The sequence below is a fragment of the Pseudarthrobacter sp. MOO14 genome, from assembly GCF_058267675.1.
Genome location: NZ_CM177849.1, coordinates 2,437,688 through 2,552,144, shown reverse-complemented (window position 1 = coordinate 2,552,144; position 114,457 = coordinate 2,437,688). Strand labels below are relative to the sequence as shown.

Here is a 114,457-nt window from a genome sequence, read left to right as displayed (position 1 = left end):
GGGATCTTCTTCGCCGACAACGTCGGCTACCACGACGTCTACCGCGGTAACGGTGACGCCGCCCTGAAAGATGCGGCACAGTTCCCCATCAACGACCCCACCGTGCTGATCAGCGGCATGGCAGCTGTCACCAAGCACCTGAACTTCGGCGTCACGGTCTCGGCCACCTACGAGCCGCCGTACCTGCTCGCCCGCAAGTTCAGCACCCTGGACCACCTCACCGCAGGACGTGTCGGCTGGAACATCGTGACCTCCTACTCCGAGGCCGCCGCCCGCAACCTCGGCAAGGAACAGCAGCTCACACCGGCCGAGCGCTACGACATGGCCGATGAGTACATGGACGTCGTCTACAAGCTTTGGGAAAGCTCCTTCGAAGAGGACGCCGTGGTCCGGGACGCAGCATCGGCGACCTACCTTGATCCGGCCAAGGTGCACCCGATCAACCACGCCGGTGACCACTTCACCGTTCCGGGCTTCGGCCTCTGCGAGCCCTCCCCCCAGCGGACCCCCGTGCTGTTCCAGGCCGGATCCTCATCCCGCGGCATGGAATTTGGCGGCAAGCACGCCGAAGCCGTGTTCATCCAGAGCACCTCGGTGGAAGGCGCCAAGCGCACCGTTGCCAAGCTCCGCCAGGCCGTGGCCGACGCCGGCCGCGACCCCCGCGATGTCAAGATCGTCATCCTCCTCACCGTCGTGGTGGCACCCACCGACGAGGAAGCCCAGGCGAAGTACCAGAAGGCCGTGGACAACGCGCCCATCGACGCCGTCCTCGCCCGCTTCAGCGGCTGGACCGGCATCGACATGTCCGAGTACGAGCTCGACACTCCCCTGCGCTCGGTCGGCACGAAGGCCGGCCAGTCCATGGTGGACATGTTCTCCAAGGCAGACCCTGACCGGGACTGGACCCCCCGCCAGATCGCAGAGTTCCTCGCGGTCGGCGGCACCGGTTCGACCATCGTCGGTTCCCCTGAAACCGTCGCCGCCGAGCTGCGCCGCTGGCGCGACGAAGCCGACATTGACGGCATCAACCTTAGCTACACCACCAAGCCCGGCGGCTGGGAAGACTTCATCGAACTCGCCCTGCCCGAACTGCGCGCCCAGGGCATCATCGCCCCGGTCCGCGACGAAAACCAGGCACCGGTCACCCTGCGTGAAAAGCTCTTCGGCCAGAAATACACCCTCGACGGCCACCCCGCCACGGCACAGCGCGCCCAGCACCTGAGCGACGCAGCCCGCTAAGGGCGCTGCACCAACGGAATCAACACCAAAGGATTTTTCAATGACTGAACAAACTGACGTCGTCGTCATCGGTGCCGGCCTCGCCGGCCTCATCACCGGACGCGAGCTCGGCAACCGCGGCCACAAAGTCGTTGTCTTGGAAGCCCGGGACCGGATTGGCGGCCGGCTCTGGACCGAAGACCGTCTCGGCCAGAAACTGGAGCTCGGCGGCAACTGGCTGCACTGGACCCAGCCGCACGTCTGGGCCGAAGTCACCCGATACGGACTCGAGGTCTCCCGCGGCCCGCGCTCTGAGGAAACCTACTGGCTGGCCGGCGACGAAGTGCGCCGCGGCAACCTGGATGACTTCATGGAGCTGATCGATCCGGGCATGACCCGGCTGCTCGAAGACACCATGAAGTGGCTGCCCCGACCGGATGCACCCCTGACCGTGGAGAACCTCGCCGAGGTCGATCAGTACAACCTGCAGGAAATGCTGGACAAGCTGGACCTGTCCGAGGACGAGCGCAACGCCAACGAGGCCGCCTGGGTGGGCCACTTCAACGCCCCCCTTGAACAGTGCGCCTACGTCAACGCCCTGCGCTGGACCGCCGGAGCCTCAGGGCACTGGCACCTCATGCACGAAGCCTCAGCGATCTACCGCCTCAAGGCCGGAAACGACACCCTGCCCAAGGCAATCGCAGCAGACACCAACGCAGACATCCGCTTCGAAGCCCCCGTCACCGCGGTCCGCCACCACAGCAGCGGCGCCACCGTCTTCTACGCCGACGGGCAGGAAATCGAGGCAAAAAAGGTCGTCATCACCCTGCCGGTGAACATCCTGCACAAGCTTGATGTCCAGCCCGCCCTGTCCGAGGGCAAGCTGGCTCCGAGCCGGGAAAAGACCGCCTCCCAGGGCGTCAAGGCCTGGATCCGGGTCAAAGGCCCCATCAAGCCGTTCTTCGCCTACTCCGCCCAGGACAAGCCCCTGTCAGTGGTCCGCACCGAGTTCGTCAGCGACACCGACGCCGTCCTCGTTGGCTTCGGCGCCGACGGGAACCGGATCGACGTCACCGACAAAGAGCAGGTCCAGGAAGCCATCAAGGTCTGGCGCGACGACCTTGAAGTCATCGAAGTCACCGGGCACAAGTGGGGCGAAGACCCCTACGCCGAGGAAACCTGGCTGGTCCAGCGCCCCGGCCAGCTCACCAAATACCACGCCGCGCAGCAGGCCAGCGAAGGTGCCCTGCATTTCGCCAGCGGCGACATCGCCAACATCTGGGCCGGCTTCTTCGACGGCGCCATCGAATCCGGCCTGCGCGCCAGCCGCAACGTCCACGCAGAACTGACGGAACAGTCATGACCGCCACCGCCCTTGCGCCCAGGACCATCGACTCCGACACCTACCGCGCCGTCATGCGGCACCTGCCCACCGGTGTCGCAGCCCTCTGCTCCACCGACCCGGTGACCGGTACCAAGAACGGCATGATCGTGGGAACCTTCGCCTCGCTGTCCATGGAACCGGCGCTGGTGACCTTCAGCGTGATGCACTCCTCCACCAGCTGGCCCAAAATCTCCGACGCCGGGACGTTCAGCGTCAGCCTCCTCGCCGAGGACCAGCAGCAGGTCTGCCGGGCCCTGTCCGCCAAGGGAGAGGACAAGCTCAACTCTGTCGGCTGGTCCGAATCCGCGTGGGGCACCCCGCACCTGCACGGCTCCCTTGCCTGGTTCGATTGCCGCGTTGAACAGCAGTTCACGGCCGGGGACCACATCGTCGTCATCGCCAGCGTCCTGGACATGACACCCGCTGAGCGGACACTCGCCCCGCTCATCTTCCACGGCGGCCGCTTCGGAAGCTTCCGCGAAACCGCCTGAATCCATCCACCTGGCCCCATCCATTTGATCAAGGAAGACTGATATGGATATCACCCCAAGTCCCGAAAAAACTCCGGACAACGACATCACTCCCGCGCTATACCGCCAGATCCTGGGGAAGCTGCCCACAGGAGTTACCGCGATCACCGGCATCAACGACGACAACGAAAAACTCGGTCTCGTCGTGGGCACCTTTCAGTCCCTCTCGCTCGATCCGCCTCTGGTCATGTTCTGCGTGGACAAGTCCTCCTCCAGCTGGCCGAAGCTGCGCAAACTGCAAAAGTTCACCGCAAACATCCTTTCCGATGACCAGATCAGCAGCTGCAGGTCACTGTCACGGAAAGGACCGGAGAAATTCTCCGGCCTGCCCTGCACCCCCGGTCCCCTGGGAACACCACACCTGGACGGCGCCACCGCCTACATCGACTGCATCGTCACCGCAGAGGTCGTCGTCGGCGACCACTACATGGTCGTCGGCTCCGTGACTAACATGACCGAGGGAACCGGCGAAGCCCTGCTCTTCCGGGGCGGAAAGTTCGGACAGTACCTGCCGATCGAAATCCCCGCACCCGTGCCCGCCGCCCCTGCGGCACCGGAAACCGAACCTGCAAGGAGCGCATCATGAGCCGCCGCGATACCATCCTGACCGCGTGGAACGGTGCCTGGGGCGACGGGGACCTTGCCGCCTTCGAACAGCTCCTCGCACCCGACTACGTCCGCCGCTCCAAGTCAGGCAGCGAGGACTACGCCAGCCTGAGCAAAACCATCGAAGCGATGCACACCGCATTCCCCGACTCCAGCACCGACATCCTGGAGATCGTGGAGGACGGCACAAAAGTGGCCGTCCACTGGCAAACCACCGGCACCCACCTCGGCGAATTCATGGACGTGCCCCCAACAGGCAGGTCCATCACCGTGACCGGCGCCTCCTTCCTCCGGTTCGACAGCGACAAGCTCGCCGAGGAATACGTGGTTTGGGACCCTCGTGAGCTCCTCTCCGCCCTCGGCATCTGGCACCTCGGCCCCGGCAACGCCTGAGGCAGCCAGCAAACCCGCCAGCCGAAGAGACGCCAGCAACCCGGGCCTCTGCCCGCACCCCTTCATTGTCTTCAGGAGACGTATCAATGACGCTTAACGGACATTCCCTCATCGGAGGGAAGACCACCGCCGGAACAGGCGGCACAACCTATGGGATTAACCCGGCCACCAACGAACAGCTCGAGCCGGCCTACTCACTGCTCACCGAGGACCAAGTCAAAGCCGCCACAGAAGCGGCCGCTGAGGCCTACCCTTCCTTCAGCACCCTGGATCCGGAAACACACGCCGCTTTCCTTGAAGCCATCGCGGACAACATCGAAGCCATAGGCGAGGAACTGATCACCCGCGCCAGCCAGGAAACGGGGCTTCCGGCAGCCCGGCTCCAGGGCGAACGGGCACGCACCACCGGCCAGCTGCGGCTGTTCGCAACCGTTGTCCGCACGGGTGACTTCCGCGGGGTGCGCATCGATCCTGCGATTCCAGACCGCACTCCCCTGCCCAGGGCAGACATCCGGCAGCGCCAGATTCCGCTGGGCCCCGTTGCAGTGTTCGGTGCCAGCAACTTCCCGTTCGCCTTTTCCACCGCCGGTGGTGACACCGCCTCAGCCCTGGCCGCCGGGTGCCCAGTGGTTTTTAAGGCTCACAACGCCCACCCCGGCACCGGTGAACTCGTGGGCCAAGCAGTCGTCAAGGCCGTCAAAGACTTCGGCCTGCATCCGGGCGTCTTTGCACTGGTTTACGGTCCCGGCGCCAGCATTGGTCAGGCCCTCGTCGCCGACCCGGCCATCAAGGCCGTCGGTTTTACCGGATCACAGGCGGCCGGCACCGCACTCATGAAGACCGCCGCAGCACGCCGCGAGCCCATCCCCGTCTACGCCGAAATGTCCTCGCTGAACCCGGTGTTCGTGTTCGAAGGCGCCCTTAAAGGCGATATCGACGCCCTGGCACAGCAGTACGTCACCGCTGTCACGGGCAGCTCAGGCCAGCTCTGCACCTCCCCCGGACTGCTCCTTGCCCCCGAAGGCGAGGCAGGGGACAAACTCGCTGCCGCCGTCGGTCGTGCTGTCTCCGCATGCTCCGGCCAGACGATGCTCACCGAAGGCATCGCCGGGTCCTGGAACGCAGGGACCGAAGCGCTCAGCGCCGCAACAGGGGTGAACCTGATTGGGAAGGGACTGGAAGGGGAAACCAGAAACGCCCCGGCGCCCACCATCTTTGGAACCCAGGTCCGCGACTTCGTGACCAACCACGTCCTGCACGAAGAGATCTTCGGCGCAGCGTCCCTGGTCATCCGCTACACCAGCACACAAGACCTGGTCGAAGCTATCAGCAGGCTGGAAGGTCAGCTCACCGCATCACTGCAACTCACGGAAGAGGACTACTCCACCGCGGCGCCCCTCATCCCCGCACTGGAGCAGAAGGTGGGTCGCATCATCATCAACGGCTGGCCCACCGGCGTCGAAGTCGGCCACGCGATGGTCCACGGTGGCCCCTTCCCCGCCACCTCCGACTCCCGAACCACATCGGTTGGAACCCTCGCCATCAACCGCTTCCTGCGCCCCGTCGCCTACCAGAACATTCCGCAGGAACTCCTCCCGGCCCCACTGCAGGACGAAAACCCCTGGAAGGTCAACCGCCTCATCGACGGCCACCAGGAACAGAACTGAACCGGAAGCCTTCCGCTTCATCCTGAACTTCCGGTCCCGGGCACGCCTCCCGCAACGAGTCGCCCGGGGTCGGAAACCCAAGCGACGTAGGGGGCCGCTGATCCTATCCGGGAACGCTTGCCCTCTTGCGTTGTGCTCACGTACACCCCAACCTGACGTTGGAGCCGTCCGACATGGGAAGACTCGCCCCGTGCCCGGTGGATGGGTCTGACGCCCTGTGCCGGCAGAGCCGCAACAGGTGGCATCGCGCCGTTCGTCCCGAGTGGGTGTCATCATTTCCTGATGCTTTGGCCTGTTTCGACCGTTCTCGAGCCGATGGACGTGCTTGCGTTGGTTGCGGACTGTCAGCTTGAGATCTGAGATGATCCGCAGCACCTGTCAGTACATCGATTCTGGACATTATTCTTACGCAATGCACCGCTTGAGGCGTCAGATATGCCCTTATTTTCAGCTCGTCAGGGCGGCTGCCCAGGCAATGGCGTTCCGTTGCCGGTAGTCCAGCACATCGATGTCCTGATCGCTCTGGACAAGGGCCAAGTCGATCGATGCCAGCCGCTGCTGCAGAACTACTGGGTCAATCAGCCGGGCGTCCACCAGTGCTCGAACGAACTCGAAGTCCTTTTCGCGGTGTGCCATGAGTTTCGCAACGCATAGGTCATGGGGGTCCAGGCAGAGCCCTGTGGCGTTGTTTGTGGCTTCGCTGCGCACTCCGACCAGACGGTATTCCCAGTCGGGAGGCAGGATCGCGGTTCTTTTGCCGACCCCTTCGATGTAGAAGCCGTAGGTTGCATGGAACTCCGACCACTCCCCCACGTCGAAGCTGAGCTGATCACTCAGGGCATCGGCGTCCGCATCACGCATCGGCGCGATGTCAATCTCCGGGGACATCGTGGCCTCGGCGGGCAGCTGATCCTCAGTGTAGGAACCGAGGATCGACTGGCTGCCGATGATGATGACCTGGTCATCTTTGATGATCTGCGTCGCGGCACGGATTGCGTGCTCGAGTTCATCCCTTCGCAAGTAACTGCGCCTTCTTCATCGCAACCAGCCTGTCCTCGGGGCTTAGTGCCCCGGCAAAGGGGCTGATCTGGCGCAGGTCCCTTCCCTCCTCGTCATCGGCCAGCATCGCCTTCTCCAGCTCGTCATCAGGCAAGCGAAGAAGTTCTTCCCACCGGTCCAGCCACCGCTCAGCGACAGCCGCCCGCGGAGTGCGACGCAGACGTTCAAGATTCTCCCGCGCGAGGCTCCGCAGCCGCGACGGATTCTCCCGCAACCTCATCCCCAGCATGACATGCAGTTCAAACGGGAACCGCTCCTCACGCCGCGCTTGCGGATGCCGTCCCTTGGCTGTGCGGATCGCGTCCTGGATCACCGAAGCACTGCTTCCCAACCGCTCGGCGATTCCCCGCACCGACAGGCCCGAGGCGTGAAGACCCAGAATGCACTCCTGCCGGCCACGGGCCAGGACCAGCATCCGCTGCCGGGCCACCTCCGACTCCTCAGCCAAAGCCCTGGCCTCTGCCGATAGCCGCGTGATCACATCATCCATACATGTATGGTACCCCCATACAGTCGCTTCCAGCTTTACGGAATCACCATTATCGGCCTTCGATCAGGGCAGTCACCAAACGACAGAATCTCTCACCTGAGTGCCCGGGGTAGGAATCCTACACAGCGTCACCACTTAGCAAGCGGTTATTCGCAAAGTCGATCGGTGTGAATCTTTAGGCATGCCGGCCCGCCCTGCAAAAATGCAAGTTGTGTACGCCCGTACTAGACAGTAACTTTATGGAGGCGACTACCGCACCATCCCCCGTGTCTGAAGGCGCCAGCTGAAGACCCCGAGACGTCCCCCACGCCTCGGGGTCTTCCTGCTTATCCAGCCGGTTATGTCGTCGCTAGCATTGGTGCCGGCACACGCAGGTGCGCTTCCCGCCGGCAGGGGCGGCGTGCGGTCCTACCGCGTTATTTTGTTCATTCGGCGGGCGCCTTGGACCGTTCAGACTTTGAAAGTGGCATGCTTCAAAGTACTTTTGCCGAAGCAATAACGAACGTATCCCCACGTGCGGAGCAGCTAAATGGAAGACCCTCATGGATCGAGTCAACGGACGTAAGGGTCTTTCTCCGTCTCCCGTTGCAACTTCGGGGACGTAGGCCTCCCACAACGAACCGTGCTCCGGAAAGTGAATGAGGAAGGGCGCCACCATCGCGGCGAAGAAGAACATGAGCGCCACGATGATCACCGTTCACGCTAGCACGTCATGTCCACTCAAAATGGGAACGATTCAGATCCACGGCCGACCTCTGCGAGCAGAGACGGTCACGACGATTTCACCGTGTCATTCCACGGCAGTGAGGGTTGATTGCCTGGGCGCCTGCGGGCGTAGTTCTCCCACTTGCTGGCCTGGTGCTCGCCCTCCACGAAACGGATGGTTCCGGACTTGGAACGCATCACGAGGGACTGGGCCAGGACCTTGTCCTTGGAGTAGCGGACGCCCTTCAGAAGGTCACCGTCGGTAATGCCGGTGGCGGCGAAGTAGCAGTTGTCGCTGGAGACCAGGTCGTTGGTGGAAAGCACCCGTTCGAGATCGTGCCCGGCGTCGATGGCCTTCTGCTTCTCTTCGTCGCTGGTGGGGCACAGGCGGCCCTGGATGACGCCGCCAAGGGACTTGATGGCACAGGCCGCCACGATGCCCTCGGGGGTGCCGCCGATACCCATGAGCGCGTCCACGCCGGTGCCGGAGCGGGCCGCGGCAATGGCGCCGGCGACGTCGCCGTCCATGATGAATTTGGTGCGGGCACCGGCTTCGCGGATCTCCTCCACCAGCGGGCGGTGGCGGTCGCGGTCGAGGATCATGACGTTGAGCTGGTTGACCTTCACGCCCTTGGCCTTGGCGATCAGGTGCAGGTTCTGCTTGACCGGCAGGCGGAGGTCCACCATGTCTGCGGCTTCAGGGCCGGTGACGAGCTTTTCCATGTAGAACACGGCAGAGGGATCGAACATGGAGCCACGCTCGGCAACAGCCAGGACGGCCAGTGCGTTGTTGATGCCAAGGGCGGTCAGGCGGGTTCCGTCGATCGGGTCGACGGCGACGTCCACCTCGGGGCCGGTGCCGTCGCCAACGCGCTCACCGTTGAACAGCATGGGCGCTTCGTCCTTCTCGCCCTCGCCGATGACCACGACGCCGTTGAAGTGGACGGTCTGCAGGAAGGACCGCATGGCGTCGACGGCGGCGCCGTCGGCGGTGTTCTTGTCGCCGAAGCCGACCCAGTGGCCGCCGGCGATGGCCGCCGCTTCGGTGACGCGGACAAGCTCAAGGGCAAGGTTGCGGTCCGGCTCGTCGAGGCCCACAGCAAGGGACGGTGAGAGGGTTAGATAGCGGGATGGTTTGGAAGCGATGGGCAAAAGTTTCCTTCTTGAGCGTTAGGAGATGGGTGGCTGCCCTGGCTGGATCGGTAGGGCAGCCCCATGGGTTGCGTGGTCACGGGGCTTTAGCGAACGTCCTCGTCGACCCAATCCATGGATTTGGTGACTGCCTTCTTCCAGAGCCGCATCTGGCGTTCCTTTTCGACCTGGTCCATCTGCGGTTCCCAGCGCTTGTCCTCGGACCAGTTGGCCGAGCACTCGCCCAGGTCCTTCCAGAAGCCAACCGCCAGGCCTGCCGCGTAGGCAGCCCCCAGCGCCGTGGTCTCAATGACCTTCGGGCGGATCACCGGGACGCCAAGGATGTCCGCCTGGAACTGCATCAGGGCGTCATTGGCAACCATGCCGCCGTCGACCTTCAGCTCGCTCAGGGGCACGCCGGAGTCCGCGTTGACCGCGTCCAGCACCTCGCGGGTCTGGAACGCGGTGGCTTCCAGCGCTGCCCGGGCGATGTGGTTCTTGTTGACGAACCGGGTCAGGCCCACGATCGCGCCGCGGGCATCGGAGCGCCAGTACGGGGCGAACAGGCCGGAGAACGCCGGGACGATGTACACGCCGCCGTTGTCCTTGACCGACGCGGCAAGGGTTTCCACCTCGGGGGCGCTGCTGATCATGCCCAGGTTGTCACGCAGCCACTGGACCAGTGAACCGGTGACGGCGATGGACCCTTCCAGGGCATAGTGCGGTTTGGCGTCGCCCAGCTTGTAGCCCACCGTGGTGAGGAGCCCGTTCTTCGAGTGGACGATTTCCTCGCCCGTGTTGAAGATCAGGAAGCAGCCGGTGCCGTAGGTGTTCTTCGCTTCGCCGGCGTCAAAAGCGGCCTGGCCGAAGGTTGCGGCTTGCTGGTCGCCCAGGATGCCCGAAACCGGCGTTTCGCGGAGCAGCTGGGAGCTGTGGACGGTGCCGTAGACCTCGGAGGAGGACTTGATCTCCGGCATCATGCTGCGGGGCACACCGAAGATGCCGAGGATCTCGTCGTCCCACTGCAGGGTTTCAAGATCCATGAACAGGGTGCGGGACGCGTTGGTGACATCGGTGACGTGGACACCGCCGTCCACGCCGCCCGTGAGGTTCCAGAGGACCCAGGCGTCGGTGTTGCCGAACACCAGGTCCCCGGCCTCTGCCTTTTCCCTGGCGCCGTCAACGTTGTCCAGGATCCACTTGATCTTGGTGCCCGAGAAGTAGGTGGCCAGCGGCAGGCCCACCTTCTGTTTGAAGCGGTCTGCTCCGCCGTCCTTGGCCAGCTGGTCCACGATGTCCTGGGTGCGCGTGTCCTGCCACACGATGGCGTTGTACACCGGCTTGCCGGTGGTCTTGTCCCACACCACGGCGGTTTCGCGCTGGTTGGTGATGCCGACGGCGGCAATATCGTGCCGTGTCAGGTTCGCCTTGGACAGGGCCGAGCCGATGACCTCGCGGGTGTTGGTCCAGATCTCCGCGGCGTCGTGCTCCACCCAGCCGGCCTGGGGGAAGATCTGTTCGTGTTCCATTTGGCCGGAGGAGACGATGGCGCCGCTGTGGTCGAAGATGATGGCGCGGGTGCTGGTGGTGCCCTGGTCAATGGCGATTACGTACTGGTTCATAATGACGTCCTTGTCTTGTTGTTCGAACTGGGTGCCGGGGGTTTAGGATGCGGCGGTGACGATGATCGGGGCGATCCGGGCAACAACTCCGGCCAGGGCGCCGCCGACAAGCGGACCCACCACCGGAATCCAGGAGTAGCTCCAGTCACTGGAGCCCTTGCCCTTGATGGGGAGCACTGCGTGGGCGATGCGGGGTCCGAGGTCGCGGGCGGGGTTGATGGCGTAGCCGGTGGGCCCGCCAAGGGAGACACCGATGCCGACCACGAGCAGCGCGACGGCGAATGGGCCGAGCCCCGAGGGGGTACCACCGAGGGTGAGGATGACGAAGACCAGGACAAAAGTGCCGATGATCTCGGTGATCAGGTTCCATGGGGTGGACCGGATGGCAGGGCCGGTGGAAAAGGTCCCGAGCTTGCCGGCAGGCTCCGGCTCGTCATCGAAGTGCTGTTTGTAGGCCAGCCAGCAGACCACGGCGCCGAGGAACGCGCCCAGCAGCTCGCCTCCGAAGTAGGTCAGGGTGGAGGCGAAGTCGACGGCGACTCCCGGAGCGTATTCGGGCTTGCCGTTGAGCAGCAGGCCGAGGGTGACGGCCGGGTTGAGGTGCGCGCCCGACTTGGCGGCGACGAAGACACCCGCGAAGACGGCGATTCCCCACCCCCATGTGACCATCAGGAATCCCCCGTTGTTGCCTTTTGTCCCCCGCAAAGCCACGTTGGCAACGACGCCGCAACCCAACAGCGTCAGCGTGGCCGTGCCGAAGAGTTCGGAGAGGAAGACTATTCCTAGAGACATCTTTGACTCCTTCTTTGTTATTGGTCCTATTCAGTGAGACAGCTGGGCTAGCGAGGCGTTTTAATCACGCCGGTAGGCTTGTTCAACCCTCTGGTTATCCGTTTCCACGCGGTGGAAACGCTGCAGCACGTCCTGTGCGTACTTGATCTCGGCGGCGCGCGCCGCCGCGTCCCACTGGAGCGGGGCGGACAGGACTTCCGCCACTTCGTTGAGGAGTTCACCGGTAACCAGTCCGCGGAAGGCCAGGGAGGTACGCCGGATGAGGACGTCCACCAGGTGCCCCACCTGCTCATTGGCCGCCATGAATTCCAGTTCACGGACGCTCAGTTCACGGGTGGACCGCAGCGCGTGGTCGGGCTCGGCATCGAGGTAGGCGATGACCTCTTCGGCCCGGGTCCCGTAGCGGGTCAGCAGTCCGGCCGTGCGGTCTGCGTCCCGGCCGCCGGCCATGTGGGCCTTGATCCATTTCTGCACGCCAGCTTCGTCGGCAGGGAAGCCGGCGCCGCCGCCGATGGGGAGCTGCGCCGTGGACACCTTGCGCTGCACGCCGAGTTCACTGAGGACCTCGTTGGTCAGGTGCTCGGCGAGGGCACGGAAGGTGGTCCATTTGCCGCCCACCAGGCTCAGCACGACGGCGCCGCTCCCCTCAGGTGCGGAGGCGCGGCGTTCGATGCGGTAGTCGCGGGAGACGAAGCCCGGCTGGGTGGCGTCATGGCTCGGCAGGGGGCGCACACCCGAGAACGTGTAGACGATGTCGTCAGGCGTGACGTCGATGGACGGGAACACGTGGCCGATGAGGTCGAAGAAGTACTGGATCTCCTCATCGGTGCAGATGGCATCCGCTGACATGTCCGCATCAACGTCGGTGGTGCCCACCAGCACCCGGTCACCCATGGGGTAGATGAGGACAATCCGGCCGTCGGTGTGTTCAAAGAAGATTTCCCGGCCGCGGCAGGCGGCGAGGAGGCCCGGGTGGTCCAGCACGATGTGGGAGCCCTTGGTGCCGCCCATGAAGGCCGACGCCGCGCCCATGGCCTCATTGGTCAGGTCCACCCACGCCCCGGTGGTATTCACGATGATGTCAGCCGTGAAATCGAACTCTTCCCCGGTGAGTTCATCGCGGAGCCGGACGGTGCTCCCCCGGCCGGTCCGCGGGTTGGGGGTGGAAGACATGGACTGCAGCGAGAGGTAGTTGCTGGCGCGGGCCGTGTCACCCTGCGCGCTGGTGCCCCTCGCGTTACCGGCGCGGCCGGCCTTTTCGCCGTCCTGGAGGACGTCGAGGGTCAGCCGTTCAGGGTTGTGCACGGAGGCGTCGAAGTAGGTGGCCGTGTATTTGACGTCCGGTCGAAGGGCGGGAAGTTCCTGGAGGGCTGCCTTGTGGGTGCGGAACTGATGCCGGGGCACCGTGCCGCCGTCCCGGGAAAACGAATCGTAAAGGCTGAGGCCCGCCTTGATGAGGAACGCACCGCGCTCCTTGGGCTTGCCCTGCTGCTTGTGGGTGAGGAAGCGCAGCGGCGCGGAGAGGATACCGGAGAAGGTGCTGAAGATCGGGATGGTGGTCTGCAGCGGCTTGACGTAGTGCGGGGCGATTTTCAGCAGCCGGTTGCGCTCCACCACTGATTCGCGGACCAGGCGGAACTCGCCGTTTTCGAGGTACCGGATGCCGCCGTGGATCATGTGCGAAGACGCGCCGCTTGCGCCCTGGCAGTAGTCGCCGCGCTCCACCAGTGCAACGTCGACGCCCTGCAGGGCCAGGTCACGGAACGTGCCCACTCCGTTGATGCCGCCGCCCACCACCAGCACCTTCGCGTGCGGACGGCGCCGCAGGCTTTGAATGGAATTTCGTTCCGCCCCAACTCGTGCAGCCGTGAGCGATGGGGACGATGAATTATCGGGATTCAAAAGACTTCCTTGGCTTTGGGGACGCCAGCGAGGCGGCTGGCGGGGTCATCACCATTGTTCGAAGAGGCGGAAAATCGGGTCAAGCAATTTGCACAAACGTGCACGAACTGTTTTGTTCTTGCTGGGGAACCACTGGAGGGGGAGCTAGAAGGGCCTAATTGCAGGCACAAAACCGGAACAGCCGAGGTCCTACGGCTAAGCGTGCGCTGTGTCAGCCCGCAGTTAGGAGCACGCGCTTATCCCTGGGAGTACTTTCGGTAACAAGGGAACTCAGCGGCGGCGGCAAACGAATTGCGGGCTTGCTGGAGCCTAAATGAACGCCGCGTGCAAACAGAGCAGGCTGGAAACTACGGCCGGGCTGAATGATCATGACACCGTTCGCGAGCCAGCGATTTTCCAAATCCAAAACGTCCTCCCCGTTTCGGCCTCCTCTGATCGTCATGGCTATGAGGACCAGAGGAGGCGATTCGGGCTGGCGACTCAGCAGAGAACGCCCCTGGCCGTTTCTTCAGCCGTCCTGCCCAACCGAAAGCTCTCTATCACTGACATCTTCTGATGATTCGTCCTGTTAGACAGCAAATCGGGCGACCAGGGACTTACCTGCTAGTCCGGATGCGTTAAACGAGATCTGGACATTGGGACTCAGCGCCACGACAGTGATGCCAGGGTCGGTTTGCAGGGTGCTGGTGGCCGGCCCGTCAATGGTTACCGTTACGGAACCGGTGACCTTTTGTGTGGGATCGGTGACGGCGATCGAGAGCTGCCCGTTTTTGCGTGTAGCGACGATGGATGCCCTGTTGTTGGACTGTATGCCCGCAGTCTTCGGGGGCGTAGGTGACCAGAAATTAATCATGGTGGTGCCGGTGCTCGAACGGGTGGCGGCCTGAACATCGTTATTGTTGGCAACCACCGCGATGTCGTTTGAGGACGCCATGCTTGAGGTTTGCGCTTGGGTTGCCGCAGGCAACTGAATGTAGGAGTAGGTGCTGTTGCTGGGGTTCACTCCATGATCTATCCACAGCGTGATGAATCGTCGGCTGTAAGTGGTCGTGTCATCATAGACGCCGCGGTTGTCCATGTCGGTCCACTTGCCTGTGCGATCTTCCCGCAACGCTTTAATCGATGTTCCCGAAGTAAACACGTAGCCGCCGACATTGGGAATCCAAACCCAGTTGGCAGTGAAGGAGCTCGGGGTTGGGCTTGGCGTAGTCAGCACCGAGGTTCCGTCCAGGATAGGAACGGTTGCGCCATTGGGGCCGATGTTACGGTTCTCAATTATGGTCTCCACGGTGTCGCCATCTGTGCTGCTGATGGCACCCCCGAGGCACACGATTGCGTCGTCCATGCAGAACCAGGATTTGCGCCCGCTCAGCGTCTGGGAGGCTGGTTTAAGTCCCATGCCAAGTGCGATATTCCCATCGAGTAAGGCGCCCCCCGCCCACGTATTGAGCGACGTGCGTGTAGCTGCTGGAGACAAGGGTGTTGTCCCGACGGTGGTGCCGGGAATGCGGTACTTGTTGGCCGTGGGCCAATATTGGTTGGCCCAGTGTGCGTTCTGACTGGAAAGGTTCAGGTAGACCGCCCCCTCTCCGGTGTACCAACCGAGACGATTCTCGCCACCGCTCTCGTAAGGCTTGATCACCGTGCTGTCCATTGCCACGGCGTAGGCGAATGTTGGCCGGCGGTGGACTGCTCTGGCCATCGATGTTGCCACGACACTCTGGGTTGATTCGGCCGCTGACGGAATGTTCGTGTCGGCTACGAAAGCTCGTCCCTTCACAATGGAGGGCAGCCGCACCTGTTCAATCGGGACACTGTCGTAGACAAAGAACGGAAGGAACTGGTCAGCGTTGATCCAACCCTTGCACTGCCCCCGAACGACCAGGGCTTGAGCGGCGGGAAATACGGACGCGAGCTGTAGCAGCGTGGCGATCGTTAGTCTCCCTACCCTGTGGTCGGTCTCGTAGAACCGCGAAATTCCTCTGCCCCGAGTCATGTCCATAAAGCCGCCCCCGAAAATCCAGGGGACATAGTTGTCCTGCACCCAGTCGTAGACCTCAGCAATCTGTGCAGCATTGAAAGCCCATGGCGTGCCCAAGGTAGCGACCATGGAGTACGTGAGGTACTGCAGAAGTGAGACGGCGTATCCCCCGTTGTAGGAGAAATACTGGTGTTGAATGAAGCCGCCGTCTGCATAGAACCCGTCGCCCGTCGAGACGTAAGGGAAGATTGCCGCGTAGGCCGTCATTGCACCAGAAATCGTTGCACTGTCCTGGCTGAGGGCACCGCGGACTATGGCTATCGAGCAGGCCCAGTTGCGGTTCGCTCCGGTGGAGGTGCTGCCTGCGGTGATAGTGGGTGTAGGGGCATACCGCTTGATAGCAGCCATCGCGGTAGCAACCAAGGTGGCTGAAAGATCCTCGTAGAGCAGGACGCAAAAGTCGTTGAGCGCCAGGGGAATGCCGATTTGGAAGTCCCACCAGTTGTCATACTGGTTGGTAACACCGTATTTGTTGCTCAGGAACCAATCGAGGGCCGAGGCGATGTCGGCCTTCAGCTGTGCGTTTTCGTAGAGGGAGGATCCCGGAGACTTCAACGCGAGAGCCAGCGTCCGAAGCCGGCCCATGTTGTTCCGTTGAATCGCTGAAATGCTACTGCTGTTGAGGTCGGCCCAAAGGTAGGTGCGGTTGGAAGCAGTCGACAAGGTGTCCCACAAGGACTGTGCTTCCGCCGCTGATGCCGTGACATATTGCTGGACCGTAGAGTCGGAAAGGTCGTAGGTCGAAACCAGGGTGGCGCGCCACTGTGTGCGGACCTGGTCAAAATCCGTGGCCGTCGCAGCCCGGGCTGGCGCCGTGAATAGCGCGCCGACTGCCAGCATGGGGACCGCGGCTGCACCCGCAAGTATCAGCGAGCGACGGGAAACGCCTGGATTAAGAGATGCGCCCCTCGAAAAGGCATCTGAGAACGGCAGTGAATTTGTAGGCGACATAGCGGTCCCTTTCATGATGAGGTGATGGCCAATGCGCCCAAGTACGCGATCAGCTCCCTATCCCCCGATCCTTTGATGCTCCACTGCCCGGCATTGAACCGTCAATAAGATAATACCTATTATCAGAGAGTACCGACTACGGCTCCTCTATGATGATTTGTATTATCAAGTGCTTGGAAAGGAACGCCGATGACGTCGAGCCAGGGGGGAAGAGTTACGCAGCGCAAGATTGCGGAACTCGCGGGGGTGAGTCAAGCGACTGTTTCGCTTGTGCTGAACGGCCGTACCGACAATGGTGTGCGCATACCGGAAGAGACACGGAAACGTGTCCTTGACGTCATCAAAGCGACGACTTATGTTGCCGATCCTGTTGCCCGCAGCTTGGTGGGCGGGATGAACAATCTTGTCGGGGTGTTCACCTACGAACATGCATTTCCCAGCGAAACTTCAGACTTCTATACACCCTTGCTGACCGGCATAGAGAGTGCAGCCGAGGCTTTAGGCCTGGACTTGTTGATGTTCACCAGCGCTCCGCTGGTTGAGGGACGCCGCCAGATATTCCATGAGAATAGTCGGCTCCGCCTGGCTGACGGATGCCTACTGCTGGGTCGGAAGATGGACAACGACGAGCTTGCCAGGCTGCGGGACAGCGGGTACAAGTTCGTTGCTATCGGCCGCCGGGATGTTGAAGGCATAGCCTATGTCGGGGTTGACTATGGCACGCCCACTCGCGAACTGGCTCGTCAAGCCATCGGGGCCGGCCATGCGGCTGCTTTCTACGCCAGGCTGTCTCTCGCTGGCGAATCTTCCCGTGACAGGCATGACGCCCTGACTGACGAACTGGCAGCTGCGGGTATTGCCCTGGCACAGGCAGAGACTACGGCGGTCGGTCTGGCTGAGGTGTGGCGGCGCGTGCGCGCAGAAGGGGCTACCATCCTCTTTGTTGAGGATCCCAAGGACGCAGAAGAGCTTTATGCCCTCGCTGCCGCCGATGACGTCTCCGTTCCTAAGGACCTGTCATTCGTGGTCCTGGGTGAGCGAGATCGTAAAGGCGGGCGGGGGGTTGATTTTACCTGTTTCAGCGCTCCGCGCACCGAGCTTGGGGCGCGCGCCGTAGCCCTTCTCGATCACATACTCAAAGGGGTGCAGGGGCCGACGTTGTCTACCAGGCAGCTGCTGGAGTGCAGGGTGCTTCCGGGAAGAACCCTCGGCGTGCCATCGGTGCGGAGCTACCGGTGAATGCAGGTATGGGCCATTGTTGAGATCATCCCAGCCGGCGCTGCATCCCCGCCCCGGCCACGGAGGTGGATGTTGCTGGTCAGGAGATTTTCGTGGACTCTCGAGTGCATGCGTGGCTGACGCCAGTTGTCAGCAGCACCGTTGTCCTCTCCGGCGCGGACGCAGCTGGCCGAAGTCGCACGTCGTAACCTCCCCTAAAGTCTGCCTGCCCGGCCGTCACAGTTCCCTTTCCGCCCCCGGTGCACCTATATGTAATATGCATGGCTACTAACCTCACCCCTGCACTGGCATGGCGCCGACTGCGCGAAGGCAACGAACGTTTCGTCAACGGCGAGTCCTGCCACCCGAACCAGGATGCCTCACGGCGCTCCTCGTTGGTGGAGACCCAGAATCCGTTCGCCGTGATCTTCGGCTGCTCCGACTCCCGGCTTGCAGCCGAAATCATCTTCGACGTCGGCCTCGGCGACGTCTTCGTGGTCCGCACCGCCGGACAGGTAATTGACGACGCCGTCCTGGGCTCGCTCGAATACAGCGTCGCCGTGCTGGGGGTGCCGCTGATCGTAGTGCTTGGACATGACAACTGTGGCGCCGTCACGGCAACCAAAGACTCCGTTAACACCGGCCAGATGCCGGCAGGATTCATCCGCGACCTCGTCGAACGCATCACCCCCTCCGTCCTGACCTCCCTGCGGAACAACCAGCCCGAGGTCAACGACATGGTGGTGGAGAACGTCAAGCAGATGTCCCATCGCCTCGCGGACAGTTCGCGTGTGATTTCGGACGCAATTGAAAACGGCCGCGCCGCGGTGATCGGCCTCTCCTACCGCCTGGCAGAGGGCCGCACCGACCTTGTGTCCGGAATCGGCGAGCTCTAGAAGCACCCTGCCGGCGGTCCCCCGGGCCGCCGGCAGCAGACCAGATCGCCATGCGCTAGCCCATGCCGAACGCGTCCGGTCGTGGGCGAGGGGCAGAAGGGCTACCGTTTTCTCTGTTGAGGATCAAGGAGGGTTTATGCCCGCGCTGTCGCTGATGGCAGGGGCGGTGACTGAGCCTGTCATCCGCAGTCCGGGGTCAGCGGGAGTGTAAAAGGTCGGGTGGGTGTGCTTCCACATGCCTCAACGCTCCGCGCATCGAGCTTCGCGTGCGTTGTAGTCCTTCTCGATCAAATACTCAATGGGGCGCATGGTCATGAGCTGGTTACCAGACAGCTGCTCGAGTCGCTGTCCTTCCTGGAAGAACCCTCAGTGTGCCGTCGGTCAGGAGTTTCGGTGAATGCCGACGCGGAGCCGCCGTTTGCGACGACCGCTCGCCATTTTGCTACTGCACCCCTCGGGGAATAGCACAACCACACATGTGAGATTGCAGCAAACTTTTGGTGGGCCCGACTACCGGGACGGCTGACGCCAGTTGTCAGCATCAGGAGCGAAGCGTCAAACTTGTGGCGCACTCCGAGCGACGCTCCGAATTTCCTCTAGCGCTATCCGGAGAAGTTGCCGCTGCAGCTGGGGAAGCGTGGCGCGACCCCGGAGGTGGCACTCGAGGACACCATCCCTGGCGTTTCCTCCGATACCTACATAGTGCAGCCATAGCTGATGAGACTGGATGCAATCTTCCATCACCCCGTCGTTGAGGCAGCGGATTTTATCCAATTCGTTGGGGGGTAATCTCATTTACTCATCGCCCCGTAAGGGGAAAGGCGATCACGCCCCCTGAGAGGCATGGCAGTTCAGTGCAGGTTGCCCGGTGACTCATGGCCGTTCTCAGCTGGTTGGCGACTGCGTCCGCAGGCCTATGTGCGCATCCCACCTAGCGGTAGCTTCAGCCAACCCAAACTGTAAACGGAACGTGCGGCAGAACTATTGAAATATCGGATCATACGCATTATCGTGATCTACATCATTAGATAATACGCATTAGCGCATGGAAGGGAAGGATCCTATGAGCGGGCAAAGGGGTGCGGGGAGGATGACGCAGCGCCGCATCGCTGAGCTCGCCGGTGTAAGCCAAACCACCGTGTCATTGGTGATGAACAACCGGGTAAATGCGACGGGGCGAATCGCGAAAGAAACACGGGATCGTGTAATGGAGGTGATCCGGGCGACAACCTATGTTGCCGATCCTGCTGCACGGCGTCTCGCCGGTGGCGAGAACCAGATTCTCGGTGTGTTCACATATGAGGCTGCTTTCCCTCATGAAACCGCGGACTTCTATACACCGCTTTTGACAGGGATTGAGTCCGCGGCAGAGGCGCTGGGTTGTGACTTGCTGATATTCACCAGCGCCCCCGTCGTCAACGGGCATCGACAAATTTTTCATCAGAACAACCGCCTGGCGTTTGCTGACGGATGCATTCTCCTGGGTCTGGAAATGGACACCGAGGATCTGCGGAGACTAGTCGTGGGTGGCTACTCCTTTGTCGCCATAGGTCGAAGGAGTACCCCCGGGGTACCGTACGTCGGCGTGGATTACGTTTCCTCCACGAGGGAGATCGTTGGGCGAGCCCTGCGGTTGGGTCATCGGCGGTTTTTCTATCTGGCGAGGGACAGCCGGGGAGAGTCCGTGCTGGATCGTCGGGCAGGCTTCCGGGAGGCCGTTGCAGGCTTTGCAAATGCACAACACATGTTCTACACCGTCTCGGGGAAGGGCCTGAGGGAGGCATGGAAAGTCACTAGGGCCTACGGCCCTACGGTCCTGTTCCTCGAGTCCGAGGACCATTCCGCGGGACTGCTGAAACTGGCCGCCGAAGCAGGTTATTCGGTACCCAGGGATCTCTCGATCATTGTTCTTGGGGATCCCCCACGGTCAGGTACCACCGATATCGATTTCACACGCCTCAGCGCTCCCAGGGAGGACCTGGGGGCCGGAGCTGTGAAGCTTCTGACAAAAATCATTGCGAGCAAAGAGCGGATTCCTGATTCCGAGCTGCGCGTTCTGCTGAACTGCCGCTTCGTGCCAGGCTCCACTCTTGCTGCACCCAAAAACGAAAGAGCCGCCCAATGAACTATCTCAACACCGACATTCTTATCGTCGGAGGGGGCCTTGGTGGCGTCGCAGCCGCACTGGCTGCACTCAGGGCCGGCCGCCGCGTCGTCCTGACAGAGCAATTTGAATGGCTGGGTGGACAGCTCACCAGCCAAGCGGTTCCAATGGATGAACACGCATGGGTGGAACAGTTCGGCGTTACAGCTTCCTACAGGCAGCTGCGGGAGGGCATCCGGGACTACTACCGTGCATGGTATCCGCTAACGGAGGAGGCTCGGGCAAAAAGCGATCTCAATCCCGGTGCAGGCTTGGTCAGCCGCCTTTGCGCGGAGCCCAAGGTCGCTGTTGCAGTTATTGACGCTCTGCTGGCACCGTATCTGGGTACGGGCCGCCTGACAGTTCTTCAACCTTCGATTCCAGTTGAAGCGGAAGTGTCGGACGCCCGAGTTACGAGTGTCACCGTCAGGGATGCGCGCACGTCAGAACGCACCCAAATCACCGCAAGGTTTGTCCTGGACGCGACTGAAACAGGCGAACTACTCCCCCTCGTCGGAGCGGAATACGTTACCGGCAGTGAGTCGCGGGAGCAAACAGGTGAGCCAAGCGCTCCCGAAACTGCCAGCCCGGATAATATGCAGGCTTTTTCGTGGTGCTTCGCGATCGATCACGTCCCGGGAGATCACACCATTGAGAAACCGCGGGATTACGACTACTGGCGCAACTACCAACCGGAGTTCTGGGGAGCGCCCATGCTCTCGCTCACGGGGCCTGATCCGCGCACCCTCGAGATCGTCACCCGAGAATTCACACCTACAATCGACGATGATCCGCTCGCCATCACCGCGGACCAGAGCCAGGCCGCCGGGGACCGGGAGCTATGGACCTTCCGCCGTATCCTGGCGCGGAAGCTTTTCACCGACGGGCACTTCGACAGTGACATAGTCCTGGTCAACTGGCCGATGATTGACTACCTTGAAGGCTCTATCATTGACAGCCCGGCCCCGGAAAAGCACTTGGAAGGTGCCCGGCAGTTGTCGTTGTCGATGTTCTACTGGTTGCAAACTGAAGCGCCGCGGCCCGACGGCGGAAAGGGTTGGCCCGGACTCCGCCTTCGCGGGGACGTCACCGGAACCACCGACGGTCTTGCCCAGGCACCCTATATACGTGAGTCCCGCCGCATCAAGGCGGAATACACAGTGGTGGAGAACGACTTGTCCGTCGCCGTACGAGGCAGTGGCAAGCCCTCCACTTTTTTCGACAGCGTCGGAGTTGGCATGTACCGAATCGACCTGCACCCCTCCACCGGCGGTGACAATTACATTGACGTCCCATCGGTGCCCTTTGAAATTCCCCTCGGAGCACTGATTCCGGTCCGTCTGGAAAACCTGCTCCCGGCGGGAAAAAACGTTGGTACAACACACCTCACCAATGGAGCCTTTCGGCTCCACCCCGTGGAGTGGAATATCGGCGAGGCAGCAGGTTGGCTGGCAGCCTTCTGCCTGGAGCGGGCGATTGAACCCCGAGCCGTACGTAACACTCCTTCCATCCTGAAGGACTTTCAGACCTTACTCGTCGGGGCCGGTGTCGAACTGCACTGGCCCGACATCACCGGCTACTAATCAAGGAGCACTAAATGAAACCAGCAAAGAAGCTGACAGGAGTGGCGCTGCTGGCAGCAGCGGCATTGACTCTTGCCGGCTGCGGAGGATCGACCGAAGCGAGCAGCGCTCATACTTCCGCCGCCCCTGGAAGCGTCACCCTGCGCATGACCACCTGGACATCGGACGCGACACAGCTCGCCTTGTTCAAATCCATTGCAGATAGCTACAAGAAATCACACCCCGAAATCAAAGAGATCACGTTTGATTCACTGCCGGTGGCGGACTACACGTCAACGCTGACCACGCAGATCGCCGGTGGCAACGCACCCGACATGGCGTGGGTCCTCGAAAAGGACGCGCCAGATTTCGTCAAATCCGGAGCTCTCGCACCTCTCACCGACACCCTGAAAGCAGCCCCTGACTACAACTACGCAGACCTGAACAGCGAAACGACAAAGCTCTGGACCCAGGACAACCAGCTTTACGCATATCCCTTTTCGACCTCCCCCTTGGTGATGTTCGCCAACGACAGTCTGCTCAAACAGGCCGGCCTTCCAACATCGGCAGAGCTGCAGTCACAAGGGAAATGGAACTGGCAGGACCTGGCAGCCCTCGGTTCGGTGGTTAAGGCCAAAACGGATAAGGACGGCATCATCATCCGTGACTTCAACTACTCCGACTGGTCCAACCTCGCCTCTGTGTGGAACGCCTGGGGAGCCGCTCCCTGGAGCAGTGACGGGAAATCCTGCACCTTCAACTCTCCCGAGATGAATACTGCCTTCACCTACATCCACGACGGCATCTTCAAACAGCACGCATTTCCCGGGCCTGGGACCAGCCCGGACTTCTTCGCAGGCGATTCCGCATTTACCGTCACCCAAATTTCGCGTGCTTCACTCCTGAAAGACGCCAAGTTCGGCTGGAACGTCCTGCCGCTACCAACCGCTACCAAAGGCTCCTACTCTGTCGTCGGGCAAGCCGGCGTCGGAGCGCTGGCGAAGGGCGCCCACGTCCAGGAGGCGGAGGACTTTATCGCTTACCTCACCAACCCCTCCAATGCCAAGCAGCTCGCCCAGTTCTTCCCGCCGCCCCGGACCTCGCTTCTGACGGCCGACACCCTGGCGGCCACGAATAAGCTCCTCTCCAAAGAGCAGATCCAGAATGCAGTCATCAAGGGCATCGCAGAAGGCCAAACCAAAGCCAGCCACACCAACTCGGCTGAAATCTCCCAAAAAGTGAAGGCCGCCCTGGACCCGATGTGGCAGCCCACAGCCGACGTGTCGAGCGTGCTCAACAATGTCTGCAGTGCGATCAAACCCCTCCTGGCCGGTTAGGAACGCGCGTGTCTGTTCTAAGCAAGGTAACGCCGGTCCGGGGGGCTCCCCCGGGCCGGTCCACCACCCGTCAATCCCGCTGGCCCTCCGGGCTGAACCGCCGCCGCCGCGACGCTGTCACCGGCTATCTTTTCGTGGCACCACAGGTTCTGGGGATCCTCACCTTCGTGATCGTCCCGCTGTCTCTCGTTTTTTATTACAGCTTCAACGAATGGAACGTGCTGGCAGGAACATTCAAATTCGTCGGAGCAGGGAACTACCAGCAGCTCGTCTCGGACCCGCAATTTGGTGAAGTAATTCTCGCTACTGTCATATTCTCCGTTGGTCTAGTTGCGATCAACATCCCCCTGGCCCTGCTCCTGGCGGTTATGCTCAACCGCCAGGGACGAGGAATAGCGGTGTTCCGAACACTCTTCTTTTCCCCCGTCGTCGTCTCCCTGGTCGCGTGGACCCTCGTCTGGGGATTCCTGCTCCAGGACAACGGGGGGATCAACGGGATTCTGCACGCTGTAGGCATACAAGGACCCAACTGGCTGCAGAGCGGGCCGACCGCCATGGCTGCCGTGATCGTCGTGCAGATATTCAAAAATGTGGGGTTGAACATGGTCCTGTTCCTGTCCGCCCTACAGGGTGTTCCGACGGAACTCTATGAAGCAGCACGGGTTGATGGGGCAACAGCCCGCACCGTATTTCGCCGGATAACTCTCCCGTTGATTTCGCCCACGCTACTATTGACGATCATTATCACCATCGTCGGATCCCTTCAGGTATTCGCGCAGATCGCAGTGCTCACCCAAGGAGGCCCAGGCCTCTCCACCACGGTTCTCGTGTACTACCTTTTCCAGCAAGCCTTCGATTTCCACCACTTTGGATACGGATCGACCCTAGCCATCGTTCTCTTCCTCGTGGTCCTGGCGCTCACTGTCCTGCAATGGCAAATGCGCAAAAGATGGGTATTTCATGAGAACTAGTCAGTTGACCGGTGCACCCTCCATTGGGACCGGGCTGCGGTTCGGAAAGCGATGGACCAGGGCAGCGCTATACCTGCTATTGGCTGTTATGGCCGTTCCCTTCGTCTTCCCGACCTGGTGGATGATTACCTCATCCTTCAAATCAATCAACGAAATCCTTGCCTTCCCGCCCACACCCTTACCGGTAGAACCTTCCCTCCAGGGGTACCTGCAGGCTTTCACCTTCCAACCGTTCGCCAGGCAGTACTTCAACAGCCTGTACATCGCGGCAGTAGTCACAGTCCTGACCATGCTCGTTTCCTCAATGGCCGGATATGCCTTCGCAAGGATCCGTTTCCGGGGGCAAAATATCCTTTTTCTCCTCGTGCTTGCAGGTCTGCTTGTGCCCAGTGAAGTTACCATCGTCCCGCTGTTTCAGATGTTCAATGCCGCTGGACTGGTCAACACCCACTGGCCGCTCATACTGGTGACATCTTTTGGCGCGCCAAGCGTCCTTGCCACATTCATCATGCGCCAATTTTTCATCGCCCTGCCGACGGAACTTGAGGAGGCAGCACGGCTGGACGGACTCGGAAGGCCAGGAATCTGGTGGCGGATCGCGATGCCCCTGGCACGGCCTGCTCTGGCAGCTGTTGCAATTTTCACGTTCTTGAACGTGTGGAACCTGTATCTGGAACCAACGGTTTATCTCTCCTCCCCCGATCTCTTCACGCTGCCACAGGCGCTGACCCGATTCACTGATGCCTACAGTGGGCCTATGTGGAACGTACAACTGGCCGCCGCCAGCATGACCGCCGTGCCTGTGCTGATAGTTTTTGTCATCGCCCAACGCCAGTTCGTAGAAGGGCTCGCCCAGTCCGGGCTAAAGGGATAAGCAGCCGGGTGTCACCGGTCCTAAGGAGCGGTGACACCCGACCTCCCAGACCGAAGTGGTGACCGCATCACGGTCAAAGGCCCTTAGAAAAGTACGAGGCACAGCTTAGACGCCTGTGATGACAAAACCAGCTCCCGCCTCGAGCCGTCAGCAACAAGAGGTCCCTTTCAACTCTCATCGTCGACCAGGAGCATGCCATGGCGCTATTTGACCTATCCCCGGACCTAATGCGTGACTACGCGGGATCGGGGAAGGAACCGGCTGATTTCGATGCATTCTGGCAGCGGACCCTTGCCGCTGCCCGAGCGTTTGATTCCGCGCCGGAAGCAACGCTCGTGGAGACGCCGCTGACGACAATGGACGTCTACGATGTACGGTTTCCCGGATTCGGGGGCCAGACGATATCTGCCTGGCTCCGGGTTCCACGCGGTGCCCACGGACCCCTCCCCACCGTCGTGGAATACGTCGGATATGGAGGGGGGCGAGGTTACCCGGAAGAGTCCCTTTTTTGGGCGTCCAGCGGGTTCGCCCACTTTCAAATGGACACCCGGGGACAAGGCGCGGGATGGTCTGTGGGTAACACGGGAGACGAAGGGCCCAGTGGCCCTTCCCATCCTGGATTCATGACCCGGGGAATCCTAGATAGGGACCATTACTATTACCGCCGGCTGATCACGGATGCGGTTCGTGCCATCGATGCGGCACGAACATTGCCGCAGGTGGATCCGACGAGAATCAGCGTCGTCGGCATCAGCCAGGGCGGTGGATTAGCCCTGGCGGCCGCCGGCCTGGTTCCCGATCTCGCCGCCGCTGCTGCCCTGGTACCATTCCTGTGCGACTTTCCGCGGGCGGTCAATATAACTGATCGCCCACCGTATGGCGAGATCGGCAGCTATCTGCGTGTTCGGCGCGACGAGGTAACAGGTGCCATGGAAACACTGGCAAATTTTGACTGCGTATTTTTCGCGCGCCGCGCTGCGGCGCCGCTCTACGTCTCGGCCGCACTCATGGACACCACATGCCCACCATCGACCGTCCACGCCGCCTTCAACAACTACGCCTCCACCGATAAACGACTTCAGCTCTGGCCCTTCAACGGGCACGAAGGTGGCGGCATAGTCGACCTGAAAAACGCCCTGGACCATGTCACCGTTCACGCGCCTCAACACGCATAACTACCCCGTGACAGTCATGCGTCAGGGAGATTTCACAAAGTTCTCCCACCTCGAACCCTGTTGCTCCAGCATGCATCCACCCCTTCCTGCCCATGCCGGATGCCGTTATGCCGGAAAACGGCAGCGAACTGAAACCCGGTGTGCAATCAGGACGCTTCCAGAGAAAGAAGACCAGCAATGCCGAAAGAACAAAACAAGGTGCTGCCGGAATCGTTAGAAGTTGCGGTCAGGACAAGAAGCGAGCTTGACTCCGCGTTGGACGCCGCCGTCAGAATCTTGCAACCTGCCGCAAGACAAAAGAAAGTGGGCGTAGCTGTCACCCGTGTCGCACCAGGACAATACGTCGTAGCTCTGAGCGCCGAGGTTCCCTACGGCCTCACCTGCGAACGATGGCATGAGCTGGCCGGCAGCCCGCCCACGATCCCGCCCGCTGCCCCGGCAGCAGACAGCAACCGCACGGACCGACAGGATTACAGCATTCGACATTCGTCGGCCGTGCCTTCGGGGGACGTGGTGAGGTCAACCCAGCTCACCTAACTCCCGGGTTTAAACCTACCCACTGCACGCCCTGTGCATACTTCCGCTCAGCAAACCGCGAACCACCACCGACGTCACTCAACCCCGACCTCAGTGAAAACACTGCCAAAGGCAGTCACAGGGTTCGGCGTCCGCCCATCACAATCGGACGCAACCACGGTCTATGCCTCCTCCGGGCATTCCGCAGGAACGCATAGTGATTCCCCTCCCCTAATCGACGGTTCAACCCGCATTCCTTACTTGCATCCGTGGACGCTTCTGCATATCACTGGACTCTACTTTTCATCGCTACGAAGAATGGCGAGGAATCACGCCGCCGCATCCTGCCCGGTCCCCAAAACCTAAGGAGGAGGTCTTTTGACCGCAATCACTAATTTCTACTACCGCGCGCAACAGCGCCTCCCGCAGCGGTAAAACAAAGATCAATTCAAAGCCCGAAAATACGCCAGCCAACTCTGCAGCGCTAGTTGGATAACATTCACAATATTTATTTGAACACGGAGCGCCCATGGGTAGTTCAAACCCCACCATTGCCATCGACGCCGGTCAATCATCGATTCGCGCCAGGCTGATATGCAGCGGTAAAACGCAGTTAGAGCGACATTTCCCTCCAGTTCTCACCGACATGTCGCTCATGCCGCAACTGGAACGTGTAGTCTGCGAGACCCTGTCAGGTCTGAATCTTGGGAATATTCAAATCTCCGCAGCGATGTCGGGGCTAACAGCGAGCAACTCTGATGCGCAAGCCGTCCTCCGCAGCTGCCAGGCCGTTGGCGTGGTTTCAGTCCATTTGGCCCATGATTCGGTGTCCAGTTACCTCGGTTGCCTCGGCTCTCGACATGGCTCTGCAATTGCTGCTGGAACTGGAGTAGTAACTCTGGCCACTGGCGCAAACACCTACGCAAGGGTGGATGGTTGGGGGCACATCATGGGGGATGCCGGGAGTGGCTACTGGATAGGTCGGGCAGGCCTTGACGCCGCCATGAGAGCCTACGATGGCAGAGGAGAGGAGACAGCCATTCTCCACCTGATCAAGCGGGACTTCTCAAACATAGAAACAGCTTACGTAGATATTCAGTCCGACGTTGAAAGAGTGTCGTTAGTTGCTTCCTACGCCAAGCAGATAATTGAACTTTCTGCACGGGATGCGGTAGCTGCGCGCATTGTCGATCAAGCTGCGGGCGAATTGGTGCACTCAATTGGAGTAAGTCTTCGACGTACAGGCTGGCTCCCTGGATCGCAGCCATATGTCAGCTGGGCAGGAAGCATTCTTTCTAATCCCGTTATAGGCATGCCTTTTCGTTACAAGATGGGCAGGGCCTGGCCCAACGCTCTCCTTGTATCTCCATCTGGGAGCGCTTTGGACGGCGCTGCTAAATTGGCCGAACTCACGGCGCACCACCCTCTGTATCACTTGCTTGACGTAGCAGCTTTAGAAACTATAAATGTCTAGTTCCCATTCCGCCCCCTCTGCTGCGCAGTCTGCGAGCTCCTGCACGGGTTATGAAACCGCTTATAAGGCTGTTAGCGAAGGTGACCTGCAAACCCGCTCCGGACCAATCACCCTGGCCTGTAGTCCGCAGTGATTTTGGGCCGACGTGCTCCGATCGGGGCACGTGTGGCCGAAGAAAGCGGTAACCACCACGGCCAAGCAGAAGACAACCTCGTTGAGGAGCAAAACTTATATGCCAGCTACTGAAAGGCTGCGGCACTCCTGCGGTAGCGGATCCATACCTTCCGTTTCTCCAGGGCCGATAACGTACCCACAGCCGGAAAGTGTTGTGGTGATCCTGGGCGTGATGTGTCCCAGTATCCTCCCTCAACCCAGCGAAAACGACGCCGGGCTTGATCCTGCACTTCCCTCTTCCTGCTTCGATGCCAACAGACAACGCGAAGACGTGATCCTTTACGACCCCCTGTCTTACAGCATCGATAGTGGGGCTTCAGGTCCGGCATCACGAGAAAAATTGAAGGCTAGTGGATACGCAGATCGTGTGGAGGCCCAGAGGATTCTTGCCTGCGATCTTCTGTTGTTGTCGCTGCAACGTGCCGGCAGGCAAGGCCTGGACAATTTTTTACCGCCCTAGCCAACGCAGACGTCGTCAGCGAGTCTCTGGCCGGGTTTCTTGAGCCATGCGGGGAGTTGGCTCAGGCATCGTCAACCAGTACGAACACGCCCTTTAACTTGGAACTCGCCTCGTATCCAGCGTCGGTCCCCCCTCTTAGACGTCCGCTGTTCAGCTAAGACCAAGGCGCCCCTTGGCCAAGGCTTGCCATCCAGACGCTAACCAACCCAACCCGATGGAGGAGTTATGCCAAACCTTGGCCCTAGCCTGAGCACGGACGACTGGGTCTTCCTAAACGCAGGTGACCGTGTTCTTGTCTTGCGCCCAAACGAGCCCCCCTGTTGTGGGACCATAGACGACGTCTCAGAGGACGCGTGCATCATCTGGGTTTGGCTCGACGGCATAGGCCGCATTCTCGTAACTGAGCACGACGCGGTGACCTTCAGACACCCATACAGACCTAATAAATGGGTTAGGTTATGAACCATCCGCGGCAAGCAGCACTTGCAATGTTGCAGCAGAACACGGCAAGCATCGAACAGCTCTGGCTGAGGTACTACGCCAACGGCGGTAACGCCGATCCCCTGGAGTTCGAAGCGTATATATATGGCCTTTTGCCCCACGACGACTTAGACGCCCTAATTCTCTCCTGGGCAATCGAGGACGTAGCCACCGGGTAAGGAATGCCCATCGCCGCTGAAAGGAGTTGCAGGGGTCCTTAGGCCGTAGTTGGAGCGCCCTCACCCCGGCCATACTTCCATATGGCCTACATTGTGAAGTACCGGACCGGAGCCAGTACCGGCTGGTTCAGGGTGGAAGGCATGCACCTCAGCGACGCCGTGGCCAAGGCGAAAGACGCTCTACGCGGTTTGAATTGCGCCTATGCAGTGCTGCTTTTCTCCATCTGCCCAACTCAGCCCAGCGGTGAAGTCTCGGTCGTCGCGACTTACACCCAAGTCGAGGGATGGAGCGTCCAAGAAACTTGGCCGGAACACTAGCCGGCCCCGAAGGGCACGAACTCGCTGACCCACTGGGGTCCGCGCTGCAACACAAAGCGTTGAAAAAGACCGACCATCTATCGCAGGCTCAAATAATGCGCATTCGAACAGGTACCGTGAGTCACAACTACACCCCAAACTGACGTCAGGCAGGAACGAAATATGCATCTGTATAGGGTCCAATCCGGCTCTCTCTGACAGGTCGCCCGCAGGGTCCTAGGCCCTAGTCTGACGATTCGCATATGGACGGCGGCGCAAACGAAGCTGTAGAACCGCCCGTTAGCAGCTCTCCGGCTCAGCGCAACGGCTCCCTGCGGCGCCCGCACAACTCGCTGGATGGAAACCGCAGGGCCAATGGTCACCGAGGGCGACTGCCGGCTGCGGCTCATGAAGCGGGATGGGACCACCGAGACTGCAACCGATACGACCGGCCGGGCAACCGAACGGCAAGGCTAAGACCCGGCCTAAGGAACTGGACAGACAACAACCGGGGGCCGTATCCCGAAACACACGGCACCCCATCCCGGCGACCGCCAGACGTTTCCTAGAGCGCGGCCAGGAGGCTTCGGGCGGAGTCGAGGTATGCCGTTTCGGCGTCCTCTCCGGCCAGGGCGGACTGGATGGCGCAGCCCTGGATCAACCCCATGACTGCCGGGGCGAGGCGGCGGGCCTGTAATTCCGCGTCTTCGGAGGGGCGAGAGGCGCGCAGCCACGCCTCCAAATAGGTCTCGATGTGCCCCCGAATTTGGGTAAGGATGCTGCGCGCCACCTCTCCAAGGCGCTCGTTGCGGACGGCTTCGCCCCACACCTGGACCGCGACCCCGGGGAAGCAATCCATCTGCATCAGTCCGGCCATGAGCGCCACAATGGCCTGCTCAGGCGGCGGGACTGAGTCCTGCCCGCCAAGCCCCTCCAGCGCTGCCATCCGTTCGGCGAAAAGCCGCCGGCCCGCATCAACAATCAGTTCTTCTTTGCTGCGGTAGTACACGTACACGGCGCCAGCAGAAAGGCCCGCTTCCGCGATGATGTCCCCCATCGAGACATTCGAAAAGCCCTTTTCCGCCACGCACTCCAGCGCAGCCTGCTGGATACGCTCACGCATGGCAAGCCGGTGTTCTTCGCTCACTTTCGGCATGGGTACATGCTATGACAAAAGAAAACGAATGATCATTCTTGACAATTCTGCGAGGGTGGATCCAAAATGAAGAACGAACATTCTTTTTCCCCATTACACCTCGAGGGGCAGCCACTCCATGTCCACACTCACTGAACGCAGCCAGGCTCCCGGCCACCGGCAGGCCCCCACGCCGGGCACTCACACCCCATGGCCGCACGCGCTGCGCACCGCCTTGGTCGCCGCAGCTGCCGTCTGCATCGTCCTGCTGGCCTTTGCCTGGCCAAGCGTCACCGCAAAGGTCCAGAATCTTCCCATCGCGGCGGTGGGAAACCCAGACCAGATTTCCCAGATCACCGCCAAGGCTCCCGCCGGAAGCCTCAACGTACGCACGGCTTCAAGCCGCGATGAGGCCGTAAAGCTCATCGAACAACGCGAGGTGTACGGCGCGATTGTCCTGGGTGCTTCACCCGAGATCCTGGTCGCCAGTGCAGGCAGCCCGGTCGCATCGCAGGCACTGACCCAGATGGGTGCCCAGATGCAGGCCCAGATCCAGAGCCAGGCCATCGCCAAGCTTCAGGAAGCCCTCACCCAGGCGGCCACGAAAGCTCAGGGCGGCCAAACGGGGCAGGCCCAGCAAGGCGCACCGGTCACGGTCCCCCAGGTAACCGTGACCGACGTCGTACCACTCTCACCTGACGACGCGCGCGGCACCGGACTCGCCGTTACAGGCCTTCCGCTGGCCATGGGCGGCATGATCGGGGGCGTGCTCATTTCCCTCCTCGTCTCGGGGACATGGCGACGACTAGGGGCGATCCTCGCCTACGGCGTTATCGCAGGCGCTGGCCTCGCGGGAATCCTGCAGGCCTGGTTCCACACCCTCCAAGGCAGCTACTGGACGAATGCGGGCGCGATCGGACTGGGAATCGTTGCAACGGCTGCCATCATCGTGGGCCTCAATGCACTCATCGGGCAGCCGGGCATCGCAGTTGGCGCGATCATCACCCTCTTCATCGGCAACCCGCTTTCCTCACTGACCCAGCCCAAGGAGTTCCTCCCCGCACCGTGGGGTGATGTCGGCCAATGGCTGGTCCCCGGCGCCTCCGGGACGCTCCTGCGCGATCTCTCCTACTTCCCCGACGCTGCCACCGCGTTTCCATGGCTCGTACTGGCCTGCTGGGCCGCCACCGGGGCAGTCCTGATCGCCGTTGGCCACTTTCGCAACGCCCCGGCCATCGCCGAAATCTAGAACTGCCCTGCTCTCCACGGGAACAGGACGGACCGAACGGCTTGAAATTCCCGCCCGCGATCCTTTTGCACTAGCGTCACAAGCCGGGCTCAGTGGTTGCCCCGGGAATGCCGGATGCACAACTCATGCAACTATTCGGAACCGTCGTCTGCTGCTTCAAGGTGCTTGGCCATGGCTTCAACTGCCTGGTTCCACCTTAGGGTAAGAGCTTGCCTGCTCAGTGGTTCGAACATGCCGGTCAGGACTTTCTCCAGCGCATCATAAGCGGCGTCTTTGACGCGTTCCTGAGCCGCCGGGCTGTAATAGTTCATACCAATGATTCGAGACTCCACCCGCGAAGGATGGCCGCCTGCGGCCATCCTCCCGGGACCCGTCCGCGGGGGCAGCGGGCACGAATCATCAGTAGAGAGGGCGATACCGTATCGGCCAAGACCTTTTGGAGGGGTGTTCTCGTGACGCGACGATTAACCCAAGCGCCAGCATCGCCCTCACGCCGTCTTGTGATGACGGTAGTCGCGGCCGTATCGATGTTCGCTTTGGCAGGATGCGGCGCGGGTCCTGGTAACCCCGCGTATGGTCCAGGCACGTCGGCAGCGGCCCCAGCTGTTGCAAGCTCCCCACCAGCAGCAGCGCCGTCCGATATTCCCGCTACGGACGCTGGTGGGCCGTCGGGGGCTGCATTGATGGTCTGCGGCGACGAGACGCGGGGCAACATCAGCCGGATCCTGGCTCTCCCCGCTGCTCCTGCTACCACAGCCTCCTGGGCGGACAAGCTCTACACCTGCACCTACGCGCTTCCCGCCGGGCCCCTCGTCCTCTCGGTCAAAGAAGCCGCGGACCCGGATACCGCCCGAGCCGACTTTCAGGACCTGCAGCAGACCACACCGGCGTCCGCACCGATCGAAGGATTGGCCAACCTCGGATTCCCGGCATTCCAAACGCCCGCCTCTGCCGTTTTCACGAAAGACAACTTTGTGTTGACCGTGGACGCGGCTGCGCTGCCGGAATCAGTGGGACCAAACCAAGTCACGCGGGCCGCGTTCGCGTACCAGGTGGCGACGACAGTACTTGCCTGCTGGTCCGAATAGCACCGCATTCCCCCGGCAGGAACTCCATGGCCGCCTGTTGGGGAGAAGAGTTTCCCGGCAGTGACCAATCCGTGATCTGGGCCACAACGAATTGCTGAAGTCACAGTCATGGGCGTGCCCATCAGGGGAGCGTTCACTGTCAACGAAGGAAACACGTCATGAAGAAATCCGCTTTCCTGATTGCCCCGGTCCTGGCCCTGGGCGCCCTCGCGCTCTCCACCAGCCCGGCCCTCGCCGCAGACAACACGATGTACCAGGCAAACCTCGCAGCTATCAACGGCAGTAATGCCTCTGGAACCGTCATGATCACCGTCAACGGCGACCAGGCCACCGTGACAGAGAAGGTTTCCGGTCTCGCTGCGATGTTCAACGGCAGCCCCTACCCGCACGTCCAGCACATCCATATCGGTGCCAAGGGAACTTGCCCGGACATGTCAGCTGATACCAGCAAGGACGGCGTTATCAGCACCACCGAAGGCGCCCCCTTCTACGGCGGGATCGGTGCCACCTTGTCTACCAGCGGTGACACCAGCCCCGCTGCCGGGACCGACCTGAAGGTCGCCGGGATGGGCGCCTCCTACACCTACAACCGGACTTTCACGCTGGACGCGAAGACTGCTGATTCACTCAAGGCGGGGACCGCCGTCGTCGTCGTCCATGGCCTGGACCCGGCAACGCTGCCCGCCGCCGCGCAAAAAGAACCTAGCGACCTGGTCCCGTCCCTGCCCCTGGCCGCTACCTCGCCTGCCCTCTGCGGGACGCTGAAGGCAATGCCTGCCGGCGCCCCTGGCACCGGCATCACCGCCCCGGCCCCGGCCGGCCCGGACCTGGGCCTCCTCGCCGCCGGTGGCGGCCTCGTCCTGGCAGCCGGCGGAGCATACGCCCTCCGCAAGAAGATCGCAGCCTAAGGCCTGAGAAGGCAGACGGAATTTCAGGGCTCTGATGGGATCTGAAGCGAGCAGCCGCCGCGGACGCTTTATTGCTTCCGCGGCGGCCGCGCTGCTCCTGGCCGGCGGCATCACCACCATCGGCCTGGGCCTGCACGCCGCCCCACCCAGCCCCTCTCCAACGAGCAGGGTGACGGCTACGGCACCGTCTCCCGACCCGACTATTCAGACGCCGGCTGCGTCGCAGGCGGCTGTGGATCCGGCAGCGACCGGCTCGACCCTGCGGACAACGCTTCCTGCGCCGCCGGACACCGACCTGCCGGCCTCCGTCCCGGTCCGGGTCCAGGTCCCCTCCATCGGGGTCGATGCAGGCCTGATTCCACTGGGCAAGCAAGCGAACGGCGAAATCCAGACCCCGTCCGGTGAACCGGGTTCTCCCGGCGGCTGGTACCAGGACTCACCCACCCCCGGCCAAACGGGGTCCGCGATAATCCTTGGCCACGTGAACGCCACCAACAGCGATGTCGGGCTGTTCTACCGGCTTCACGAAGTCACCCCAGGCCAGGACATCACCATCACCCGCGCAGACCACACAGCTGCCGTGTTCACCGTGGACAAGGTCGATGTCTACCGCAAAGCCACGTTCCCCACGATCGAGGTCTACCAAAACGCGGACCGCCCCGAAGTCCGGCTCATCACCTGCGGCGGCTACAACCCCGCCACGAGGGAATACCTGGACAACACCGTCGTATACGCACACCTCACCTCCAGCCACCCCGCATCCTGATGCCTGCACCGCCCGCCCGCTCCCGGTCGGCCTCGGTCCCGGGCTTTCCGATGCCGTTCCCAAAGGCCAACTCCATGAAGACCATCAAGACCAGCCAACGCCTCACCCTGACCCTGATAGGCGCAGCGACGATCATTGGAGCCAGCGCGTGCGGAACCGCCAGCAGCGGCACAAGTTCATCGCCGGCGTCGTCAACAGCGGCCGGATCCGCCAGCGCCTCCATGGATCCAGGCATGAACATGCGCGCCTCCCCCATGGCTTCGGCAACACCGTCGTCAATGGGAGAGGCCAGCAGTACCGCCAGGACGGCGGCTGAGATGACGATCCACATCAAATCATTTGCCTACACCGGCGCGGACAGTGTCCCCGCAGGGTCAACGGTGACGGTGATGAACATGGACAACGTAGCCCACACCGTGACCGCGGACGACGGATCCTTCGACGCAGTCGTCAAAGCCGGGACCAGCACTACCTTCACCGCCCCGGCAAAGGCGGGCACCTACACCTACCACTGCACCTACCACTCCAACATGCACGGAACACTGAACATCAAATGAGCCACAGCTTGCCCTATCGCAGGGCCCTAAGCATACTGATGAAACACCACTGAATTAGTGCGACAGGAGACACATGAATCTCGAACAGGACCCCTATTCCCGCCTGCCTCAACTTCCCGAGTTCACGCTGTCCAGCAAAGACATTTCCGACGGCGAGAAGCTTCCGGTTGCGCAAGCGAGCGGCAAAATGGGAATAGAGGGGGGCAAAGACCAGTCCCCCCAGCTCGCCTGGGAAGGATTCCCTCCGGAAACCCGCAGCTTCGCGGTCACCGTATTCGACCCCGACGCTCCCACCGGCAGCGGGTTCTGGCACTGGGCGGCGTTTAATCTTCCGGTATCCACCACGTCCTTGCTTTCGGGTGCGGCAGATTCCGGGCTGCCAGCCGGCGCCGTGCAGTTGGCCAACGACGCCGGCATGCGCGGTTTTGTGGGGGCTGCTCCCCCACCCGGCCACGGCGTGCACCACTATCACGTCGTCGTTCACGCCGTTGACGTCGAACACCTGGACATCCCGGCCGATGCCAGTCCTGCCAACCTCGGCTTCAACCTCTTTACCCACGCAATAGCGCGGGCCCGGATAGTGGCAACCTTCGAACAGCCCTAGCAGGCGGCCTGGCGAACGAAACAGGTCACTCCTGTGGGGCAGCCACCCAGCCCGCGGTCAGGCCGGTGACCCGGCTGCCGTCCAGGTCGGCCAGTTTGGTGGCCACGAAGTCGTGCGCCCAGGACGAGGTCTGGATCCGGAAGGCCGGCTCAGCGCCTTCCATGGTGGCCAGCACCACCGCCGCGACATCCGCCGGTTGCTGCGCGCTGCTGCTGGCGAACTGTGTGCTGGTTCGTTCCAGGTAGGCCGAGATGGCAGGACGGTAGGAGCCGGCCGTTTCCAGCAGTGCCGGGACATCGATCCCGGCGTTCGCCACGAAATTGCTGGACACGGCACCGGGTTCAATGACGTGCACCCCGACGCCAACGGTCCTGGCCACGGGCTGCAGGCTTTCCAGGAATCCTTCAACGGCAAATTTGGCGGCGCAATAGGCTTCGTTGAAGGGCTGGCCCACTATCCCGCCCACCGAACTGATGGTAACGACGCGTCCGACGCTCTCACGCAGGTGCGGCAGGGCGGCGCGGGTCAGGGCCACCACGCCAAAGAAGTTGACTTCCATGGCGCTGCGGAAATCTTTTAGACCCAGCATTTCCACCGTACCCACCGCCGCACTTCCGGCGTTGTTAACAAGCACGTCCAGCCGGCCGTAGGAACTAATGCAATACGCAATCTCACGGTCGATGTCCGCCGCGTCCGTAACGTCAAGCCGACGAATGTCCAGGGATACTCCGGCCTCATCGGCCGCGGCCCGAAGCGCGTCCGCGCGCTGCAGGTCGCGCATGGTGGCAATGACCGTCCAGCCTGCCCGCGCGGCCTCCACCGCGGTGGCAAGGCCTATCCCCGTGGACGTTCCGGTAATCAGCACCACACCCTTGGCCGGCGTAGGTGACGGGGCAACGTTCTGTTCGCTCACGGGCGCTCCTTGGTGCTGATGGTGCTTGGGCCATTGGATGCCTTTAGTTTCTCCGGCGTCCCCGGATCCAGCAAGGCGCAGGCAGCCTTACCCCTTCCGCTCCGCCCGGTACGCGCTGGGGCTGATCCCGTGCAGCCTGCGGAACTGGCGGGAGAAGTAGAACTGGTCCTGCAGCCCCACCTCGCGGCCCACCTGCGCGATAGTCAGGCCCGTGGTATCCAGCAGGTGCCGCGCCCGCGCCATTTTCAGGGACGTGTGGTGTGCCAGCACTCCCCCGCCGGTCGCCTCCCGGAACAGCTTGCTCAGGTGCGACGACGAGACACCCACCAGCGCGGCCAGGTCAGCCAGCCGGATGGCGCCGTCCGCCCGCTCCTCCAGGTAATTCATGGCCTGCTGCAGCGGCGTCCCCTTCTCCGGAACCCGGCGGTCCACGGCCAACGTAGCCAGCAGCTTCCACGCCATTCCCGCAGTGGCAACCAGGCGGGCGGGTGACTGGTCCTTCTCCAGGGCGCTGACGATCTCATCCAGCATCGCCGTCAGCCGGTCTGCCGCCACCACCGGAACAGTGCACCGCCCGGGCCGGACCCCGGCGCCCTCAACCAGCTCCGCCGCATCCGTTCCGCGGACGTGGCACCACCAGATCGTCCATGGATCATCCCCGGCGGCACCATACGCGTGGGCCTCGCCATTACCGCCGGGAAGGACGACGGCGGTCCCCTTGCCGACGTCGGTCCGCACACCGGCGGTTTCCACCCACCCGCGCCCGTCAACACACAGGATGACGATGGTTTCGTCCGCACCCTGTGGCCGGTAGCGGCCATGGTCCGCGGCGGCGGGAAACAATCCTGCGTCGGTGACTACCAGGCGCCGGGTGATGGGACGGTTGAGGGCTTCGAGGACCAAGGGCCGGGGAACCACCACCAGCCGCTGATTCTGGAATCCATGCGCCCGTTCCACCTGCGTCCCCTCCGTCACGAAACGTCCATCCTACGACGGCGGGAGGGCTCAGCCCAGGTCTTCCCGCCAATCGGACCAGCACACCAGCTGCACCCTTTCAACGGCAAGCAAGTCCCCAGACGTGGCGTCCCGCAGGCGCTGGGCCGCGGCGGGCAGCCCCACCTCTGCATCTTTGGAAAGCGGCAGGACCTGGAGCAAGACCTCCGAGCCGGCGCGGATGCCGGCATCGCCGGTGTCGATGACCCACTCCGATCCGTCCCAGAAGCGGTCGGCCACCACACGGCCGTCCACGAGCAGCCGGGCAACGTCACCCGCCCAGGTGACCTCCAGCTCGGTGGGCGCACCGCCGGTGGCGGCGTCCGTCGTCGGAAGTTCAATCCTGTACTCCGCGGAGAGCTCCGCCATCGCTTCCCGGCCCGGCGCGGCAGCCCGGCCCGCCAGCGAGCCGAAGGACGCCGGAATGGCGGCCGCAGCGCGGACCGGCACCAGGGGAACGTCGCGGCGGGCAGGTGCCCTCAACTGCATTGCGGCAGATACAGCCTCAAACCGCCCGGTTTCGCGTGCATACCGCCGGACCGAGGGCGCGCCCAGCGAGCGGCCCGCCAGCAAGCCGACGGCGTCCATCCACACCGGTTCGGCGGACAGCACCAGCTCCCGGCCGCGCGGCGTCTCCAGCACCCACGCCTGGTCCGCCAAGGAAGCGGGGAGGACCAGGATCTTCAAGGCACCCCCGGAACACGTCGCCGTCAGCTGAGCCAGGGAGGGGCGGACAGCCCAGGCATTCCCGCCCAGCGGAGCAGCCTCGCCTTCCAGGACCGTCCCCTCCGGCAGGCACAGCCGCGGTTCGATGCCCGCTTCCGCGGCGAGCACCAGTGTCGGCGGTCCCCCGGAATCGAGCACTGTCAGCGCGGACGCGGTGGCCCAGAGCAACCGGACGCCCCCAACCTCCAGGTTCACCGGCCAGGCGGCGATGGTGCCTGCGGGGATGTCGACGGGCACGTCCGGAACCGTCACAGGCCCATCTGCCAGACCCAGGCGGAACTGCGCACCACTATATGCCGGAAGCGGTATATGCGGCTGGTGCCAGGTAAGGAACACAAAACCGGACGTCCCGTCGGAGCGCAACGCCCAGCGCAGCGTCTCCGAGTCCTCCACGCCGGACGGCTCCCGGTCCGGCAGGGTGGACGGCATCGGCGCCAGGAGGTCCCCGAACGCGGCGAGGAACGCGTGCTGCCGGCGCAGCAGGGCAAAGCCCGGCGCCAGCCTGCCGGATGCACCGATGGGCGCATGGAAGTCGTAGTCGAACTCCGGGAGGTCGTTCGGGTAGCCAGTCGCCTGGGTCTCCTGCAGGCCGGCCGCGGGGTTCGTCCCGCCGGCGAACATGTAATAGCCCTGCCAGCCGGAGCCGCTGCCGATCTTGTTGTTGGACACGGCCGCCACGTCCTTGCCCGCTGGCCATGGCCGGCGTTGATAGGCCGTGGCCATGCCGCCGGTCAGCTCGCAGGTGGCCGCCGGATAAAGGTCGGAGGTGGACCGGGGCGGCGCGGCCTCGTTTCCGGACAGGTGTTCGCGGAGGTCGGCCCCGATGCCGGGATCGTCCCACTGGTGGCTGAAGAAGTAGTGCTGGCGGAACGTCGGATCCCACGGCGCGCCGGCATCCACCCAGAATCCGTCCCCGTAACCGCCGAAGACCGGCAGCACCTCGGCCCCGGGCAGGTCCGCCCCGCCCCACGCGGTCGCGGTCCAGAGGGGGGCGCCGAGCCCGGCCGCCCGGGCCAGCTCCTTCAACCGGGAAAGATGGGCCGGCTGGTCGTAGAGCTCGTTTTCCAACTGGATGCCGATCACGTTGCTGTCCGGCCCGCACAAGCCGCGCAGTTCGCCCCCCAGCCGGTTGTACCAGCGCTCCACCATGTCCAGGTAGGCGGGATCATTGGTGCGGTGGCGGACGGGGGCCGCCTGCACCCAGTCCGGAAAGCCGCCGTTGCGGACCTCGCCGTGGGCCCAGGGCCCGATGCGCAGGACGACGTCCAGGTCCAGCGCGGCACAGAGCCGGACGAACGCCGCAACATCGAGGTTGCCGTCAAAGCGCGGATCACCTTCCACCGGCTCGTGGTGGATCCAGAAGACGTAGCAGGCCACTACGGTGATACCGCCGGCTTTCATCAGGCGGAGCCTGTCCTCCCAGCGGTTCCTGGGCAGCCGGCTGAAGTGGATTTCCCCGGAGACCGGGATGGCCGGGCGTCCGCCACACTCCAAGTAGTGGTTGGTGACCCGCCACCTGCCGTGCGGATCCTCGGTGTTGCTCATGGCCGGCCGCAGCAAGGCATTGCCGTGCGGCCGGTGGGTGGCGGTCAGGAGGTAAAGGGCCGTGTTCGGGGAGGGCATGGCGGATCTTTCAGGTCACAGGTGCGGTACGGATCAGGTGGTTCATGCGGCGCTGCCAGTCTTCGTCGGCCCACAGGGGGTGGTGCGGCGCAGCATTGGAGCACAGCACCATGCCCCACACGCCGTGCTCCAGGGCGGTGCGGATGCCGTGTTCGGCGAGGTCGCGCCCCACCGGCCCCTCCTCGAAGGTGCCCAGCAGCGGTGTGTAACCGATCCAGCCCTCGCCCACCACCGCGGGAACGTCCTTCCAGCGGGCCCATGCGGCGATGGCGGTCACCCGCGATTCAATCTCGCGCCGCATCACTTCCCGGTAGGGCCCGTATTCGTTGTACAGCCAGGTGTCCCAGGCATCGGGATCGAGCCAGTCGTAGCCGTAGAGCATCTGGCCGGTGACCACGGTGGCGCGGTACTTCCATTCCGCCAGGCGGCCATACTCCGCGACCGAGGGTGCGCCAGGCTTCAGCAAAGCCCGCAGTGCCCGGTTGGGAAACCCGCCGCTCCCTTCGGAACGGATGTCGATCTGCTGCTGCAGGGCGTCCAGCACGCCGTAGCTGTACACGTGGAACTGCGCCGCGCCCAGGCCATCGGGCAGGGTATGCATGGCAAGGTGTGGCGGCTTGCCGTAGCTGGCCGTGATCAACAGGTCCGGATGCAGCGAGCGCAGCCGCTCCACCTCACTACTGCCGTTGGCGAGCGGCGGGAGGATGGAGAAGTCCACCTCGTTGTGCAGTTCCACCAGGGCGATGCGGTCCCGGTGCCCGGCATCCGACACCTCGCCGATCAGCCGGTCCCAGGCGTCGGCCAGGACACGGTACCGGCCTTCCAGCGGGACGGCGTCGATGGCTTCGAACCATTCCGGCGATTCTGCGAAGGCGGGTGACTGCTGGTACTCCCAGCTGGCCAGGATCACCACCAGCCCGTGCCGGGCGGCGGCCTCGAACAGGTCCAGGAGCCGGGTCCGCAGGTTGATCCGGTACCCGCCGGGAACGTCATACCAGCGGGTCCCCCTGCCGTATATCCCGCCGTCGGGCGCCGTTCCCAGTCCTTCGATCACCAGGTCCTCCGCGAGCGCCTCCAGCCCCAGCCCGCCATGGAGCAGCAGCGGCGCAGCGCAGATGCGGACGGCGTTGTATCCGAGCCCGGCGGCCCGTGCGCAGGCGGCGTCCAGGTCCGCGTAGGGTCCGCCCGCCTCGGCGCGGGTGTACCAGGAGAAGTCCCAGAGGCTGATGGCCAGGCGGGGCGGAAGGTGCGACGGCGGTGCGCCCGTCAGGGAGCGCGTGTCGCCGTGCACCGTGCCGGACCCGAGGTAGCGGGGTTCTTCCGTCACGGGGCACCGGTTCCTTCCAGCTGCGGCTTGCGGGTCAGCAGGCGGCCCCGCCCGGCCAGGTCCCGCAGTGACGCAGCCGCCGTGCGGCGGGATGCAGCGGTGTCGGTGGCGAACAGCAACAGTTCCGGGAGGGATGTGGCGAAGTAGTCGGGCGCGGCGGGGGCGGCTTCGAGTTCGTCGGCCCGTTCCTCCAGCCGGCGCCATACGTCCTCGGCGTCGCCACCCCTGCCCAGGCGGGACATGGCGACGCCGCGCCAGTAGTCGGCCGGGCCGGCCGGGCCGGGGTCAACGGCCAGGGGGCCGGCCTGCCGGCAGGGTCGAGTCCAGGCCTCCACCGCGGCCTGAGTGTCCCCGGCACGTTCCAGCGCATCGCCGAGGGCCACGAAGCGTTCAGCCATGCTGTCCCGGGGATGCCGCCCTTCGCCCAGGTTCGCGGGCGCTTCGACGCCCGTGCGCAGCAAGGTGGCGGCCGCCGTCGGGTCCTGCTCCATCAACGTCCGCGCATGCTGCACCGCTGCCCGGTCGTATGCCGCGAGCACCAGGCCCTCACCCCCCTCGAACGGCTGGAACGTGCGGGATCCAAGGAGTGCCAGGGCCTCCTGCGGCCGCCCCGCGTCGGTCAGCAGGTTGGCGTAGAGAACAGCAAGATCGTCCCGCGCCAGGACGGCCGGTCCATGCTGTTCGATGGCGGCGAGCCGCTCCCCGGCGGGCAGCCCGCGGAGTTCCGACAGGACGGACCGTTCGAAGACGAGCCGCGCGTCATCCGGGCTTAGTTCCAGGGCCCGGGCAAAATACGCATCAGCGGCGGCGGGGTCGCCACCGGTATTAACCGTGGCCAGCGCAGCATTGCGCCACACCACGGGATCGGTGGACCCGTGGATCATCGCTTTCTGCAGGTGGCCCAGCGCATCCTTGGTCCGTTCCGCGTCAAGCAGCCAGCAACCCAGCAGCCCGTGCGCCACGGGATCACGCGGGTCGGCTTCGAGGGCCCGGTGCAGCGCATCGAACTCGTCCAGGCCGTACGGGAAAGCATGGGTAGTGTCCGCCCGCCGCGCCTTTGCCCGATGCGCGGCAGCCTCCTGCGGGTCCAGCAGTTCTTCCAGCCACCCGGCGCGCAGGTAGTAGCGGATGGGCGCGGGGTTGCCGAAGGCCAAGTCAGCACCCGCGGGCGGTGCGCTTTCGGTCAGGTCCAGGGCGCGCTGCCACTGGCCTGCGCGGGCCAGCCAGCAGGCGACGGCCAGGCCGGTCTTGGGGTCTGCGACGTCAAGGGATCCGGCGAGCGACAGGGCCACGGGATCGAGTGGATCCGCGGCCAGGATGTCCTGCAGCAGCCGGGCGCTGTCAGCCGTGCGGCCCAGGTTTTCCAGGGCCAGGTACCGGAGATGCCTGGCTTCCGGGCTGGTTGATTCCAGGGCCAGCCCGGCATCGGCATGACGGAGCGCGGTGGCCGGCTCACCTTCCCGGAGGGCCAGCCGGGCCAAGGCCAGGCGGGCAGGGTGCGCCCAGGCCCTGTCCCAGGCGGCCTTCCCGAAGCGTTTACGGGCCTCATCGAGCCGGCCCGTACGTTCCAGGACCAGGCCCAGCCGGTAGCTTGCCTCCCCGCTGGGAGGGTTCAGGTTGCGGCCGGTCAGCCGGTCCAGGCCGGTTTCAAGGAGCTTCCGGGCCCCGGCATAGGCCCCGGTCCGATACTGGGTGGCAGCAAGGGCGGTGGCGGCGCGGGAATCCCCTGGATCCCGGCGGAGCATCTCCTCAAGGTAAGGCTGGGGCCTCCTGGTGGGGTGCCGGTTTTGGGCTAGGTGGGTTGCGGTGACATGGAGCTCGTCAGCGCTTTCGATCTCCCGCGGAGGCGCTGGTTCGGTGGCTGCCCAGGGCTCTGCGGGACGGTCCGTTGACTGCCGTGGGGTCCAGGAGATGAGTTCCCTGGCGCCGTCCATGACGCTGAGGGCCAGGTCCGTTTCCTCGGCCGGGGCGGGCAGCTGAACCGTGGCGGTGAAGGGCCGGTCCGGGGACAGTCCGGCGGTCCACGTGTGGAGGGTTTCGCCATGAAGGGCCAGGACCACCGTGGCATTTTCCGTATGGCCCGTGCCGGCAACACCCACCGTGGCGGTCCGGCCGGCGTCGTCAAGGGTAAGCGCGACGGCGGCCTCCAGGTTCGCCTGGTGCGCCGGGCCGATGTGCCGGATGGGGTACCAGTACTGGCTGAAGGTGCGCATCTCGCCGGGAGCGAGGTAGCTGAAGTCCGGCTGGTTGTCGGTGAAGACGCCGGCCATCAACTCGACGTACGGGCCGTCGTCGTCCGTTAGGTGCTTGTCCCAGGCCTTGCCCACGGAACCGTTCCCCCACGTCCACTGTTTCTTGCCGGGTGCAATGCTGCGGTCCGCCCAATGCACGAAGCCGGCCTTGGCGTCGTGGTCGTATCCGCCGAAGAAGCTGTCAGCCGTGTCTGTGACCATGTAGGACGTGGGGACGGGGATGTTGGCGTAGAAATCGAGCCGGTCGGCATCCGGGGTTCCATGCTGTCCGGCGAGCGCGGGGTAGTCCACGCCGTAGTAGGGCCGGTCGGCGCGGGGGAAGGCCGTGATGGCGCGGCGTGCATGGTCCGCCACGTGGGACACGTCGGTGGGGAAGAAGGACTGGTAGTTCCCGTGCACGCGGGCGGCGGCGTTCGCCCACCACAGGAAGGTTTGGGACTCGTCCGTACGGTTGTAGAGCCGGGCCTCCACCTCGATGAGGGAGCTGCCTGGCCGGAGGCGGACGCCATGGGTTCCGCGCATCCGCTGCAACGGGTCCAGGTCCGTGTGCCAGGCGGTGACGCTGCCGTCGCCGGCAGGCTCCACGGCGGTTTCCACCGGCAGGAACGTGCCGGGCCGGTGGTGCTGGGGCCAGTTGAATTCCACTCCGCCGGAGATCCAGGGCCCGGCCAGTCCCACCAGCCCGGGCTTGATCACGTTGTTCCGGTAGAAGAAGTCATAGCCTGCGGTCTTGTCATATCCCACGTGGATGCGGCCGCCGATTTCGGGCAGCAGCATCAGGCGGACGTACCGGTTTTCCAGGTGGATGGCCTGCCACAGCCTGGGCTTCTTGTCCGGTTCGATGCTGTCGATGAACGGCATGGGGTACACCTTGCCGCTGGATCCCTGGTACACCCGCCGGTCAAGGAACAACGGATACCGGTCCGGCTCCCCTGGGGTGTAGGTGTCGATAAGGACGGGTTCGCTCCAGCAGGCCACGCCGCCTGCATCCAGGATGTCCTGCTGGTCCTGCGGCGCATCGGGCAGCACAATCCTGCCCGGCGGGGTAAGTTCGTTGGTCACCCCCCAAGGCTATGAAGGCGCCCTAGGCGGTGGCCATGGCAAAAACGCGCGGTTATATGGACGATCGTGTACGCGGCGTTGGCCCCGATGAGCCTAAAGCGCCAGCCGCGGCCCGTCCCCGGCGGGATGGACCGACGGCATGACCGGCAGGGACCCGGTAAGGGCTTCCACCACAGCGAGCTGGCCGGTGCCGTCCGGAACCCCCGGGTACTGGACCTGCGCCGGTTCGAGGGAGGGGGCCGGGTCTTCCTGCCGCATCCGGACCAGCGCCACCGCGGAGATCAGGAACCAGGCCACGTTCGTGACGACGGACGGCCAGGCCCCGTGCAGGGTTCCGTTGATGATGACGGCAACGGAACCGAACAGGTTGGCCGTCTGGAAGCCCTTGCCTGCCTTCAGCCAGCCCATGGAAACGGCCAGGTACGCACTGAGTATCGCAACCGCGCCTGCCCAGCCGGCAATTTCCCACAGCAGTTCCATGGCGTCCTTCCAAGGTGGTGCCTGCGCAGTATCCGGGCAGGGCTCAAGGTGGTGAATCAAGGTTTGGTTTCGCCGCGTGCCGGACCCGCGGGACCGCTCACATCCAGCTCTGCGTTGCCTCAAGCCCTGTTCGGGCGAGGACCTCATACGCTGGCCGGCGGCATAATCATACCCCGCACCCCGGAGCACTTTTGACGCCCGGTTCCCCGCCGCCGAAGAGGGTGGACAAGACCCCCGCGGCGTAGCACGATCGGAGCTGTGACCAGCAGTCCAGCCGCCGATCCCTACCTCCGGGAACTCACCCAACTCCGCCGCGTCAGGGACCGGATGGACCGGGAGTACGCGCAGCCGCTGGACGTTGAATCCCTCGCCAGGGACGTGCACATGTCCGCGGGCCACTTCAGCCGCCGGTTCAAGCTCGCCTACGGGGAATCCCCGTACAGCTACCTCATGACCCGCCGCATTGAACGCGCCATGGCGCTTCTCCGCATGGGGGACCTCAGCGTGACGGACGTGTGCTTCGCCGTCGGCTGTTCCTCGCTGGGGACCTTCAGCACCCGCTTCAGCGAACTGGTGGGGATGCCGCCCAGCGTCTACAAGCAGGAGGCAGCGAACTCGACGGCGGGGATCCCCGCCTGCGTGGCGAAGCAGGTCACCAGACCGGTCAGGAATCGAGAAGCGCCCGCCCCTGAGCCGTTACTAGCATGACTGCCATGGACATCAACATTTCCTCAACCTTCCTTCCCGCCACCGATCCCGACGCCTCGCTGGCGTTCTACCGCGACGCCCTGGGCTTCGAAATCCGCAACGACGTTGGCCGGGGCACCATGCGGTGGATCACCGTGGGGCCGGCCGGCCAGAAGGACGTCTCCATCGTCCTGCATCCGCCGGCGGTAGACCCCGGCATCACCGACGACGAGCGCCGCACCATCGCCGAAATGATGGCCAAAGGCACCTACGCCACGATCGTCCTCTCGTCTCCGGACGTGGACGCGGCGTTCGCCAAGGTGGAGGCCGCCGGGGCCGACGTCGTGCAGGAACCCATCGACCAGCCCTACGGAGTCCGCGACTGCGCCTTCCGCGACCCGGCCGGCAACACCGTGCGCATCAACCAGCAGCCTTAGGCATATAACCAGCAACGTATAAAACGGACGACGCCGCGGGAGGCTGCCAGCGCAGCCTCCCCGCAGTGCCGCCCAGGACACAGGGGGACACCTTGAGCACCGACACCAGCACCGACGCCGCGCACACCGGAATGCATCTGGCCGACAGCCACGACATCATCCGGGTCCAGGGCGCACGGGAAAACAACCTCAAGGACGTCAGCCTTGAGCTGCCCAAGCGGCGGCTCACCGCGTTCACGGGAGTATCCGGCTCGGGCAAGAGCTCCCTGGTGTTCGCCACCATCGCCGCCGAATCGCAGCGCATGATCAACGAGACCTACAGTGCGTTCGTCCAAGGCTTCATGCCCAGCCTGGCCCGGCCTGATGTGGACCGGCTGGAGGGGCTCACGACGGCGATCATCGTGGACCAGGAGCGGATGGGCGCCAACCCGCGGTCCACCGTGGGCACCGCCACGGATGCCAACGCCATGCTGCGGATCCTGTTCAGCCGGCTGGGCCAGCCCTACGTCGGGCCGCCCACCGCCTTCTCCTTCAACGTGCCCACCCGCAAGGCCAGCGGCGTCATGAGCACCGAAAAGGGCGGCCGGGTGGAAAAGAACGTGGTCCGCCAGGTGACCTACCTCGGCGGCATGTGCCCGAGGTGCGAGGGCATGGGCAACGTCAGCGACATCGACCGGACCGCCCTGTACGACGATTCGAAGTCCCTGGCCGAGGGCGCCCTCACCGTCCCCGGCTACTCCATGGACGGCTGGTACGGCCGGCTGTTCGAGGGCATGGGCCTGCCCATGGACAAACCGATCGCGACGTTCACGGCGAAACAGCTGGACACGATGCTGTACGCCGAGCCCACCAAGATCAAGGTGGAGGGCGTCAACCTCACCTTCGAAGGCATCATCCCCAAGATCCAGAAGTCCATGCTGTCCAAGGACGTGGAGGCCATGCAGCCGCACGTGAAGCGGTTCGTGGAACGGGCGGTCACGTTCGCCACCTGCCCGGACTGCGGCGGCACGCGCCTCACGCCGGAGGTGCTCGACTCGCGGATCAACGGCAAGAACATCGCGGACCTGTGCACCATGCAGATCAGCGACCTCGCGCAGTGGATCCGCGGCCTGGACGAGCCCACGGTGCGCCCGCTGCTGGCCGGGCTGGGGGACCTCCTGGATTCCTTCGCGGAGATCGGCCTGGGCTACCTGTCACTGGACCGTCCGGCCGGCACCCTGTCCGGCGGCGAAGCGCAGCGGACCAAGATGATCCGGCACCTGGGCTCGTCCCTCACCGACGTCACCTATGTCTTCGACGAGCCAAGCATCGGCCTGCACCCGCACGACATCGAGCGGATGAACACGCTCCTGCTGCAGCTGCGGGACAAAGGCAACACCGTCCTGGTGGTGGAGCACAAACCGGAGATGATCGCGATCGCCGACCACGTCGTCGACCTCGGTCCGGGCGCCGGTGCCGGCGGTGGTGAGATCGTCTACGAGGGCGACGTCGACGGGTTGCGTGCCAGCGGCACCATCACCGGGCGGCACCTGGGTGACAAGTCCCGGCTGAAGGACTCGGTCCGGGCGGCCCGCGGCGCGCTGGAGGTGCGCGGCGCCTCCACCAACAACCTGCGCGACGTGGACGTCGACGTGCCGCTGGGGGTGCTGTGCGTGGTGACGGGCGTGGCGGGGTCCGGCAAGAGCTCGCTGATCCACGGCTCATTGGCGAAGCGTGACGGGGTGATCGTCATTGACCAGGGCGCCATCAAGGGGTCCCGGCGCAGCAATCCGGCCACCTACACCGGGCTGCTGGAACCCATCCGCAAAGCCTTCGCCAAAGCCAACGGGGTCAAGCCTGCGCTGTTCAGCTCAAACTCCGAGGGCGCCTGCCCCACCTGTAATGGCGCCGGCGTGATCTTCACCGAACTCGGCGTCATGGCCACGGTGGAGTCCACCTGCGAGGAATGTGAGGGCCGCCGGTTCCAGGCCGCCGTCCTGGAGTACACCCTGGGCGGGAAGAATATCGCCGACGTCCTGGACCTGTCCGTGGACGCGGCGCTGGCGTACTTTGCCGACGGCGAGGCCAAAACGCCCGCGGCGCACAAGGTCCTGGAGCGGCTTGCCGACGTCGGGCTGGGCTACATCACCCTGGGCCAGCCACTGACCACGTTGTCCGGCGGCGAGCGCCAGCGGCTCAAGCTCGCCTCGCAGATGGCCGAGGCCGGGGAGATCTACATCCTGGACGAGCCCACCGTCGGCCTGCACCTGGCCGACGTCGAACAGCTCCTTGGCCTGCTGGACCGGCTGGTCGGCTCCGGGAAATCCGTCATCGTCATCGAGCACCACCAGGCGGTCATGGCGCACGCGGACTGGATCATCGACATCGGCCCGGGAGCCGGGCACGACGGCGGCTCGATCGTTTTTGAGGGTACGCCGGCGGATCTGGTGGCCGGCCGGGCCACGCTCACCGGGCAGCACCTGGCGGCCTACGTCGGAGCTTGATCCGGGCGGTGCCGGCGGTTGCACCCGCCGGCGGTTGCGCCTGCCGGCGGTTGCGCCTGCCGGTGGTTGGCGCCTGCCGGTGGTTGAGTCTGTCGAAACCTAGCTCCGCTGGAGCTGCCCCAGGAAGGACACGGTAGCTGCAGCGATCTGCTGCTGTGCGGCCTGCCGGCTGATGCCGGGTTCGCCGTCGCCGGGCTGCGCCCCGTAGTCGCCAAAGAACGCGTGCACCCCGCCCTGGACCGCGGCGAACTCCGTATCCACGGGGAGGAGGTCCCGGGATGCCTGGATCTTGGCGGGGGTGCTGAGTCCGTCCTGGCTGCCGGAAACGGACAGGACGGACAGGCCGGTCCGCCCGCGCAGGGATTCGATCGGGTAGGAAGCGTAGAGAACCAGCCCGCTGACATCGGTGTTGGCCAGGGCGAATGACGATGCTGATACCCCGCCAAGTGAGTGGCCGCCCACCGCCCAGGTCCTGATGTCCGGGTTGTCGGCCATGGCGCTCCTGGCCTGGCTTCCGTCCAGCAGGCTGAGCCCCAGCGGTTCCTTCAGGATGACCACCCGGTATCCGGCCCCCACGGCGGGGGCCAGGATGTCCTGGTACGCCTTGGCGTCCACCCGGGCACCCGGGTAGAAAACCAACCCCTTGGTGGCAGTCCTGCCCTCCGGTGACATGGTGATGGCGGTGGCTGACTCGGTGACGGCGAGGTCCGACGTCGGGCCCGCCTCCGCTGCCTGGCCCGGCTGGTAGGCAAAGGGGCTTAGCCAGGCCAGGCCGGCGGCGAGCGCCAGCACGGCGATCCTGCCCGCCCAGGCGCCGACGGCCCGGACACGGGAGCGGGGCCGCGGAACATCGCGGCGCACCCACAGCAGGATGGCCCAGACGACGCCGGACGCAGCCGCCGCCAGCAGGAGGCCCGGCAGCAGGGGGTGTCCGCCCAGGACGGCGGGATTGCCGGCAAGCATCCACGCGGGAACCAGGATGAGGGCGGCGGCACAGGCCACCGACGCCCAGAAGAGGACGGTCCTGTGCCTGGCGGGCAGAACCCGGGCTGCGGTTGGTGAGGTATCCATGGGTCTGATCTTTCCACCGGGCGGCCGGATTGCGGGGAACGGCATACGCTGGCGGTATGGCTGAAAGCTTCCGGTACGACGTCGAGATCCTGCACCTGCTGGTGTCCCCCGCGCACGCCTACTTCGGCCGTGCCCGGGACGGTGCCGCCGATGTTCCGACCGAAGATGCTGCGCAGGCTGAGGTGGTGGCCGGGAAGGGCATCGTGGGCGACCGGTTCTTCGGCAAGGCCGCCCACATGGACGCAGCGGTGACCCTGTTCGCCGTCGAATCCCTTGAGGCGATCGCCGCCGAGCTGGGCTCGCAGCCGTTCGATCCCCTGCTGACCCGGCGGAACGTGGTGCTCCGCGGGGCGCAGCTGGCGCCGCTGCTGGGCCACGATTTTGCGCTGGAGTCCGGCGGGGACGTGGTGGAGTTCCATGGCGGCAGGCATGCCCAGCCCTGCGCGTGGATGGACGGGATGCTCGCCCCGGGCGCCCACCCGGCCATGCGCGGCCGCGGCGGCATCCGGTGCCGCGCCCTGACCGGCGGGTTCCTGCACCGGGGCCCTGCCGTGCTGGCCAGTCCGGTGCCGCTGGATCCGGGCCGGGCCGGGGAGTCGAGTTTCCTGCGGCCGTCGCGGCTTCCCTAGTAACGCGTACGACGGCGTCACGCACGGCACGCTTTCGGCCCGCCATCGGCGGGGAAGCCCCGGAATCCCGGCCCACCGCCGTCGTCCGCTGCCTGAAAGCGTGCCCTGCGTGACGCGGGTGCGGCCTCAGCTGGCTTTTTGCCCCTCGAGGTCCTCAAGCGACTTGCCTTTCGTGTCCGAGGACATCAGGGTGGCCACCGCGGACACGAGGCAGATCCCCAGCGTGGTCAGGCCGATGGTGAGCGGCACGTTGGTGGAACCGGGAGGAGCGATCGCGGTAAAGATGCTCGGGAAGAATGAAGCGATCATCAGCCCGATGTTCTGCGAGACGGCGAAGCCGGTGACCCGGATCCGCATGGGGAACTGCTCCTGGAAGAACGTGGCGAAGGTGGCGTTCCACATCTGGAAGAAGATGCCCTGCACGATCACGACGCACACGAAGACCAGCGGCAGGCTGCCCTGCTGGATCGCCCACAGGTACCCGGTGACCAGTACGCCGCCAATGACCCCGCCGGCCGCCATGAGCATCCGCCGGCCGATCCGGTCGGACAGTGCACCGAAAAACGGGATGGTGATGACGGCAGCAATGTTGGCTACCAGGGTCACCCACAGGAACTCGCTGCTGGAGAAGCCGTTGCCGTAGCCCTTCTGGGTGGCGTAGGAGACGCCGAAGATCAGGGTGGCCATGCCGATCACGTTGGTGAACGTCATGGCGACGCAGCGGACCAGGACGCCGGGGCGGGTGCGGAGGAGTTCGATGAGCGGGAAGCGCTGCTTGGCCGGGGCCGCTCCGGACTGCGCGGCGTACGCAGGGGGTTCGGTCACGCGGCGGCGGATCAGGTACCCGGCCAGGATGACGACGGCGCTGAGCAGGAACGGGATGCGCCAGCCCCAGGAGCTGAACTGGTCCGCCGGGAGGAGGGCGGCGAGCGGGAGGAGGACGGCGGTGGCCAGGATCGAGCCCACCTGGGTGCCCTGCAGGCTGAAGCTGGCGAAGAACCCGCGCTTTGCGTCAGGGGAATGCTCCACGATCATGGCGCTGGCACCGCCCAGTTCACCGGCAACGGCGAAACCCTGGATGAGCCTGAGGATCACCAGCAGAGCGGGCGCCAGGAGGCCCACCTGGCCGTACGTGGGGAGCAGGCCAACAGCGAACGTCGCGAAGCCCATGAGCAGCATCGCGAACACGAGCACTTTCTTGCGGCCGTGCCGGTCACCATAGGCGCCGAGCACCACGGCGCCGATGGGACGGGAGACGTAGCCGACGGCGTAGGTGGCCAGGGAGGCGATGATGGCGACGGTGGGGTTCCCGGACGGGAAGAAGATGGCGGGAAACACCAGGGTTGCCGCCAGGGAGTACAGCGCAAAGTCGTAGTACTCGAGGGCGCTTCCGATCCAGCCGCTCATCGCGGCCTTCCTGGGGTCCCGAACGCCGCCTCCAGCCCCTTGGCTGGTGAGGTGCGCGCGGGTGGGGGTGGTGCTCATGTGCTTGTCCTTCGTCTTCATTGGCAAGGAACCGGAACCGCTGGTCGTCAGCAGGATTCAGGGTTTGGTGTGCTGCGCCGCAGCCGGATCGGGGCAGGAGCGGCAACTCTTGAATCGATTCATCCAATATAGAAGGTGACGCGGACAACGTCAACGGCAAGCGCTATCCCGACGGGCCGGGGCGCCCTGGAAAGGAGCCCCTGCTACCTGCTGGCGTGATAAGCGGCCGCCATGTCCTGCTTGGCGCGGCCCTGGTCCGCCACCCGGTCCAGCCGGGCGGCAGCCGCCTCGGCTCCATCGAGTTTCAGGCCTTCGGCCGCGGCGGCATCGACAATGAGGTGGGCGTCCTTGCGGGCGGTGTCCACGGCGAAGGACGCCGGCTCCAGCCCGTCGTCAAGGATGAGTCCCATCTTGGTGCGCAGGTAGGGGAGGTCCAGCGGACCGCCGTCGAGCACGTTGAGGAACTGCCCGGGATCCACGCCCAGCGCCTGGGCAAGCGCAACCACCTCGCCCGCGGCGTTGGAGGCGGCAATGACCCAGCTGTTGACCACCAGCTTGAGCCGGGCGGCCGAACCCTTGGCGGGGTCCTCGCCGGTCCAGAGGGTGCGGGCGCCGATGGCATCGAGGACCGGCGCTACGCGGGGGCGGATGGCTTCGGGGCCGGCGGCGAGGACCAGCAGTTTGCCCGCCTCGGCGGGCGCGCGGGTGCCGGAGACAGGTGCTTCCACCAAGTCCAGGCCGAGGTCGGCGGCCAAGGCGGCGAGAGCGGGAACGTCCTGCACTCCCACGGTGGTGGACTGGATCCAGGCCGTGCCGGCGCGGATGCCGGGCGCCGCCTGCCGCATGACCTGCGCCACCGCGGCGGCGTCGTACAGCATGGTGAGGACAACGTCGGCGGCTTCCACCGCGTCGGCGGGGCTGGCCGCCCGCAGGGCACCTTCGGCGGCGAGCGGCTCAGTTTTGGCCGGATCCCGGTTCCACACCGACACCTTGTGGCCGGCCCGGAGGAGGTTGCGCGCCATGGCCGCTCCCATGATTCCGGTCCCCAGCACCGCCACGCTCATCGAGTTATCCATGCGTCTATTCTCCTGACCCTGCCCTGCTCTCAGGGCAGACGAACAGCAGGTACCCATGCCGGGATGAGCCCAAACGCGGGAGAACGCGCGTCACAAACGGGAGCGGCGCCGCTGGATTGGCGGCAAAGAAGCGGCTACCAGGCCTGGTGTTCCCGGGTGAGGCCGAAGGGGACCGCCTCGCTGAGGGCAACGGTGAATTTGTCCACGCCGTGCCGGGTGACGAGGATACCGTGCCGCTTGCCGGTGAGGGCGTGGGCCTTGGCGGCTGCGACGGCGGCGTCGAGTTCGCTGTCCATGCTCTGGCGGTCGGACACGGTCAGGGTCAGGGGGAAGTTCATTGAATGGCGCCTTATGTCTTTCGTGGGGTTGGGGTGGTCATTCGACGCCCTGCGCTCCCCCTGGCTGCATAGGCGGTAGGCACTCACGTGCCTCGCACCATGGTGCCTGAGCAAATAAGTGCCAGCAACTTTAGATAAAGGCCGCAGGTCAGGCGCGTGGAGTCCCTGGATTGTCCTGACAATTATTGGCGGAGATGCGCCGTGAATTAGAGTTGAACGGGACTGGAACCCGAAATCCAAGGCCTCCAATCTCCATGAGACCCGCTTCGGGGCATGACCCGAGCCATTTTGCGCCGCCGCTGACAGTGCAACGACCTGACAAGGAATCCGCCATTTCCACCGACGCTCTCTTCGGCAACCTCACCCGGATCCGCGACGTCATCCTCCCCGCGAGGGTGCGTACGGCGTTGAACAGCGGGCGCGGGCTGCTGGGCGGCTTCATTGTGGTGCACCTGGTCTTCCTGGTGTTCGGCGCATCCTTGTCCCTGCGCGGCGAGGCCTTCAGCGACACCTTCATTTACCGCGAGTGGGCCATGGCCGGCTTCAACGACGCGAACCTCTCCGGCGGCCCCAGCCCCTGGGTCTACCCCATCCTGGCCTTGATCCCCATGGCCATAGCGGGCGTGGCGGGACCGGGTCCGTTCTTCTTCCTCTGGGTTCTCATGACCACGCTCCTCAACGGCTGGGCGCTGCTGAAACTCACGGAGCGGGGCCGCAACACCAACGCCATCCCCGCCGGCTGGTGGTGGCTGGCCTTCACGTTCCTGATGGGCTGGCTGGGATTCGCCCGCGTGGACGGACTCACCGCCCCGCTGGTCCTGGTAGCCCTGGCGTACGGGGTCCAGCGCCCGTTCGTGGCCTCGGTCCTGCTGGCCATCGGCACCTGGGTGAAGGTGTGGCCGGCAGCCATCATGCTGGCCCTCTTCGCGGTGGTAAAGAACCGCCTGCTGGTGGTGCTGGCAGGAATCGCGACGACGGCGGGCGTCGTGGCGCTGGCGGCCGCCTTGGGCAGCGTTCCCAAGCTCCTGAACTTCCTCACGCAGCAGGGCGACCGTGGAATGCAGCTCGAGGCCACCTTCACCACGCCTTGGCTCTGGCTGTCCGTCCTGAACGCGGGCGGCTCCCGGATGTACATGAACACGGACATCAACTCCATGCAGGTGGACGGCCCGGGCACCGCCACCATGTCCTTCCTGATGCAACCACTCCTGGTCCTGGCCGCCCTCCTGGTGGCAGGACTTGCGTTCTGGGCGCTGCACAACGGCAAGCAGCACAAGGTGGCCGGCGGCGTTGACCGCACCGAACTGCTTCTCGCCGGCGCCCTCGCCCTGGCCGCCGCCTTCGTGGTCTTTAACAAGGTGGGCTCCCCGCAGTTCATGGTGTGGCTGGGACCTGCCGTCGCCGTCGGCCTGGCGCACAGCTGGCGCGAATGGCGCGTCCCGGCGGCGATGCTGATCGCCATCGCCGTGGCCACGTACTTCATCTACCCGCTGTTCTACGACGCCCTCAGCCACAACAACCCGTGGATGGCCCTGGTCCTGACCATCCGCAACGTCCTGCTCGTGGTCCTGTTCCTGTGGAGCGTCCGGCGCCTGTACTCCCTGGGCAGGAAGACCGCAGCACCCGCCCCCGCGCTCAAGGAGACCTGAGATTTCCACGAGGTTCTTTGACCGCCTGGTGACGGTCCGCAGCAAAGTCCTCCCGGCCACGGTGGTGGACTGGTTCGCCCGCCCGTCCAGCGTCTGGTGGGGCTTCGCCGTCGTGCACCTGTATTTCCTGGGCTGGATGGCGTCCTTCTTCCTGAACGGCAATACGTTCAGCGACACCGAGCAGTACCGGCAGTGGGCGATGGCCGGCTACAACCCGGCGGACCTGACCGGGAAGATCAGCCCCTGGGTCTACCCGGTGCTGGCGCAGATCCCCATCTTCCTTGCCAACATCGCCGGGCCCGGCCCCTACCTGCTGGTCTGGTTCCTGATCATCACGGCGCTGAACGCCGTCGGACTGCTCTACCTGACCCGCGGACCGCGGACCGTCACCGGTGTTGCCCCGGCCTGGTGGTGGCTGTTCTTCACGGTCTTCATGGGGTACCTCAGCTTTGCCCGGGTGGAAGGGATCACCGCCCCGATCGTCCTGATCGCGCTGCTCTATGTGGCGGAACGGCCCGTGGTGGCAGGCGTCCTGCTCAGCATCGCCACCTGGATCAAGGTGTGGCCCGCAGCCGTGCTGGTGCCCATCGTGATCGCCAGCCACAAGCGTGTCCAAGTGGTGCTCGCCGGCGCCGCTGTGACCGCCGTCGTCGGCCTGGGAACCTGGCTGACCGGCGGCCTGCCGCACATCATGGATTTCCTCACCAACCAGGGCGAGCGCGGCATGCAGCTCGAGGCCACGTTCTCCACCCCCTGGGTGTGGCTCAGCGTCTTCCACATTGCCGGCTCGAAAATGGCGGACAACACCGCCATCAACTCCACCGAGGTCTACGGGCCGGGGGCCGACGTGGCCGCGTTCCTGATGCAGCCGCTGCTCATCCTCGCCGCCCTTGGCGCTGCCATCCTGCTGGTGCGTGCCCTGCGGCGCGGCGCCGAGCGGGAAGAACTGTTCCTCGAAGGCGCCCTGATGATGGTCACCGCGTTCATCGTCTTCAACAAGGTGGGCTCCCCGCAGTTCATCATCTGGCTGGCACCGGTGATCATCGCCGGCCTCACCCACGACTGGGATCGTTGGAAGGTCCCGGCAGCGTTGCTGATGGGCATCGCCATGACCACCTTCGTGATCTACCCGCTGTTCTACACGCCGCTCATCCACGCCCACCCGGTCATGGCGGCCATCCTCACCACCCGCAACGTGCTCCTGGTGGTGCTGCTGTGGTGGTCGGTGAAACGCACCGCGGAGCTGGGCCGGAAAACCGCCGCGCAGGTACCGGCAGGAGCCTAGGGCGCCTCGGAGCGGTCGACGGCGGCGCGGGCTTCAGCCCGTCGCGCAGCCCGACGTTCCACCGCCCACGTCCACGCCCGCCGCGCCACATCCAGCGGCCTGCCTTCGATCAGCAGTTTCCGGGTGTGGACATCCAGGACCAGCAGGTAGAACGTGAAGGCCAGGGCGGTGAAGAATGCCAGGGACGAGGCGTCGATGGGCAGCTCCACGAAGGACCAGACCGAAAGCTGGTCCTGGGCGCCGAACACCACGAAGAACGTCACGCCCACGTACAGTGAGCGGATCTGCCAGTCGTCCCGGATGCCGGTGACGGCCAGAAATGGCAGGAACCACAGGATGTACCACGGCTGGATGATGGGGGAAAGCATCACGACGGCGGTGAACGCCAGGGCCATCCGCCGCACCGCCCGCGAGTAGTCGCCGCGGAACATCAGCAGCAGGACCAGCCCGATGGCCGCCCACTTCATGCCGGTCCGCAGCAGGGTGGCCAAGGTTCCGCCCGGCAGGCCCAGGGCGTTGGCCAGCATCTCCACCTGCTGGCCCAGGAAGCCGGAGGGGGAATAGCCCGTATAGCCGGGGGTGGGGTCCATGATGGCCCAGGTCCAGCCGATGCCCAGGTTGAACGGGACGCCGCTGAGAGCCAGGACGCCAAAACTGATGCCCGCCGTGGCCGCCCACATGAGGAACTTCCGCGGCCAGGTGGCGCCCGGGCCCGCCCACATCAGGCCGATGAACGGCAGCAGCAGCACCGTGATGGGCTTGATGCCGATTGAAGCGGTCACCAGGAGGATGCCCAGGAGGTAGCGGCGGGTGGCGGCCAGGTACACGCCGGCGACGGCGAGCCCCACCATGAGCGCGTCGTTGTGCGCGCTGGCGATGAAGCTGATGAGGAACAGCGGGTTGGCCACGGAGACCCAGAGTGCGCGCGCCCCGTTGATGCCGTGCAGCTCGGCGAGCTTGGGCACGTAGATGACGCAGAGCAGCACGCCGACGCCGGCCAGCAGGCGGAACAGCAGGACGGATGCGTCCGGTTGGGCACCGGTCAGTCCCACCACCCCGCGGGCCAGCCACAGGAAGTAGGGGCCGTAGGGTGTCCGGTTTTCCGCCCAGGCGGGGTCGGCGCCAAGCGCGAACCAGTTGTTGAGGGTGGAGATGCCAACCTCGTAGGGGTTTTGGCCTTCCATCACCAGCCGGCCCTGGCCCGTGTAGGCGTAGACGTCGCGGGAGAAGACCGGGACACAGAACAGCAAGGGCAACGACCAGGCGGAGATGGCCACCACCACGGACCGCAGCGACGAATGGCCCCAGTCCCCCAGCCGCTGGCCCAGCCGGAGCCAGGAGCGCATCAGCAGCATGGCCCCGGCGGTCAACAGGACGGTGGAGACCGCCACTCCCCACCCCTCGGTGCGGAGCGCGATCACCACGGGCTGGCGGATCATGGGCGAGCCGTTGGCAATCCAGCCCGTGCCGATCGAACCAACGAACATCATCAGGGCGCCGATGAAACCTTCAATGGTTGCCAGGTAGGCGCGGCCCTTGGCAGGCACGGAAGCGTCGGCCGGTTCGCCCGGCCGGCTGTCCGATGTCCTGAGGTGTGACCCGCCTGCCGTCATGATGTGTGTGGTCCCCTACCTTGTTACGGCCCTGGCTCAACCAGCTTCAAGGCCGCCCTGCAACCCGGCCATTTTATCAGCCATGCTTATTGCTGCCCCGGGCCATCCTGCCGGGCACGAAGCAGCGCAAGGAATTCGTCGGCCATGCCAAGTTGTTCCTCCAGCTTGGCCCGGCGCCGGGCAGCCTCCTCGATGAATTCGTTCAGTTCGGACCTGACACTTGCGTCCTCCACGCCCGGTTCGGCCGCCTCCAGCGCGTCGATGACCCGCAAGAGGCCGGACATGGCCTCGAGCGTGAACCCCAGTGGCTTCATCCGGCGGATCAGGAGCAGGCGCGTGAAGTCACGCTCGGTGTACAGGCGGAACCCGCCTTCGGTGCGCCCCGACGGTTTGAGCAGCCCAACCTCGTCGTAGTGGCGGATGGTCCGTAACGACATTTGGGAACGGTCGGCCAGTTCCCCGATATGCATCGTGGCCACCACTTCTTCAGCGGTCATTTCGTTCACCATCACGTCACCAATCCGGCTCAACCCTCACGTTAGGGTAGTGTTGCAGATGCAGCCGAGAGTTCCCGGCGCATTCTCTCTCCATCCCCATTGTCTTCCATGACCGGGCTGGACCCGTGCGCACCGTGGCGCGCAAAACGTTGACCACCCACCCTCCCCTGAGGGCCCACGTCCCTGGAGCCGCCCCTTGTCCATCGCCGACAATCCCCGCCTTCTTCGGAAGCCGGTCACGGTCCTGACCGCGCTGCGCTCCCCGCGGCAGCTTTCCCGCGAGGTCCTTGCCGGCATGGTGACCACCCTTGCGCTGGTCCCTGAAGTCATATCGTTTTCGATCGTCGCCGGTGTCGATCCAATGGTCAGCCTGGTGGCCTCCATCGTGCTGGCCCCGACCATGTCGGTCCTCGGCGGCCGGCCGGGCGTGGTGACGGCGGCGGCGGGCTCCGTGGCATTGGTGATCGCGCCGCTGGTCCACGAGCACGGCGTCGAGTATGTCCTGCCCACGGTGCTCCTCGCCGGCGTCATCCAGATCGTCTTCGGCCTGGCCGGACTGGCCCGGCTGATGCGGTTCATCCCGCGTTCGGTGATGATCGGCTTCGTCAACGCCCTGGGCGTGCTGATCTTCATGGCACAGGTACCGCACGTCCTCAATGTCCCCTGGCTCGCCTACGTCCTGTTCGGCCTGACGTTCGCGATCATCTTCATCCTCCCGCGCTTCACCAAGGCGGTCCCGTCGCCGCTGGTGGCGATCGTCGTCGTCACCGCCATCGCCATCATCGCCGGACTCGCTGTTCCGAACGTCGCGGACGAGGGCCCGCTCACCGGCAAGATGCCCGGGATCACCCCGTTCCTGTTTCCGGTGAGTGTTGAGACCTTCCAGCTGATCCTGCCCACCGCGCTGAGCGTGGCGTTCGTGGGGCTCATGGAAACGCTCCTCACCGCAAAACTCGTGGACGACATCACGGACACCCCGTCGCACAAGGGCCGCGAGTCCTGGGCCCTGGGCGTCTCGAACATCTTCGCCGGCCTCTATGGCGGCATCGCCGGCTGCGCCATGATTGGCCAGACCGTCCTTAACGTAAAGACCGGACAGGCCCGCACCCGCATTTCGACGTTCGTGGCGGGGATCTTCCTTTTGGCCCTGGTGACGGGACTCAGCTCGATCATGGGACAGATCCCCATGGTGGCACTGGCGGCCGTGATGATGGTGGTCGCCGTGACCACTGTGGACTGGCACAGCGTCAAACCGTCCACGCTGAAGCGGATGCCGGTCCCCGAGACGCTCGTCATGGGTGTCACGGTCGCCGTCGTGGTCCTGACCGGAAATCTCGCGTACGGGGTTCTGGTGGGCGTCATCCTCGCGATGGTGCTGTTCGCACGCCGCGTGGCCCACGTCATCACCGTTGAGCGGACCTTGGCGGTCGACGGCGGGAGCGTCCGCTACGAGGTGGTGGGGCCATTGTTCTTCGGCAGCAGCAATGACCTCGTGGAGCACTTCGCCTACGCCGACGACCCCGCCTCCGTGACCATCGACCTCAGCCGGGCCCAAATCTGGGACGCTTCAACCGTTGCCGCCCTGGACTCGATCGAGACGAAGTACGCGGATCATGGCGCCGAAGTGGCAATCGAAGGCCTGGACGAGCGCAGCACCGGGTTCCACCGCCGCCTCACGGGGCATTTGGGCGCCTGATTCCGGACGGCATCCGGTCCGGCAGGCGCAGGCAAAGGGGCGGAGCCGCACTCAGCACGGCCCCGCCCCTTTGGAGTCCGATTTAGGAGAAGCGTCCCGGCCGGAAGGTGGCCAGCATGGGGTGCTTCCTCCCGGTCAGGATTTCCCCGGCCAGGAGCTCACCGGCAATGAGTCCCAGCGTGGCGCCGGAGTGCGTGAAGGCAACGAAGCATCCGGGCACCTGGCCCAGTTCGCCCAGGACGGGTTCGCCGTCCCCGGGAATGGGCTTGTAGCCCATCTTCCAGGAAGCGGGCTTGAGTTCCGGATTGCCGGCAACAAGCTTCGATGCCTCATCGGCCAGTTCCTGGACCACCTCATCGGGGATGCTGAAGGAGCCGTCCGCGTGCTCGGTAATGCGTTCCTCGTACCAGTCGTGGTCCAGGGCAAACGTCCCGCCCGGGTTGGGCCGCAAGGCTGCGCGCGGGGTGTTCATCACCGCGGCCACATCGTGCTGCACCTGCTTGGTCACCACCAGCATGGACACGGGAGAGCCGTTCGGGATGTGCACTCCCAGGGGTTCGACGACGGCGGGCGTCGCTGCGCCGCAAGCCACCAGCACGGCGTCGGCCGGGTATGTCCCGCCCGACGCTGTCTCCACGCCGGAGGTGCGGCCGCCTTCCACCATGACGGTGGCTTTTCCGGCGTTCAGGACCAATTCGCCGCCGCGGGCGTGGAACTCCTCCATGAGGAAGTCGATCAGGTCCGGCAGGCTCACCCAGCCCTCGCCGGGATTGAAGATGGCATTCTCCGGCACGGCGTCCGCATCAATGCCGGGGGTGGTGGCTGCGATATGGCTGGGGGCGAGAAGCCGGGAGTCGTAGCCGATCGACTTTTCGTAGGCGTGCCGGCCCGCGGTGGCCTCGCCCTGCCCGGCAGCATTCCACATCAGGCCGCCGCCAAACTGCAGCCAGTCGCGGCTGGGGTCCGAGGCGAAGAGGGTACGGTAGCGGTCAACACCGGCCACCCGCAGCTGGTGGTACGGGGTGGACCGTTCGCCGGCGGAGTTGAGCCACGACAGCGAACGGCCGCTGGCCTCGCTGGCGAGCCCGCGCTCGGTCAGCAGGATCACGGACGCTCCCTCGCGGAGCAGGTGCACTGCGGTGGATACCCCGAGGATGCCGCCGCCGATGACGGCAACGCGCTTGGTGGCTGGAAGAGAGGACATGGTGTCCCTTTCTGTGGAATTCGTGGTTGCGGAAGACGCTGACGATGCGTCAGGGAAAGCAGGGGAAGTTAAGTGTGGCGTTAGGCCAGGGCGTGGATGCCCTCGATGACCTTCAACACCTCAAGCGGTTCGGCGGGATCCACCGGCAGCGGCCCGTTCCCGCGCAGGGCTGTGGCCAACCGGACGTAGAACTGCGGGTAGGCGCCGCGTTCGGCGCGGACCGGCGCGGTTGCCCCGTCCACCCCCAGGAGCCCCCAACGCTCCTGGGGTTCCACGCCATAGGCGGGGTCCGACGGCGGCATCCCGGCAACGAGGGCAGGTTCCTGTCCGTCCAGGCCCCACTTGGTGTAGCCGGCGCGGGAACCGAGGACGTGGAACCGCGGCCCGGCCTGGGCGGCCATGCCGTTCATCCAGAGCCGCGTGCGGACGCCGGAGGCGTGCAGCAACGACACGAAGGCTTCGGTATCCGCCGCGTCCGGATGCGGACCGCGATTCGCAGTTTCGCCGTAGCTCCGTTCCACCGGGCCGAAAAGGTGGATGGCCTGGTCGATCAGGTGCGCGCCGAGGTCGTGCAGGATGCCGCCGCCCTCGGAAAGGGACACCGTGTCACGCCAGTTGCCGAAGCCTTCGGGCCGCCACCATTCGAACCGCGATTCGAAGCTGGTGATCCTGCCAAGGCCTCCGGACGCCAACACTTTCTGGAGGGTGAGGAAGTCTGCATCCCACCGGCGGTTCTGGAACACCGTCAGCTGCACCCCGCCGTCGGCCGCCCTGCTGATCAGCTCCGCGCCCAAGGCGGAGGTGGGGACGAAAGGCTTGTCCACCACCACGTGCATGCCGTGGGCGATGGCTGTCGCGGCCAGGCCGTAGTGCGTGTGCGGCGGGGTTCCCAGGATGACGAGGTCCAGGTCCGCTGCCAGGGCGAACAGCTCCTCCGGGGTGCCGGCAATCCGTGCCTGCGGATAGAGGCGTGCCGCCTCCGCCGCACGGTCCGGCTGGGCCGTGACGATGACGTCCAGCGAGAAGTCCGGGTTGGCCGCGACCAGGGGCGCGTGGAAGACCTTGCCGGAGATTCCAAAGCCGACGACGGCGGTCCGGATGGGTGCCGCTGCAACCGCACCCATCAGAGCACCTCGGAGAGGAAGCGCTGGAGGCGTTCGCTGCGGGGGTTGTCGAAGAGTTGGGCGGGTGTCCCGGCCTCCACCACTTCGCCTTCATCCATGAAGACCACCTGGTCTGCCACTTTCCGGGCGAAGCCCATTTCGTGGGTGACGACGAGCATGGTCATGCCGCGGCGGCCCAGGCCGGCCATGAGGTTCAGGACGCCTTTGACCAGTTCGGGGTCCAGGGCGCTGGTGGCCTCGTCGAAGAGCATCACTTCGGGTTCCATGGCCAGGGCGCGGGCGATGGCGACTCGTTGTTGCTGGCCGCCGGAGAGGTCACGGGGGCGGTGGTCGGCACGTTCGGCGAGGCCAACCTCGGCGAGCCGTTGGCGGGCGCGTTCCATGGCCTGGGCCTTGGGCATGCCTTTGACACTCCAGAGGGCGAGTGCCACGTTTTCCTCGGCAGTGTGGTCCGGGAAGAGGTTGAAGTGCTGGAACACCATGCCGATGCGGGTACGGAGGGTGTCCGGGTTGACGGTCAGGGTGCTGTCGCCCGCGAGCAGGACGTTTCCGCTTTTAGGTTCGTGCAGCCGGTTGACGCCGCGCAGCAAGGTGGATTTGCCGGATCCCGAGGGGCCGATGATGCAGGTGGTGGTGCCCGGCGCCACGGTGAGGCTGACGTTGCGCAGTACCTCGATGTCGCCGTACGCCATGGTGAGGTTGCGCAGTTCCAGGCTTGAGCCGCGGAACGACTGCGCCTCAGGGGTGGCGGTATTCATGGTGGTGGGGGTGGGGGTGTTCATGTGTTGCTCCCGGCTGTGAGCGGCGAGGCCGCGTCGAGTTCCTTGACTTCCTTCAGTCCGCTGGTGGGTGGTGCGGCCCGGCGGCGGCCGGTGCGGAACTTGTTGTCGAAGTGGTTCACCAGGTGCGTCAGCGGGACGGTGATCACCAGGTAGAGGAGGCCGGCGGCCACCAGGGGTGAAAGGTTCCCGGACAGCACGGCGGCGTCCTGGCCCACGCGGAAGAGTTCGCGTTCGGTGACCAGCAGGCCCAGGAAGTACACCAGGGAGGAGTCCTTGACGATGGCGATGAACTGGTTCACCAGCGCCGGGAGGACCCGGCGGACACCTTGGGGCACCACCACCAGGGCCATGGACTTGGCGTAGCTCATGCCCAGGGCACGGCAGGCCTCGCCTTGGCCCTTGTCCACGCTGAGGATCCCGGCGCGGAAGATCTCCCCAATGTAGGCGCTGGCGATGAGGCTCAGCGCGATGATTCCCAGCGGGTAGGGGGACGGGCCGAAGATCGACTGGCTCAGGCGGGCAAAGCCCTGGCCAATCAGCAGGATGGTGAGGATGGCGGGCAGGCCGCGGAAAAGGTCCGTGTAGATCCTGGCCGGGACGCGCAGCCACTTGGACGGTGAAATGCCCATGACGGCCACCACCATTCCCAGCACCGTGCCAAGGACGGTGGCGGCAATGGAGATGATCAGCGTGTTCAGCAGGCCGACCGCCAGGAGTTGGGGCAGGACCTCGGCCATAGCGCCGAAGTCAAAGAAGGTACGGATGATGGTGTTGAGCCAGTCCATGGTTGCTCTCAGACGTAGATGAAGGGGAGGTGCCGGGCAGGCCGCGTAAGGCGGCCCGCCCGGCCAGGTGGCCCGAAGGCCTGCCAGCCCGGCAAATGATGCTTGGGGCCTACTTGCTTGGCGAGGGTGATGCGGCCTGCTCAGCCTTGGGCAGGTACTGCTCGGGCATCGGTGAGCCCGGGAACCACTTCTGGTAGAGCTTCTTCCAGGTGCCGTCTTCCATGGCTGCGGCCAGGCCCTTGTTCAGGGCTTCCTTGAAGGCCGTCTTGCCCTTGGCCACTGCGAACCCGGCCGGGGCGTCGAAGGACGGTATGTCCGCGGCGCTGACCAGGCCGTGCTGCTCCTCATAGGCCTTGGCGGCCTCATAGTCCAGGAAGTGCGCGTCCACGGTTCCGCTGTTCACGGCGGCGATGGCGGTGTTGTTGTCAGGGAAGCGGACCAGGCTGGCCGAGGTGAAGTTCTTTACCGCATAGGCTTCCTGCAGGGTTCCCTGGACCACGCCCAGGCGTTTGCCGGCCAGCCCGTCGGCGCTGGTGATGCCGGAGGTCTTGGTGGTGATGACCGTGAGGTAGCCGGCCAGGTAACCGTCCGAGAAGTCCACGGTTTCTTTCCGCTTGTCGGTGATGCCGATGGCGGCGACACCGGCGTCAAACTGTCCGTTGGCCACAGCGGCGAGGAGGCCCGAGAAGTCCTGCCCGGTGAAGACTACGTTGTCCACACCGGCCCGGTGGGCCACGTCCTTGAAGAGTTCGACGTCGAAGCCGGTGAAGTTTCCGGAGGCATCGGCGAACGTGTACGGCTTTGAGTCACCGAGGCTTGCCACCCGGATGGTGCCGGGCTGGATCAGTCCGTAGGGGTTGTTTTCGGTGGTGGAGGCGGCCGAGGTGGAGCCGCAGCCGGAAAGTGCCAGGACCGCGGCCAGGGCTGCTGCGGCAAATCCGGCAGGTCGGAGGTTCTTTTTCTTCACAGCGTTGTCCAATCGTTGGTGGGAAGGCGGTGCTGTCAGGGCCGCCGAAGAAAGTCGCCGATGGTCTTGTTGAGTCCGGTCTCACACCATAAGATTGAGACCGGACTCACATCGATGGATAGAAATGTAGCTGAAGTCACAGGGGGCGTCAACACCCCCTCGAAAGGTGAAGATGAACGGTGATGGAGCACGACGGCGGGACGTAACCGTTGCCGACGTCGCAAAAGCTGCGCAGGTCTCCAAGGCGCAGGCCGCGCGGGCACTGGGCAATTACGGCGCTGTCAGCGACGACGTCCGCGAGCGCGTCCTCGCGGCCGCCGAAGCGCTTTCCTACCGGCCCAACGAGCTGGCCCGCAGCATGAACACCGGCAAATCGCACACCATCGGCGTGGTGGTGGGTGACATCGAAAACCCGCATTTTGGGCTTGCCACGCGGGGCATTACGGACACGGCCAAAAAAGCCGGCTACAACGTCATCCTGGTCAACACTGATGAGGACCGGGCCGCAGAAGTCGACGCGGTGCGGGTTTTGCTGGACAAGCGGGTGGACGGCCTTATCGTCGCCCCGGCGTCATCCGTGGACACCGAACACCTACAGGATGTCCACCGGTCCGGACGCCCCCTGGTGTTCATCGACCGCACCGCCGGTGACCTTGAGGTGGAGACCATGGCCGTGGACATGGTGAGGATTTCCCTGGAGGCCACACAATATCTTCTCGAGGCAGGGCACCGGCGCATCGCCTTTATTTCCACGCTGCGGACCGACTCGCCCTATACGCCGGGCATGACCTTGGAGTCCTCCCAGATTGCGGACCGCATTGAGGGGATGCGGCAGGCTTTCCTTGCTGCGGGACTGCCCTTCCCGGAAGACCTTGTCAGGTTGAATGCGGGCGACGAAGACTCCATCCGCAGCATCACCCGCGAAGTACTGCGGGACCCCAACCGCGCCACAGCCGTGGTGGCATCGGATGGCCTGATCGCCCTCAGTGTGGTCGAGGCCATCCAGGAACTGGGCCTGTCCATTCCGGCCGATGTTTCGTTCCTCATGTATGACGACTTCGCCTGGACCAGGCTCGTGAGCCCACCCCTTACCGTCATTGCCCAGCCCGTCTACAACATGGGCGTTGCAGCGGCCAAGGCGCTCATCCGCCAGATAGAGGGCCTACCCTCCGCCGCTCCGGCACAGTTTACTGCCACCTTGGTGCGGCGCGGATCGGTGGGACCGCTCCAGACGGGAGGGGACCGGGCCGACCTGCAACCGTCCGGACTGGGTCTACCCTGAGCCATGAGCCTCCAACAGAAGACCTGGCACGAGAAACACAAAGCTTCCCTGAGCAAGGGCCAGCGTGCCGCTGACATCATGCGCAACGGGATGGGAAGCTGGCCCTTCGTTGGCAGCTTCATCGGCTTCATGCTCATCTGGGCCGCCATCAATACCGTGGCACTTGCCGCCAACGCCTGGGACCCGTACCCCTACATCCTGCTGAACCTCCTGCTTTCCATGCTCGCCGGACTGCAGGGCGCCATTTTGCTCATCGCCGCCAAGCGGCAGGACGCCATTGCCGCAGCCATGGCCCAACACGACTACGACACCAATGTCGAGGCAAAAAAGGAGATCGAGCTGCTGATCTCCATGAACCGGGTCCAGCTGGAAATCCTGCAGGAATTGAAGAAGGCGGCTGCCGGATAGGGCGGCGCCCTACTGGGCGGCGTCGTATCCTGCCAGCAGGCGCCGGGACGCTGTCTGCATGTGCGAGCGCATGGTGGCGGTCACGGCGTCGGCATCGCGGGCCGCCAAGGCTTCGTGGATCCTGGCATGCTCCTTGAGGGCGGCCGCAGCATGGCCCTCATCAGTGAGGGCCCGGTCCACCCAGATCCGCAGCAGCGAGCGGATACTTTGCAGGAGTTCCTGGAGAACCTGGTTGCCTGAAGCCGCAGCGATTTCGCGGTGGAAGGCTGCGTCCGCCTCGACAAAGGCGCCGAGGTCATCCAAGGTGCGGGCCATGGTGTCCAGATTGTCGCGCATCCGTGCCAGCGCTTCATCCGTAATGCGCTCCGCGGCCAGCTGGGCAGCCTGCACTTCCAGTCCGCTGCGCAGTTCCACGAGCTCGCGCGTGCGTGGGGCGCCCAACATCATGCCCCAGCTCAGGGTGCGGGGCAGAAGCTCCGAGACACCGTCCCGAAGGTAGGTTCCGGACCCCGGCCGGACCACCACGATGCCCAGGATTTCCAGCGCGGCGAGGGCCTCACGCACCGCAGACCGGCCCACGCCAAGGGAGGCGGCCAGCGTGCGCTCGGCAGGCAGCCTGGTTCCCGGTGCAATGTCGCCACTCGTAAAGAAGGCCAGCAGGCGCTCGGCCACTTCCGACACTACTGAACCCTGCCCCAGAGAGCCCAGGGCGGCACTGATCTTGGCCGTCGAGGCGGCGGATTCTACGGACACCTCCCAAGCGTAACAACTGGTTGACCACGCCCGACTGCAGGGAGGGTCCGCATGATGACCGCAATTTACTGACCCAACTCGTCAACCGGTTGACCAATTCACATTTCGGTCCTATGGTGGAACTCACAGCTTCACGCACCGCGGCGCCTCCCAGTCCGCGCGTATCTGAGACAACCCCACGCCTCCAGTGACGGATGCGGCCGGGGCACCAACATCTAGGAGTCAATGTGGACACCACACAATCGGTGGTCGAAAAATCCGCAATCAGGAAAGTGGCGATCCGGCTTGTCCCGTTCGTCGCACTGATGTTCTTCATCAACTACCTCGACCGCACCGCCATCTCTTTCGCCGGCCCCAACGGCATGAACACGGACCTGGCGCTGAACGCCGCCCAGTTCGGTTTCGCCTCGGGCGTGTTCTTCATCGGCTACATCCTGCTTGAAGTCCCCTCCAACCTGGCGCTCCACAAGTTCGGCGCCCGCCGCTGGCTGGCCCGCATCATGGTCAGCTGGGGCATCGTCTCCCTGCTGTTCACCTGGGTGGCCAACGTTGAACAGCTCTACATCCTGCGCTTCATCCTGGGTGTGGCCGAGGCCGGCTTCTTCCCCGGCGCCATCCTCTTCCTGAGCCTCTGGGTTCCCGCACGGCACCGCAGCAAGATCCTGGCCTTGTTCTACCTGGCCCAGCCGCTCACCACCGTGGTCGGCGCCCCGCTGGCAGGCCTCTTGATCCAGCAGCACGGCCTCTTCGGCCTTGAAGGCTGGCGCGTCATGTTCCTCGGCGTGGCCGTTCCCGCCATCCTGATCGGCATCATTTCCTGGTTCTACCTGGCCGATTCCCCCGCGAAGGCCAAGTGGCTCTCCGCCGAGGAAAAGACCTGGCTGACGGGCGCCCTGGAAAAGGAAAAGCACGAAACGGCCGCCGGCAACAAGCACGTCAGCGTCCGCACCGTGTTCGGCAACGGCCGCGTCTGGATGCTCTCCCTGATCTACTTCGGCTTCATCTACGGCCTGTACGCCCTCGGCTTCTTCCTGCCCACCATCATCTCCGGCTTCGAAGGCATTTACGGCACCAAGTTTGACGTCCTCCAGAAGGGCCTGATCACTGCCATCCCGTACCTGCCGGCAGCCTTCGCCCTCTACTTCTGGTCAAAGGACGCCACCAAGCGCGGCGTCAAGACCTGGCACATTGCGGTTCCGGCACTGGTGGGTGGACTGAGCATCCCGCTGGCACTCTTTGCGGGAAGCCCGGCAGCCACCATCGCCGTCATCACCATCACGGCCATGGCCATCTTCGCGGCACTCCCCAACTTCTGGACGGTTCCCACCCAGTTCCTGACCGGCGCGGCAGCGGCAGCGGGCATCGCCCTGATCAACACCGTGGGCAACCTGGCAGGCTTCAGCGCCGGCTACATCACCGGCTGGCTCAAGGACTGGACAGGCGACTACACCGTGCCGATGTTCGTCGTGGGCGGGTTCATGCTGCTGTCCGCCGTCCTGATGGTGGCCCTCAGCCGCTCCGGCCGTGCCAGCGAGGGCGTCCGCACCGAGGCACTGGATCCCGCCGGCGCCGCACAGCACGCCGAACCGTAGCAGCCCGGGGGCATCCGCCTCATCCGCGGATGCCCCCGCACCATCCCACCCCCGAACCAGATCGTCCCCCCAGCCAGGCCCAGGAGCTTTCCCATGACCCGCCTCTTCAACGAACCTTCAGCCTTCGCTGACGAAATGATCGAGGGCTTCGTCGCCTCCCACGGACGCTGGGTCAAACGCGTTTCGGGTGGCGTGGTCCGCAGCACCAAGAGCACCCCGGACACGGTGGCACTGGTGATCGGCGGGGGCTCCGGCCACTATCCCGCATTCGCGGGCCTGGTGGGCCAGGGCCTGGCGCACGGCGCCGCGATGGGCAACCTGTTCGCGTCGCCGTCGGCACAACAGATTTACAACGTGGCCAAGGCGGCCAACAACGGCGCCGCGGTGCTCTTGGGCTACGGCAACTACGCAGGCGACGTCCTGCACTTCACCCAGGCCCGGGAGAAGCTGCGCCGGGAAGGCATCGATTGCCGCAGCATCGCCGTCACCGACGACGTCTCTTCCGCCCCGGTCGAAGAGCACACCAAGCGCCGCGGCATTGCCGGGGACCTGACCGTGTTCAAGGTGGCGGCCGCCGCCGCGGAAGCGCGCTACGGAATGGACGCGGTGGTGGAAATCGCCGAACGCGCCAACCACCGCACCCGTTCCTTCGGGGTGGCCTTCAGCGGATGCACCCTGCCGGGAGCCACCCAGCCCCTGTTCTCTGTCCCCGAGGGCCGCATGGCCGTCGGCATGGGCATCCACGGAGAGCCGGGCATCGACGAAACGGCGATTCCGACGGCGGATGAGCTCGCCGGACTCCTCGTCGCCAAGCTCCTGACCGAGGTGCCGGAGGGCGTGGACCCCAAGGGTGCACGCGTGGTCCCCATCCTGAACGGCTTGGGCAGCGTGAAGTACGAGGAGCTGTTCGTGGTCTACCGCCGCGTGGCGCAACTCCTCGCCGAGGCCGGCCTGCAGGCAGTGGATCCGCAGGTGGGCGAGCTGGTCACCAGCTTCGACATGGCCGGCACGTCCCTGACGCTCTTCTGGCTCGACGACGAACTCGAAGCCCTCTGGAACGCCCCTGCCGACGCCCCGGCCTTCCGCCGCGGTGCCGTCACAGCCGAAGCGCTGGAAGAGACCGTCGACGAGGTGGCCGACGTCGAACTTCCCATTCCCGAGGCGACTCCCGCGTCCCGTGCCGGGGCCGTCCGTGTCCTCGCAGCGCTCGGCGCGGCCAAGGACGTGGTGGACGCCAACGCAGGCGAACTGGGCCGCATCGATGCGGTCGCCGGCGACGGCGACCACGGCATCGGCATGGAGCGGGGCGTCGGGGCCGCCGTGAAGGCGGCGGCAGACGCCGTCGCCCGCGGCGCCGGGGCTGCCACCACCCTCTACTTCGCCGCAGACGCCTGGGCGGACAAGGCCGGCGGCACCTCCGGCGCCCTGTGGGGCATGGCCCTGCGCGCCGTCGGTGACGCTGTGGGCGATGACAAAGCTCCCGACGCCGGTGCTGTCGCCACCGGAGTGGCCGGCGCCGCCGCAGCCATCATGGACTTCGGCAAGGCCAAGGTGGGCGACAAGACGCTGGTGGACGTGCTGGTTCCCTTCCGGGATGCCCTCACCGCCGGCGTGGACAGCGGAAAGCCGCTGTCCGGAGCCTGGGACGCTGCCGCCACCGCCGCGCAGCAGGCCGCCGAGGACACCGCCCACCTGCTGCCGCTGATGGGCCGGGCACGTCCGCACGCGGAGAAGAGCCTCGGCACCCCGGACGCGGGCGCCGTCTCCATGGCCCTGATCGTGCGGGCCATCCACAACACCCTCAGCCGGAACACCACCATCAAGGAGAACGCATGAGCGCCAAACTGCGCCTGGTCATCGGAGCCGACGACGCCGGTTTCGACTACAAGGAAGCCCTCAAGGCCGACCTCGAGGCCTCCGACCTGGTCGAGTCCGTCACCGACGTGGGCGTGGACGCCACCAGCCACACCCCTTATCCCTCCGTCGCCATCGCGGCAGCGGAACTCATCGCCGCAGGACAGGCCGACCGCGCGCTGCTGGTCTGCGGAACCGGACTCGGCGTCGCCATCGCAGCGAACAAGGTCCCGGGGGTCCGCGCGGTGACCGCCCACGACTCCTTCTCGGTTGAACGGTCCGTGCTGAGCAATAACGCCCAGGTCCTGACCTTCGGCCAGCGCGTCGTCGGACTGGAACTCGCCCGGCGCCTCGCCAGGGAATGGCTCACCTACACCTTCGACGAAGCCTCCGCCTCGGCAGAGAAAGTTTCCCTGATTAAGGACTACGAAGGTGTCACTTCCTGCTAAGCCCCGCACCGGACCCACGGCCATCATCGGCGTCAGCCTGAAGATGTACTTCGGCTACGCCCGCTCGGTGGACTACTGCCGCGACGTCGCATCCCTCGCCTTCGCCCACCCCGCGGTGCAAAGCGGCGACATCGAACTCTTCGTCCTGCCCATCCTTCCGGCACTCCCGGAAGCGGCACGGATCCTCGGTCCGGCAGGTGCTGCCACCGGAGCGCAGGACGTCTTCTGGGAAGACGAAGGCGCGTTCACCGGCGAAGTCGGCGGCAAAACAGTAGCTGAACTCGGCGGCCGGTACGCCGAGGTGGGCCACGCTGAACGCCGCCGGATCTTTGACGAGGACCAGCGCGTGATCGGACTGAAGACCGCCGCGGCCTACCGCAACGGCCTGACCCCCGTCCTGTGCGTCGGGGAACTGCACCGCGGATCCGTTGAGGAAGCCATTGCCCAGTGCACGGCGGAAATCGATGGCATCCTCAAACGCGCGTCATCGCTGGCAGCGGCCGCCAGGACCATCGTGGCATACGAGCCGCAGTGGGCCATCGGCGCTCCGGAGCCGGCCACGCCCGGGTATATCAACGCCGTCATTTCGGGCCTGGACGAGCACCTGCGCAGCCTCCCGGGGCAGGAAGACAGCCGCGTCATCTATGGCGGCAGCGCCGGGCCGGGCCTGATCACCCAACTCGGTCCCGCCGTCGCCGGCCTGTTCCTGGGCCGCTTCGCCCATGACCCCACAGCACTGAAGGCCGTCCTTGACGAAGCCGCGGCGCGGCTGCAAACGATGGCGGTGCCGGCATGACCTCACGGATTGGGCTGAGCAGTTACGCCTTCTACTGGCAGCTCTCGGCCAAGGTCTCCCAGCCACTGAGCCTTCATGATGTCCTGGAGCGGACCGCGGAGCTGGGCGTGGACCTGTTCCAGGTTTGCGACTACGCACCCCTGGAGGCCATGGCTGACACGGAACTCCGAGCCGTGCGGGACACCGCGGACAGGCTGGGAATCTCCCTGGAGCTGGGCACCAAGGGCATCCGACCGGACCACCTGCGAAGGTTCCTGCACGTCGCCGGCATCCTCGGCTCGCCGCTTCTGCGCACCATGGTCAACGCCCCCGGCCACAGCCCCACCACGGAGGAAGCGGTGGCGATCTTCAAGGACGTGCTGCCGGAATTCGAGGATGCCGGGGTGAAGATCGCAGTGGAAACCTACGAACAGGTCCCCACCGCCCGCATCCTGGACGTGATCCGCGGCGTGGACAGCCCGTACCTGGGGATCTGCAGCGACCCCGCCAACACCGTCGCAGCGCTGGAAATGCCCCGCGAGGTCATTGACGCCGTCGCCCCCTACGTCCTGAACATGCACATCAAGGACTTTGCCTTCAGCCGCAAGGACGGATGGGTGGGCTTCACCTACTCCGGCGCGCCGCTTGGCGAAGGCCTGCTCGACTACGCGTACATGGTCGAAAAAATCCGGCCGCACGAAAGAAACATCAACCAGATCGTCGAACACTGGCTGCCCTGGCAGGACACCGAGGCGGACACCATCCGGCTCGAAAACCAGTGGACCCGGCACAGCATCAAATTCCTAAGGAGCAAGTGAAATGTCAGCAGAAACTTTGACCGTCGCCGTCATCGGAGCCGGAGGCAAGATGGGGATGCGCGTTTCCCGCAACCTCCAGAAGTCCGGCCACATCGTCTTCTACAGCGAGAACTCCCCCGCCGGCCAGGAACGCGTCCAGGCCGAAGGCCGCCAGATCACCGCCACGGACGACGCCGTCAAGGGCGCCGACGTGGTGATCCTCGCCGTCCCCGACACCGTCCTGGGCATCGTCTCCGAAGGTGTGGTGCCGCAGATGAAGGCCGGCGCCATCCTGCTCACCCTTGACCCCGCTGCCGCTTACGCGGGCCTGCTGGCCAAGCGCGACGACGTCGTCCAGGCAGTCGCGCACCCGTGCCACCCGTCGGTGTTCCTGGAGCGCACCACCAAGGAGGAATGGGCCGACACCTTCGGCGGCGAGGGCGCCCCCCAGAACGTCGTCGCCGCCATCGACGACGACGCGCCGGCAGCCACCCGCGACTCTGCGGAGGCCGTCATCCGCACCATCTACGCGCCGGTCATCGACGTGCACTGGGTCACCGTCAAGCAGCTTGCCATCCTGGAGCCCACCCTGGTGGAAACCGTGGCCTGCATGATCGGTACGCTGCTCAACGAGGCGCTGCACGAGACCGTCCACACGGCCGGCGTGCCGGAGGAGGCGGCCAAGGCCATGTTGTTCGGCCACGTCCAGATCGCCCTGACCAACGCCCTGCGCGGGTCCAACCCCTTCTCGGAAGCCTGCGAAATCGCCATCCAGTACGGCAAGGACACCATCATCAAGGACGACTGGAAGAAGATCTTCGACGACTCCGAACTCGACGGCGTCATCGCCAAGATGCTCAAGCTCGAAGCCGTCAAACGCTAAGCACCCACCCGCAAGGCGGCGTCCGTACGGTTAGCAGGCCGGCGGATGCCGCTTTTTCGTTGTCCGACGCGTCAGCGGACGCCGGCGCCTTCGAGGTTGAAGTACGACCGGGCGTCCGGCGGCCGGATATCGGCCACCACGTCGCTGAAGATCCGCATGGGATGCGGCGTGAAAGGGTGCTCCGCGATCGCGTCATAGTCGAGGTCGATGCCCAGCCCAATCCCTTCGGGGATCATGACGTCGCCGTCTGCCGTCAGCCGAAGACGCTCACTGGAGATGTCGCTGCGCCACGGCACGTCGGTGGCCATGATCTCCAGGTATCGGAAATTCGGCAGCGTGGCACCGAGTTGCAGGGTTGCCGCAGTGCTGAGTGGTCCACTGGGGTTGTGCGGTGCGAAAGGCACATAGTGGGCTGCCGCCAGAGTGGAAATGAATGACATTTCCAGCAGCCCGCCTGCATGCGTGACGTCCGGCTGGAGGTAATCCACGGCGTTGCGGGCCAGGGCAGGAACGAAGGTGTTCCGGCCTATCCACCTCTCCCCCGCGGCAATGGGGACAGGGGACTTGCTGCGCACCTCCACGAGGGCGTCGATCCCGTCCGGCGGGCACGGTTCCTCGAAAAACACCGGCTGGTACCGTTCAAGTTCGCGGGCCACCCGGATGGCAGTGGGGACATCAAAGCGGCCATGGCCTTCTATGAAGAGTTCAACGTCGTCGCCCACTGCCGCCCGCACTGCCTCAACAGGTTCAAGCATGCGCCGCAGGTCCCGCGGTTCCAGGAAAAGGTCCGCGGCCTCGAAAGGGTCCCATTTAAGGCCGCGGAACCCTTGGCCGACTGTCCGTAGAGCGGCCTCGGCGAAATCCTCCGGAGTGACGGCCCCGGAAAACCAGCCGTTGGCGTAGGCGCGGACGCGGTCGCGGACTTGTCCCCCCAGCATCCGGTGGACCGGGACCCCTAAAGCGCGCGCCGAAACATCCCACATCGCCATCTCAAGGGCACTCAGCGCTGTCATGGATACCGGACCGCCGCGCCAGTAGGCGTCGCGGTTGAGTTCATAAATCGTCTGGGTGATCCGCGTGGCGTCCTTGCCCCTGACGGCTTCGGCAAGGACAGCCACCGCCCCGAGGACAGCATGTTCCTGCCCTTCGAGGGTCGCCTCGGCGATGCCGGTGAGCCCCTCGTCAGTTGTGAGCCGGACGAAGATGAGGTTTGTCCGGTAGAAGTCCACGACCACAGTGTCGAGATGGGTGATTTTCATGGTTGTCTTTCATCCGGCCGGAGGTGCGGTGGATTCCCGGACGATTACCTGGGTTGCCAGTTCCACGCGGTGGGAATCAAGGACTTCGCCGTGGACCTGGCGCAGCAGCGACCTCAGGGCCGCCCGTCCCATTTCCTCCAGGGGCTGGGCCACGGAGCTCAAGGATGGCACCGACTGCTCACCCTGGTTGGTGCCGTCGAAGCCGATGAGGCTGATGTCCTCGGGAACCCTGATTCCGTGGCGCCGCGCTTCGCTGAGGACTCCCAGGGCAATCGTGTCGCTTCCGGCGAAGATCGCCGTGGGGCGCGGGTCAAGCTTGAGCAGCTCTTTGAATCCATTAACCCCACTCTCCGTCCGGAACCGGCCACCGGAAAAAACGTACTGGGGGTCCACCCTGATCCCTTGTGCCATCAGGGCTGCCATGTATCCGTGCAGCCGCGCCTGATTGCATTCAGCGCCCTCTATGCCGCCGATGTAGGCAATGCGGCGGTGTCCCAATCCCAGGAGGTGCTCGGTGGCTGCTTTGCCGCCGGCCCAGTTGGTGGCCCCAACGCTGACGACGTCGGCGGAAGGCGGATTAAGCGGGTCGATGACGACGACGGGGATGTGGCGGCGCCTGAAGGCGTGCAGTTGCGCCTCGCTGAAGGCCGAGGTCACAACGATCATCCCGGCCCTGCCCTCTTCCAGCATCCGCTGCGCCCGGCGCTCCGGAGTTTGACGGGCGGGGGTGGACTGGCCGGTCACGCTGACCAGTATTTCGACGTCGGCTGCGGCAGCGAACTGCAGGATGCCATTGAGGACCTGGATGGTATACGCGGAGTCGAGCACGTCGATCACAACTTCCACCACGGTTCCGCTTTCGGCGGCCGCCCGGCGCTGGACAGGCGACTGGTAGCCCGCCTGCTCCAGTGCAGCAAGGATCCGGGCCCTGGTTTCGGGGGCCACGTCCTCACGCCCGTTCACCACCTTGGACACCGTAGGCGCCGAAACCCCTGCCTGCTTGGCCACGGTAGCGAGCGTGGGTTTGCTGCGATCCGTCAATTTGGTCGTCATGCGTTCGCAATCTTTCGAAAATGAGATGTGCATTCATTCTCGAGAATCGCCCGCTCGCCGTCAAGGCATAGCGCAAATAGGCGCAAGATCTTAAAAATATCCTCCACGATCCCTTGACGTCCTGATCTTTGCCGCTTTAGTTTAGAGCGTGACTTATATCACCATTCGAAATGTTTCGAATGTACTTCGGAGCTGCTGCCCCGGAAATCGACTGCGAATTCACAATGGAGAAGCAATGAAGCAACCCCAGACCTCACGGCGCTCTTTCCTCGCCCTCGCTGCCCTTACTCCCTTTGCCGTCGCCGCGACCAGTGCCTGCGGGACGTCAGGTCCGGGCGCGTCCAGCGCCAACGGTGGCGCCAGCATGTGGTTTCTTTCCGGTGAGCCGAACCAAACCAACATGCAGAAGGCCGTCGACGCCTTCAACCAAGCAAACCCGGGCAATAAGATCGCGGTCACGTTCTTCCAGAACGACGCCTACAAGACCAAGATCAAAACCGCCATTGGAGCCAACCAGGCGCCCACTATCATCTACAACTGGGGTGGCGGCACGCTGAAGACGTATGCCGAGGCGAATCAGGTCGAAGACCTCACAAGCTGGCTGGAGTCCGAGCCGGACCTGAAGAAGAAGTTCTTCCCGTCCACCTTCAGCGCCGCGACGGTCAACGGAAAAATCTACGCGCTGCCCAACATGTACGTGGGACCGATTGTCCTGTTCTACAACAAGGAACTCTTCCAGAAGGCGGGCGTCCAGCCGCCCAGGACCTGGGACGACGTCATGTCCCTGGTGAAGACATTCAATGGCATGGGCGTGGCACCCTTCTCCCTGGGCGGCCAATCACGCTGGACGTCCATGATGTGGCTTGAATACCTGCTGGACCGCATTGGCGGCCCCGACGTATTCAAGGCGATCTTCGAAGGCAAGCCCAATGCTTGGATGGACCCCGCGGTGGTCGAAACCGGCACCAAGATCCAGGAACTCGTCTCCGCTGATGGCTTTATCAAGGGCTTCTCCTCCATCACTGCCGACTCCAATGCGGACCAGGCCCTGCTGTACACCGGCAAGGCCGCAATGATGCTGCACGGTTCCTGGACATATGGCCCGATGAAAAAGGACGGTAAGAACTTCGTCCAGGACGGGAAACTTGGATTCGTACAGTTCCCCACTGTCGCCGGCGGCAAGGGGGATCCCAAGAACGGCGTAGGCAACCCGGCGAACTACCAGTCCATCTCCGCCAAGGCCAGCGACAAGGAAAAGGAGTCCGCCAAGAAGTTCCTCAAGGACGGCATCATGACCGACACCATGATCGACGCCTACATCAACTCCGGATCGGTTCCCATTGTCAACGGCATCGAAAGCAAGCTGAATACGTCCCCGGACAAGGATTTCCTTAACTTCGTCTACGACCTTGCGAAGAACGCCCCCAGTTTCCAGCAGTCGTGGGACCAGGCACTGAGCCCCACCGCAGCTGAAGCCCTGCTGAACAACATCGACCAACTGTTCTTGAAGTCGATCACGCCGCAACAGTTCGCCGAGAATATGAATGGCACCCTCGGGAAATGAGTAGCGCCGTCTCCACCGCCCCGGGGCGCGCTGTCGGCGTCAAGGACTCCAAGCAAACGGAACAGCGCAAGGCCGCCCTGGCGTGGCTGACCATTCCTGCGTTGTTCTTCTTCCTGGTCTTCGCCGTCATCCCGCTGGGCGGTGTTCTCATCCTCAGCTTCACCAGCTGGGACGGCATCGGTGCCATCGGGGCGGCGGGACTGGATAACTGGTTCTCCGTGCTGGCGGATCCCGGGCTGTACAACGCCTTGGGGCTGACCTTCCTGATCATGATCGTCTCCTGGCTGGTCCAGACCCCCATCAGCCTCCTGCTCGGCGTCTTCACTGCGGGAAGCCAACGCTACCGGGCAGTCCTGGCGGTGCTCTATTTTCTGCCCCTGCTGCTGTCCTCAGCAGCTGTGGCCATCGCATTCAAGGCACTGCTGGACCCGAACTTCGGCCTGGCAACCGGCCTGGGCCTGCCATTCCTGGCCCAGGACTGGCTGGGTGTCCCGCATCTGGCGCTCAGCCTGGTGATCTTCGTCATCGCGTGGCAGTTCGTGCCGTTCCACACGCTCATCTACCAAGGTGGCGTGCGGCAGATCCCGAAGTCACTGTATGAGGCGGCCCAGATCGACGGCGCCGGAACCATCAAGCAGTTCTTCCACATCACCCTTCCGCAGTTGAAGTACACGATCATCACCTCGTCCACGTTGATGGTGGTGGGGTCGCTGACCTACTTCGACCTGATCTTTGTCCTCACCGGCGGTGGACCGGGAAACTCCACCCGGATCCTCGCCCTGGATATGTACCTCCGCGGCTTCCGGGCCAACCTCATGGGCCCGGCCAGCGTCATCGCCGTCATTCTCGTCATCATCGGCCTTGCACTCGCTTTGTTCCTCCAGCGCCTTGGAGGCAAGGACAAGCAGGGCAGCCAATTGGAAGGTTTGTAGGGTGAGTACCGTCCTGAAAAGCGATACACGGGAGGCACGCACCGGGTCGGTTGGCGGCACAGCAGCCGCGAACCGGGGACTCGGCCCACGGCTTCGGCGCCTGAACATCCCCGGCGGCCTGGGCGGCTGGATATGGCTGGCCGTTATCATCCTGCCGGTCTACTACGTCGTGGTCACCAGCCTCAAAACGCAGGCCGGCTACTTCAGTCAGAATCCTTTGTCCCTGCCCGCCGAGCCCACGATGGAGAACTACCAGTCGGTCCTCGAGGCGGATTTTGCCCAGTACTTCATGAACAGCGCCATCGTCACGCTCGGTTCCGTGATTCCTGCCGTGCTGATCTCCTTCATGGCGTCGTTTGCCATCGTCCGCGGGGCTGGCAGGTTCCTCAAGCTGGTCAACGGCATGTTCCTGATGGGCCTGGCCATCCCGCTGCAGGCGACGATCATCCCCATCTACCTGATGATCATTAGGCTCAACCTGTATGACAGCCTGCTGGCGCTGATGCTGCCGTCCATAGCCTTCGCCATCCCGCTAACGGTCCTGATCCTGTCCAACTTCATCCGTGACGTTCCTAACGAACTGTTCGAGTCCATGCGGCTGGACGGCTGCAGCGAGTGGCAGACGATGTGGCGGCTGGCCCTGCCCTTGACGCGCCCTGCAATCGTGACTGTTGCCATCTACAACGGCCTGCACGTCTGGAACGGGTTCTTGCTTCCACTGGTCCTCACCCAGAGCCCCAGCTTGCGGGTCCTCCCCTTGGGGCTCTGGACCTTCCAAGGAGAGTTCAGCGTGAACATTCCTGCCGTGCTCGCCTCCGTGGTGCTCAGTACCCTACCCATCCTGGTTCTGTACGTCATCGGCCGCCGCCAGCTACTGGCAGGCCTGACCGCCGGCTTCAGCAAGTAGAAAGGACCGATGCCATGAGCATCGCCGAACCCCTCCGGGTGGGCATGGTGGGCTACGCCTTCATGGGTGCCGCCCACTCCCACGCCTGGCGCACCGCGCCACGGTTCTTCGACCTGCCGCTGCAGCCACAGCTCAATGCAGTGGCCGGGCGGAATGCCGACGGCGTCCAGGCGGCCGCAGACAAGCTGGGCTGGGACTCGGTGGAGACCGACTGGCGGCGCCTGATCGAACGCGACGACATCGACCTCATCGACATCTGCACGCCCGGCAACACCCACGCGGAGATCGCCATCGCGGCCCTCGAAGCCGGCAAGCACGTGCTGTGCGAAAAGCCGCTGGCCAACTCCGTGGAAGAAGCCGAACGGATGACACTGGCCGCGGAGACTGCCGCGAAGCACGGCGTCCTCTCCATGTGCGGCTTCAGCTACCGACGCACCCCGGCCCTGGCACTGGCCAAGCGGTTCGTCGAACAGGGCAGGCTCGGCGAGATCCGCCATGTCCGCGCCCAGTACCTCCAGGACTGGCTCTCCGACGCCAACGCCCCCATGACCTGGCGGCTGGACAAGGCCAAGTCCGGATCCGGGTCCCTGGGCGACATCGGTGCGCACAGCATCGACGCCGCCCAGTGGGTCACGGGGCAAAACATCAGCGGGGTCTCGGCACTGCTGGAAACCTTCGTCCCCGAACGTCCGCTGGCAGGCGACCTGGTGGGCCTGGGCGGCCACGGCGACGTCAGCAGCGAGGCCCCGCGCGGGAGTGTCACCGTCGATGATGCGGCCATCTTCAGCGCAAGGTTCGACGGCGGCGCCTCCGCAGGCGCGATCGGCGTGTTTGAAGCTACGCGGTACGCCCTGGGCCGGAAGAACGCCATGCGGCTGGAGATCAACGGCACCAAAGGTTCCCTCGCCTTTGACTTCGAGGAGATGAACGTCCTCTCCTTCTACGACGCGGCTGAATCGCCCGACGCAGGATTCCGCCGGATCTTCGTCACCGAGCCCGAGCACCCGTACGTCGGAAACTGGTGGCCCACCGGGCACGGCCTCGGGTACGAACACGGCTTCACCCACCAGGTGGTGGACCTCGTCACCGCCATCGGCGAAGGCCGGCAGCCTGAACCGTCCTTCGCGGATGCCCTGCAGGTACAGCGGGTCCTCGCCGCCGTGGAGTCCAGCGCCGCGAATTCGAGCCAATGGCAAAAAGTCTGAGCGATCCACAGCTCCAAGAACCCAAGGACCACCCAATGACACGACCGATCACGCTGTTCACCGGCCAATGGGCCGACCTGCCCTTCGAGGAAGTGGCCCGGCTTGCCGGCGAGTGGGGTTTTGACGGGCTGGAAATCGCCTGCTGGGGCGACCACCTGGACCCCCGCCGGGCAGCCGACGATGACAACTACGTCCAGGGCCGGCTGGACATCCTGGAGAAAAACAACCTCCAGGTGTTCGCCATCGCCAACCACCTGACCGGCCAGGCCGTCTGCGACGACCCCATCGATGAGCGCCACCAAGGCATCCTCTCGGCGGAGGTCTGGGGCAACGGTGAGCCTGAAGGGGTGCGCCGCCGGGCAGCGGAATCCATGAAGGACACCGCCCGGGCGGCCGCACGGCTTGGCGTCAAGACCGTGACGGGGTTCACCGGTTCCTCCATCTGGAAGGCCGTCGCCATGTTCCCGCCCGCCACGCAGGCAATGGTCGACGCCGGCTACCAGGACTTCGCGGACCGGTGGAACCCCATCCTGGACGTCTTCGACGACGTGGGAGTCCGGTTCGCCCTGGAGGTCCACCCGTCCGAGATCGCCTACGACTACTGGACCACGAAGCGGACCCTTGAAGCTATTGGCCACAGGGAAAATTTTGGGCTGAACTTCGATCCCTCCCACTTCATCTGGCAGGACCTGGATCCCGTGATGTTCCTCCAGGACTTCGCGGACAGGATCTTCCATGTGCATGTGAAGGAGTCCGTCCGGCAGCTGGATGGGCGCAACGGCAGGCTTGGCTCACACCTCGCCTGGGCGGACCCCCGCCGGGGCTGGGACTTCGTCACGGCAGGACACGGTGACGTGCAGTGGAACCGGATCTTCCGGACCCTGAACGCCATTGGCTACGAGGGTCCCACCAGCATCGAATGGGAGGATGCTGGAATGGACCGCCTCATCGGCGCCCCGCAGGCCCTTGCCATGGTCCGGGAACTGGCACGCATCGCCCCGCCCGCAGCCGCTTTCGACGCCGCCTTCGCCAGCCGCTGATCCCTGCTCTTTCCGGCCCGCGAGGCCGGGAGCCAAACAAAGGAAATCCAATGACAGAACGCAAGCATGCACTGGTGGTCCGGGGCGGCTGGGACGGCCACCAGCCCTACGAGGCCACCGAGCTCTTCATTCCCTATCTCAAAGACAACGGCTATGACGTCCGGGTGGAGGAATCCCCCAAGGTCTACGCCGACGCCGCGTACATGGCCGGGGTGGACCTGATCGTGCAGTGCATGACCATGTCCACCATCGAAAAGGACGAGTTCGCCGGACTGCGGGCCGCCGTGGAGAACGGCACCGGCCTGGCCGGCTGGCACGGTGGAATCGCCGATTCCTACCGGAACACCTCCGACTACCTGCACCTCATCGGCGGCCAGTTCGCCTGCCACCCCGGCAAACACCCGGATGAGTGCATCGGCGAGCAGTCGGACAACTATGTGCCCTATACCGTCAATATGCTGCCCGCGGCGGCCGAACACCCCATCACCCGGGGCATCCAGGACTTCGACCTGGAGACCGAGCAGTACTGGGTCCTCTCGGACGACTACATCGACGTCCTCGCCACCACCACCCAAAAAGTCCGCGAGTGGGACCCCTGGCACCGCGAAGTCACCTCCCCCGCCATCTGGACCCGCCAGTGGGGCAAGGGCCGGATCTTCGTCTGCACGCCCGGGCACCGGGTGGAAATCCTGCAGGACCGGAACGTACGAACCATCATCGAAAGGGGCCTGCTGTGGGCAAGCCGTTGAACGTAGGGATCATTGGCTGCGGAGCCATCATCGCCCAGTACCTCGCCAACTTCCGGCGCCTGGACCAGATCCAGCTGGTGGCCGTCGCGGACCTGGATCCCGCGCGTGCCCAGGCCGTGGCGGATGACTACGACGGAGTCCGCGCCGTCTCCGTGGACGAACTGCTCGCCGCTGACGACATCGACCTGGTCCTGAACCTGACCATCCCCGCCGCGCATGCGGAAATCGCCCTGAAGGCCATTGCCTCCGGGAAGAGCGTCTACGGCGAGAAGCCCCTTGCTGCCACGACTGCGGAGGCGCGCCAGGTGCTGGACGCGGCACGCGAGGCCGGCGTCGCCGTCGGCTGCGCCCCTGATACCGTCCTGGGCACCGGAATCCAGACCGCGCGGAAGGCGATCGATGACGGGCTGATCGGCGCACCCATCTCGGCCACCGCCACCATGGCAACTCCGGGGCACGAACGCTGGCACCCGAACCCGGACTTCTACTACCAGCCCGGCGGCGGGCCCCTCCTGGACATGGGGCCCTACTACGTGACGGCCCTGGTGACGCTGCTTGGACCGGTGGTGTCCGTGGTGGGTGCCGCCAGCCATACCCGGAACCAGCGAACCATCGGGTCCGGACCGCGGCAGGGCGAGCAGGTAGCCGTGGACATCGACTCCCACGTCACGGGCGTCCTGGTCCACGCCTCGGGTGCACTTTCCACGCTGTTCATGAGCTTCGACGCCGTGAAGTCCAAGTCCCCGAACATCGAAATCCACGGCGAACGCGGATCCCTGGTGGTGCCGGACCCCAACCACTTCGACGGCGACGTCCAGCTGTTCTCCCTGGGCGCCGAGGACTGGGAAACACTTCCCGCCTCCGCAGGCTACATCGACTCCGGACGCGGGTTCGGCATCGCTGACCTGGCTTCCACCCCGCAGGGCAAGGAACCGCGCGCGGGAGGTGCCCTGGCCTACCACGTCCTGGAAGTCATGGAATCCATCCTCGATTCGGCCCGCAAGGGCACCTCCGTGGCCATCCAGAGCACCGTGGACCGGCCTGAAGCCGTGGCCCTGACGCTCCTTGCCGGCCAGGCGGACGCCCTCCAGCCGCTCTGACCGGCAGTCGGGAGCCGCGCCGCCCTACAGCATCTCGTCGCTGCGGGCGGCGCGGTTCCTGCCCAGCGATTTGGCCCGGTAGAGGGCGGCATCGGCTGAAGCGATGAGGCGGTCCACGCTGGAGGTGCCGGCGTCGTAGACGGAAATCCCGTAACTGGCCGTGGGCAGCTCCAGTCCGCCCGGCGCGGCAGCGTCGGCCAGCCGCCTGCTGATCTCCTCCGCGATTGCCTCCGCCCGCTCGGCGCTGGCCCCGGGAACCAGGATGACGAACTCCTCCCCGCCGTACCTCCCGGTCAAGTCCGTGGAACGCACGGTGGCTACGCAGGCGTCAGCGAAGGCCTTCAGGGCGAAGTCCCCGGCAGCGTGCCCGTAGGTGTCGTTGACCGTCTTGAAATGGTCCAGGTCGGCAAGGATCAACGCCCCGGATCCGCGGGTGATGGCGCGGTCTGCGAGCTGCTCGGCAGCAAGGTCCAGGAACGCCTTGCGGTTCAGGAGCCCGGTGAGGTCATCGCGGGTGGCCACCACGCGGAGGGCACGCGTCTGCTGTTCGCTGCTCAGTGCTGCCATGCTGAAGGAGACCACCACCAGCAGCACCATGGTCACCATGGTGGTCACGGCGGACCCGAAGACCGTGACGAACACTGGACCGTCCTGGCCGTCCAGGAGGAAGGCCACCCACCGGAACAAGTAGAAAACGGACAGCCCTCCAGCAGCCACGGCCATGGGAATGCGGACCCTCGAGTAGCCGGGTTCCAGGCGCCACAGCTCATGGGATGCCAGCCCGATGGTGGCGCTCATGGCGGCGAGGAACACGGCGCCACCGGACCATGTGTTGGTGGCCGGGTGGTCCAGCACGGAGGCAACCAGCGTGACCAGCGGGATGCCCGTGAAGGCCCACTTCGGCGGCGGCGCAGTCCGCAGGGAACGTGCCCCGGCCCAGACCGCCACCGCACCGTACACCAGCACCGCGTTACCCAGCGGATTGGCCCAAACCTGGTGGGGGGTGCCGTTCAGCAGGAAGCAGCCCGACCCCGCCAGGAAGAACACCAGGGCAACGCACCACCAGCCGCTGTACGGCGAGCGCGTCACCCGGTATGCGGAAAAGTAGAAGAGGACCACCAGCGCCAGGGCCATCAGGCCAAACGCGATGCGCAGGGTTGCGGTGTCCAGAACCATATGCAGGAAGTCCCCCCAAAAGCCCGAATGCTGCCGCAGCAAGTATCACACCCCGCCGCGCCTGGCAGAAGAACCCCGCACCATGATTAAGCGCGGAACCCCGCACTGGACGGGATCTGGAACCCCGCGGGGAACTTCGCCGGCGGGAGCGGAGTTGAACCGGTTATGGACGACCCTCCTTCACACATGCCTTTGCCCCTCTGCCGCCTGACCGGACCACCGGCCACCACAGGAGAGGGGCGCCCCAATGTATGAATGGATCATGCTGGGCATCGGCCTGGTCCTGACCGTCGGTACCGGCTTCTTCGTCGCCTCCGAGTTCGCCCTGGTGAACCTTGACCGGCATGACCTCGAGTCCCGACAGGCCCGCGGCGAGAAGCGGCTGGGCCCCACCATCAAAGCGCTGCGGATCACCTCAACCCACCTTTCCGGTGCGCAGCTGGGCATCACGCTGACCACCCTCCTCACCGGCTACACCTTTGAACCGGCCATCAGCCGGCTGCTCAGCGCGCCGCTCACCTCGCTGGGCGTTCCCGATGCGGTGGCTCCCGCCGTTGGCTCCGTTGCCGGGATCTTCCTGGCCACGGTCTTTTCGATGGTGGTGGGCGAGCTCGTCCCGAAGAACTTCGCCCTGGCACTGCCGCTGGCTACCGCCAAGGTGGTGGTCCCGTTCCAGGCCCTGTTCACGGCTGTGTTCAAGCCGGTGATCCTGCTCTTCAACAACACAGCCAACCGGATCATCCGGGGGTTCGGGATCGAACCGAAGGAGGAGCTCTCCGGTGCGCGCAGCGCCGAGGAGCTGAGCTCCCTGGTGCGCCGCTCCGCCGTCGAAGGGGTCTTGGACCTTGACCACGCCACCCTGTTGCGCCGCACCCTGCGTTTTTCGGAGTACAGCGCAGCGGACGTGATGACTCCGCGCGTGCGCATGGCGGCTGTCGCGTCCGGTGACACCGCCGAGGACATTGTGGCCCTTGCCACGGCCACCGGCTACTCCCGCTTTCCCGTGATCGGCCGCGACCGGGACGAGGTGCTGGGCCTCCTGCACGTCAAGCAGGCGTTCGCGCTGCCCCTGGACCAGCGCGCCGGGACCACCGCGGCGGGGCTGATGGTTGAACCGCTCAGGGTCCCGGAGTCGATGGGCGTGGACACCCTCCTGGGCCTCCTCCGCCGGCAGGGGCTCCAGGTGGCCATCGTCTCCGACGAGTACGGCGGTACCGCCGGAATCGTCACGCTCGAGGACCTGGTGGAAGAGATAGTGGGCGAACTCGAGGATGAACACGACCGCGCACGGGCGGGTGTGGTCCGGGTTGGCCGGTCCGTCACGTTCGACGCGGCGCTGCGCCCCGATGAACTGCTGGACCGCACCGGCATCGAGGTTCCGGACGGGGAGGAGTACGACACAGTTGGCGGGTTCGTCACGGACCAGCTGGACCGGCTGCCGGAGCTGGGCGACGAAGTGGCGGTCGACGGCGGCACCCTCCGTGTGGAGCGCGTGGCGGGGATGCACGTGGAGCGGCTCCGCTTCACTCCCGCCGGGGCCGCCGAACCGCCGCGGAGCCCGCATGACCGGATCATCGACAACCTGACCCAGGAGCTGGCCCATGAGTGACTACCTTCCCGGCATCATCTGGCTGGCGGTGCTCCTGCTGGTGAACGGCTTCTTCGTCGGTGCCGAGTTTGCCGTCATTTCCGCACGCCGGTCCCAGATTGAGCCCAAGGCGGAGGCGGGGAGCAAGGCGGCCAAAACCACCCTCTGGGCCATGGAGCATGCCACCCTCATGCTGGCCACCAGCCAGTTGGGCATCACTGTCTGCTCGCTGGTCATCCTGAACGTCTCCGAGCCCGCCATCCACCACCTCCTGGAAATCCCGCTGGGCCTGACATCCCTGTCCTATGAGGCGATCAGCATCATCGCGTTCGTTGTGGCGCTGCTGCTGGTGACGTTCCTGCATGTGGTGGTGGGGGAAATGGTGCCCAAGAACATCTCCTTCTCGGTACCCACCCGGGCGGCCCTGTTGCTCGCTCCCCCGTTGGTCCTGGTGGCCCGGGTATTCAAACCGGTGATCTGGTCGCTGAACGGGATTGCCAATGCCGTCCTCCGGCTCTTCCGGGTGGAACCCAAGGATGAGGCCACCAGCGCTTACACGCTGGACGAGGTCGCCACCATCGTGGAGCAGTCCACCAGGGACGGGATGCTGGCTGACACCAGTGGCACCCTGAGCAACGCCTTCGAATTCACGGCCAAGACCGTGGCAGATGTCCAGGTCCCCATGGCGGAGATGGTGCTGCTGCCGGAGTCGGCCACGCCTGCTGATATCCAGCTGGCCGTAGCCGGGCACGGCTACTCCCGGTACATCCTGACCAACCCGGCCGGGGAACCTGGCGGCTACCTCCACCTGAAGGACGTCATGGACCTGACCACGGCCGGGAAGTTCCACCAGCCGGTGCCGGCCAAGCGGATCCGGCGCCTCGCCTCGGCCTTTGCCGGCGCCGACCTTGAGGATGCGCTGGCCGCCATGCGCCGGACGGGGGCCCACGTGGCCCGGGTGTTCGACGCCGGCGGCAGGACCACAGGGATGCTCTTCCTCGAAGACATCATCGAGGAGCTGGTGGGCGAGGTCCAGGACGCCACCAGCGCCTAGCGGCCGGAAGGGGGTGGATCCACGGGAGTCCGCCCCCCTTGTGGTCCAGGCTCTGGTGCCCGACGCCGGTGGCCACTAAAGTGGGTCCCGGCCCCATCCTGCCGTTCCCGGCAGGGTGACGGGACCCGCACGAGGGAGAGGAGGTGGCTTTGATGACTGCAACTGCCGCGCGCCGTGAGCGCCCCGCATCAACACCATCAACCATCCTTTCCCGTTGCACGCGCCATTCCTGAGATTCCTGACCGGTACCTCGCGCCTGCTCCGGGAACCTTTCCGAGGACACCAACGTGCATATTCCTTCAGGCAACGCCCTGGACAACCCTGGCATCAACAACCCTTCAACGGCCGAGGGCCCTTTCGCCTACGGCTACACGCCCGCCGTCGCCCGCCATTTCGCCGCACATCCCAACCCCGAGGCCACCAGCGCCGGGCGGGTGGTGCGCGTGGACCGAACGCTGCTGCTGGTCGCCGTCGCCGACGGGCTGCTCCACCTTCCCTACCCGCTCACCGGCGACCAGCCCGTCACCGGTGACTGGGTCTGGATCGGCCCCAACCGCGCCGGCGGGCGCCAGATCCTGGCCATCCTGCCCCGCCGGTCCGAGCTCAGCCGCAAACGTGCCTTCGAGGACTCGTCCGCCGAGCAGGTCCTTGCCGCCAACATGGACACCGTTGGCGTGGTGGTGCCCGTGGACCGGCCGCTCACCCACAACCGGCTGGAGCGGACCCTGGTGGCGGTATGGGACTCGGGCGCCACTCCCCTGGTGATCATCACCAAGGCTGACCTTGCGCAGGTGGCGGACGACGTCGTCGGGAAGGTGGTCCTTCAGGCGGCGGGCGTGGACGTGGTGACCACCTCTGCCGAGAACGGCGACGGCATCGACGAATTGATGGGCCGCATTCCGGCCGGAGGCACCATTGTGCTCCTGGGTCCGTCCGGAGCCGGCAAGTCCACCTTGATCAACGCCTTGGCGGGGCAGGAAGTCCAAGAGACCGGTGCCGTGAGGTCCGGCGATTTCAAGGGCAAGCACACCACCACCGCCCGCGAACTGGTGCCGCTGTCCAACGGCACGGTGCTGATGGACACACCCGGCGTGCGGGGTTTCGGGCTGTTCGACGCCGGCGAAGGCCTGGGCGGGATGTTCGGCGACGTGGAGGAACTGGCCGCGGGCTGCCGGTTTGCGGACTGCGCGCACGGAACTGAGCCCGGTTGCGCAGTCCGGGAAGCGATTGACGGGGGCGTCCTGGAGGAACGGCGCTGGAATTCGTACCTGAAGATGCAGCGTGAACTCGCAGCCCTGGCCCGCCGCTCCGACGTTGCCGCCCAGCGCGCTTACCACCGGGAGTGGCAGCAGAAGGTGGTCTCCGCGGGAAAGTCGCAGCGCTCCGCAGAGCGCGAGGCCTTCGAACGCGGCAGCCGGAACGCCGGGAAGGGCCGGAACCGGAAGCGGTAGCGGCCCCTTGCTCCGGCGCAGGGGGTGGGGGGTAGGGTGCGGTCATGGACATCATCCTGGTACCCGGATTCTGGTTGGACGCTTCATCCTGGGCGGAGGTGACACCTGCCCTGGAGGCAGCGGGCCACCGCCCCCACCCCCTGACCCTGCCCGGACTGGAATCGGTGGACTCCAGCCGGGCCGGAATAGGGCTGCAGGACCACATAGACGCCGTGGTCCAGGCCGTCGATGCCATCGGCGGCAAGGTGGTCCTGGTGGGGCATTCGGGAGGTGGCGCCATCATCCACGGGGCCGTTGACGCACGGCCGGACAAGGTGGAGCGCGCCATCTACGTGGACAGCGGCCCACTGGGCGAAGGGGGTGTGATCAATGACGAACTGCCCGCCGAGGGTGACGACATTCCCCTTCCGCCTTGGGAAAGCTTCGATGACGCCGACCTGGTGGACCTGGACGACGGGCTCCGCCGGGCCTTCCGCGCACGCGCCATTCCCGAACCGCGGGGCGTGGCCTACGGCAGGCAGCACCTGCATGACGAGCGCCGCTACGCCGTGCCCGCCACTGTGATTGCGTGCGAGTTTCCCGCGGCCCTGCTCAGGGAGTGGATCGCGGCCGGCAGTCCGTTCGTCGCCGAGCTGGCGCGGGTCCACGACGTCGACTATGTCGACCTGCCCACCGGCCACTGGCCGCAATTCACCAAGCCGGCGGAACTGGCACGTGCCATCCTGGCGGCAGTTGACCGGTCAGGCATGGACTGAATCGGCGTAACCCTTGCGCACGACACATCCGCCTCTCCATAATAAATGAATGTCATTCATTTATTCGACCGCCGTTGGGGCCACCGCCGCCCCCAACCACGTTTCGCCCTCCGCCACCACCGGGATGCCCGCCGAGTGGGAGGCCCACCAGCGCACCTGGATGGCATTTCCGCCACCCAACGAAACCTTCGGTCCAACAGGCAGCCCCACCCTTGACCGCGCCCGCGCCGCGTGGACCAGGGTGGCACAGACCATTGCCAGGTACGAGCCGGTCACCGTGGTGGCCGATCCCCGGGACGCCACGGCCGCACGGGAATGGCTCGGCACGGGCATCGACATCGTGGAGGTCCCCCTCGATGACGCCTGGCTTCGGGACAGCGGACCCACCTTCGTACACCAACCGGACGGATCAGTGGCCGCCGTGGACTGGATCTTCAACGGTTGGGGCGCCCAGGAATGGGCAGCCTGGGGCAACGACGAAGCAGTGGCAAAGGCCGTCGCCGCCACAACCGGCGTCCCCGTCCGGACAAGTCCACTGGTGAACGAGGGCGGCGGATTCCACGTGGACGGTGAGGGGACAGTGTTGCTGACCGAGACCGTCCAGCTTGATCCCGGCCGCAACCCCGGCGCCACCAAGGACTCCGTGGAAGCGGAGGTTTCCGCGGCCCTGGGGACCAGCAAGGCCATCTGGCTGCCGCGCGGACTCACGCGCGATTACGACGAATTCGGCACCCGCGGCCATGTGGACATCGTGGCAACCTTCGCTGGACCCGGCACCATCCTGCTTCACCGCCAAGACGACCCCGCACACCCGGATCACGCCGTCTATCTCCAACTGAAGGCGGTCCTGTCCGGCCAAATGGACGCCCAGGGCCGGCCGCTGCGCATTATCGACGTTCCCGCGCCCACAACCCTCAAGGACGACGAAGGTTGGGTGGACTGGTCCTACATCAACCACTACGTGGCTAACGACGTGGTGGTGCTGTGCAGCTTCGATGATCCCAACGACGCCATCGCCGCAGGCATCCTCGAGCGCGCGTACCCGGGCCGAACGGTGGAACTGGTGGACGCCCGCGACATCTTCGCCTTCGGCGGCGGCATCCACTGCATCACCCAGCAGCAGCCTGCCCCGAGGGAGGAGGCCGCGTGAAACTGGTCGAGGAGCAAAAGTCCGCGCCCGCAGCCCGCCCGTTCAACGTCGTCGAAGCCGGCATCAGCCGGCTGCGTGCGGCGCTCGAGTCCGGCGAGGTCACCAGCGAGGAGCTGGTGGAGCTGTACCTGGAGCGGATCCAAAAATATGATTCATCGGGCATATGTCTAAATGCCATGGTGGTCATAAATCCGGAGGCGGTGGCCGAGGCGCAGGCGTCCGATCGGCGCCGGGCGGCCGGCTTCACGCTGGGCCCGTTGGACGGCATCCCCTACACGGCCAAGGACAGTTACCAGGTCCGCGGCCTCACCGTGGCCGCCGGTTCCCCGGCGTTCAAGGACCTGGTGGCGCAGCGCGACGCCTTCACCATTGAACGGCTCCGGGCCGGCGGCGCAGTCCTGATCGGGCTTACCAACATGCCTCCCATGGCCAACGGCGGGATGCAGCGCGGGGTCTACGGGCGGGCAGAAAGCCCCTACAACGCGGACTACCTCACGGCCGCCTTCGCGTCAGGTTCGTCCAACGGCTCCGGGACCGCCACCGCCGCCAGTTTCGCGGCGTTCGGCCTCGCGGAAGAGACCTGGTCCTCCGGTCGCGCCCCGGCGTCCAACAACGCCCTGTGTGCCTATACCCCCTCGCGCGGGGTCATTTCCGTCCGCGGAAACTGGCCCCTGGTGCCCACCATGGACGTGGTGGTTCCGCACGCCCGGACCATGGCCGACCTGCTCGAAGTCCTGGACGTCGTGGTGGCGGACGACGCCGAGGCACGCGGGGATTTCTGGCGCGTCCAGCCGTGGGTGCCGGTACCCAAGGCATCAAGTGTCCGCCCGCCGTCGTACGTTGAGCTGGCCGTGCCGGACGCTTTCGCAGCAGCCGGCGTCCTCGCGGGCAAGCGGCTGGGTATCCCCCGGATGTACATCAACGCCGATCCCGACGCCGGGACGTCGGACCATCCGGGCATCGGTGGTCCCACGGGGCAGCGGATCAATACCCGGGACTCGGTGCTGGACCTCTGGAACGCAGCCCGGCAGGACCTCGAGGCCGCAGGCGCGGAGGTCATCGAGGTGGACTTCCCCGTGGTGTCCAACTACGAAGGGGACCGGCCGGGCGCGCCCACCATCGCCACGCGGGGATTCGTGTCCCCGGAGTATCTGCGGCGGGAGATCGTGGACCTGTCAGCCTGGGCGTGGAATGACTTCCTTGATGCCAACGGTGATCCGCGGCTGAACCGCCTGTCTGACGTGGACGGCTCCGCCATCTTCCCAGCCCCTGAAGGTTCGCTGCCGGACCGCTACGACGGGTTCGATGACGACATCAGCGACTATCCCGCCTGGATCCGGGAGTACGGCGTTCCAGTCCTGGCCGATATTCCGCACCTGCCCGAAGGATTGGCGGGGCTGGAGGAAACCCGGCGCGTCGACCTGGAGGAATGGATGGACCGGCTGGGACTGGATGCCGTGGTGTTCCCGGCAGCTGCCGACGTTGCACCCGCCGATGCCGACAGCAACGAGGCTTCCGCAGACATCGCGTGGCGCAACGGCGTGTGGGTGGCCAACGGAAACCTGGTCCCCCGGCACCTGGGCATCCCCACGGTCACGGTCCCCATGGGAGTCGCGGCTGACCTTGCCATGCCCGTGGGCCTGACCATCGCCGGCAAAGCGTACAGCGACACGGACCTGCTCCAGCTGGCCGCGGCCTTCGAAACCACCGGCAGCCGCCGCGTCCCGCCGCCGCGCACCACGCAGGCAGGAGATACAGGGACCTCCTGACAGAGCACGCCCGCAGTGGCTATTCTGGACGCAGTGACTTCCATGCATTCCCAGTGACATCCCGCTGCCGGCAGTTCTTGTCCTTCCGTACAGGAACGGTGATTCCGTGCGCCCCGGAGGGGAACCCGAACCCGGGTTCCCCTCCTTTCCGCACCCTTATCGGAACCACCCCAGGGAGCCCCCATGGAACCCACCACCCCACGCCTCACACCTGACTGCACCCAGTGCTTTGCACTGTGTTGCACCGCCTTCGGATTCACCCGCTCCGCGGACTTTGCCATCGACAAGCCGCCAGCCACCCCGTGCCCCAAGCTGGCAGGCGACTTCTCCAGCACAATCCACCGCAGCCTGCGCGCCCGCGGGTTCGCGGGCTGCACAGTCTTTGACTGCTTCGGCGCCGGCCAGGCCGTCAGCCAGCGGCTCTTCGGAGGGACCAGCTGGCGGGACGATCCCCGGTCGGCCAAGGACATGTTTGCCGCCTTCAAGGTCCTGCGGCAGCTCCACGAAATGCTCTGGCAACTGGACCGGGCGGAGTCGCTTGCTTACAGCCCGGAAACGGCACGGGAGGTGGACCAGGTACACAGCCTCGTACAGGGAATCGCCGGTGGAAGCCTCGAAACGGTCCTTGCAGCCGAGGTCGGGTCCCTCCATGAGAGTGTTGGCGCGGTTCTGCGGGAGGTCAGCGAGGAGGTCCGCGCAGGTTGCCGCGGCGCGGGGCAGCGCGGCCACGAGCCTCCCGGCGGGTATCGGACGGCCCGGACACTGGCGGGCCGCCGCCCGCACAGCGGAAGTGCCTTGACAGCCCACTTTGTTAGCGCTGACAGTGGAATGACCCCAACACCAAGCGAAAGCCACTCAATGAAGAACTGGGCAGGAAACCTCCAATACTCCTCCGCTGATGTCCGGCGGCCGGAATCGGTCAGCGAACTGGCTGCCATCGTCGCCGGATCGACGCGGGTGAAGGCCTTGGGGTCACGGCACTCATTCAACAGCGTCGGAGACACGGACGGTGTGCACGTCCTCCTCGATGCACTCCCCCAGCAGGTGGAGGTGGGTGCGGACCGTTCAACGGTCCGGGTCAGCGGCGGGGTGAGCTACGGTGCCCTGTGCCGGAAGCTCGAAGAGGCCGGCCTTGCCATCCACAACATGGCATCACTGCCGCACATCTCGGTAGCCGGCGCGGTGCAGACTGGCACCCACGGTTCCGGCGTCAACAACCCCGCACTGGCCGGCGCCGTGGAATCGATCGACATGGTTCGGGCCTCGGGCGAGCAGGTCACGCTGTCCCGGAAGGACGGGGACGACTTCCTGGCCAGCGTGGTGGGCATGGGTGCCCTCGGCATCGTCACCGGGCTGGAACTGGCGGTACGGCCAAGCTTCAGCATGCGCCAGCGCGTCCTGGAAGACCTTCCGTGGGATGCCGCGCTGGAGGACTTCACCGCCATCGTGTCCAGCGCCTACAGCGTCAGCCTCTTTACGGACTATGCCGGTGACACCGTCAACCAGGTCTGGCTCAAAGCCCTTGCCGGGGAAGAGCCGCTGGCCAACCTGTACGGCGCCACACCGGCCCAGCGCCCGCGCCATCCACTGCCGGACATGTCTGCCGAGAACTGCACCCTCCAGCTGGACCAGCCCGGGCCCTGGCTGGACCGTCTGCCGCATTTCCGCCATGAATTCACGCCGAGCAACGGGGACGAGCTGCAAAGCGAGTTCATCCTGCCCATCGGGCAGGCCCCCGCGGCCCTCCAGGCGGTCCGGGCCCTCGCGGACGAGCTCGCACCCCTGCTCTTCGTCTCGGAGATCCGCACCGGCGCCGCCGATGAGTTTTGGCTCAGCCCGTTCTTCCGGCAGCCGAGCGTGGCCTTGCACTTTACCTGGAAGCCGATGCAACCCGAGGTGGAGGCTTTCCTTCCGGTCCTTGAAGAAGCCCTGCGGCCCTTCGGGGCGAGGCCGCACTGGGGGAAGCTGTTTACCGCGGACGCTTACGACTGGGAGAAGCTCTATCCGCGCTTCGCAGACTTCCGGGCCTTCGCCGCCGGGCACGATCCGGAGGGCAAGTTCCGGAATGGGCTCCTGGACAGCATCCTGGGGGTTCCCGCGCGCCGGTAGGCTGGAAGCATGATCCGCCGCCACGCAGCCCTCACCGCCGTCCTGTCCGCAGGTTTGTTGTTGACCGGATGCGGAGCGGCAGGGGACGCGGCCGGCAACGCGGCCAGCGCCGCCGCTTCCCAGGCCGCCTCCGCCGTTGCCCAGGAGGTCACCAAGCAGATCTGCGCCAGGGTCCAGGACGGACTTGTCAGCGTGGACGATAAGAAGGCGCTGGCAGGGTTGGTGTCCGCGGCCCGGGAGGCCGGGGTCCCGGCGGAAATCACGACGCCGCTCGGCGACGTGGCTGCATCCGGGGACCAGGTGCCGGCGGACTCGGTCAAAGCCCTCAAGGACGCCTGCCAAGCGTAAAGCTCCAAGGGGGGTCGGAAGTCCCTTCAGCGTGCCCCACTCCGCGGCTACGGTAAATTGACGAACCGCACCCGGGGTTGCGTCAGTACGCGCGGAGGAGACCGTCATGGCAGAACAACCTGGTTCGGGCCTGGAAGCGTACGCACACCTCTTCCGCCTGCAAGGTCCGTGGTGCACGGCCTATGTCGCCGCCGGGACCGGGACGGTGGACACCTTGGAAGCCGGCGACGTCAGGCCCGGCAACGCCCAAACCCGGCTTGAAGCACAGGGGGCAACATCCGCCGACATCCAGGCAATGGGCCAGGTTCTGACACCGGCGGCTGGTGTGCCCGCTCCTGCGTCCAGGTTCGTGTTGGTCCGTGCCGGGAAAGCTGAAATCAACGAGGTGCTCCCCGGCAGCCCCATACTCCCTGAATATATGGAAGTTGGGCCAGTCCCGAACCTGATCCCCCTCCTCAAGCACCGGCCGGAAGTAATTCACTACATCGTTGCAGAGGTAAGCCGGGAACACGGAGAAATCAGGTTGTACCGCACCGGGGCGAGCTTTCCAGGCAACGTGCGGGAAGTGGAAGGAAGCTCCGAGCACGTCCACAAATTTCATGGCGGCGGCTGGTCGCAGCTGCGTTTCCAGCACCACACAGAGGAAGTTTGGCGCCGCAATGCCAGCGACGTGGCGACGGAAATTGACCGGGTGGCAAGCGGCAGCCACGCGAGGCTGATTGTTCTCGCAGGTGACGTCCGGGCGCGCGGGCTGGTGCAGGAAAGCCTCTCGGACTCCAGCAGGGCTCTCGTCTCGGAGGTGGATTCCCATACCCATACGGCCGGTGCGGACAGTGCCGACCTGGATGACGAGGTGAACCGGCGCGTAGCCGCGTTGTGGGCAGAGGAGCAGGACGCCGTGCTTGACAGGCTGGCGCTTCAGGGAGGCAGGCCCAATTCGGGTTCCGCCCGCGGAGTCGATGCGGTGGTCAAAGCATTCCAGCAGGCGCAGGTGGAATGCCTGATCATGGATGACGCCGCCTTGTCAGGAGGGACCCTGCTGGCGTTGGATGCCGAACCGTGGGTCGCCGCCGCCCCGGACGAAGCCTTGGCTGCCGGAATTCTTGGCGTAGTTCCGGGCCCTGCGGCACTGGTGCGCGCCGCAGCCCTGACCGACGCCCGAGTCCTGTTGGTACCGGGACCGCTTCTGCCGGGCAACGACCACGTTGCGGCCCTGCTGCGCTGGCATTCCGGACCGGAAATGCCGTCGTCGTAGCACCAAGGGCATGCGCTGGTCATCGAATGATCGACTGCCGAACCGCCGGCACTGCAGTTGCGTGGCCGATTATCCGCCTGGACGGGATTGGTCCCAGCCGCGCAAGCCGCCGGCACGGCTGGCCTGGCCGCGGTGCCCCGTACGGTGTTCGGCCGGCGCGAAGGGAACTACTCCGGAGTCATGGCCCGGCGGGACCGCGTGGACGAACTTCGTCAGCTCCTCGCGGAGGGCTTTCCACGAAATATCGGAGTCGCGCGGGTAGGCGTTGACCTCCGCTTCCCGTGCGGCTTCGACCGCGGCACTGCCCGCATCCGTCAGTTCCACCTTTAGTTGCCGGCGGTCCGTGACCTGGCGGGTCCGGGTTATCAGGCCGGCGGCTTCGAGCCGCAGGAGGACCCGGCCCAGCGTCTGGCTCTGGACCCGGATTTCCTCCGCAAGTTGTTCCTGGTTCAGCGGACCGTCCGTCAACCCTTCCAGGGCAATGACGGCGGCACGGGTGAGGCCAAGGTGCGCCAGGGCATCGTCCTGGCGCCGCTGGATCAGGCGCGCCGCCAACGCGATCAGGCGGTAACTGCTCCGGGCATCAGGATCGAGGTTGCTGGTCATCGGGCCGCGGCCTTCCTGCAGGTGGCAAGGTGCTGGTCACCCCGCGTCGCTACCCTCCTACAATAAGCATGCTTAGCAACATATTCGCAAGTAGACTTATTATTTGGCCGCGACGGACCCGTAAATGATTATCTTTTGCCCTTTTTCCGCGATCCCCTGCCACGGCCCTTGTCCGGGTTGGGAGCATAGCGCTGGGCCACTTTCGGGGCTTTTTTGGTCCCGGTTCCCCGCCGGTCCGGTTTGGGATCCTTCTTTTCCTTGACCGGCTGGGCAGAGGGCTGCCGCGAACTGTGGGCAGTGCGCCCGCGGACGATGCCGATGAACTCTTCAAGGACCTCGTCCGTGGCGTCAACAGGCCAGGCCAGCCCGATTTCCGTCCCGTCCAACCCGGTCAGCCGCCGCGCCACCGTGTCTTTGACGTTGAGGTGGCGCGCCACCGGCATGGGGAGGATCACCAGCCCGGCGCCGGTGGCAACCACCTGGAGCGCCGCCTCCGGTCCACCCAATGAGGCCACATCCAGGATCAATTCCTCTTCCAGGTCGGCGAGCGCCACTTCCTCGAACACGGAGATCTCGTGGCCTTTGGGGGCCACCACCACGGGCTGCTCCTCATACAGCGGGATGACATTGAGGCCGGTCCGGTCCACCGGAAGCCGGACAAAGGCCATGTCCGCCCTGCCGTCGCGAAGCACCTCCAGCTGGTCGCCGTCGTCAACCATGGATGCGCGCAGCGGAATATCCTGCATCCGCTCCTCCCACCGGCGGATCCACTTACCGGGCGTCACTCCTGCCACGTAGGAGATGCGAAGCATCCGCGGCTCTGCGCCGGCAACGGCGTCAGGGGCGTCAGGGGCAGGGGTATTGTCGGCGGGCACGTCTTCACAGTACCCGCCGCCCGGATACCCTTGAAGCATGACCTCTGCAAACTCCCAGTCCATGAAGCCGGCCACCGTTGCCAAGAAACTTGGCATCTACCTGCCTGCTGCGCCGCAGGAGTTCCAGGATTCAACCATCACCCGCGAGGAATTCGCCGAGCTCCAGGCCAACCCGCCGGAGTGGCTCGCCGAGCTCCGCCGCAACGGCCCGCACCCCCGCCCGGTGGTGGCACAGAAGCTGAACGTGTCCATCAGCGGCCTTGCCCGCGGCGGCGTGGAGGAAGCGCTTACGACGGCGGAAATCACCGCCCTGCTGCAGGCACCGCCACAATGGCTGGTCACCGAGCGTTCCACGCACGCTGCCGTCCGCGCCGAGGCCCAGCGGGTCAAGGAAGAGGCGGCGAAAAAGCAGGCCAAGAAGGACCGCGCGAAGGCGGAGTAGCCCTCAGTCCTGGTGGATCTGGATGTAGTTGCCGCAGCCGTCGTCGAACACGGCACTGGTGCCGAAGGGATCCGTGGTGGGCGGCGTCTTGAAGCTGACGCCGGCCGCCGTCAGCCGTTCGAATTCGGCCTGGACGTCCGGGACGCCGAAGACGATGGCGGGCAGGCCCGCTTCGCGCACGGCGTTCATGTAGTCCGCGCCGATCGGGTTGTCGCTGGGCTCCAGGAGCAACCCCGTGGAACTGTCGTCCGCGCCGGGGTCCTTGATGATGTAGAGGTTGTACTCAGGCATGGCCATGAGCGTGTCAAAGCCCAGGGTCCCCGTGTAGAAGGCATGGGCCGCTGCGGGATCCTGGACATGAATGCTGCACATTTTGATACGCATGGGTCCACGCTACCCACCTCCCGATGCTTTGCAGTACCCCCTGTGGCCATTCCCTGACGCCATTGACGCGGTGCCCGGAAGACGATGCAATGGAATGACCAGCCCGGGCGTTCCGGCCGGGGCCTGCGGGCGCTGGAGGTGCACAATGTCAGCCATGGCCGAATTCCTGTTCCAGGGACTGCATCAAGGTGCGTGGGCGGTCCTGTTGTGTGGTCCGGTCCTGGTTGCCAGCGTGGCCGCCACAGTTTTTGCCGTACGACGCCGGGCACTGGGACCCAAGGGCCGCGCCGCCGAGGTGCCGGACCAGCTGTTCTGGGACCTTTTCCTGGGCTCGTGCGTTGCACTTCCGGCGTTGATCATCGCTGCGATGGTGTCCCCCTGGTCCGGGCTTGTCATGGCGGGCGCGGCGGTGGCCGCGGGAATTGCCGCCCACCACGCCACCCCCCGGTACCTGGCCTGGCATGCGGGCCGCCGTGAGCACCGCCGGCAGCTCTCTGCCCATCAGGCGGCGACAGCTCGGCATGACGAGCTTTTGCTCCGCTGGCGCCGCTATGAGCTCGATCCGGCCAGCATGATCGACTACCCCGCCCTGACGGACGTGCGCCTGCCGGAGACCTCCGCCCTGATCAAGGCGATGCGCACGGCGGACCAGCTGCGCACTGCCGCGCACGCGACGTACCCGGACGCCGTCGGGAGCCTGGCGGCGACCCTGGCGGCGGCCGAACGGGCGGCCGGAATTCCATCCCGCCAGCCGGCCGACCAGGCCGGCTGAGGTTAACTGCTGTGTCGGGGGCGGTGGATCGGGCCGCCGCCCCGGCGATAGCATCCGAAGATGAAGCCTGAGGAAGTGCCCGTCCGTGACAAGTTCGGCCGGCTGTTGGAGGACCGTGGAGTCTGGCGCCAAGCCACTACCCTTGAGGCCGCCGGGGAACTGACGGCCCGGTGGCTGGAGGGCGGTAGTTCCTACCAGCCCGGACACTTTGCCCCGGGCTCCGACGACGAGACCAGGCCCATCGCCGGGGCCTTGGCAGAGCTGAACCGGCACGGCCTCTTCACCAAGGAATCCCAACCGGGCATCCGGGACGGTGCGGCGGCGCAACGCGAATACGTCACGGGCTTCTGCAGTGCCGCCACCGCTGGTGAACTGCTGGCGCTGTCCACCCGCACCGAACTGGTGACGGTGGCGCACGCGCCTGGCGAGGCCAGCAGCGCAGCCATCCCCGTGACCATCGCCGGATCGGAAGTGACCACGGTCCTCGGCTCCAGCGAAAACCCGGTGGAAGAGGAACAGATCCGGGACTGGGCCGTGGAAACCAACGATGCCCTGGCCCTGCTCCTCGCGGACTCCTGGTACGTGGAGATTCTGGATCCGCTGTGGGGCCGCAATGACGTGCTGCTGCCGGCAGTCCTGCAGGCGTTGAAAAGGGCGGAGCAGCCGTAGCCGCTCCGCCCCCTGGTTCTGCTAAAGCTCCACGGTTTCGCTCTCGCCAACACTCATCCGACTGTTGGTGACCTTAGACTTCACCCACTGCAGCACGGTGGCCGCAGTGCCACCCGGGCTGGTCCAGTACTCCGCGGAGTCCGATTCGACCCGGAGCAGGCACACTTCGGGGGTGTCCGGACCGTCGGGGAACCACGCCTCGACCACCTGGTTCCACATTTCGTGGATCTTGGCCCGGTCCGTGACCACCTCGGCGGTTCCGGCAACGGAAACCCATTCGGTGTTCTTGCCAAAGGCGACGTTGACGCGCGGATCTGCCCGGACGTGCGCCACCTGCGAGGTGCCCAGGCCGGTGAAGAACCACATATCGCCGTCGTCCATGACCTCCTGGACTGCCAGCGGCCGGCTGACGAGGGCGCCTTCTTCGTTGATGGTGGTGACCATCCCGATCTTGGCATCGTTGATGATCTCAGTAACCTTGCTGATGCTCTGCGCGTCAGTCATGCCTCACCTCGTTCGTCTGAAGTCGGGGACGCTCCCCGCCGCCAGCCTATTAGTAAGCATGCTTATTTACCAGCCGGCGGCAACCGGAACCTTCGCCACCTCGGCGATGCGCGCGGCGGTCAGGCGCCCCATGCGGACGGCACCGTCGACGTGCTGGTAGCCTTCCGCGGCCAGGTCGGACGAGGACCAGTAGATAGGACCCACGGGTGCCAGCTGGTCCTTGCCGTAACGGTGCAGGCCGCCCAGGTCGTAGCTGGCAGCGTAGGCGCCCCGGGTCCACTCCTCCGAGCCCCAGTCGGACTCGTAGTAAACCTCCGGAGCCAGAGCTTCGTCGCCAAGGAAGCCGGCAATGGATTCCAGGATGGCCTTCTTCCGGGCGTCGGCGCTGAGCTCAAAGACGGCGTCCGCCTTCTCATCCGAGACGAAGCCCACCAGCGTGCCGCGGGAATCTCCGTAGTTGGTGTTGTCGTAGACCTCCTGCACCAAAGCATCCGCCCCAAAGCCAGTACCCGAAAGTCCCTTGTCCCGCCAGAAAGGAGTGGCGTAGACGGCGTGGACCTTGATGACCAGGCCCAGGGACTGGTGCTGGTGCATCTGGTGCTGGCGGCGCGGCAACGGCGGGTTGAACGAGACTCGGGAATAGAGGTTGGGCGGCACGGCCATGACCACAAACCGGGCGTTGACGGTAGCGCGGTCAGACTCGACGGCGACCCGGTAGCCGCCGTCGGCATCCTGCTCCCAGTTGATGGTGCGCACCGGGGAGTCCAGGACGACGTCGTCGCCCAGTTCCTGCGCCTGAAGCAGCGAAACCTGCTGCATCCCGCCCACCACGCGCCGGTCGAGGATGAAGTCCTCGTCCGTCAGGTGGGTGAACGAGCCGGCGGAGGCGGCCATCAGGACCGCCTGCAGGGCGGAGAAGGCGTGGGCCGGCTTGGTGAGCATGCCGCCTGCGATGAAGAGGCCAATGTTCTTGCAGGCTTCCTCGTTGGCCGAGTGTTGCCGCAGCCAGTGATGGAAGGAAATGGTGTCCAGTTCGCGGGCCTTCGGGTGGGCCCACGGTTCCGTGGCGCCAATCTCGGCGGCCAGGCCGTCCAGGAGGGCCACCAGGCGGTCCATTTCGACGGCGGTGTCCGCGTCCACGGGGAAGGAATCGCCGGTGTAGCGCACGGGGATGCCGTCCGCGCCGATGTAGATGGACTCGCCGTCGCGGTAGCGCGGGTAGGTCTCCAGGTTCAGTTCCCGGAGGAGTTCCAGGAGGGCGGTCTGGTCCGGGGAAACCCACTGGCCGCCAATCTCGAGCATGGCGCCGTCCACGGTGTCCGTCCAGGTGCGGCCGCCCACGCGGTCGCGGGCCTCAAGTACGGCGACGGTGAGGCCGGCCTTCTTCAGTTCACGGGCGGCGGTGAGTCCGGACGGCCCGGCTCCAACGACCACGACGTCGCGGTTCAGGTTCAGCATGATGTCCTCTCTTCGGCTTCCCTAGTGATGGAAACCACTAAATGAATGGCATTCATTTAGTAGAACTATAACCGGTGGCATCCGGGAGCGGAAGTCCCGGATGGAATAATGCTGGAGACCACCGACGAAAGGGCAGGAATGCCGGCACTATCAGCCGCACAGGGACGCGCCGCCACCAGCGGGGGCGCGCAGAAGAGGCGGGCGGGCAGGCCGTCGGCGGCGGTCTTGGACAAAGCGGGGATTACCTCGGCCGCGCTGAAGCTGGTCAGCCGCAAAGGCTATGACGGGCTGACCATGGCCGCCCTCGCCAAGGTGTTGGACGTTGCGCCGTCCGCCCTCTACAACCACGTGGCGTCCAAGCACGACGTGCTGCTCCTGGTGGAGGACCATCTGATGTCCTTGGTGGATGTCTCCGGATTCGGCGGCAGCAGCTGGGAAGACGCCGTGCGCACCTGGGCCTGGAGCTACCGGGATGTCTTTGCAGAACACACCCCGCTGATTCCCGTCATCGCCGTCCTGCCTGTGACGGATGCCCCGCAGACCCTCGCCATGTACGAGACCGTCAGCAAGGGATTTTCGGACGCCGGCTTTCCCCAGGACCGGATCGTACCCTCCATCGTGGCACTGGAGTCCTTTATCTTCGGCTCCGCCTACGACGTCACGGCGCCCGAGGACATTTTCGACGCCGGTTCAATGGCGGAATCCACGCCCTATTTCACGGCGGCCGTGAGACATTCGGCATCAGGGCAGGAGGCCTCGGCCGGGCAGGAACGCGGCCGCCCGGCCGACACCGCCTTCCGCCTCGGACTCGAGGCGCTGATTGCAGGATTCGGCGCAATCAGGAAATAACGGGCAGTTGCGGACTCAGACTGTGTGATCCACCGTCACCACGATCTTGCCCCGGGTATGCCCCTCCATGTTGAGCCGGAATGCGTCCGCCGCCCGGGCCAGGGGAAACACCTCGGCAACCTCCACCCGCATCTTCCTCTCATCCACCAGGTCCGCCAGTTCCTGAAGCTGGGCGCCGACAGGGCTGACCCACATCCAGGTGCCGCCATGCTCTTCAACGTCACTGTCGGCGATCGAGGCATGCCGTCCGCCTTCTGCAAGCACGGCGAGGGTGGCTGCCAGGTTGCCGCCGACAAAATCGGCAACCACGTCCACCCCTCCGGGCCGGAGGGACCGGACCCGGTCGGCAAGACCGTCACCATACGTGACGGGGTGCGCGCCCAGGGAGCGGAGGAAATCGTGGTTCTTTTCCGACGCCGTCGCAATGACTTCGGCGCCCAGCGCCACGGCAATCTGGATGCCCAGGGATCCCACGCCGCCGGCGCCGCCATGGATCAGTACGGTCTCGCCTGCGCTGAGGCCAAGGCGGTTCAGCACCTGGTAGGCAGTCAAGCCCGCCAGCGGAAGGCCTGCGGACCCGTTCCAGTCAAGGGCGGCGGGCTTCCGCGCCAGGAGCCTTTCGGGCAAGGCAATGTATTCGGCGAAGCTGCCGCCGTGGACGTAGTCCTTGCGCCCGTAGGCGATCACTTCGTCGCCGGGTTTGAACTGCCGGGAATCGATTCCCACCGACTCCACCACGCCTGCCACATCCCATCCCGGGATCGCCGGGAACTGCAGGTCCATGGCCGCATCCAGGTAACCCGCCATGATCTTCCAGTCCACCGGATTGACTGCAGCCGCCTTCACCTTGACCAGGACCATTCCCGGACCCACCTTCGGCATGGGCTGCTCGGTGAGCTCAAGGACGTCGGGGCTGCCGTATTCGCTGTAGGTAATTGCTTTCATGCCTGGGTCAACAGCACCGCAGCCCGGCGCTATTCCTGCCGCGATCCCGGAGTGGTGAGCACAACAAAAGCCCAAACTTGTAATACAAGTTATCAACTTATATCCTAAAGAGGTGGGCGATGGAGCCCAGTCACGCCCCTAGGAGTATCAATGAGTACTGTCGATCTGATCCGGCACGTCAAGCTGTCCACCGCACGCCTGCCGCTCACTGTCCCCATCAGCGACGCCAAAGTCTTTACCGGCCGGCAGAAGCCCATGACCGAGGTGGTCTTCCTGTTCGCCGAGATCACCACCGAACTCGGGCATTCGGGCATCGGCTTCAGCTACTCCAAACGGGCCGGCGGACCGGCACAGTACGCCCACGCCAAAGAGGTCGCCGAGGGCCTGATCGGCGAGGACCCCAACGACATCGCCAGGATCTACACCAAACTCCTGTGGGCCGGGGCCTCCGTGGGCCGCTCCGGCGTCGCCACCCAGGCCCTGGCCGCCATCGACATCGCCCTGTACGACCTGAAGGCAAAACGCGCAGGCCTGCCCCTGGCCAAGCTCCTGGGCTCGTACCGCGACTCGGTGCGGACCTACAACACCTCCGGCGGCTTCCTGAACGCCACCCTCGAAGAAGTCAAGGACCGGGCCAGCCGGTCCATCGAGGAAGGCATCGGCGGCATCAAAATCAAAGTAGGCCTGCCGGACAGCACGGAAGACCTCCGCCGGGTCGCCGGCATCCGGGACCACATCGGCCCCGACGTCCCACTGATGGTCGACGCCAACCAACAGTGGGACCGCGCCACAGCCCTGCGCATGGGCCGCCGCCTCGAAGACTTCAACCTGGCCTGGATCGAAGAACCGCTGGACGCCTACGACTTCGAAGGCCACGCCCACCTCGCCCACGTCCTGGACACCCCCATCGCCACCGGCGAAATGCTCGCCTCCGTCGCCGAACACAAAGCCCTGATCAACGCCAACGGCTGCGACATCATCCAACCCGATGCCCCACGCGTCGGCGGCATCACCCAATTCCTCCGACTCGCCGCCCTCGCCGACGAACGCGGCCTGGGCCTAGCCCCGCACTTCGCCATGGAAATCCACCTCCACCTCGCCGCCACCTACCCCCGCGAACCCTGGGTAGAGCACTTCGACTGGCTCGACCCGCTGTTCAACGAACGCCTGGAAACCAAAGACGGCCGGATGATCGTCCCGGACCGCCCCGGCCTCGGCATCACCCTCAGCGACCAAGCCCGCGCCTGGACAACCGAAAGCGTGGCCTTCGGCGCGTAACCTTGACCCATGAGCCGGAACCTCACCGCGGATCTCGCCGCTGACCTTCGCAACCGCATCGTCGACGGTGTCATCCAGCCGGGCGAGAAGCTGCCCAGCGAAAACACGCTCATCAATGATTTCGGCGTCAGCCGCACGGTGGTGCGTGCAGCACTGACAAGGCTGCAGGCCGAGGGACTCGTTGAAACCGAACGCGGACGCGGCAGTTTCGCCCTCACGCCACCCTCGGACGCACCGCCGGCCATGCCGGGTGGACGCCCAGTGACCAGCACAGAGGACAGGCTCCACCTGCTGGAATTCCGCATGGGCGTGGAGACGGAGGCCGCGGCACTGGCGGCCCGCAACCGCACGGACAGGCAGTTGCGGGCCGTCGGCACCGCACTGGAAGCCTTTACCGAAAGCTCGGGCCACCCTGCCCACGCCATGAAGTCGGACTTTGAATTCCACCGGGCCGTGGCTGCGGCGTCCGGCAACCCCTATTACTCCGACTGCCTGGCGGCCTTGGGGCAGACCATGATCGCGATGCCCCGCACGCGCCTGATGACCGGCGTCGAGCATTATGCCCGGGACCATTTCGACCAGGTGGTGCTGGAGCACCGCTCCATCCTGGAGGCCATCGCCGATGGTGACGAGGCGGCCGCGGCAGCTGCCATGCGGAGCCACCTGGCCAATTCACGACGCCGGTTCAAGGCGTCCGCGCGCCCGGCCGCGCAGCAGGACGCTTCGCCGCCGCATTCCTAAGCGTGTTCGCACACCCGCTCTTTATAGGGACGGATCCGCGAACAAGCCCATGAGCGGCCAGGAACGCAAAAAAGCCCCGGTCCAAGACCGGGGCTTTTCCATGTGCGTGCGCGAGGGGGGATTTGAACCCCCACGCCCTTTCGGACACTGGCACCTGAAGCCAGCGCGTCTGCCGTTCCGCCACTCGCGCGCAACTTCTTCCACTCAGCCGGCCCGGATTTCCGTACCTGCACCTCGTAAAAGCAGCAAGATCAAGCATAACGGACACATGCGGCAAATTACCAATTGGCCGCCAGGCCGCCGCCTTCGGCACCCCCGGACCCGGCTGTCGGCAGGGAAAAAACTGCACCGGAACGGGCCTTCGACGCCGCCGAACGCCGGGCCGGCGCGAGGGACGCCCGGATGTGAAGACGAACTTTTGCCGCCGCCCGGCCGTTGTGGATTAAGGTCATTCACGGGGCTGGACAGTAGTATCGGATACAGGAGCGGCTGCCGTCGGCAGCCACCCCACAATGCGGCGCACTGCACTGCAGGTGCTGGTCAGGAACAACGGCTTCCCTGGAACCGGGGGGAAAGGAGAAGAACCATGGGTCTGCTGGACAGGGTCGAACGCGGCATTGAAAAGGCCGTCCGCGGTGTCTTCTCCACCGGTTCCAAGGCCCAGGTCGAGCCCGTGGAGATTGCCAGCAGGCTCCGCCGCGAAGTGGACCACAAGGCCCTTACCGTGGCCGCAGGCCGCACATTGGTGCCCAACGTTTTCGATGTCCAGCTCAGCGATGAGGACTTCCGGCGGGCACAGGAGTGGGGCACTCCCCTCGCCGAAGAACTCTGCGACGTCGTCATCAACCATGTCCGCGGCCAGGGCTACATCCTCCAGGGGCCGGTCAGGATATCCTTTCGCCGGGAGTCCGGGCTTCGGGCCGGTGACTTCGAGATCGCTTCCTCGACCGAGAAATCCCAAGGTGCCCCGGCTCCTGCACCCGCCCAGGCGCGGCCCAATGTTCCCGCGGCACCGAGCCGGCAGCCGGCGAGGCTCCAGCCTGTGCTCGATATTGACGGCCAGCGTTATTCGCTGAACGCCCAGTCCATCATCCTGGGCCGGTCCTCCGAGGCAGACATCCACATCGAGGACACCGGTGTCTCGCGCCGCCACCTCGAAATCCGCACGGCCGACGGCGTAACGAATGCGGTGGACCTTGGTTCCACCAACGGCAGCTACGTCAACGGGCAGAGGGTCTCCGGAAGCACCGAACTCACGGACGGCTCCACCATCACGATGGGACGGACAAAGATTATCTTCCGCCTGCTTCCTGCCAGCCCGGGTGGCCGCGCATGAGCGACCTCACCATCACCGCGCTGCGGTTCGGCTTCCTGCTGCTCCTCTGGGTGCTCATCTTCAGCATCGTCTCGGCCATGCGCCGCGACCTCATGGTGGGCCGCAAGGCAGCTGCCGGCGCACCCACGGCACGCCAGGTCCGCCGTAACCCGGAACTGGCCGAACCGCTGCAACAGCCTGTGAAGCAGCAGGCCCGGCAGCTGGTCGTGGTGGAAGGCCCACTCAAGGGCAAAACCCTTCCCCTGGCCGCCAGCCCCATCCTCCTGGGACGCGCCCAGGAAGCCACCCTGGTCCTGGAGGACGATTACGCCTCCGGCCGCCACGCCAGGCTGTTCCCGCAGGGAAGCCGGTGGTTCATCGAAGATCTCGGCTCCACCAATGGAACATACCTGGGAGACCAGCAACTGACCCGCGCCTTGCCGGTTGAGCCAGGGGTACCCGTGAGAATCGGCAAGACGGTCATCGAATTGAGGCCGTAGCCGTGGCCGTCACTGAAAAAACCGCACCCGGACCCGATCCGGCGGAGCGGCCCCTCATCATGCGTTACGCAGCGCGTTCGGACGTGGGCCGTATCCGCTCCAAGAATGACGACTCCGCCTACGTGGGCCGGCACCTCGCGGTGGTGGCCGATGGCATGGGCGGGCACGCAGGTGGTGACGTCGCTTCCGCCGCCACCGTCCTGGACATGATCCACCTGGACCGGCCCGACTACGGCGACGATGCCGGCACCATCCTGGCCGACGAAATACAGACCGCCAACTCCCTGCTCTCCGAACTGGTGCACATCAACCCCAAGCTCGCGGGGATGGGCACCACCGTGACCGCCCTGCTGCTGGCCGGGGGGAAGCTGCACTTCGCCCACATCGGCGATTCCCGCGCCTACCGGCTCCGCGACGGAGAATTCAAGCAAGTCAGCGTAGACCACACCTTTGTCCAGCGGCTGATCGATGAGGGCCGCCTCCGGCCCGAGGAAGCCGAAACGCACCCGCACAAGAACGTCCTGATGCGCGTCCTGGGTGATGTCGACGCCAGCCCCGAGCTGGACCTGGACACACTGGAAGCGCGGCAGGGCGACCGCTGGCTGCTCTGCTCGGACGGACTGAACTACGTTGCAGGGCATGCCGTGGAACGGACAATCCGGGAAACCAAGGACCTGCGCGAGTGCGCGGAAACCCTGGTTGACCTGACCCTTGAGGCCGGATCCCCGGACAACGTCACCGTGGTGGTGCTGGACATCGTCCCGGAAACGGCCGACGACGTCAGCACGGCCGCCGTCGAGATCATCATGCCGCCGTCTGGCAGCATGCCCGCTGCCGCGGCAGCTGCCGGAGGGGCCGCCAAGCCTGCAGCCCCCGCTTCGGATCAAGCCAGGCAGGCTCCCGCGCCGCCGGCCACCGGCACCGGCGACGATGCAAAGGAACCTACATCCACCGCAGCCGGCGACGGCGACGCCACTGACCCGGACTCACGTTCCGCCGAGCCCGGCAGCACGGACCCGCACTTGGGCGAACACCTGTCCGCCGAGGTCCTCCGCGAGGAGCTTGCCTCCCGCCCGCATGAACTGGTGGGTGCGGCTGCTTCCGCCGCGGAATCCGGGTCCATCCCCACGGTTGCCGGGCGCACCGTGGCCAGGCGCGCAGCAACATTGCTCACCCACAAAGCGGAACCGGCCGGCGACACCGCGGACACCCTTGTTCCGCTTCGTCCCCGCCGCTGGATCGCGTGGTCCGTTGCAGCCGCCGTGGTGGTCGTGGTGGCCATTGGCCTCTGGCTGGGCTATGCCTGGACTCAAACCCGCTATTACGTGGGCGAGTTTGATTCCCGGGTGGCCATCTACAACGGGGTTTCCCAGCGGCTTGGCCCCATCCAGCTCTCATCCCTCGAAGCCGTGACTGATATCCGGATGGATTCCCTGCCGCCCTTCTCGCAGCAGCGCGTCCGCCAAACCGTGCCGGCGAACGACCTCTACGACGCCCAGCGGATCGTCAAGAACCTCGAGCTGACGGGCAGCACGTCACCGGAAGAGGAATGCCCCAAGCCGTCCGCGTCCGCGTCGCCACCCGCACCAACCGACAGTGCGGCTCCTCCGCCGGCATCAGGCGCCCCCGTACCGGCGCCCACCCCGACGGCACCGTCACCATCTCCCACACCCACCATCACCTGCCAGGGGGCCAAATGAGCCAGGTCAACACCGCCCCCAAGCCCCGCCGCAACGTTGAGCTCCTCCTGCTGCTGCTTGCCCTGACGGTGGGCATCGGCGCGAACATGCTGGTGGGTGTGGACCAGCAGAAGGCCTTTGACTCCGATTTCTGGTTCCAGTCAAGCCTGTTGGCCGCAGCATCCCTGGCGTTCCACGGCGTCCTGCGCTTCCGCGCGAAATATGCTGATCCGGTAATACTTCCACTGGTAGTTGCCCTGAACGGCCTGGGCCTGGCGATGATCCACCGGCTGGACCCTCCCGGCGGTGATACCGGGAACAACCAGCTCCGCTGGACCCTGATCGCCATGGCCGTGGCCATTGCAGTCATCTGGTTCCTCAAAGACCACAGGGTGCTGCGCCGGTTCACGTTTATTTCACTGGCGGCCAGTGCAGTCCTGCTGGTGCTCCCCCTGATTCCAGGCATCAGCGCCGGTGAAATCCTCGGTGCCCGCGTGTGGATCCGGATAGGTCCCATGACCTTCCAGCCCGGTGAAATCGCAAAGATCACCCTGGCGATCTTCTTTGCCGGCTATCTCTCCTCCAACCGGGACCTCATCCTGCTCGCAGGCCGCAAGGTGGGGCCGCTGCAGTTCCCGCGTTTCAAGGACCTCGGCCCCATGATCGCCGCCTGGCTGGTGAGCATTGGCGTCCTGGTCTTCCAGAGCGACCTTGGCTCCTCCGTCCTGTTCTTCGGCCTGTTCATCGTCATGATCTATGTGGCCACCAGCCGCATCAGCTGGGTCGTCATTGGCATGGCGCTGTTCCTGGGTGGCGGCCTCATCGCCTCGCAGGTTTTCTCCCATGTGGGCCTGCGGATCGACGGCTGGCTGAACGCCTTCACCGATGAGGTCTACGGGCGGCAATACGGCGGCAGCTTCCAGATCGTCGAGGGCCTCTTCGGCATGGCCAACGGCGGCCTGGTGGGTACCGGCCTGGGGCAGGGGCGCCCCGACCTGGTTCCGTTCGCCAACAGCGACATGATCATTGCCTCCCTGGGCGAGGAGCTGGGCCTGATCGGACTTTTCGCGGTGGTCCTGATGTACCTGCTGCTGTTCACCCGCGGGTTCCGGGCCGCCCTGGGTACCCGGGACGCCTTTGGAAAGTTGCTGGCCTGCGGACTGTCCTTCGCGGTGGCGCTTCAGTGCTTTGTGGTGATCGGCGGCGTCACGCGGCTGATTCCGCTGACCGGCCTCACCACGCCCTTCCTGGCTGCGGGAGGCTCGTCCCTGCTGGCCAACTGGATCATCGTGGGGCTGCTGCTGATGATCTCGCACACGGCCCGTGGGCCGGTTGACACCACTCCGCTGCCGCCGTCGGCCGGGTCCGAATCAACAGGTATTGATACTCCAACCGAGGCGGTGAAGCACGCATGAACCAGGCAATACGGCACTCATGGGTCGCGGCCATCGCAATGTTCGCCCTGATCTTCGGGGCCATCAGCTACGTGCAGGTGGTGGGCGCCGATGAGCTCAAGGACAACCCGTGGAACAAGCGCGCCATCCTCCAGACCTACTGCAATGACCGGGGTTCGATCATTGTGGGCGGAACTCCGGTGGCGGAGTCGGTGGAGAGCAACTCGGAAACCTGCAAATTCCAGCGCACGTACACCCAGCCCGAGCTGTATGCGGGACTGACCGGGTATTTCTCCCAGAACTACGGCGCCACCGGGCTGGAGCAGTCCATGGGGGCCGAACTGGCAGGCAACTCGGACCAGCTCTTCCTGGACCGCGTAGGCCAGCTCTTCCTGGGCAACCAGCCCAAGGGCGCGTCGGTGGAACTGACCATCGATCCACAGATCCAGCAGTTGGCCTACAGCCTCATCCCGGATGGCCAGCGCGGCTCGATCGTCGTCACCAATCCCAAGACGGGCGCCATCCTTGCGATGGTGTCCAAGCCGTCCTACAACCCGAACCTGGTGGCCACGCAGGATCCCACTGCGGAGAGCACCAACATCAACGAACTGGTCAAGGTGCCCGGCATTAACCTGAACCAGAACGTCAGCGGCCCCACCGGCGCGCTGCTCGCCCCGGGATCCGTTTTCAAGCTCGTGGACACGGCGGCCGCGCTTGCCTCGGGGAAATACAACAAGGACAGCGTGCTGCCCAATCCCGCTGAGATGCCATTTGACGGCATCCAGTACAAGCTGCCCAACTACGCCGGCGGCAACTGCTACACCAGGGACACCGCCACGTTCGCGTTCGCACTCCAGCAGTCCTGCAACACACCGTTCGCGAGCATCGCATTGGACCTTGGCCGCAACGCCATCGCCGACCAGGCTAAGAAGTTTGGGATTGGCGAGGATGTCGGGGACCAGCTCAAGCTCGGCCATGCCCAAGGCAACGTGTTCCCCGACAACCTGGACAAGCCCGGACTGGCCCAGTCCGCCATCGGCCAAAAGGACGTCCGGGTCACGCCGCTGCAGGTCAACATGATGACGAACGCCATCGCTAACGGCGGCGTCCAGATGGCGCCAAGCCTCGTCAAGACCCTGCGGTCCCCGGATCTGCGCGTCATTGACGAGCCCCAGCCGGCACAGCTCAGGACGTCCACCACCCCGGAAATCGCCAAGCAAATCACCGACTGGATGACCAGCGTGGTGACCGACGGCATCGCCAAGGGCGCGGCCGTCCCCGGGGTACAGGTCGCTGGCAAGACCGGCACCGCTGAACTCGGAAACGGAACCAACAACTCGTGGTTCACCGGGTTCGCCCCCGCTGATAACCCGAAGGTCAGCGTCACGATTGTCATGGAAGGCGTAGACATCTACGCGGGAGCAAAGCTGACCAGTCCCAACGCGAAGAAGATTTTTGAGGCGGTGTTGAATAAGTGAGGCCTACAACCGGAATCACCCTCGGCGGCAGATTCCAGCTGACCACGCGGATCGCGATCGGCGGTATGGGCGAAGTCTGGAAAGCCAAAGACCTCGTCCTGGGCCGCATCGTCGCGATCAAGGTGCTGAAGGAGGAGTACACCGGCGACCCCGGCTTCCTGCAGCGTTTCCGCGCCGAGGCCCGCCACACGGCCCTGCTGAACCACGTGGGCATCGCCAACGTCTTCGACTACGGCGAAGAGGAGGGCTCCGCCTACCTGGTCATGGAACTGGTTCCGGGGCAGCCGCTGAGCAGCATCATCGAGCACGAGCAGGTGCTTTCACCGGACCGTACGCTCTCGATGATCGCCCAGACTGCCCGGGCCTTGGCCGTCGCGCACGCGCAGGGCCTGGTCCACCGCGACGTCAAGCCGGGAAACCTGCTGATCACCCCCGACGGCCGGGTCAAGGTGACCGATTTCGGCATCGCCCGCCTCGCCGACCAGGTCCCCCTGACCCAGACGGGCCAGGTCATGGGAACAGCGCAGTACCTGGCGCCGGAACAGGCCACCGGGCAGACCGCCACCGGTTCATCGGACATCTATTCCTTGGGCGTCATCGGCTACGAGTGCCTCACCGGCCACCGGCCTTTCTCCGGTGAATCGCAGATCGCCATTGCCTTGGCCCAGGTGAACGATGCACCGCCACCGCTCCCGGAGTCTCTCCCCACCCCGGTCCGTGCGCTCCTGATGTCCATGCTGGCCAAGGATCCGAAGAACCGCCCGGCCAACGCCATCAAACTGGCCGAGGCCGCGGAGGCCATCCGGAACGGCGACATCAACGCAGCTCGCGCCGCCGTGCCGGGCATGCTGCTGTTCGATGCCGAGACCGGACCCATCACCGCCCCGGTGGACACAGCCACTGCTCCCACCGGCGTGATCGGCGCGCAGCGTGATTCCGCTCCCACCGCAACGTCGGCATTGCCGGTCCTGGGCGCCGGTGCCGCCGGTGCCGCGGCCGGGGTTGCTGCAGGCGCAGCGGCCGCCGGCGCGGACGGCCCGCAGGGGCATCTTGCGCGCGCCAACGCCCTGGCGGCGGAACGGAACTGGGACCAGGAGGAGGAGAGGTACGACGACGGCCCCGCCGACGAGCCGCGGCGCAAGGGCCGCAGTCCCTGGACCTGGCCTTTGGTCGCCCTAATCCTGCTGCTCCTGTTTGCCCTGGTGGGTTTCCTGTTGAACCAGGTGGGCCTCTTCTCGCCGGCCGGCAACCCGACGTCCGGCACCAGCACCAGCACCAGCAGCACCCCTTCCCCGTCGGCCACCCCAACCCGCACCACAGCGTCGGCCACGCCCACGCAGACCCGCAGCACACCAACGCCCACGCCCACGCCCACCCAGGACACGGTCAACGTGATTCCGGCGGCCTACCTGGGCAAGGATTACCGGCAGGTCCAGGCTTCGCTGGCCGGCCTGGGGCTCCAGGTGACGGTCCTGCCGCAGGAGAGCACCGCGACCCCGGGAACTGTCCTGGAGCTGAACCCCACCGGAACAGTGCCCAAGGGTTCGCTGATTACGGTCATCTACGCGACGGC

102 protein-coding genes and 1 tRNA gene (2 of these 103 cut by a window edge) are annotated in these 114,457 nt (G+C 65.1%); 65 read left to right on the top strand and 38 right to left on the bottom strand.

The window, feature by feature from the left end; genetic code table 11:
- The 6 genes from AC4EEV_RS11865 to AC4EEV_RS11840 form a co-directional block, all read left to right on the top strand.
- On the top strand, window positions 1-1,239 hold the 3' portion of the coding sequence (locus AC4EEV_RS11865) for an LLM class flavin-dependent oxidoreductase (RefSeq protein ID WP_491329021.1). It extends 159 nt beyond the left edge of the window; 1,239 of the gene's 1,398 nt are visible here — the last part of the coding sequence; its start codon lies off the left edge, out of view; the stop codon is at window positions 1,237-1,239.
- Window positions 1,240-1,279: 40 nt separating this feature from the next.
- A complete protein-coding gene (locus AC4EEV_RS11860; protein WP_491329020.1) occupies window positions 1,280-2,581 on the top strand; it encodes a flavin monoamine oxidase family protein in 1,302 nt (433 codons plus the stop codon).
- On the top strand, window positions 2,578-3,093 hold the full coding sequence (locus tag AC4EEV_RS11855; protein WP_491329019.1) for a flavin reductase family protein: 516 nt from the start codon (window positions 2,578-2,580) through the stop codon (window positions 3,091-3,093). The genes AC4EEV_RS11860 and AC4EEV_RS11855 overlap by 4 nt, the downstream gene beginning before the upstream one ends.
- A 43-nt stretch (window positions 3,094-3,136) precedes the next feature.
- Complete coding sequence (locus AC4EEV_RS11850; protein ID WP_491329018.1) at window positions 3,137-3,718, top strand: flavin reductase family protein; 582 nt, start codon at window positions 3,137-3,139, stop codon at window positions 3,716-3,718.
- A complete protein-coding gene (locus tag AC4EEV_RS11845; RefSeq protein WP_491329017.1) occupies window positions 3,715-4,131 on the top strand; it encodes an ester cyclase in 417 nt (138 codons plus the stop codon). The genes AC4EEV_RS11850 and AC4EEV_RS11845 overlap by 4 nt, the downstream gene beginning before the upstream one ends.
- A gap of 86 nt (window positions 4,132-4,217) precedes the next feature.
- A complete protein-coding gene (locus AC4EEV_RS11840; RefSeq protein ID WP_491329016.1) occupies window positions 4,218-5,798 on the top strand; it encodes an aldehyde dehydrogenase (NADP(+)) in 1,581 nt (526 codons plus the stop codon).
- A gap of 447 nt (window positions 5,799-6,245) precedes the next feature.
- Here AC4EEV_RS11840 and AC4EEV_RS11835 read toward each other — a convergent pair whose 3' ends face one another.
- From AC4EEV_RS11835 to AC4EEV_RS11805, 7 genes are all read right to left on the bottom strand, one after another.
- Entirely contained in the window at window positions 6,246-6,818 is a 573-nt protein-coding gene (locus tag AC4EEV_RS11835; protein WP_251424526.1) for a DUF6036 family nucleotidyltransferase, read from the bottom strand.
- Window positions 6,805-7,347 carry a hypothetical protein gene (locus tag AC4EEV_RS11830; RefSeq protein WP_174181943.1) on the bottom strand — a complete coding sequence of 181 codons (543 nt, stop codon included), beginning with the start codon at window positions 7,345-7,347 and terminating at the stop codon, window positions 6,805-6,807. Before AC4EEV_RS11830 ends, AC4EEV_RS11835 begins: the two co-directional genes overlap by 14 nt.
- Before the next feature lie 771 nt (window positions 7,348-8,118).
- The gene (gene glpX / locus AC4EEV_RS11825; RefSeq protein WP_491329015.1) at window positions 8,119-9,204 is read right to left on the bottom strand and encodes a class II fructose-bisphosphatase; all 1,086 of its coding nucleotides are present in this window, start codon (window positions 9,202-9,204) and stop codon (window positions 8,119-8,121) included.
- A gap of 86 nt (window positions 9,205-9,290) precedes the next feature.
- Complete coding sequence (gene glpK, locus AC4EEV_RS11820) at window positions 9,291-10,805, bottom strand: glycerol kinase GlpK (RefSeq protein ID WP_488315333.1); 1,515 nt, start codon at window positions 10,803-10,805, stop codon at window positions 9,291-9,293.
- 42 nt (window positions 10,806-10,847) lie between these two features.
- Entirely contained in the window at window positions 10,848-11,597 is a 750-nt protein-coding gene (locus AC4EEV_RS11815) for an MIP/aquaporin family protein (RefSeq protein WP_491329014.1), read from the bottom strand.
- Window positions 11,598-11,657: 60 nt separating this feature from the next.
- On the bottom strand, window positions 11,658-13,433 hold the full coding sequence (locus AC4EEV_RS11810; protein WP_491330876.1) for a glycerol-3-phosphate dehydrogenase/oxidase: 1,776 nt from the start codon (window positions 13,431-13,433) through the stop codon (window positions 11,658-11,660).
- A gap of 634 nt (window positions 13,434-14,067) precedes the next feature.
- A complete protein-coding gene (locus AC4EEV_RS11805; RefSeq protein ID WP_491329013.1) occupies window positions 14,068-16,491 on the bottom strand; it encodes a polysaccharide lyase 8 family protein in 2,424 nt (807 codons plus the stop codon).
- A gap of 189 nt (window positions 16,492-16,680) precedes the next feature.
- On the opposite strand from AC4EEV_RS11805, the gene AC4EEV_RS11800 reads away from it, so the two are divergent.
- The 10 genes from AC4EEV_RS11800 to AC4EEV_RS11755 all read left to right on the top strand — a co-directional run bounded on the left by AC4EEV_RS11800 (window position 16,681) and on the right by AC4EEV_RS11755 (window position 29,950).
- Window positions 16,681-17,730, top strand: a complete 1,050-nt coding sequence (locus AC4EEV_RS11800; protein WP_488315336.1) for a LacI family DNA-binding transcriptional regulator — start codon at window positions 16,681-16,683, stop codon at window positions 17,728-17,730.
- A 260-nt stretch (window positions 17,731-17,990) separates the two neighbouring features.
- Complete coding sequence (locus AC4EEV_RS11795) at window positions 17,991-18,605, top strand: carbonic anhydrase (protein WP_488315337.1); 615 nt, start codon at window positions 17,991-17,993, stop codon at window positions 18,603-18,605.
- A 1,090-nt stretch (window positions 18,606-19,695) separates the two neighbouring features.
- A complete protein-coding gene (locus AC4EEV_RS11790; RefSeq protein ID WP_491329012.1) occupies window positions 19,696-20,730 on the top strand; it encodes a LacI family DNA-binding transcriptional regulator in 1,035 nt (344 codons plus the stop codon).
- Window positions 20,727-22,331: an FAD-dependent oxidoreductase gene (locus AC4EEV_RS11785; RefSeq protein WP_488315339.1), complete on the top strand. Its 1,605-nt coding sequence runs from the start codon at window positions 20,727-20,729 to the stop codon at window positions 22,329-22,331. The genes AC4EEV_RS11790 and AC4EEV_RS11785 overlap by 4 nt, the downstream gene beginning before the upstream one ends.
- A 14-nt stretch (window positions 22,332-22,345) precedes the next feature.
- Window positions 22,346-23,647 carry an ABC transporter substrate-binding protein gene (locus AC4EEV_RS11780; protein ID WP_488315340.1) on the top strand — a complete coding sequence of 434 codons (1,302 nt, stop codon included), beginning with the start codon at window positions 22,346-22,348 and terminating at the stop codon, window positions 23,645-23,647.
- An 8-nt stretch (window positions 23,648-23,655) separates the two neighbouring features.
- On the top strand, window positions 23,656-24,618 hold the full coding sequence (locus AC4EEV_RS11775; RefSeq protein WP_488315341.1) for a carbohydrate ABC transporter permease: 963 nt from the start codon (window positions 23,656-23,658) through the stop codon (window positions 24,616-24,618).
- A gap of 88 nt (window positions 24,619-24,706) precedes the next feature.
- Window positions 24,707-25,492: a carbohydrate ABC transporter permease gene (locus tag AC4EEV_RS11770; protein WP_488315342.1), complete on the top strand. Its 786-nt coding sequence runs from the start codon at window positions 24,707-24,709 to the stop codon at window positions 25,490-25,492.
- Between the two features lie 197 nt (window positions 25,493-25,689).
- Complete coding sequence (locus AC4EEV_RS11765; protein ID WP_491329011.1) at window positions 25,690-26,667, top strand: acetylxylan esterase; 978 nt, start codon at window positions 25,690-25,692, stop codon at window positions 26,665-26,667.
- Between the two features lie 1,045 nt (window positions 26,668-27,712).
- Window positions 27,713-28,657 (top strand): N-acetylglucosamine kinase, encoded by a 945-nt coding sequence (locus tag AC4EEV_RS11760; RefSeq protein ID WP_491329010.1) that lies wholly within the window; start codon window positions 27,713-27,715, stop codon window positions 28,655-28,657.
- 1,122 nt (window positions 28,658-29,779) lie between these two features.
- Window positions 29,780-29,950 (top strand): hypothetical protein, encoded by a 171-nt coding sequence (locus AC4EEV_RS11755; RefSeq protein ID WP_156386234.1) that lies wholly within the window; start codon window positions 29,780-29,782, stop codon window positions 29,948-29,950.
- A gap of 862 nt (window positions 29,951-30,812) precedes the next feature.
- On the opposite strand, the gene AC4EEV_RS11750 is transcribed toward AC4EEV_RS11755, so the two are convergent.
- Complete coding sequence (locus tag AC4EEV_RS11750; protein WP_491329009.1) at window positions 30,813-31,403, bottom strand: TetR/AcrR family transcriptional regulator; 591 nt, start codon at window positions 31,401-31,403, stop codon at window positions 30,813-30,815.
- 118 nt (window positions 31,404-31,521) lie between these two features.
- Between AC4EEV_RS11750 and AC4EEV_RS11745 the strand changes: the two genes are divergently transcribed.
- Window positions 31,522-32,631 carry an ABC transporter permease gene (locus tag AC4EEV_RS11745; RefSeq protein ID WP_491329008.1) on the top strand — a complete coding sequence of 370 codons (1,110 nt, stop codon included), beginning with the start codon at window positions 31,522-31,524 and terminating at the stop codon, window positions 32,629-32,631.
- A gap of 131 nt (window positions 32,632-32,762) precedes the next feature.
- Here the strand turns inward: AC4EEV_RS11745 and AC4EEV_RS11740 are convergent, their stop codons facing one another.
- Window positions 32,763-32,942, bottom strand: a complete 180-nt coding sequence (locus AC4EEV_RS11740) for a hypothetical protein (protein ID WP_285246593.1) — start codon at window positions 32,940-32,942, stop codon at window positions 32,763-32,765.
- 372 nt (window positions 32,943-33,314) lie between these two features.
- Between AC4EEV_RS11740 and AC4EEV_RS11735 the strand changes: the two genes are divergently transcribed.
- The 3 genes from AC4EEV_RS11735 to AC4EEV_RS11725 all read left to right on the top strand — a co-directional run bounded on the left by AC4EEV_RS11735 (window position 33,315) and on the right by AC4EEV_RS11725 (window position 35,393).
- Window positions 33,315-33,719: a hypothetical protein gene (locus tag AC4EEV_RS11735; RefSeq protein WP_491329007.1), complete on the top strand. Its 405-nt coding sequence runs from the start codon at window positions 33,315-33,317 to the stop codon at window positions 33,717-33,719.
- Window positions 33,720-33,877: 158 nt separating this feature from the next.
- Window positions 33,878-34,627: a hypothetical protein gene (locus AC4EEV_RS11730; RefSeq protein WP_387453352.1), complete on the top strand. Its 750-nt coding sequence runs from the start codon at window positions 33,878-33,880 to the stop codon at window positions 34,625-34,627.
- Between the two features lie 34 nt (window positions 34,628-34,661).
- A complete protein-coding gene (locus AC4EEV_RS11725; RefSeq protein ID WP_491329006.1) occupies window positions 34,662-35,393 on the top strand; it encodes a class F sortase in 732 nt (243 codons plus the stop codon).
- Here AC4EEV_RS11725 and AC4EEV_RS11720 read toward each other — a convergent pair.
- Window positions 35,368-35,724 carry a hypothetical protein gene (locus tag AC4EEV_RS11720; RefSeq protein WP_491329005.1) on the bottom strand — a complete coding sequence of 119 codons (357 nt, stop codon included), beginning with the start codon at window positions 35,722-35,724 and terminating at the stop codon, window positions 35,368-35,370. The genes AC4EEV_RS11725 and AC4EEV_RS11720 overlap by 26 nt on opposite strands.
- Between AC4EEV_RS11720 and AC4EEV_RS11715 the strand changes: the two genes are divergently transcribed.
- Complete coding sequence (locus AC4EEV_RS11715; RefSeq protein ID WP_491329004.1) at window positions 35,711-35,950, top strand: cupredoxin domain-containing protein; 240 nt, start codon at window positions 35,711-35,713, stop codon at window positions 35,948-35,950. The genes AC4EEV_RS11720 and AC4EEV_RS11715 overlap by 14 nt on opposite strands.
- Window positions 35,951-36,023: 73 nt before the next feature.
- On the top strand, window positions 36,024-36,554 hold the full coding sequence (locus tag AC4EEV_RS11710) for a YbhB/YbcL family Raf kinase inhibitor-like protein (RefSeq protein WP_491329003.1): 531 nt from the start codon (window positions 36,024-36,026) through the stop codon (window positions 36,552-36,554).
- 25 nt (window positions 36,555-36,579) lie between these two features.
- Here AC4EEV_RS11710 and AC4EEV_RS11705 read toward each other — a convergent pair whose 3' ends face one another.
- The 6 genes from AC4EEV_RS11705 to AC4EEV_RS11680 form a co-directional block, all read right to left on the bottom strand.
- The gene (locus AC4EEV_RS11705; RefSeq protein ID WP_491329002.1) at window positions 36,580-37,467 is read right to left on the bottom strand and encodes an SDR family NAD(P)-dependent oxidoreductase; all 888 of its coding nucleotides are present in this window, start codon (window positions 37,465-37,467) and stop codon (window positions 36,580-36,582) included.
- A gap of 87 nt (window positions 37,468-37,554) precedes the next feature.
- Window positions 37,555-38,442: an AraC family transcriptional regulator gene (locus AC4EEV_RS11700; RefSeq protein ID WP_491329001.1), complete on the bottom strand. Its 888-nt coding sequence runs from the start codon at window positions 38,440-38,442 to the stop codon at window positions 37,555-37,557.
- 30 nt (window positions 38,443-38,472) lie between these two features.
- On the bottom strand, window positions 38,473-40,809 hold the full coding sequence (locus AC4EEV_RS11695) for a beta-galactosidase (protein WP_491329000.1): 2,337 nt from the start codon (window positions 40,807-40,809) through the stop codon (window positions 38,473-38,475).
- Between the two features lie 10 nt (window positions 40,810-40,819).
- Entirely contained in the window at window positions 40,820-42,136 is a 1,317-nt protein-coding gene (locus AC4EEV_RS11690) for a cellulase-like family protein (RefSeq protein WP_491328999.1), read from the bottom strand.
- The gene (locus tag AC4EEV_RS11685; protein WP_491328998.1) at window positions 42,133-45,450 is read right to left on the bottom strand and encodes a DUF5107 domain-containing protein; all 3,318 of its coding nucleotides are present in this window, start codon (window positions 45,448-45,450) and stop codon (window positions 42,133-42,135) included. Before AC4EEV_RS11685 ends, AC4EEV_RS11690 begins: the two co-directional genes overlap by 4 nt.
- 93 nt (window positions 45,451-45,543) lie before the next feature.
- Window positions 45,544-45,930, bottom strand: a complete 387-nt coding sequence (locus tag AC4EEV_RS11680) for a CBU_0592 family membrane protein (RefSeq protein WP_491328997.1) — start codon at window positions 45,928-45,930, stop codon at window positions 45,544-45,546.
- A 258-nt stretch (window positions 45,931-46,188) separates the two neighbouring features.
- Between AC4EEV_RS11680 and AC4EEV_RS11675 the strand changes: the two genes are divergently transcribed.
- The 3 genes from AC4EEV_RS11675 to AC4EEV_RS11665 all read left to right on the top strand — a co-directional run bounded on the left by AC4EEV_RS11675 (window position 46,189) and on the right by AC4EEV_RS11665 (window position 49,537).
- Window positions 46,189-46,638 (top strand): helix-turn-helix transcriptional regulator, encoded by a 450-nt coding sequence (locus AC4EEV_RS11675; RefSeq protein WP_491328996.1) that lies wholly within the window; start codon window positions 46,189-46,191, stop codon window positions 46,636-46,638.
- Entirely contained in the window at window positions 46,635-47,054 is a 420-nt protein-coding gene (locus AC4EEV_RS11670; RefSeq protein WP_018763334.1) for a VOC family protein, read from the top strand. Before AC4EEV_RS11675 ends, AC4EEV_RS11670 begins: the two co-directional genes overlap by 4 nt.
- 92 nt (window positions 47,055-47,146) lie before the next feature.
- Entirely contained in the window at window positions 47,147-49,537 is a 2,391-nt protein-coding gene (locus AC4EEV_RS11665; protein ID WP_491328995.1) for an ATP-binding cassette domain-containing protein, read from the top strand.
- A 99-nt stretch (window positions 49,538-49,636) separates the two neighbouring features.
- Here AC4EEV_RS11665 and AC4EEV_RS11660 read toward each other — a convergent pair whose 3' ends face one another.
- Complete coding sequence (locus AC4EEV_RS11660) at window positions 49,637-50,608, bottom strand: alpha/beta hydrolase (protein WP_491328994.1); 972 nt, start codon at window positions 50,606-50,608, stop codon at window positions 49,637-49,639.
- 56 nt (window positions 50,609-50,664) lie between these two features.
- Between AC4EEV_RS11660 and AC4EEV_RS11655 the strand changes: the two genes are divergently transcribed.
- Window positions 50,665-51,237 (top strand): MOSC domain-containing protein, encoded by a 573-nt coding sequence (locus tag AC4EEV_RS11655; protein WP_018763337.1) that lies wholly within the window; start codon window positions 50,665-50,667, stop codon window positions 51,235-51,237.
- 126 nt (window positions 51,238-51,363) lie between these two features.
- Here AC4EEV_RS11655 and AC4EEV_RS11650 read toward each other — a convergent pair whose 3' ends face one another.
- The 3 genes from AC4EEV_RS11650 to AC4EEV_RS11640 all read right to left on the bottom strand — a co-directional run bounded on the left by AC4EEV_RS11650 (window position 51,364) and on the right by AC4EEV_RS11640 (window position 54,136).
- Window positions 51,364-52,722: an MFS transporter gene (locus AC4EEV_RS11650; RefSeq protein ID WP_491328993.1), complete on the bottom strand. Its 1,359-nt coding sequence runs from the start codon at window positions 52,720-52,722 to the stop codon at window positions 51,364-51,366.
- A 203-nt stretch (window positions 52,723-52,925) separates the two neighbouring features.
- Window positions 52,926-53,798: an NAD(P)-dependent oxidoreductase gene (locus tag AC4EEV_RS11645; protein ID WP_491328992.1), complete on the bottom strand. Its 873-nt coding sequence runs from the start codon at window positions 53,796-53,798 to the stop codon at window positions 52,926-52,928.
- A 134-nt stretch (window positions 53,799-53,932) separates the two neighbouring features.
- Entirely contained in the window at window positions 53,933-54,136 is a 204-nt protein-coding gene (locus AC4EEV_RS11640) for a hypothetical protein (RefSeq protein ID WP_018763349.1), read from the bottom strand.
- 305 nt (window positions 54,137-54,441) lie between these two features.
- Here AC4EEV_RS11640 and AC4EEV_RS11635 point away from each other — a divergent pair, with 305 nt between their 5' ends.
- Window positions 54,442-55,785 (top strand): glycosyltransferase family 87 protein, encoded by a 1,344-nt coding sequence (locus tag AC4EEV_RS11635; RefSeq protein WP_285318894.1) that lies wholly within the window; start codon window positions 54,442-54,444, stop codon window positions 55,783-55,785.
- A 28-nt stretch (window positions 55,786-55,813) separates the two neighbouring features.
- A complete protein-coding gene (locus AC4EEV_RS11630; RefSeq protein WP_018763351.1) occupies window positions 55,814-57,070 on the top strand; it encodes a glycosyltransferase 87 family protein in 1,257 nt (418 codons plus the stop codon).
- Here the strand turns inward: AC4EEV_RS11630 and mptB are convergent.
- Both mptB and AC4EEV_RS11620 read right to left on the bottom strand, forming a co-directional pair.
- Window positions 57,067-58,683, bottom strand: a complete 1,617-nt coding sequence (mptB, locus tag AC4EEV_RS11625) for a polyprenol phosphomannose-dependent alpha 1,6 mannosyltransferase MptB (protein WP_491328991.1) — start codon at window positions 58,681-58,683, stop codon at window positions 57,067-57,069. The genes AC4EEV_RS11630 and mptB overlap by 4 nt on opposite strands.
- 86 nt (window positions 58,684-58,769) lie before the next feature.
- On the bottom strand, window positions 58,770-59,192 hold the full coding sequence (locus tag AC4EEV_RS11620) for a MerR family transcriptional regulator (protein WP_018763353.1): 423 nt from the start codon (window positions 59,190-59,192) through the stop codon (window positions 58,770-58,772).
- A gap of 184 nt (window positions 59,193-59,376) precedes the next feature.
- Between AC4EEV_RS11620 and AC4EEV_RS11615 the strand changes: the two genes are divergently transcribed.
- Entirely contained in the window at window positions 59,377-60,876 is a 1,500-nt protein-coding gene (locus tag AC4EEV_RS11615; RefSeq protein WP_491328990.1) for a SulP family inorganic anion transporter, read from the top strand.
- Window positions 60,877-60,958: 82 nt separating this feature from the next.
- Here the strand turns inward: AC4EEV_RS11615 and AC4EEV_RS11610 are convergent, their stop codons facing one another.
- From AC4EEV_RS11610 to AC4EEV_RS11590, 5 genes are all read right to left on the bottom strand, one after another.
- Window positions 60,959-62,080 (bottom strand): NAD(P)/FAD-dependent oxidoreductase, encoded by a 1,122-nt coding sequence (locus AC4EEV_RS11610; RefSeq protein WP_133831400.1) that lies wholly within the window; start codon window positions 62,078-62,080, stop codon window positions 60,959-60,961.
- 80 nt (window positions 62,081-62,160) lie between these two features.
- The gene (locus tag AC4EEV_RS11605) at window positions 62,161-63,204 is read right to left on the bottom strand and encodes a Gfo/Idh/MocA family protein (RefSeq protein ID WP_491328989.1); all 1,044 of its coding nucleotides are present in this window, start codon (window positions 63,202-63,204) and stop codon (window positions 62,161-62,163) included.
- A complete protein-coding gene (locus AC4EEV_RS11600) occupies window positions 63,204-63,986 on the bottom strand; it encodes an amino acid ABC transporter ATP-binding protein (protein ID WP_461839692.1) in 783 nt (260 codons plus the stop codon). Before AC4EEV_RS11600 ends, AC4EEV_RS11605 begins: the two co-directional genes overlap by 1 nt.
- On the bottom strand, window positions 63,983-64,771 hold the full coding sequence (locus AC4EEV_RS11595) for an amino acid ABC transporter permease (protein WP_018770382.1): 789 nt from the start codon (window positions 64,769-64,771) through the stop codon (window positions 63,983-63,985). Before AC4EEV_RS11595 ends, AC4EEV_RS11600 begins: the two co-directional genes overlap by 4 nt.
- 109 nt (window positions 64,772-64,880) lie before the next feature.
- Window positions 64,881-65,738, bottom strand: coding sequence for an ABC transporter substrate-binding protein (locus AC4EEV_RS11590; protein ID WP_109044197.1), 858 nt, complete (start codon window positions 65,736-65,738; stop codon window positions 64,881-64,883).
- 172 nt (window positions 65,739-65,910) lie between these two features.
- Here AC4EEV_RS11590 and AC4EEV_RS11585 point away from each other — a divergent pair, with 172 nt between their 5' ends.
- On the top strand, window positions 65,911-67,020 hold the full coding sequence (locus tag AC4EEV_RS11585; RefSeq protein WP_018763360.1) for a LacI family DNA-binding transcriptional regulator: 1,110 nt from the start codon (window positions 65,911-65,913) through the stop codon (window positions 67,018-67,020).
- Window positions 67,021-67,023: 3 nt separating this feature from the next.
- On the top strand, window positions 67,024-67,428 hold the full coding sequence (locus tag AC4EEV_RS11580) for a DUF1003 domain-containing protein (protein ID WP_491328988.1): 405 nt from the start codon (window positions 67,024-67,026) through the stop codon (window positions 67,426-67,428).
- Window positions 67,429-67,437: 9 nt separating this feature from the next.
- On the opposite strand, the gene AC4EEV_RS11575 is transcribed toward AC4EEV_RS11580, so the two are convergent.
- The gene (locus tag AC4EEV_RS11575) at window positions 67,438-68,181 is read right to left on the bottom strand and encodes a FadR/GntR family transcriptional regulator (protein ID WP_018763362.1); all 744 of its coding nucleotides are present in this window, start codon (window positions 68,179-68,181) and stop codon (window positions 67,438-67,440) included.
- A gap of 227 nt (window positions 68,182-68,408) precedes the next feature.
- Here AC4EEV_RS11575 and AC4EEV_RS11570 point away from each other — a divergent pair, with 227 nt between their 5' ends.
- The 6 genes from AC4EEV_RS11570 to AC4EEV_RS11545 all read left to right on the top strand — a co-directional run bounded on the left by AC4EEV_RS11570 (window position 68,409) and on the right by AC4EEV_RS11545 (window position 74,531).
- On the top strand, window positions 68,409-69,773 hold the full coding sequence (locus AC4EEV_RS11570; RefSeq protein WP_491328987.1) for an MFS transporter: 1,365 nt from the start codon (window positions 68,409-68,411) through the stop codon (window positions 69,771-69,773).
- Between the two features lie 93 nt (window positions 69,774-69,866).
- The gene (locus AC4EEV_RS11565) at window positions 69,867-71,609 is read left to right on the top strand and encodes a dihydroxyacetone kinase family protein (protein ID WP_491328986.1); all 1,743 of its coding nucleotides are present in this window, start codon (window positions 69,867-69,869) and stop codon (window positions 71,607-71,609) included.
- Entirely contained in the window at window positions 71,606-72,076 is a 471-nt protein-coding gene (locus tag AC4EEV_RS11560; protein ID WP_491328985.1) for a ribose-5-phosphate isomerase, read from the top strand. Before AC4EEV_RS11565 ends, AC4EEV_RS11560 begins: the two co-directional genes overlap by 4 nt.
- Complete coding sequence (locus AC4EEV_RS11555; protein WP_491328984.1) at window positions 72,060-72,872, top strand: triose-phosphate isomerase family protein; 813 nt, start codon at window positions 72,060-72,062, stop codon at window positions 72,870-72,872. Before AC4EEV_RS11560 ends, AC4EEV_RS11555 begins: the two co-directional genes overlap by 17 nt.
- Window positions 72,869-73,669 carry a sugar phosphate isomerase/epimerase family protein gene (locus tag AC4EEV_RS11550; RefSeq protein ID WP_491328983.1) on the top strand — a complete coding sequence of 267 codons (801 nt, stop codon included), beginning with the start codon at window positions 72,869-72,871 and terminating at the stop codon, window positions 73,667-73,669. The genes AC4EEV_RS11555 and AC4EEV_RS11550 overlap by 4 nt, the downstream gene beginning before the upstream one ends.
- A 1-nt stretch (window position 73,670) precedes the next feature.
- Window positions 73,671-74,531 (top strand): phosphogluconate dehydrogenase C-terminal domain-containing protein, encoded by an 861-nt coding sequence (locus tag AC4EEV_RS11545; protein WP_109044204.1) that lies wholly within the window; start codon window positions 73,671-73,673, stop codon window positions 74,529-74,531.
- 71 nt (window positions 74,532-74,602) lie between these two features.
- On the opposite strand, the gene AC4EEV_RS11540 is transcribed toward AC4EEV_RS11545, so the two are convergent.
- The gene (locus tag AC4EEV_RS11540; RefSeq protein ID WP_109044205.1) at window positions 74,603-75,790 is read right to left on the bottom strand and encodes a mandelate racemase/muconate lactonizing enzyme family protein; all 1,188 of its coding nucleotides are present in this window, start codon (window positions 75,788-75,790) and stop codon (window positions 74,603-74,605) included.
- A gap of 9 nt (window positions 75,791-75,799) precedes the next feature.
- A complete protein-coding gene (locus AC4EEV_RS11535; RefSeq protein WP_491328982.1) occupies window positions 75,800-76,843 on the bottom strand; it encodes a LacI family DNA-binding transcriptional regulator in 1,044 nt (347 codons plus the stop codon).
- Window positions 76,844-77,078: 235 nt separating this feature from the next.
- On the opposite strand from AC4EEV_RS11535, the gene AC4EEV_RS11530 reads away from it, so the two are divergent.
- The 7 genes from AC4EEV_RS11530 to AC4EEV_RS11500 are packed head-to-tail and all read left to right on the top strand — an operon-like array spanning window position 77,079 to window position 84,340.
- A complete protein-coding gene (locus AC4EEV_RS11530; protein WP_109044207.1) occupies window positions 77,079-78,407 on the top strand; it encodes an extracellular solute-binding protein in 1,329 nt (442 codons plus the stop codon).
- Window positions 78,404-79,339: a carbohydrate ABC transporter permease gene (locus AC4EEV_RS11525; RefSeq protein ID WP_109044208.1), complete on the top strand. Its 936-nt coding sequence runs from the start codon at window positions 78,404-78,406 to the stop codon at window positions 79,337-79,339. The genes AC4EEV_RS11530 and AC4EEV_RS11525 overlap by 4 nt, the downstream gene beginning before the upstream one ends.
- Before the next feature lies 1 nt (window position 79,340).
- Entirely contained in the window at window positions 79,341-80,246 is a 906-nt protein-coding gene (locus AC4EEV_RS11520) for a carbohydrate ABC transporter permease (RefSeq protein WP_109044209.1), read from the top strand.
- Between the two features lie 14 nt (window positions 80,247-80,260).
- Entirely contained in the window at window positions 80,261-81,451 is a 1,191-nt protein-coding gene (locus tag AC4EEV_RS11515; protein WP_491328981.1) for a Gfo/Idh/MocA family protein, read from the top strand.
- A 35-nt stretch (window positions 81,452-81,486) separates the two neighbouring features.
- On the top strand, window positions 81,487-82,491 hold the full coding sequence (locus AC4EEV_RS11510) for a sugar phosphate isomerase/epimerase family protein (protein WP_491328980.1): 1,005 nt from the start codon (window positions 81,487-81,489) through the stop codon (window positions 82,489-82,491).
- Window positions 82,492-82,541: 50 nt separating this feature from the next.
- Window positions 82,542-83,240, top strand: a complete 699-nt coding sequence (locus AC4EEV_RS11505; RefSeq protein WP_018763375.1) for a ThuA domain-containing protein — start codon at window positions 82,542-82,544, stop codon at window positions 83,238-83,240.
- Entirely contained in the window at window positions 83,225-84,340 is a 1,116-nt protein-coding gene (locus tag AC4EEV_RS11500; protein ID WP_109044212.1) for a Gfo/Idh/MocA family protein, read from the top strand. Before AC4EEV_RS11505 ends, AC4EEV_RS11500 begins: the two co-directional genes overlap by 16 nt.
- Window positions 84,341-84,364: 24 nt before the next feature.
- On the opposite strand, the gene AC4EEV_RS11495 is transcribed toward AC4EEV_RS11500, so the two are convergent.
- Window positions 84,365-85,516 (bottom strand): GGDEF domain-containing protein, encoded by a 1,152-nt coding sequence (locus AC4EEV_RS11495; protein WP_026265040.1) that lies wholly within the window; start codon window positions 85,514-85,516, stop codon window positions 84,365-84,367.
- A 247-nt stretch (window positions 85,517-85,763) separates the two neighbouring features.
- On the opposite strand from AC4EEV_RS11495, the gene AC4EEV_RS11490 reads away from it, so the two are divergent.
- From AC4EEV_RS11490 to AC4EEV_RS11450, 9 genes are all read left to right on the top strand, one after another.
- Window positions 85,764-87,125, top strand: coding sequence for a hemolysin family protein (locus AC4EEV_RS11490; RefSeq protein ID WP_491328979.1), 1,362 nt, complete (start codon window positions 85,764-85,766; stop codon window positions 87,123-87,125).
- Entirely contained in the window at window positions 87,118-88,158 is a 1,041-nt protein-coding gene (locus tag AC4EEV_RS11485) for a hemolysin family protein (RefSeq protein ID WP_018763379.1), read from the top strand. The genes AC4EEV_RS11490 and AC4EEV_RS11485 overlap by 8 nt, the downstream gene beginning before the upstream one ends.
- 287 nt (window positions 88,159-88,445) lie before the next feature.
- Entirely contained in the window at window positions 88,446-89,609 is a 1,164-nt protein-coding gene (gene rsgA / locus AC4EEV_RS11480) for a ribosome small subunit-dependent GTPase A (protein ID WP_491328978.1), read from the top strand.
- A gap of 44 nt (window positions 89,610-89,653) precedes the next feature.
- Entirely contained in the window at window positions 89,654-90,364 is a 711-nt protein-coding gene (locus AC4EEV_RS11475) for an alpha/beta fold hydrolase (RefSeq protein WP_018763381.1), read from the top strand.
- A gap of 49 nt (window positions 90,365-90,413) precedes the next feature.
- On the top strand, window positions 90,414-91,514 hold the full coding sequence (locus AC4EEV_RS11470) for an agmatine deiminase family protein (RefSeq protein WP_018763382.1): 1,101 nt from the start codon (window positions 90,414-90,416) through the stop codon (window positions 91,512-91,514).
- Complete coding sequence (locus AC4EEV_RS11465) at window positions 91,511-93,283, top strand: amidase (RefSeq protein WP_491328977.1); 1,773 nt, start codon at window positions 91,511-91,513, stop codon at window positions 93,281-93,283. Before AC4EEV_RS11470 ends, AC4EEV_RS11465 begins: the two co-directional genes overlap by 4 nt.
- Before the next feature lie 858 nt (window positions 93,284-94,141).
- Window positions 94,142-95,392, top strand: a complete 1,251-nt coding sequence (locus tag AC4EEV_RS11460; RefSeq protein WP_491330875.1) for a D-arabinono-1,4-lactone oxidase — start codon at window positions 94,142-94,144, stop codon at window positions 95,390-95,392.
- A gap of 9 nt (window positions 95,393-95,401) precedes the next feature.
- Window positions 95,402-95,740, top strand: coding sequence for a hypothetical protein (locus tag AC4EEV_RS11455; RefSeq protein ID WP_133831422.1), 339 nt, complete (start codon window positions 95,402-95,404; stop codon window positions 95,738-95,740).
- A gap of 106 nt (window positions 95,741-95,846) precedes the next feature.
- Window positions 95,847-96,995, top strand: coding sequence for a baeRF2 domain-containing protein (locus AC4EEV_RS11450; protein WP_133831423.1), 1,149 nt, complete (start codon window positions 95,847-95,849; stop codon window positions 96,993-96,995).
- A 69-nt stretch (window positions 96,996-97,064) separates the two neighbouring features.
- Here the strand turns inward: AC4EEV_RS11450 and AC4EEV_RS11445 are convergent, their stop codons facing one another.
- Window positions 97,065-97,601 (bottom strand): MarR family winged helix-turn-helix transcriptional regulator, encoded by a 537-nt coding sequence (locus AC4EEV_RS11445; RefSeq protein WP_491328976.1) that lies wholly within the window; start codon window positions 97,599-97,601, stop codon window positions 97,065-97,067.
- 128 nt (window positions 97,602-97,729) lie between these two features.
- A complete protein-coding gene (locus AC4EEV_RS11440) occupies window positions 97,730-98,551 on the bottom strand; it encodes a LysR substrate-binding domain-containing protein (RefSeq protein WP_208294390.1) in 822 nt (273 codons plus the stop codon).
- Between AC4EEV_RS11440 and AC4EEV_RS11435 the strand changes: the two genes are divergently transcribed.
- Window positions 98,514-98,918, top strand: coding sequence for a DUF5997 family protein (locus AC4EEV_RS11435; protein WP_026265045.1), 405 nt, complete (start codon window positions 98,514-98,516; stop codon window positions 98,916-98,918). The genes AC4EEV_RS11440 and AC4EEV_RS11435 overlap by 38 nt on opposite strands.
- Window positions 98,919-98,921: 3 nt before the next feature.
- On the opposite strand, the gene AC4EEV_RS11430 is transcribed toward AC4EEV_RS11435, so the two are convergent.
- A complete protein-coding gene (locus AC4EEV_RS11430; RefSeq protein ID WP_018763390.1) occupies window positions 98,922-99,302 on the bottom strand; it encodes a VOC family protein in 381 nt (126 codons plus the stop codon).
- A gap of 154 nt (window positions 99,303-99,456) precedes the next feature.
- Here AC4EEV_RS11430 and AC4EEV_RS11425 point away from each other — a divergent pair, with 154 nt between their 5' ends.
- Window positions 99,457-100,074 (top strand): hypothetical protein, encoded by a 618-nt coding sequence (locus AC4EEV_RS11425; RefSeq protein ID WP_491328975.1) that lies wholly within the window; start codon window positions 99,457-99,459, stop codon window positions 100,072-100,074.
- Window positions 100,075-100,134: 60 nt separating this feature from the next.
- Window positions 100,135-100,743 carry a DUF6919 domain-containing protein gene (locus AC4EEV_RS11420; protein WP_018763392.1) on the top strand — a complete coding sequence of 203 codons (609 nt, stop codon included), beginning with the start codon at window positions 100,135-100,137 and terminating at the stop codon, window positions 100,741-100,743.
- 21 nt (window positions 100,744-100,764) lie between these two features.
- On the opposite strand, the gene AC4EEV_RS11415 is transcribed toward AC4EEV_RS11420, so the two are convergent.
- Both AC4EEV_RS11415 and AC4EEV_RS11410 read right to left on the bottom strand, forming a co-directional pair.
- On the bottom strand, window positions 100,765-101,247 hold the full coding sequence (locus AC4EEV_RS11415; protein WP_491328974.1) for a pyridoxamine 5'-phosphate oxidase family protein: 483 nt from the start codon (window positions 101,245-101,247) through the stop codon (window positions 100,765-100,767).
- Between the two features lie 66 nt (window positions 101,248-101,313).
- Complete coding sequence (locus tag AC4EEV_RS11410) at window positions 101,314-102,705, bottom strand: flavin monoamine oxidase family protein (RefSeq protein WP_491328973.1); 1,392 nt, start codon at window positions 102,703-102,705, stop codon at window positions 101,314-101,316.
- 138 nt (window positions 102,706-102,843) lie between these two features.
- Between AC4EEV_RS11410 and AC4EEV_RS11405 the strand changes: the two genes are divergently transcribed.
- Entirely contained in the window at window positions 102,844-103,554 is a 711-nt protein-coding gene (locus AC4EEV_RS11405) for a TetR/AcrR family transcriptional regulator (protein ID WP_231369923.1), read from the top strand.
- 15 nt (window positions 103,555-103,569) lie between these two features.
- Here AC4EEV_RS11405 and AC4EEV_RS11400 read toward each other — a convergent pair whose 3' ends face one another.
- Window positions 103,570-104,499: an NADP-dependent oxidoreductase gene (locus AC4EEV_RS11400; protein WP_491328972.1), complete on the bottom strand. Its 930-nt coding sequence runs from the start codon at window positions 104,497-104,499 to the stop codon at window positions 103,570-103,572.
- 150 nt (window positions 104,500-104,649) lie between these two features.
- Here AC4EEV_RS11400 and AC4EEV_RS11395 point away from each other — a divergent pair, with 150 nt between their 5' ends.
- Both AC4EEV_RS11395 and AC4EEV_RS11390 read left to right on the top strand, forming a co-directional pair.
- Complete coding sequence (locus AC4EEV_RS11395; protein ID WP_491328971.1) at window positions 104,650-105,777, top strand: L-talarate/galactarate dehydratase; 1,128 nt, start codon at window positions 104,650-104,652, stop codon at window positions 105,775-105,777.
- 9 nt (window positions 105,778-105,786) lie between these two features.
- A complete protein-coding gene (locus tag AC4EEV_RS11390) occupies window positions 105,787-106,518 on the top strand; it encodes a FadR/GntR family transcriptional regulator (RefSeq protein WP_133832430.1) in 732 nt (243 codons plus the stop codon).
- Window positions 106,519-106,625: 107 nt separating this feature from the next.
- Here AC4EEV_RS11390 and AC4EEV_RS11385 read toward each other — a convergent pair.
- Window positions 106,626-106,708 (bottom strand) — tRNA-Leu (locus tag AC4EEV_RS11385).
- 396 nt (window positions 106,709-107,104) lie between these two features.
- Here AC4EEV_RS11385 and AC4EEV_RS11380 point away from each other — a divergent pair.
- The 6 genes in view from AC4EEV_RS11380 to AC4EEV_RS11355 are tightly spaced (at most 2 nt apart) and all read left to right on the top strand, a layout consistent with a single transcriptional unit that may run on beyond the window.
- Window positions 107,105-107,854 carry an FHA domain-containing protein gene (locus AC4EEV_RS11380; RefSeq protein WP_018762788.1) on the top strand — a complete coding sequence of 250 codons (750 nt, stop codon included), beginning with the start codon at window positions 107,105-107,107 and terminating at the stop codon, window positions 107,852-107,854.
- Window positions 107,851-108,333, top strand: a complete 483-nt coding sequence (locus AC4EEV_RS11375; RefSeq protein WP_018762789.1) for an FHA domain-containing protein FhaB/FipA — start codon at window positions 107,851-107,853, stop codon at window positions 108,331-108,333. Before AC4EEV_RS11380 ends, AC4EEV_RS11375 begins: the two co-directional genes overlap by 4 nt.
- 2 nt (window positions 108,334-108,335) lie before the next feature.
- Window positions 108,336-110,033, top strand: a complete 1,698-nt coding sequence (locus AC4EEV_RS11370; protein WP_491328970.1) for a PP2C family protein-serine/threonine phosphatase — start codon at window positions 108,336-108,338, stop codon at window positions 110,031-110,033.
- Window positions 110,030-111,427, top strand: coding sequence for an FtsW/RodA/SpoVE family cell cycle protein (locus AC4EEV_RS11365; RefSeq protein ID WP_018762791.1), 1,398 nt, complete (start codon window positions 110,030-110,032; stop codon window positions 111,425-111,427). Before AC4EEV_RS11370 ends, AC4EEV_RS11365 begins: the two co-directional genes overlap by 4 nt.
- On the top strand, window positions 111,424-112,884 hold the full coding sequence (locus tag AC4EEV_RS11360) for a peptidoglycan D,D-transpeptidase FtsI family protein (protein ID WP_026264867.1): 1,461 nt from the start codon (window positions 111,424-111,426) through the stop codon (window positions 112,882-112,884). Before AC4EEV_RS11365 ends, AC4EEV_RS11360 begins: the two co-directional genes overlap by 4 nt.
- Window positions 112,881-114,457: the 5' portion of a serine/threonine-protein kinase gene (locus tag AC4EEV_RS11355; protein ID WP_133832428.1), read on the top strand. Its footprint extends 139 nt past the window's final position; 1,577 of the gene's 1,716 nt are visible here — the first part of the coding sequence; the start codon lies at window positions 112,881-112,883; the stop codon falls past the right edge of the window. Before AC4EEV_RS11360 ends, AC4EEV_RS11355 begins: the two co-directional genes overlap by 4 nt.

Bases quoted from the DNA above. Each gene is read 5' to 3' on its own strand.
- AC4EEV_RS11860 (WP_491329020.1), top strand. From the start codon at position 1,280: ATGACTGAACAAACTGACGTCGTCGTCATCGGTGCCGGCCTCGCCGGC.
- AC4EEV_RS11855 (WP_491329019.1), top strand. From the start codon at position 2,578: ATGACCGCCACCGCCCTTGCGCCCAGGACCATCGACTCCGACACCTAC.
- AC4EEV_RS11850 (WP_491329018.1), top strand. From the start codon at position 3,137: ATGGATATCACCCCAAGTCCCGAAAAAACTCCGGACAACGACATCACT.
- AC4EEV_RS11845 (WP_491329017.1), top strand. From the start codon at position 3,715: ATGAGCCGCCGCGATACCATCCTGACCGCGTGGAACGGTGCCTGGGGC.
- AC4EEV_RS11840 (WP_491329016.1), top strand. From the start codon at position 4,218: ATGACGCTTAACGGACATTCCCTCATCGGAGGGAAGACCACCGCCGGA.
- AC4EEV_RS11830 (WP_174181943.1), bottom strand. From the start codon at position 7,347: ATGGATGATGTGATCACGCGGCTATCGGCAGAGGCCAGGGCTTTGGCT.
- glpK (WP_488315333.1), bottom strand. From the start codon at position 10,805: ATGAACCAGTACGTAATCGCCATTGACCAGGGCACCACCAGCACCCGC.
- AC4EEV_RS11815 (WP_491329014.1), bottom strand. From the start codon at position 11,597: ATGTCTCTAGGAATAGTCTTCCTCTCCGAACTCTTCGGCACGGCCACG.
- AC4EEV_RS11805 (WP_491329013.1), bottom strand. From the start codon at position 16,491: ATGTCGCCTACAAATTCACTGCCGTTCTCAGATGCCTTTTCGAGGGGC.
- AC4EEV_RS11800 (WP_488315336.1), top strand. From the start codon at position 16,681: ATGACGTCGAGCCAGGGGGGAAGAGTTACGCAGCGCAAGATTGCGGAA.
- AC4EEV_RS11795 (WP_488315337.1), top strand. From the start codon at position 17,991: ATGGCTACTAACCTCACCCCTGCACTGGCATGGCGCCGACTGCGCGAA.
- AC4EEV_RS11790 (WP_491329012.1), top strand. From the start codon at position 19,696: ATGACGCAGCGCCGCATCGCTGAGCTCGCCGGTGTAAGCCAAACCACC.
- AC4EEV_RS11785 (WP_488315339.1), top strand. From the start codon at position 20,727: ATGAACTATCTCAACACCGACATTCTTATCGTCGGAGGGGGCCTTGGT.
- AC4EEV_RS11780 (WP_488315340.1), top strand. From the start codon at position 22,346: ATGAAACCAGCAAAGAAGCTGACAGGAGTGGCGCTGCTGGCAGCAGCG.
- AC4EEV_RS11770 (WP_488315342.1), top strand. From the start codon at position 24,707: ATGGCCGTTCCCTTCGTCTTCCCGACCTGGTGGATGATTACCTCATCC.
- AC4EEV_RS11765 (WP_491329011.1), top strand. From the start codon at position 25,690: ATGGCGCTATTTGACCTATCCCCGGACCTAATGCGTGACTACGCGGGA.
- AC4EEV_RS11760 (WP_491329010.1), top strand. From the start codon at position 27,713: ATGGGTAGTTCAAACCCCACCATTGCCATCGACGCCGGTCAATCATCG.
- AC4EEV_RS11755 (WP_156386234.1), top strand. From the start codon at position 29,780: ATGTTGCAGCAGAACACGGCAAGCATCGAACAGCTCTGGCTGAGGTAC.
- AC4EEV_RS11750 (WP_491329009.1), bottom strand. From the start codon at position 31,403: ATGCCGAAAGTGAGCGAAGAACACCGGCTTGCCATGCGTGAGCGTATC.
- AC4EEV_RS11745 (WP_491329008.1), top strand. From the start codon at position 31,522: ATGTCCACACTCACTGAACGCAGCCAGGCTCCCGGCCACCGGCAGGCC.
- AC4EEV_RS11740 (WP_285246593.1), bottom strand. From the start codon at position 32,942: ATGAACTATTACAGCCCGGCGGCTCAGGAACGCGTCAAAGACGCCGCT.
- AC4EEV_RS11735 (WP_491329007.1), top strand. From the start codon at position 33,315: ATGGTCTGCGGCGACGAGACGCGGGGCAACATCAGCCGGATCCTGGCT.
- AC4EEV_RS11730 (WP_387453352.1), top strand. From the start codon at position 33,878: ATGAAGAAATCCGCTTTCCTGATTGCCCCGGTCCTGGCCCTGGGCGCC.
- AC4EEV_RS11725 (WP_491329006.1), top strand. From the start codon at position 34,662: ATGGGATCTGAAGCGAGCAGCCGCCGCGGACGCTTTATTGCTTCCGCG.
- AC4EEV_RS11715 (WP_491329004.1), top strand. From the start codon at position 35,711: ATGACGATCCACATCAAATCATTTGCCTACACCGGCGCGGACAGTGTC.
- AC4EEV_RS11720 (WP_491329005.1), bottom strand. From the start codon at position 35,724: ATGTGGATCGTCATCTCAGCCGCCGTCCTGGCGGTACTGCTGGCCTCT.
- AC4EEV_RS11710 (WP_491329003.1), top strand. From the start codon at position 36,024: ATGAATCTCGAACAGGACCCCTATTCCCGCCTGCCTCAACTTCCCGAG.
- AC4EEV_RS11695 (WP_491329000.1), bottom strand. From the start codon at position 40,809: ATGCCCTCCCCGAACACGGCCCTTTACCTCCTGACCGCCACCCACCGG.
- AC4EEV_RS11680 (WP_491328997.1), bottom strand. From the start codon at position 45,930: ATGGAACTGCTGTGGGAAATTGCCGGCTGGGCAGGCGCGGTTGCGATA.
- AC4EEV_RS11670 (WP_018763334.1), top strand. From the start codon at position 46,635: ATGACTGCCATGGACATCAACATTTCCTCAACCTTCCTTCCCGCCACC.
- AC4EEV_RS11660 (WP_491328994.1), bottom strand. From the start codon at position 50,608: ATGGATACCTCACCAACCGCAGCCCGGGTTCTGCCCGCCAGGCACAGG.
- AC4EEV_RS11655 (WP_018763337.1), top strand. From the start codon at position 50,665: ATGGCTGAAAGCTTCCGGTACGACGTCGAGATCCTGCACCTGCTGGTG.
- AC4EEV_RS11650 (WP_491328993.1), bottom strand. From the start codon at position 52,722: ATGAGCACCACCCCCACCCGCGCGCACCTCACCAGCCAAGGGGCTGGA.
- AC4EEV_RS11645 (WP_491328992.1), bottom strand. From the start codon at position 53,798: ATGGATAACTCGATGAGCGTGGCGGTGCTGGGGACCGGAATCATGGGA.
- AC4EEV_RS11640 (WP_018763349.1), bottom strand. From the start codon at position 54,136: ATGAACTTCCCCCTGACCCTGACCGTGTCCGACCGCCAGAGCATGGAC.
- mptB (WP_491328991.1), bottom strand. From the start codon at position 58,683: ATGACGGCAGGCGGGTCACACCTCAGGACATCGGACAGCCGGCCGGGC.
- AC4EEV_RS11620 (WP_018763353.1), bottom strand. From the start codon at position 59,192: ATGGTGAACGAAATGACCGCTGAAGAAGTGGTGGCCACGATGCATATC.
- AC4EEV_RS11610 (WP_133831400.1), bottom strand. From the start codon at position 62,080: ATGTCCTCTCTTCCAGCCACCAAGCGCGTTGCCGTCATCGGCGGCGGC.
- AC4EEV_RS11605 (WP_491328989.1), bottom strand. From the start codon at position 63,204: ATGGGTGCGGTTGCAGCGGCACCCATCCGGACCGCCGTCGTCGGCTTT.
- AC4EEV_RS11600 (WP_461839692.1), bottom strand. From the start codon at position 63,986: ATGAACACCCCCACCCCCACCACCATGAATACCGCCACCCCTGAGGCG.
- AC4EEV_RS11595 (WP_018770382.1), bottom strand. From the start codon at position 64,771: ATGGACTGGCTCAACACCATCATCCGTACCTTCTTTGACTTCGGCGCT.
- AC4EEV_RS11585 (WP_018763360.1), top strand. From the start codon at position 65,911: ATGAACGGTGATGGAGCACGACGGCGGGACGTAACCGTTGCCGACGTC.
- AC4EEV_RS11580 (WP_491328988.1), top strand. From the start codon at position 67,024: ATGAGCCTCCAACAGAAGACCTGGCACGAGAAACACAAAGCTTCCCTG.
- AC4EEV_RS11565 (WP_491328986.1), top strand. From the start codon at position 69,867: ATGACCCGCCTCTTCAACGAACCTTCAGCCTTCGCTGACGAAATGATC.
- AC4EEV_RS11560 (WP_491328985.1), top strand. From the start codon at position 71,606: ATGAGCGCCAAACTGCGCCTGGTCATCGGAGCCGACGACGCCGGTTTC.
- AC4EEV_RS11550 (WP_491328983.1), top strand. From the start codon at position 72,869: ATGACCTCACGGATTGGGCTGAGCAGTTACGCCTTCTACTGGCAGCTC.
- AC4EEV_RS11545 (WP_109044204.1), top strand. From the start codon at position 73,671: ATGTCAGCAGAAACTTTGACCGTCGCCGTCATCGGAGCCGGAGGCAAG.
- AC4EEV_RS11540 (WP_109044205.1), bottom strand. From the start codon at position 75,790: ATGAAAATCACCCATCTCGACACTGTGGTCGTGGACTTCTACCGGACA.
- AC4EEV_RS11535 (WP_491328982.1), bottom strand. From the start codon at position 76,843: ATGACGACCAAATTGACGGATCGCAGCAAACCCACGCTCGCTACCGTG.
- AC4EEV_RS11530 (WP_109044207.1), top strand. From the start codon at position 77,079: ATGAAGCAACCCCAGACCTCACGGCGCTCTTTCCTCGCCCTCGCTGCC.
- AC4EEV_RS11525 (WP_109044208.1), top strand. From the start codon at position 78,404: ATGAGTAGCGCCGTCTCCACCGCCCCGGGGCGCGCTGTCGGCGTCAAG.
- AC4EEV_RS11515 (WP_491328981.1), top strand. From the start codon at position 80,261: ATGAGCATCGCCGAACCCCTCCGGGTGGGCATGGTGGGCTACGCCTTC.
- AC4EEV_RS11510 (WP_491328980.1), top strand. From the start codon at position 81,487: ATGACACGACCGATCACGCTGTTCACCGGCCAATGGGCCGACCTGCCC.
- AC4EEV_RS11505 (WP_018763375.1), top strand. From the start codon at position 82,542: ATGACAGAACGCAAGCATGCACTGGTGGTCCGGGGCGGCTGGGACGGC.
- AC4EEV_RS11495 (WP_026265040.1), bottom strand. From the start codon at position 85,516: ATGGTTCTGGACACCGCAACCCTGCGCATCGCGTTTGGCCTGATGGCC.
- AC4EEV_RS11490 (WP_491328979.1), top strand. From the start codon at position 85,764: ATGTATGAATGGATCATGCTGGGCATCGGCCTGGTCCTGACCGTCGGT.
- AC4EEV_RS11485 (WP_018763379.1), top strand. From the start codon at position 87,118: ATGAGTGACTACCTTCCCGGCATCATCTGGCTGGCGGTGCTCCTGCTG.
- AC4EEV_RS11475 (WP_018763381.1), top strand. From the start codon at position 89,654: ATGGACATCATCCTGGTACCCGGATTCTGGTTGGACGCTTCATCCTGG.
- AC4EEV_RS11470 (WP_018763382.1), top strand. From the start codon at position 90,414: ATGTCATTCATTTATTCGACCGCCGTTGGGGCCACCGCCGCCCCCAAC.
- AC4EEV_RS11460 (WP_491330875.1), top strand. From the start codon at position 94,142: ATGAAGAACTGGGCAGGAAACCTCCAATACTCCTCCGCTGATGTCCGG.
- AC4EEV_RS11455 (WP_133831422.1), top strand. From the start codon at position 95,402: ATGATCCGCCGCCACGCAGCCCTCACCGCCGTCCTGTCCGCAGGTTTG.
- AC4EEV_RS11450 (WP_133831423.1), top strand. From the start codon at position 95,847: ATGGCAGAACAACCTGGTTCGGGCCTGGAAGCGTACGCACACCTCTTC.
- AC4EEV_RS11445 (WP_491328976.1), bottom strand. From the start codon at position 97,601: ATGACCAGCAACCTCGATCCTGATGCCCGGAGCAGTTACCGCCTGATC.
- AC4EEV_RS11435 (WP_026265045.1), top strand. From the start codon at position 98,514: ATGACCTCTGCAAACTCCCAGTCCATGAAGCCGGCCACCGTTGCCAAG.
- AC4EEV_RS11430 (WP_018763390.1), bottom strand. From the start codon at position 99,302: ATGCGTATCAAAATGTGCAGCATTCATGTCCAGGATCCCGCAGCGGCC.
- AC4EEV_RS11425 (WP_491328975.1), top strand. From the start codon at position 99,457: ATGGCCGAATTCCTGTTCCAGGGACTGCATCAAGGTGCGTGGGCGGTC.
- AC4EEV_RS11420 (WP_018763392.1), top strand. From the start codon at position 100,135: ATGAAGCCTGAGGAAGTGCCCGTCCGTGACAAGTTCGGCCGGCTGTTG.
- AC4EEV_RS11415 (WP_491328974.1), bottom strand. From the start codon at position 101,247: ATGACTGACGCGCAGAGCATCAGCAAGGTTACTGAGATCATCAACGAT.
- AC4EEV_RS11410 (WP_491328973.1), bottom strand. From the start codon at position 102,705: ATGCTGAACCTGAACCGCGACGTCGTGGTCGTTGGAGCCGGGCCGTCC.
- AC4EEV_RS11405 (WP_231369923.1), top strand. From the start codon at position 102,844: ATGCCGGCACTATCAGCCGCACAGGGACGCGCCGCCACCAGCGGGGGC.
- AC4EEV_RS11400 (WP_491328972.1), bottom strand. From the start codon at position 104,499: ATGAAAGCAATTACCTACAGCGAATACGGCAGCCCCGACGTCCTTGAG.
- AC4EEV_RS11395 (WP_491328971.1), top strand. From the start codon at position 104,650: ATGAGTACTGTCGATCTGATCCGGCACGTCAAGCTGTCCACCGCACGC.
- AC4EEV_RS11390 (WP_133832430.1), top strand. From the start codon at position 105,787: ATGAGCCGGAACCTCACCGCGGATCTCGCCGCTGACCTTCGCAACCGC.
- AC4EEV_RS11380 (WP_018762788.1), top strand. From the start codon at position 107,105: ATGGGTCTGCTGGACAGGGTCGAACGCGGCATTGAAAAGGCCGTCCGC.
- AC4EEV_RS11375 (WP_018762789.1), top strand. From the start codon at position 107,851: ATGAGCGACCTCACCATCACCGCGCTGCGGTTCGGCTTCCTGCTGCTC.
- AC4EEV_RS11365 (WP_018762791.1), top strand. From the start codon at position 110,030: ATGAGCCAGGTCAACACCGCCCCCAAGCCCCGCCGCAACGTTGAGCTC.
- AC4EEV_RS11360 (WP_026264867.1), top strand. From the start codon at position 111,424: ATGAACCAGGCAATACGGCACTCATGGGTCGCGGCCATCGCAATGTTC.